The organism is Erythrobacter aureus (genome assembly GCF_003355455.1).
Lineage (GTDB): Bacteria > Pseudomonadota > Alphaproteobacteria > Sphingomonadales > Sphingomonadaceae > Qipengyuania > Qipengyuania aurea.
The window spans coordinates 2,705,793-2,800,000 of sequence record NZ_CP031357.1; the positions used below are offsets into that span (position 1 = coordinate 2,705,793).

Consider the following 94,208-nt stretch of genomic DNA (forward strand, 5'->3'; position numbering starts at 1 on the left):
GAAGAGCAGATCGAAAACAAGGGCGTCCCTGTCTTCAATACCGACCGCGCGGACACGCTCGCATCGTTCCACCGGTTCGACCAGATGGCCGACAATCTCGATGCGACCATCGTGATCCAGCACGATCCCCGCCATCTCGACCGGCTGCCCACCTTTCCCAAGAGCGCCAGATAATGAAAGCTGTCTCGACCATCGAAGGCCGCGCGATTCCGCTCGGCCTCAAGAATATCGATACCGACGTGATCATTCCCGCGCACTGGCTCAAGACCGTCAGCCGCGAAGGCCTTGGCAAGGGTGCGTTCGAAACGATCCGCGCGGCCCCCGGCAATCCCTTCGACGTGGAGGATTTCGCCCATGCGCCGATCCTTATCGCGGGCGACAATTTCGGCTGCGGGTCGAGCCGTGAACATGCGGCATGGGCCATGCTCGACATGGGTCTGACCGCGGTCATCGCGCCGAGCTTTTCCGACATCTTCGCGGGCAATGCCTTCAAGAACGGCATCCTTGCAGTCGAATTGCCGCAGGAACAGGTCGACCGCCTGCTCGAGGTCGCGAAGGATCAGCCAATCGCGATCGACCTCGAAAACCAGGTCGTCACGACCCCGTTTCAGGACCGCTTCACCTTCCAGATCGACCCGTTCCGCAAGCGCTGCCTGCTCGAAGGGCTCGACGAAATCGGCCTGACGCTCGGCAGCGAGAGCGCGATCACGAAACACGAACAAATGCGCGAGGGCGCCATGCCCTGGCTCGATAAACCAAGCAGGAGAGATGCAGCGTGAAGGCAGTCCTTTCAAAGGAAGTCGGTGGCCCGGAAACCCTCGTCGTCGAGGATATCGACGAGCCGACGCCCGGCAAGGGTGAGGTTTTGGTCAAGGTCGCTGCCTGCGCAATCAATTTTCCCGACACGCTGATCATTCGCGATCTGTATCAGTTCAAGCCATCCCGTCCTTTTGCGCCGGGGGGCGAAATTTCCGGCACCATCGAGGCACTGGGCGAAGGGGTCGAAGGCTTCGCCGTGGGCGACAAGGTCATGTGCGGCGTCGGCAATGGCGGCTTGCAGGAAAAGGTCGCCGTGGCAGCCGCCCGCCTGTTCAAGGTGCCCGACGGGATCGACCTGGTGAAAGCCAGCGCCCTGCTGATGACTTACGGTACGACCATTCACGGGCTCAAGGATCGCGGCGAGATCAAGGAAGGCGAGACCGTACTCGTGCTGGGCGCCGCGGGCGGTGTCGGCCTGTCGGCGGTCGAACTGGCCAAGGCCTATGGTTGCCGCGTGGTGGCAGCGGTCTCGACCGAGGAGAAAGGCGAAGTTGCCAGGAAGGCGGGGGCCGACGAAGTCGTGATCTACCCACGCGCACCTTTCGACAAGGACACTTCCAAACAGCTTGCAGGCGACTTCAAGGCGGCGGTCGGTCCGAACGGTGCCGATATCGTCTACGACATCGTTGGCGGCGACTATTCCGAACCCGCGCTGCGTTCGATCGCCTGGGAAGGCCGCTTCCTCGTCGTCGGGTTTCCGGCGGGAATCGCCAAGATGCCGCTCAACCTGACCCTGTTGAAGAGCTGCGACATCCGGGGTGTGTTCTGGGGCGCCTTCACGGCGCGCGAACCTGAACGCAACCAGGCGAATATCGAGGAACTCTTCGATCTGTGGAAGGCCGGCAAGATCGAGCCTCTGGTAAGCGAAACCTACCCCATCGAGCGCGCGCATGAAGCCATCGCGAAGCTGGAGAACCGGGGCGCTATCGGCAAGCTCGTCGTCACGATGGAATAGCTGTTTCCGCTGCTGCGGCGGCGAGAATATCCGGTTCGCATGGCGCGGGATTGTTGCAAGCCGCGCCTTGGCGGGGACTCATCTCTTGTTTCACACGCCGCCCGCGCCTATTCCGGCCTCGCAAGATTCCATCCCGAGAGGACTGACATGACCGATTTCAAGGATCGCGAGCGCGGCGAGGAAGCCAAGTTCGCTTTCGACGAGGAAAATGCTTTCAAAATCGCCGCCCGCCGCAATCGCTTGGTCGGTGAATGGGCCGCCGGGAAGATGGGCCTGACCCAGGAAGAGACGGATGCCTATAAAAAGGCGGTCGTGCAGGCGGACTTCGAGGAAGCGGGCGACGAAGACGTGATCCGCAAACTGCTGGGCGATCTCACGGCTGCCGAATGCGATGTAAGCGAATCCGACATCCGCGCGAAGCTGGAAGAATGCGCCATCGAGGCGCGCCGCCAGTTCATGAGCGAGCGGAACTGACACAATGCCGATGGCTGCGGACGACATCGTGACGCTGATCGAAGAGGCACTTCCGGGCGCGGTCGTGGAAATGCGCGATCTGGCAGGCGATAACGATCACTGGGCTGCGAAGGTCACGGCTCCGCAATTCGCGGGGCTCACTCGAGTTAAGCAGCACAAGCTGGTTTACGATGCCCTCGGAGAGCGAATGGGCGGCGAACTGCACGCCTTGCAACTGACAACTCAAGCCCCCACCTGAACCCGACAGGTCAAATTCTATATAAAGGACGGACCCGATGTCCGACACCAACCAGCGCATCGCCGATATCGTCGGCGGCAACGATGTCGTCCTCTTCATGAAGGGCACCCCGCTGTTTCCGCAATGCGGCTTTTCGAGCCGCGCGGTGGCGATTCTCGACCATTGCGGTGTCGCCTATGACAGTGTCGATGTCCTTCAGGACATGGAAATCCGCCAGGGCATCAAGAGCTATTCGGACTGGCCGACCATTCCCCAGCTCTATGTGAAGGGCGAATTCGTCGGCGGTAGCGATATCATGATGGAGATGTTCGAGGCTGGCGAGCTTCAGCAGATGATGGACGACAAGCAGGTCGCCAAAGCGTCCTGATCTTTTCCGCCCGCGAGACGGCTCGATCCAAAGCTATATGGGGTAATTGCCTTCGTAGGGTTCCATGGGTGGCGACACGCCTCGCCTCTGTCCCCTTCGAACCATTCGCCCTGAGACCCAAACGGGTAAGGCCCGCACGGTTAGACTTCCGTGCGGGCCTTTATGCGTCTCGGGTGTCGGGTTTGGAGACCTTTGGGCTGACACCCCCGTTTGAAGATCTGAACGGGACGTACGGATAGAATGCACAGGGTATGCCAAAATCGGGAAGTCGGACGAATTCCGCGAATGATATGCTTAACGCCCTTTTCGGCGTATCGCTTAATGTAAAGAATGTCGACAGTATCGCGATACCTTTGCCCTTGGCAATGCGCCCGCCTCCGGCCACTACGTGAACATGAGTGAGCAAAGCGATACCGGGTCCGAGGGCATCCCCGCAGCAACTGTGGTCATCTTTCGCAATGCCCCGCAAGGCGGTCCTCCGCAGCTCCTGATGACCATCCGTTCGCGCGAAATGGTCTTTGCCGGGGGTATGGCGGTTTTTCCCGGCGGGCGGGTGGATCCGGCCGATTTCGATCTCGGTGCCGCAGTGGGCGGCCCGCTGGACCCGGAGGAAGCCGCCCATCAAGTGGCGGTGGTGCGCGAAACGCTGGAAGAAACGGGCCTGGTCATCGGCCTGTCCGGCGAGATCGACGCTGCAAAGGCGCGTGCGGCCCGCGATTTCCTGCAGGAGACCGGCGAACTCTCGCCGGTGCTCGATCATTTCGGCTGGGAACTGGAGCTCGACCAGCTTGTGCCTTTCGCCCGCTGGTTTCCGAAAAACGAGAATATTCCGCGCGTGTACGATACGCGTTTCTACCTTGCCGATCTGGGCACCGGCGCGGTCGAGATCGAGGCCGATCTTTCGGAAAACACGCATCTTTTCTGGACCACCGCCCAAGGGGCGCTCGACGCGGCGGAGAAGGGCGACATCAAGATCATTTTCCCTACCCGCCGCAATCTCGAGCGGCTCGCGCAGTTCGACAGCTTCGCCGAGGCCAAGGCGCAGGCCGAGGCTATCCCAGTGCGCACGATCACGCCCCATATGGGCGAACGCGACGGGAAGACCTGGCTCGAGATCGGCGAAGATCTCGGCTATCCTGTTACGGCAGAACCCCTGACAACGGTCGCGCGTAGCTGAAGAGCGAATATATCAGCCCCTAGGCGGGCAGGTTCGCCGTCCCGGCCACACCCCACCGTTCGAGAACGGCCCGCACATCCGCGGCCTCCTCGACCGTTTCCGGGGGTGTCCGCACAGGCGATCGGGAAAATCGCGGTGCAGGACGCGGCTGGAAAGCCGCCTTTCCGGAAATCAGCGAACCGCGGGTATCATTCGTCGTGCTCGTCGCGGCTTCTTGAAGCGTGAGAACGGGTGTTACGCAGGCATCGCGATCGGCAAACCGCGTTTCCCATTCCCGCATCGGTCGCCTCTTGATGATGGACGCGATCGATGCGGCACGGTCGGGCCAATGCCGTGGGTTCAGATGGTCGGGAAAATCCTCCGTCCGCAAGCCGAGACCCGCAATGAACGCATCGTGAAACGGTTTTTCCAGCGCGCCAACCGCGATATGGCGTTCATCGGCGGTTCCATAGCAGCGATAGAAATAGGCGCTTCCATCGAGGAGGTTTCCCCCTCGACCGGGAAACCACTGACCCATCTGCATCCAGCCGGCCAATTGCGTCATCAGGACGCTGATTCCGTCTATCATGGCGACGTCGAGCACCTGCCCCATGCCGGACCTTTGGCGTTCTTGCAGCGCGGCCAGCACTCCCATGGCAAGGAACATGCCGCCGCCGCCGAAATTCCCGACGAGATTGAGTGGCGGTGTCGGCGGGCCGTCAAACGGCCCGATCGGAAAGAGCCCGCCGCTCAGAGCAAGATAATTGATGTCGTGCCCGGCTTTCCGGCTGAGCGGCCCATCCTGCCCCCACCCGCTCATGCGCGTATAAATCAGCCGTTCGTTCAGGCTGCATAACTCGTCGGGACCCAACCCCAGGCGCTCCATCGTGCCGGGGCGATAGCCTTCGATGAGAACATCGGCTTTGCGGACGAGGTCGAGGACCAGATCACGCCCCCCTTCCGATTTGAGGTCGAGCGAGATGGTGGGTCTTCCCCGGAAAACGAAATCGAATTTGGCATCTCCGCCCAATGGATTGATCGTTCCGGCGCGTTGAATGCGAATGCATTCGGCTCCGAGATCGGCGAGCAGCATCGCCCCGAACGGGGTAGGCCCCAGCCCGGAGAATTCGAGAACCCTCATCTCGGCCAGAGGCATCGGCCCCTTCGCCTCCGAATTGACCGCATCGGCCTGCATTTCGCTCATGTCGTCTCCCAAGAATATTCCCGTAAGTTGAAAAATATACTAGCCAGTATATGCTTTGCCTGTCACTATTCCAAAAGACGACCCGCGAAAAGCGGGCATCGACAGAGGAGAGGATTCGAGATGGGAAGCGTCATACCCAGCGAGCTACGGTTCACCCGAACCGAACGTGTCACCATGGGCCAACCGGCGGCAGATGCCCTGCTGGATCAAGCACAGGCCATGAATTGCCGGAAAGTATTTCTCATCGCCTCCTCTACCCTGAGGGAGAAGACCGAGGAAATCTCCAAGATCGAGAAGGCCCTCGGCTCGCGCCATGCGGGGACGTTCAGCGGCATAGCACCGCACGCCCCGCGCGCCGATGTGCTTGCAGCCACCGAGGCCGCGCGTGATGCCGGTGCCGATCTTATCGTATCGATCGGCGGCGGGTCGGCGACCGATGCGGCCAAGATCGTCAGCCTGCTCGTCAAGCATGACGTCCGCACGGTGGAGGATTTCGAACCCCTGCGCACCTATGTCAGCGAAGAGGGCGAGGTCATCAATCCGATCACGGTTGGCCCCGACATTCCGGTCATCTGCGTGCCGACCACATTATCCGGCGGGGAATTCAACGCTCTTTCGGGCTGTACCGACGAAGGCACCCAGCACAAGCAGGCCTACGAGCATCGCGACATGGCACCGGTCATGGTGGTGCTGGACCCCGCGATCACGATGCACACCCCGCATGGCTCTGGCTTTCCACCGGCGTTCGTTCGGTGGACCATGCCATCGAAACGCTGTCCTCCGACAAATCCAACGATTTCGCCGATGGGCTTGCCGAAAGCGCGCTCAAACTGCTGGTCGAAGGCCTCCCCGGGTCAAAGCCGATCCGAATGATCTGGAGGCGCGCCTGAAATGCCAGATTGGCGCCTGGCAATCGATGATCAGTATCATCGGGGGCGTGCCGATGGGGCCAGTCACGCGATCGGCCACATTCTGGGCGGGACATGCGATGTGCCGCACGGCCACTGTTCGTGCGTCATGGCGCCTTACGTCCTCCAATGGAATGCGGAATATGACGATAGCCGCCAGCATCGCACGCTGGCCATTCTCGGCAACACGCATCCTACCGCGGCACAAGCGCTGGACGCCTTCATTCGCGGGCTCGGCATGCCCCGCACGCTGGGCGAGGTCGGAGTGGACCAGGCGCAATTCCGGCAAATCGCCGAATACACGCTGCTCGACATCTGGGGCCGGACCAATCCGCGCCCGGTGAGAACCGCCGACGACGTAATGCAAATCCTGAATCTGGCAGCTTGAGGGGGCGGTATGACCAAACAACGCGATTTCACCGATCCACGCGTTCCGAACCGCGACGAGTGTGTCCTGCGATACCTGCTCGACAAATGGGCGGACGAGCGGACCGACAAGGCGCATGTCGTCTTTGCGGACGGAGAGGAATGGACCTTCGGCGAATTGCAGGAGAAGGTCCGCGCCAAGGCCGCCGGCCTTCGCGAACTCGGCGTTCGGCAGGGAGAACACGTTGCCGTGTGGCTGCCCAACGGACGGGAAGCGCTGATCGCCTTTTATGCGATCAACTATATCGGCGCAGTGTTCGTGCCCTTCAACACGGCCTATCGCGGCAGCCTGTTGCAGCACGTGATCGCGAATTCGGGTGCCCGCTTCCTCCTGGTACATCCGGACTTGCTTCCTCGCCTGTCGGAAATCGATCTCGCCAAGGTGGAGAGGTTGGTGGTGACGACGGACAACCAGCCATCTTCCGCACCGCGGCCGGTCACGGCGTTCGGCAGCCTTTCGGGCGATCCGCAGGACCCCCTCCCGCTGGAACGGCCGATCGAACCGTGGGACATCCAGTCGATCATCTACACCTCCGGCACCACGGGGCCGTCCAAGGGGGTCCTGTCCTCCTATCTGCACATGTTCTCCAATGCCGGCCCCGAATCCTGGCCGATGGTGGGCGAGGACGATCGCTATATGTGCGTTGCCCCCATCTTCCATATCGGCGGGATGGGGCCGCCCTTCGTCATGCTCGCCCGTGGCGGTTCGGTGGCGATGATCGACAATTTCTCGACCGACGAATTCTGGGCGGTGGCCAAATCGACCAAATCGACCGTGGTCTTTCTGTTGGGCGTCATGGCCACCTTCCTGCTGAAAGCCGAACCGGGCCCGGCAGATCGCGATCACACGGTCAAGAAGGCTTTCATGGTGCCACTGACCGGAGACGCGCCCGCCTTCACCGAACGGTTTGGCATCGACATCTATACGATCTTCAACATGACGGAGATTTCATCTCCGGTCGTGTCCGAAGCGAACCCGACCAAGATCGGCACCTGCGGGAAGCCCCGAAGTGGCGTCGAGGTGCGGCTGGTCGACAAGAACGATTGCGAAGTTCCGGTCGGCGAAATCGGCGAAATGCTGGTCCGCACCGATCGTCCGTGGGCAATGAACAGCGGCTATAACGCCAATCCCGAGGCCACCGCAGAAGCCTGGCGCAACGGATGGTTTCATACCGGAGACGCCTTTCGCCGCGACGAGGATGGCTATTTCTATTTCGTCGACCGCGTGAAGGACGCCATCCGCCGCAGGGGCGAGAATATCTCCTCTTTCGAAGTCGAAGCCGATGTGTGTCGTCACCCGGCGGTGCGTGAAGCCGCTGCCATTGCCGTCCCCAGCGAGTATTCGGAAGACGAGGTCATGGTGGTCGTCGCACCGGTTCCCGGCCAAGCGATCGATCCGCGCGAACTGGCCGAATTCCTGATCGATACCATGCCGTATTTCATGGTGCCCAGATACATTCGTCTGCTCGACGAACTACCCAAAACGCCTTCGGCGAAGGTCATGAAAACCGAACTGAGGGCGGAAGGGATCACCGAAGACACTTGGGACCGTGAAGCCGCGGGCCTGCGCGTCAGGCGCGAAAGTTTCGGCGAATGAACCGTCTCGCCACCGAAATCCAGACAGCAGCAGGCTGCCCAAAACCATAGGACATTCCTTTCATGAACCATCCTTTCACGCACCGCCCGGTCTCTCCAGCCGATGCGGATCGAGAACTCCTGCGAGAGGGTATCGCCAAGGCCAATATTCCGGCTCTTCTGCTGGTTCTCTACCAGATGACGGGCGAGGAGCGCTGGCTGAACGAACCCTATGCTCCCAAGCGTTCGCCCGGGCTCGACGACAATGACAGCGGCCAGTTGCCCGAGAATATCCAGAACGAAATTCGCAATGCCGCAAGCGCCGCCATCGACGCATGGCTCGAAGGCCGGGAACTCGCCGTTCCGCGTCCCGACAACCGGCGCCTCGCGGAAATGTTGACCGTCGCCATGACCGAACATGTACCGCAGGAATATGGCGACATCATCGCTGCGGGCATGGAGTTCGACGAAGCGGAAAACGAGGCCGACACTGTCATCCCTGCCCACAAGAGTGCGATTGTCATCGGCGGCGGTGTCTCGGGCATTTGCGCGGGTATCGAGCTTCAGAAGCTGGGCGTTCCCTACATTCTGTTCGAAAAGAACGAGGACTTCGGCGGGACATGGTTCGAAAACAAATATCCCGGATGCGGAGTGGACACGCCGTCCCTGACCTACACCTTCTCGTGCCGACCGAACGACTGGTCGATGTATTTCCCGCTGCGCGATGAAATCGAGGAGTATCTGCTCGACACGGCGAAAGAGTTCGACCTCTATGAAAGCGCGCGGTTCCAGACCCATGTGGAGGAGGCCCGCTGGAACGAGCAAACCGGCAAATGGGATGTGACCGTCACCACGCCGCAGGGCAACCGCGAAACCCATAGCGCCGACTATTTGTTCAGCGCGGTCGGCATCCTCAACACTCCCAAATATCCGAAGATCGACGGCCTCGATGATTTCCGGGGCGATGTCTACCACACCAGTTGCTGGCCGGACGATGTCGACCTGATGGACAAGCGGGTGGCGGTAATCGGCAATGGCGCCTCGGGCATGCAGGTCGCCCCCGCGATTGCCGACGAGGTGGAAAGCCTGACCATCTTCGCCCGGTCCAAACAATGGGCGGCACCTTTCCCGCAGTTTCGCAAGACCATTCCCGAAGGTGTCCGCTATCTCATGCAGGTGGTTCCGCTATATCGCGCATGGCTGGAACAGCGTTTGTCCTGGACCTTCAACGACCGTGTGCATGGCACGCTGTTCCGCGATCCCGAATGGACCCACCCCGACCGTGCGGTCAACGAGATCAATGACGGTCATCGCCGTGCATTCACGCGCTATGTGAAGGAGCAGTTGGCGGACAGGCCCGATCTCATCGAACATGTGCTGCCCGATTACCCGCCCTTCGCGAAGCGCATGCTGCTGGACAATGGATGGTACCGGACCATCAAGAAAGATAACGTGGAGCTCATTCCCGAGCATCTCGCGAAGATCGAGGGCAAGACGCTGTATTCATCTTCCGGCAAGAGCGTGGATGCCGATGTTATTATCCTCGCCACGGGTTTTGAGACGACCCAAGTGCTCGGATCCTACGACATCGTCGGTCGTGAAGGGCAGCTTCTGCACGACAAATGGGGCAAGGACGACGCAGCCGCCTATCTGGGAACGCTGGTCCCCGGTTTTCCAAACTTCTTCATCCTTCTCGGCCCCAATGTCGGCTCCGGTCACGGCGGCAGCATGATCCGTAACATCGAGAACCAGATGCACTTCGCCGGAGAAGTGGTGCTTTCCGCAAGCGAGCACGGCGCGCGAACCGTGGAGGTCCGCGACGCGGTCTATGAGGATTACCTCCACCGGATCGACGAAGCCCATGAGAAGCTGGTCTGGACGCATCCTGGAACCGAGAACTGGTATCGCAACTCGAAAGGCCGCGTGATCGCCATCACCCCCTGGCGCAACGATGCCTTCTGGCGAATGACGCGCAAACCGAAGGAAAGCGATCTCGTTTTCAGCAGCGATAGCGCGGGGGCGGCCCACACGGCGAAGACGGGCTGAAATCCCGTCGACGCGCCCTGCACCCCCAAACCGACCCCGGACCGGCATCCCGCCGGGTCGGCCCGTCGGATACGGCAGCATGCCGGAGCTGCGCGAACGCAGCTCCGGTTGCAAAACGTCTTCGGGGCTATGTCGGCACAGGATTGAACCGATGATGCGTCAGGAGGCTACGCTCTCGATCCGGCGCGGAAGAGTGGGCGAAAATCCCCGCCGATACGCTCGACGAAAACCGAATGCGGGGCCGCGAAATGCGCGGGCACGATGCGGGCGCCCCGGTCGGCGGCACGCCCCAGTATCGCGCGCCGCGTCCGCACGGCTTCCTCCCGGTTCTCGCAATACACGCTGTTCCAGTCAGGCCGCTGAATTTGAACCGGGTGGTGCAGTATGTCCCCCGTGAACAGCGCGATTGCACTCTCGCTCTCCACTTCCAGGACCATATGCCCCGGCGTGTGGCCGGGCGAATCATGCGCGATCATGCCCTCGGCGATCGTCGCACCATTTTCGATCAGTTCCGCCTGTCCGGCAGCGATGATCGGCGCCACGCTGTCTTCGAAAACATTGGCGTTTACCGCCGCCCCTGTCAGCGAGCGGTAGGTTTCCTTTTCGGGATTCCACGCCTCTTCATCCAGAGCGGGGAAATAATAGGTCGCGTTGGGAAATGTCGGTTCCCACGCATCCCCGATTAGCCTGGTGTTCCAACCGACATGATCGATATGAAGATGGGTGCAGAAGACCTTGTCGATGTCCTCGGGGGTAAAGCCTGCCTCGCCCAACCGGTCGAGAAAATCGCCTTCCAGGTCGCCGAAAATCGGGATGCCTGGCCGCTCCTTGCGGTTTCCCGCTCCGGTATCGACCAGCACCCGCTGGGTCCCGGTATCGATCACCCAGCTCTGCAAATAGCCATAAACGAGCCCGGTGCGCAGAAAGTCCGGCACGATCCCGGTCCATCCTCCGGCGAAGACGCCGGGATCGTATTCCGCGAAGAGAGCGTCGGGCGGGCTGAACCCGCCCTGCCATTCCTCGATCCGATAGACCTTGTGGCGGCCTATCCTGAATGCCTCCAACATCCGATGTTCCCGCGACTCAGAAGTCGAAGCCGACGGTCACTCCGTAGGTTCTCGGCGGCCTGAGCGATCCGACCGACACGAAGCCGTAAAGCGGCGCGGTGATGATCGTGTTCGCCAAGGCGTATTTATCGAAGATGTTCTTGCCCCAGACGGATACCGACCATGTATCGCCGGGCGAGCGATACGTGACGCTGGCATTCGCCATGGCAAAGGCTTCTTGCCTTGCATCGTCATTGTTGAATTCGGTGAAGAAGACTTCGTCCTGGAAGTTCAGATCCGCCGAAAGATCGATGGCCCCATTGCCACCCATGTCGATCGTGTGATCGGCAAACAGGGCCACCGTGAACTCCGGCGCATTCGCCAAGCGGTTGCCGGAAAGGTCGGACAAGGCGGGATTGTCGGCACAGACGGGGAACTGCCTGCGCGTCGTATCGCCGGCTGCATAATAGCCATTGCAGAAATCGGTATATTCCGCATTCAGATATGTCCCGAAGAGGCGGAAGGTGGTGTTGGGAGCGGGACGGATCGTCGCCTCCACCTCAAGCCCGTAATTGCGGGCCGAAGCGGCATTGATCGTTTCGACGATGCTGTTCTCGTTGACGAAACCGACCTGCAGATTGGTGTAGTCGTAATAGAAGGCCGCAGCGCTGTAGCCGAAGGTTCCATCGGCAGTCTCGCCCCGCAGACCCAGTTCGTAACTCCACACGTCTTCCGGATCGATGACGGCGTTCAAGCTGCCGATGTTTACCACACCGGATTTGAAACCCTTGGTGACCTTGCCGTAGAGCAGCGTCCCGCCAGGGGTCTCATACTCGAGAACGAATTTGGGCGTAATTGCATCCCAGTCGCCGCTCTTGTCGGTCGGGATGTCGATACCCTGGGCATCGAAGGTGAAGCGCCCGGTGCCGGATCGCTTTTCCCAATTGTACCGCGCGCCAGCCGTGAACGACAGGCTGGGGGTAATATCGACAGTACCTTCCAGGTAAACGCCGGCGGCCTTCGTATCCACCGTCCCACGCTGGAGATAGTTGCCGCCATCGAAGAGATCGGGCGGCAGGTTGGTGCCGAGAACGATATTGAAATACCGGGCGAGATTGACCGTCGGCACCCTGACCTCGCCGAACAGCTCCTCTTCGAAATACATCGCCCCACCCAGCAGCGAGACGCTGCCCAGATCGGCCGTGAAGGTCAGCTCCTGGCTGAAGGATTCACTGTCCTCGGTATAGTTGTTCTGACCGAACGCATTCACATTGGTGACATCCAGATCGTTCCGGTTGAAGCGTTGGAACTTGCGATAGGCCGTGGTCGAAGTCAGCGTGAAGCTGCCCTTGTCGAGAGTCGCGATAGCCTGGACGCTGGTGCCTTTGCGATCGTTGATCGCGTCTTCGTTCGAATAGACATTCCGGTTGTCGACCCGCTGGCCGAGATTGGCATAGTAATCGTTGATCGTCTCTCCGCCCAATAGGGGACCGGGCAATGCCGCCTCGGGTGCCACCGTGGGGCCGAAATAGTGGAACGCGTAATTGTAATCGTCTTCCCGGAAATGGTCGGCCACCACCAGCAGTTCGAGATCCGGTGTGACATTGGCCCGAAGCGAGCCGCGCAAGGCATAGGCGTCCCTGTCGTCGACCGGGTTTCCGGTGACAAGGTTGGCCCCGTAGCCATCACGGCTTTCGTATTTTCCGGCCACCCGGAATGCCAATGCGTCGCCGACGATGGGTCCGCCCACGGCGCCTTCGAGCGTTATGGCATCGTAATTCCCATAGGTCGCCCGCGCATAGCCTTCGAAATACGATGTCGGCCGAGCCGTCACAATGTTGATCACACCGCCCGTCGCGCCGCGTCCATAGGTCGTGCCCTGCGGACCACGCAGAACCTCGATCTGCGCGATATCGTAGAATCCGCTCAACTGGGCCGCCGGTCGGCTGTTGATCGCGCCGTTCTGAAGGAACGCCACCGCGCCGTCGGCCCCCAGATCGATGCTGGTAAGGCCGATGCCGCGGATGAAGGTCCGATTGACGCCGAACTGATCCCCGACCGAGACATTGGGTATGGCCGCCGCAAGATCACCCGCATTCTCAATGCCGCCCGCGCCCACGGCAGATGCGTCGATCACCGAGATGGCGGCGGCGGTATCTTCCAGCGATTGACCCGACTTCGTCGCGGTGACGACGATCACATTTTCCGAACTGCCGCTCGATGCTGTCTGCGAATCGCCGTCTTGCGCCACTGCCTGACCGGCAGAGGCGAGCGAAACGACGGCGGTGGCCGCCAGCAATGCGCACTTGGTGCTCTTCTTCATTCTCTTCTCTCCCAAAATACCAAGCCTCTTAATTTCTACTGGCCAGTATACGTTTGCAAAATTCGGACCGATTCTGTTTCTGGTATGGTGTTAGTTCGTGGGTTTTTCGGCACCCGCTAAACGCAAGGCCGCCGTGACCAACTGGTCGATCACATCGTCGGCGGATCGCTGGCCGCCCGGCGAATACCAGGTCGGTATCCAACTGATCAGCCCCCCGATCCAGACGGCAACGAAGGAGTCGGTATCCTCGCGAAACTCGCCGGCCTCGATACCTTCGCGGATCAATTCCGCGATCTGGTGATCGAAAGAGTGCCTCAGCCGCAAGATGCGTTCGTGGTCGTCAGCACTCAGATGCTTCATCTCGCGCTGGTAAACCACGACGTATTCCTGCCGATCGATCACGATCCTGCCGACCTGCCGCACGACCTCGGCAAGCAGGTCGCGATGGTTCTTGTGATCGCCGGCCAAGGTGGCCTCGAGAACCGCCAGCGCTTCGCTGATCCCCACTTCGCAGATCGCGGCGAGGATGGCTTCCTTGTTCTTGAAGTAGGAATAGAGGAACGGCTTGGTGACGCCGAGCTGTTCGGCGACATTGTCCAGCGTGCAGCTGCTGTAGCCGCTCTGGTAGAACAATCGGCTCGCAACCTCGACAATGCGATTGGTCTTGAAGGCCACGAACTCGCTCTTGAGAGAGGCATTCTCCGCCCCCACGGCCCTGCGCGTTTTTCTGGCTACAGCTGACATAGCCGCACCATCGCTGATCTGGAGCGTTCGAGCAATTCCATCTCCCGTGCGGTGGATTTTCCTCCACCATCGAGAAGATGATGGCAAAAAATCGATATACTGGCCAGTATTTTTTTCAGTTTATCGGTATGAAGGGTTCGAGCCGATGGACTACAAGATGTAAGGTGCCCTGATCGACGAGGCCGATCGCCCCTTGTTTGGGCAGACCGAAATGCCCCGAAGCTTGGGCGCCCGCCACATCGAAGAGAACGCCAACCGCCGAGAACCATCCCGGATACACTCGCACCCGATGGCCTGCCGCCAAAAAACTGCCTGAAATGGCGCGCCCGGCAGGACTCGAACCTGCAACTCCAAGCTTAGAAGGCTCGTGCTCTATCCAGTTGAACTACGGGCGCGCGCTGTGTGTGCCATAACGTGCCTTTCGCCACTGGCCAATCGGCTCTAACCCACTTTGTCATGGAAAACCCATCGCAGGCCCCCGCGACCACCGCACCCCGTTTCCGGTACTACGATCTGGTGATGGCAGCCTTTGTCACCATTCTGCTGCTGTCCAACCTGATCGGCGCCTCCAAACCGAGCTACGTCACTTTGCCAGTGATCGGCGAGTGGTCCTTTGGCGCGGGCGTGCTGTTCTTTCCGGTCAGCTACATCATCGGCGACATCCTGACCGAGGTTTACGGCTATGCCCGCGCGCGCCGGGTTATCTGGACCGGCTTTGCCGCCCTGCTATTCATGGCCTTCATGGCCTGGGTGGTCGTGCAACTGCCCCCTGCCGATGGCTGGCCGGGACAAGAGGCCTATGAATTCGTCTTCGGCAATTCCTGGCGCATCGTGCTGGCTTCGATGGTCGCCTTCTGGGCGGGCGAATTCGCCAACAGCTACGTGCTCGCCAAAATGAAGGTCTGGACGCAGGGGCGACACCTGTGGATGCGCACGATCGGCTCGACCGTGGTGGGGCAAGGCCTCGACAGCATGATTTTCTACCCGCTGGCCTTTTGGGGCCTCGTCGGCTGGCCGGTCGAGCTGCTGTGGCAGGTCGTGCTGTCGCAATGGGCGATCAAGACCGCGTGGGAAGCGCTGCTGACCCCGGTGACCTACGCCGTGGTCGGCACCCTGAAGCGCGCGGAGGGCGTGGAGGTTTTCGATACCGACACCGATTTCTCACCCTTCGCATCATCGGCGAGATAGAAAAAAGGGGCGACCCGCAGGCCGCCCCTCCCTCCCCCATTGAAGGTGTGATCAGAACTTCGCGCCAACCGCGATGCCGTAGCGCCGCGGGTCGAGCGTGAAAATGTTGGTGAAATTGCCCGACGAGGCGTCGGTCACATAGAGACCCGTCACGGAATTGCTGTCGAAGATATTCTGGACGAAGCCACGGACGAACCAGCGATTGTCGCTGCCATTGAGCTGAATCGACGCGTTCGCCTGAACGAAGGGTTCGATCCGATTGACGTTGCCGTTGAAGACATTGCCGTACTGTTCGCCCGTATAGGCAAGGTCGAACCGGGGCACGAGCGACATCCCATTGTCGAATTCGGCCGTGTACTGGACCCCGATCGAAGCCTTGTACTCAGGCGCCTGAGGCAAGCGGTTGCCGCGCAAATTGACCTCTACACCCGGGCTCAACACATTGATCGGCCCAAGCGGGGCGAAGGCCGGGTTGGCCGTCTGCGCGGTGAGCACGCTGCAGATGCTGAACGCCCCGTTTGAAGCGATCCCGCCATCAGCCGGGAACGCTCCCGGCGCGCGGAGGCCGAGATTGGCATTCACTGCAGTAACGAAGGCATTGGCGCCCGCTCCGGTAACCGCGCAAAGCGAGCCGTTCGAAATGTCCTTGATGATGACGGCGTTCGGATCGCCGCCGCCCGGATCGCGCGGGTTGCTGAAGAACTGATCGCCCGCCACCTTCGCATTCAGGTAGCTGATGTTCATGTTGATCAGCCAGTTATAGCTGGGACGCAAGATTGTCTCCAGCTCGAGGCCCCAGATATTGGCATCGATCGTATCGTTGACCGACGTACGCGCGACGATGCGGCTAAGCTGCAGGTCCTTGTATTTATAGTAAAAGCCCGTGAGATTGATCTGTGCGGCGCCGTTCAGGAACGTGTTCTTGGAACCGATTTCGAAAGCGTCGATCTGCTCCGAACCGAAACTGTCGGTCACGGCGAAAACCGGCGAAAGCGGCGGGTTGATGCCGCCCGATTTGTAGCCCCGCGAATAGGAGAAATAGAGCGTGTTGTCGGGTGAAATTTCGTAATCGAGCACCGCGCGACCGGTGATCGCATCGAAGTTGACCTCGCGTTCCTGCAACAGCTGGTTACCCGGCAGTGCGTCATCGGCGTCGAAACCGCCGACGAACGGCGATGTGAACGGGTCACCATTGCCGAAGGGGTTGAGGAAATCTGCCAGCGTGGTGCGCGCAGAGACACTCTTGCTGTCGTCATTATAGCGGAGGCCGCCAGTGAACTGCAGGCGATCGGTGATGTCGAAATAGACCTCGCCGAAAATGCCGAAGCTCTTGAGTTTGAAATCCGTCGTATTGTTCCGGTACATCGATGTCGCCAGATAAGACGGAGGCAGCGGCGCGGGATTTCCGTCACCATCGACATTGGCAAAGGCCGCGAATGTTCCCAGCAAGGCCGTTGCGTAATCCAGACCGAAGGAATTAACGTAGTAGCTGTTCTCACTGACATCTGTCTCGGCATAAATGCCGCCGACCAGGAAGTTGAACGGCCCGTCGAAATCGCTCGACAGGATCGCCTCGCCCGACCAGGCGGTCTGATATTGAACCGAGCGGTCGAAGCTGAGCGGCACATCCGAACAGATCGAATTCCCTTCGAAGGCACCGAGATTGCCATCGTCATTGTCCGAAGTGCACAGCACGCCGTTCGGACCATTGGGGATCAACGCGGCCGCGATCGGCGCGAAATAGGCGCTCGATCCCGGGACGAAAGCCGGAGCCGGGGCCGGCAAACCGGTGGGTACGCCGTTGGCGGCAAAGAAAGCGAGCGTGTTGAGCCCGGTCGCATATGCCGACCGGTCGAGTATCCCGAGATTGTAGTCCTGCCGTGAATCGACCGTGGTTTCCTGATAGATACCCGTCAGCGACAGGTTCATGCTGCCCAGCCCCTGGTCGAGATGAGCTTGCAGTTGCAGTTCGTCGGCGAAGTATTCCGGCGTAAATGCGGTATTCACCGTCCGCACGTCGTTGGGCTCTACGAAGTTGGAATAGCCATCGCCATCGGTGTCGTACACGCTGCCCAGTGCGAGCGCTTCGGGCAGTCCCTGAATGCGGAACAGTTCGACAGAGGTCAGCACGCTCGCCAGCGTGGAATCGGCATTCGTACTGTCGAAATCGCGGCGGGTGTTGAGACAACCCAGAACACCGGTCGGATCCCGCTGGCAGGTCTGCTTCTGGATACGCAGTCGATCGTCATTCTCACGGAAGTAGAAGGCCATGAGGTCGAGCGTCGTGCTGGCCGTGGGTTCGAAGCGCAGCGAACCGCGCACCGCGTACATGTCACGACCATCGATGTCGCTGTTATCGTATAGATTGGTCGTGAAACCATCGCGGTTCAAATAAAAGCCAGCCGCGCGAAAGGCGATAGTATCGCCCAAGGGCACATTGACCATGCCCCTTGCCTTGATGCTGTTGTAATTGCCGTATTCGAAATCGGCCGCGGCACTGAAGGTCCCGAGTTCGGGCTTGGCAGTGACCACGTTGACGACGCCCGAGGTCGCATTGCGCCCGAAAAGGGTACCCTGCGGCCCTCGCAGGACCTCGACGCGTTCGAGATCGAAATATTCGGTTTCGAATAGCCGCGTGCCGAACAGCGGCGATCCATTGGTGTGGATCGCAGTAGCGCTGTCGCAGGTAACACCGACGCACAGATCGCCGATGCCGCGAATGGTGAAGCTCGAACTGGTGAAGTTCGATTTGGTGAAGGATACGTTGGGCAGAGTCAGTTGAAGATCGCTGGCATTCTCGATCTGCTGTGCTTCCAGCGCCTCGGCATCGAAGGCGCTGACCGCAATCGGCACTTCCTGCAGGCTTTGTGCCTGGCGCTGTGCGGTCACGATGATGACGTTGCTGCTGAGCCGCGGATCTTCGAGATCGTCGTCAGTTGCCTCTTGTGCAAATGCCGGAAACGAAATCGCGCTCGCGCAGATACCCGCGAGCAGGGAAGCCCTTACCCTCATTAACCCTCTCCTCTCCATGTGACCGTCTTTGCGGCCTATGGTCCAGAAGCTACCACACATTTGCATGCACGCAAGGGTTCGCGCATGATTATTGCGCAAAACCCCATGGTTGTTTAGCAAGTATTGTCCGTTCGTGTCGATTGCGTGCGCAATTGACGCTACGGCATACTGGTGTTGTGAGAAGTCGCGGAAAGGTGTCGCAGTCAGACGAGCGTGGCGCTTTCGGCAATCTGGGAGATGCCGCGCTTGCCCGATCCGTCGCGTCCGAGTTGTACGATCACGTCAATCACGCTCGCGGCATAGGCAATGGTATCGCTGCGGGTAAGACCGATTCCCGTCTGCATAACCATCAGCGAAAGCTGCTCGAGCGCACCGCGAAGCGAGTTGGCGTGAATGGTGGAAAAACTACCCGGATGGCCGGTGTTGATCGCGCGCAGGAAGCTCACGCTTTCCGCGCCGCGCAATTCGCCCAAAACGATGCGGTCGGGGCGCAACCGCAAAGCCGCCTGCAGCAATTCGTTGGCCGTGACCTTGGCTTCACCCAGCTCCCCTTTCACCGCGACAAGGCCGACGCCATTTTCGCCCGGCAGCTTGAGTTCGGGTGTGTCTTCCACCAGCACCACGCGCTCGTGCTTCGGTATCTCGCCCAGCATGGCATTGAGGAAGGTCGTCTTGCCGGTGCTGGTGCCGCCCGAAACCAAAATTGTCCGGCGCTGGCGGATCGCTTCGCGCAGGAAAGCCACCGGTTCCGCTTGGGAATCCGGCATGGCACCGCGCTGCATCGGGGTCAGCGGCCCGGTGTCATAAGCGTCGAGCGGCAGGTCGAGGCGGCGATGGCGGCGGATGGCCATGGCCCAGTGCTTGCGCGCGGCAGGAGGTCCGCAGAACTGGACGCGCGCCCCGCCCGGCAGAGTGGCGCCAAGCAGCGGGTGTTCGCGGTTGATGCCCTGATGGCTGACACGGGCGACCTGTTCGGCGAGCCGCTGGATCAGCCGGTCGTCGATATCGGGCCGCGCGAGTTTTTGCATCCCGCCCGCCGCAGCATCCTCCACCCACACCTCACCCGGCCGATTGACGAGGATTTCGGTCACCGTGTCGCGGTCCAGCCATTCGCGAAACGGGGCCAGATAAGCATCGAGATAGACGCTGCGTTCGCCGTGGAGGTCCACGTTCGGCGCGCCTTCTCCGGTTTGGCCGTCGGGCTGGAAAGGATGGATGTCGGCGCTCAACGGTTCGGCCCTGCTCAGCTTACCGAGGAGAAATCGAGGTCGCGCGCGGTGAAGATGCGGATCGGTTCGCCCTGCCGCACTCTCACGGTCGGCCCGCGCTGTCCGTCCTGCTGCGCGGCGGTGGCTGCCGCCGAGGAACTGGCCCCGCCGATCAGCACGCCTGCCGCGCCGCCCGTGGCCAGCGAGCCGACACCGCCGACGACCGAGAGCAGCATGGCCGAGCCGAAGCGCTTGAAGAAACTGTTGCCCGAAACCTTGCCTGCAAGACCCGTCGTTCCGTCGAAACCGATGGCCGGCGAGGCGAGGTTGACCGAAGCGCCATCCGGGCGGATCAACCGCGTCCAGATGACATAGGCGCGTTTCTGGCCGTTCTGCAGCCCCGACTGGTATTGACCGATCAGCCGAGTGGATCGCGGGACCAGAATTTTCGTCCCATCGAAGCTGCGCACATCCTGGCTGACCACCGCGCGGACATAGCCGGGGACGTTGGTATCGATGGCGGTTTCGAGAATTGCGGGAATCAATGTGCCCTGGGTGACGGTGGTCGCCGGATTGACCATGGCCTTGGCCTGCGCCGGAGCGCCACCGACGCCGCCGATACGGCTGGCGAAATCGTTGGCGGAATTGCCCGTAGCATTGGCGGCCCCTGCGCCGCCAGTTGCTCCCGGTTCGGTTATGGCGAGCGTCGCGGGCGAATTGCCCGCATCGAAGACCACGGTTGGATTGGCATATGGATTGGCGGCGAGACCCGGCTGGGGCTGCGCGGCCAGAACCGGCTGCGGGGCCGGATCCGGGCGGGGCGCGGGGCGGCCATCGCGGCGGCCGGGGCAACCGGCGTCACGGCTTGGGGAGGCACCGCAGGCGCGGCCTCGACCGGAGCCTGCTGGCCGCCGATACCCTCGGGCGGGGCGACACGAGCCGAATTCATGCTCCACAGCGTCACCAAGCCCAGCCCGGCGACAAGGGCGATGCCCGCGACCAGACCAAGCGCATCGGATTTGCCCGCAGGACGCGACACCGCCGGGAAGGCGTTGCGCTGCGCCAGATCGATGACCTCCGCATCGGTCTGGTCGCGTGGGTCGACATCATTGGCGATCCCGGTATCGCCCGCGTTCTTTTCGGGCAGTCGCATGGCTAGACGCATCGTTTACCTCCCCTTCGAGGCGAGAGCGGGCTTACCGCTCGCGGAAGTTGCGGGCCGTTCTGGCCCCGTATTGACCAGTTGGGCGCTGTCCTTGCCCGATCGCAGCACGATCGTGCGCGGAACGCCATCGACGACAATGGTATCGCCGCGCACGGTGAAATTGACCGGGCCTTCCACACCTTCGCTATTGGTCACGAGAATGGCGGGCACATCCTTGCCATTGGGCCAGGTAAGGAAGGTGGCGGTCCCGTCGTCATAAGTGTTTTCGGGCAATAATTCGGGAGCACCCGAGGCATTCCAGGCGAAGTTGAGATCCGCCGGATCGACCACCGCATAGGGATCGCGCGCAGCCTGTGCTTCGAGCGAATTCGGCCCGGCAGCCATCTGCACATCCTGTTCCTCTTCCGGCTCGTCCGGATAGGCGAAGCGCATCAGGTAGAGCGGCTTGGCATTGGGATTGGCGACGAGATCGAACAGATAGGTCCGCTTGCTGGTTATAACGGTGAGATTGGTCGAGGCGCGCGGCTCCAGCGGTTTCACGAACAGGATGTTCGCGCGCTTGTTCGGGGTGACCTGCCAGCTCGCGCTGTCGCCGATGGCGACGTTCTCGATCACTTCGTCGTCACCGAACAGGATGCTGGCCTGTACCGTCACCCGGCCTTCGACGCGAACCACCCTGGCTTCGTCATACATCACCTCGACGAGGCGGGAATCCTGCGCTGCGGCGGGCGCGGCCAGCAGGGCGAGAGCGAGCGCGGGAATGAGCGCGCGGGTCATGCGTGTTTCTCCATAGAACGGTCCAGGGCCTTGGGCGTCGCGGATTTGAACCGGCTGCCGATGCCCGACCCGCGGGCGCGGGCCTTGCTGGTGGGTGATTGCGGGGCGGAACCCGAAGACGTCGCATAAACCTTGGTGACGCGCGCGCCTCCGCCTGCGCCCGGGGCAGCGCCATCATTGGCGGCATGCGCGGTCGGCACTGCCGAAACGTCGATCCTGCGCGCCTGCGAGCTGGCCTGGCTGACCGCCTGCGCCTGCGTGAGTGCGGCGGCAGGTGCTGCCTGATGCGGCACCGCGACAGGGGCCGATTTCTCATCCCGGTCGGAGGCGAGGCCGAAGACAGTCCAGCCCGCAACCATGGCCCCTGCAACCTTGAGGACGAGAACCATCAAAGCGACATGGACCGCGCCGATCATGAAAAAGGCCATTCCGGCCTGCGGATCGACCTGGCCGGGCGTGGCGGTCAATGCGGTGAGGATCGGCACGGCGAGTTCGAGCATGATGCTGCCGCCAAGCACCGCGAACAGCGGGGCTAGCGCGCACATGGTCAGCCCCTTGATCCAGCCAGTGAACAATCCGCGGGTGCCGTTGAACAGCGCCAAGACCACGAAGATCGGCCCCAGTGCGACAAGAACGCCGAGTGCGATCTTGGTCGTCACCAGCAGCCCGACCGTGCCGAGCATGAACAGCATCGCGCCCAGCCACATCATGCCTTCGGGCGAGAAGGCGGAGAATTCTTCATTCGCGCCGCTCGCTTCCTGAATCGCGATGAAAACGACATCGATCTTCTGCGCGAAGGTGTCGGTGGCCGACCCCTTCGCCCCGGTCAGGATGCCAGCGAGATAATCGGGAGTGGCCACTGCGAGGTTCCAGACCACGCTCTGATAAGCGATCCAGCTCGTCGCGAAGGTGAGTACGAGGCCAAGCGTCATCATACGCGGGACGAGGCTGCGAATGCCGATATTGGTGCGCCCGGTCAGCAGGGCAAAGGCGAACAGCGCGATGAACAGCGTGAGAACCAGCGTCAGAACCGTGCCGAGCGAGCCGCCCGGCGCGAACAGGCGGCCGAACGCGGCAGCGCTCGCTTCACCCGCGATACAGTCGACACCGCGCAGTGCCGCCGCGACACCGTTGCCGACCCCTTCGGCGGCCTGCTGGCAGTTCACGCTCATTCGGCGGCCAGGCCGAGGGCTTCGACCCCCGCTCCGCCTTCATCGTTCGCCCCGCCCGGCCACTTCGTCCCGGTGAGTGCGGGGAACCATTCGCTGGGCGCATCGCCGAGCGCTTCGCGCAGCAGGTCGAGGCGGCGAACCGAGCTTTCCCGGCCCGACAGAAGCGTCAGCACTTCGGGCGCGCCCGACAGATCGAGCCGCACCACCACGCTCGCGTCTGGCTGCCGGACGAGAAAACAGCGGCTGTGCGCGGGCAGCGTACGGATCAGCGCCAGCTCGTGCTCGGTCAGGCCGAAGCCGTCGCAATAATCCTCGGGCCGCGCGCGGCTGTTGGGCATGAACACCATGGTCGCAGTCTGCTCGACCAATGCGGTCGAAATGCGGCTTTCGAGCGCGTCGCGCGCCGACTGCGTCGCAAAACCGACCAGCGCGTTGCGTTTTCTGAGCGTCTTGAGCCAGTCGCGGATGCGCGCGGCGAAGACCTCGTCGTCCAGCGCCTTCCAGCCCTCGTCGATCAGGATCATGGTCGGTTTGCCGTCCAGCCGTTCCTCGATTCGGTGGAAGAGATACATCATGGTCGGCGTGCGCAGCTTCGGGTTTTCGAGCAGCGCTGTCATGTCGAAGCCGAGCACGCGGCTCGTCAGGTCGAGCCGATCTTCGGCATTGTCGAACATCCAGGCATGTTCGCCCTCCCCGATCCAGGCACCGAGACGATCGGCCAGATCACCCGGCTGCGGACGGCGGCTGCCCGACAGCAATTCCTTGAAGTGGCGCAGGCGACGCAGCGAGGCGTCATTGGCATAGGCCGCGTCGACGGCGCCGGCGATGGTCTGTTCTTCCTCCGGCCCCTCGGCCTTGAGTAGCACGCCCAGCCAGTCGCGCAGGAAGGCCTTGTTGCCCGGCGTATCGGGCAGGGAGAGCGGGTTGAAGCCGGTCGGCTCGCCCGCGCGGATGCTGTCGTAGCGCCCGCCGATGCCACGCACGAACAGCTCCGCGCCGCGATCCTTGTCGAACAGGATGGTGCGGGGGCTGAACTTTTGTGCCTGCGCGGCGAGGAAGTTCATCACCACGGTCTTGCCCGAGCCCGACGGCCCGATGACCGAGAAGTTGCCCAGGTCGCCGTGGTGGAAATTGAAGAAGAACGGCGTCGCGCTGGTGGTCTCCAGCAGCGTCACCGCTTCGCCCCAGTGGTTGCCCTGCGCCTGACCGAGCGCGAAGCCGTGCAGGCTCCCGAAGCTGGCCATATTGGCGCTCGAGATCAACGCACGGCGGACGAGATAGCTCTCGTTGCCCGGGAACTGTCCCCAGAAGGCGGGCTCGCAATTGGTATCCTCTCGCACCGCGATCGCGCCGGTATCGGCCAATGCGGCGGCGCAGGCAGCCATGGCATCGTCGAGACGACCGAGCCCCTGTTCCTTGACCATTACGGTCAGATGATGATCGCCGAAGCCGACCGCGCCATTACCCAGCGCATCGCGCGCGGCAAGCATGTCGGCGCGTTCTGCGGCGGCTTCCTCGTCCGCGCTCTTCAGGCGGCGGATGGCCAGGTCCATCCGCTCGCGCGCGGTCTGACGCTCGGTCGGCGCATAGCTTTCGCTCACCACCATTTCGAACGGCAGGCGCAGCAGGCTGTCGAGCAGGCCGGGAGAGGTCGCTTCGGGATAGTCCTTGAGGCCCAGGATTGCGGCAAAATCGGGCGTGCCCGAACCGCGCATCTCGATCGCATCGAGGCCGAAGCTGACCCGGCGATAGGGTAGCATGTGCCCCAGATCGACATCGTCGGCAGGCTTGCGCACGGGGCGCATCTCGCCGTTGTAGAGCGCGCTCAAGAGCTCGAGCATTTCCGAATTGGTATGACCCTGCGGCCCGATGTAATCGCCGAGCAGGGTCGCACCGTAAGCCGATAGCGAAGCCACCAGCCCTTGCGAGGCTGCGCGCAGGCTGCGCAAATCCTTCGGATCGGCGTCGAGCCATTCGCCGCCACCGCGCTTGAATTTCTTGCTCACGCGTTCGGCAAGCCCCGCCTTGCCACGCGCCGGGCGGCGGATCAGCGTAATGAACTGGTCGTTGACGAATAGCTGGCCCGAGCCGAGCCGCTCGCGCCAGCGCTCGTCGATATGGCGGCTGATCGGATCGGGAAACTGCGCCTCCAGCTCCACCGAAACACGGCGCCGGATGACGTGATGATAGAGTACGAAGCGCGCATCGAGCGTGGAGCGCAGCACCACTTCGCGCGTGGCCGCATGGGCGTTCAGCGCGTCGCTGTCCTCGGTCTCGAACAGCAGCCCCGGCACCTGGATCGCGGTCATCACGCTGCCGTCGCGCAGCAGCATGGTGCTTTCATCGATCAGGCGAAGATACGGAAGGCGATCGCCGGCGCGCGCTTCCTTCGCGCTCCAGGCAGCGGCGCCTTTCCACTTGTCCTTACGCGGCATAGGAATTGCACCCCCAGCGCTTGTAGTTTGCCACCCGCGGGCATTTCGAAACCTTGGTGATCCACAGGTCGAAGATGCGCGGTTCGCGCAGGCAGGCGAAATAGCCCACGCCATGCATCACGGCGAAAACCAGCAAGGCCAGCCAACTGCCGGTGATAAGGAATGCCTCGGTCGTCACCATCCCGTTGATGATGAAGTAGTTATAAGTCACCCCCGCGAACATCTGCGGACGCGTCAGCGCGCGGTGAACGGGATGGCGGACGAGCGCGGTCACGTCAGCCTCCTGCCACGCCCTGGATGCCCGCGACGATCGAAGCGGCACCGAACAGGATAAACACGCCGATGATCACGGTTGCCCCGAAGCGCCAATTGAGACGGCCGGTCAGCATCATGAAGCCGACGGCGGCTACGGCCATGACGGCAACGGCGGTCGCGACATTGCCGAGCAAGGTCCCCTGCAGCCAGCCAAGCGCGGCGACGATCGGACCCGATCCGGCCGGATCGGTGCCTTGCGCAAAGGCGGCGCTCGGGATCATCAGTGCGGCAAGCGCCGCCGGAAGGGTGATTTTGCGACTCAAGTATCTACTCCCGTGAATGGTCGGAAAGACGGCCCATGATGGCCGCCACGTAATGCTGTGTTTCGCGGATGCGGGGAATGCCACCCGCGCGAATGACGCGCCCCGGCCCCGCATTATAGGCTGCCAGAGCCTTTTCGAGATCGCCGTCGAACCGGTCGAGCTGTTCGCGCAGATAGCGTGCACCCCCTTCGAGATTGGCGAAGGGATCGTCGGGATCGACACCGAGATCACGCGCCGTACCCGGCATCAGCTGGGCGAGTCCGCGTGCGCCAACGGGCGAAACCGCGTTCGCGCGCCAGCGGCTCTCCTGCCACACCAGCGCTTCGATGAGCGTCGGGCTGAGATCGAAGCGCGCGGCAAGTTCGGCCACCTTGGCCTTGTAGCTTTCCGGTACGAAACGCGCATACTGGCCAGGATCGGCGACAGCGGCATCCGGAATCACGATGTCGGCAGGGACTTCGGTCAGCGGCCCCGCGGATGCCAATTCGGTTTGGGCGGCAGTCGACGCGGCGCCTCCGCCGGTTACCCAGCGCGCTCCGTCAGCGTCGACTTCCATGACATCCGCCTTCACAGGGAAGGCAGTCAGCACCGCGCAGGACAATCCCGTCACCAGCGCCAAGCGTGCGAGAATCATTGCACCCTCCGTCCGGTCCCGATGGCCATGATACATGACAAGCGAGTGACAGGAAGGGCAATGTACTGTCGAACTGTCGCAAGGTTACAACACACATAAAAAAGGCCCGCCTTCCAAAGAAGGCGGGCCCGGTGGCTCTGCAGTCTTGCGAAGAATTAGCGGAGCGAGAGTGCATAATAGCGAGCGAATTCGCCCTTGTCGAGCATGGCCAAAGCCTTGCGCGCGAGACGGCGCGAATCCACCCATTTTCCATCGGCGGTTTCGAGTTCGACACTGTCGCGCGCGTTAGCGGCAGCCGCAAAATCGGCGCGGGCCGCCTCATAGTTGCCCGTGCGCGCGAGCGCGATACCGTGATTGATCAGGCGTGCCGGGTCGTCCGCGGCCAGCTCGTCGCATTTCTCGATGGCCGCACGGGCCGCGGCATTGTCGTTCGCGACCAGCTCTTCATAGCCCACATCGAAATCCGAATGCGGGTCTGCGACCACTTCGACCGGACCCTGCGCCATAAGCGCCAATGCTACACTTGCGATGATCGCCATTTCGGCTCTCCCATATCTGTTCTGCGGCTATGGGTGCCCTGCTTCACCGCATTCCGCAACAAAACTGTAACATTGTCATATTTCTGCAATCCATGGGTTTGGGATGCGGTTTTCGACGAAGCCCCGGTGCTTCGTCGCATTAGTGGTCGAAACTGCAACACAACGGTCATGAAGCGACAAAAACTGTCACGAAGGCCCCCTAGCGGACGAGTCGCGATCAACGAATTCGCGAATCCAGTTCATCCGGTTTTTGAGGGGACCGTTACCCGTGACCAATCTTCATCGTTCGCTCGTCCTCGGCTGCTCGGCTCTGGCTCTCGCCAGTTGCGGCGCCGACGAAATCGTCTCGCCGGGAACCGGCGGGAACATCACCATCAACAATACCAATACGCCTGCACCCACGCCGACACCGACCCCGACGCCCACAGCCACGCTGGTCACTCCGGCAGCCGGCTGCCCGACGATCTCCGATCCGGTCGGCCTGACCGACAGCGGCACGATCAACGGGCCGACCGGTGAATACCGCGTCTGCACCCTGCCTTCGCGCTTCACAGCGTCGTCGACGCTGCCCTATATCGAAGGCCTGCTCTATCGCATTGATGGCCGTGTCGACGTCGGCACCGATGGCGGGCCGGTCGACACCGGTGCGGATACCGATGTCGAACTGACCATCGAACCGGGCGTGATCCTGTTTTCGCAGGGCTCGGGCTGGATGAACATCAACCGCGGCAACACGATCCAGGCCAACGGCACCGCATCGCGTCCGATCATCTTCACCAGCCGCGACAATGTGCAGGGGCTCAACACGATCAACTCGTCGGGCCAATGGGGCGGTCTCGTCCTCTCCGGCCGCGCCCCGGTCACGGACTGTATCGCTCCCGGCGCGACCCCGGGCACCGCAGCCTGCGAACGCCAGGTGGAAGGCGCGGTACAACCCGCCCTGTTCGGCGGCGCAACCTCGGACGACAGCTCTGGCAGCCTTCAGTTCGTCCAGCTCCGTTATTCCGGCTTCGTCCTTTCGGGCGACAACGAGTTGCAGGCCCTCACCACGGGCGGCGTGGGAAGCGGTACGACGATCAACAACATCATGAGCTACAACAGCTCGGATGACGGCGTCGAATTCTTCGGTGGCCGCTTCAACGTTCGCAACCTGATCGTGGTCGGTGCGGAAGACGACAGCCTCGACACCGATACCGGCGCGAAGGTCAACATGCAGAACGTGATCGCTATCCAGCGTCCCAACGTTGGCGATACGATCATCGAGGCCGATTCCAATAACGGTCTGGAAGAGCAGACCCCGCGCCAGAAGACGCAGATCTCCAACGCGACCTTCATCCACAACGGCGCCGAGCAGGACCAGGCCATCCGTATCCGGGGCGGCACCGATTTCGCGATCGTGAACTCGGTTCTGGTCGATGCCACGGGCGGCACGCCCTGCCTGCGTCTCGACCTTCCGGAAACGATCCGTGCGGCCGGCGCCGGCCCGGACGAAGACGGTCCGCCGGTCTTCGCAAGCTTCGTGATGGATTGCGCGACCGATTTCCGTGACGGCAGCGGCGGTGTCACTGCTGCGCAGACCCAGGCGATTTTCGATGGTGGTTCGAACAACGATGCAGCCTTTACCAACACGCTGACGATGACCTTCGTCAACGGTTCGAACGAAAACGGCGTCGCCGTCTTCGATCCGAAGGCATTGGCCGCGTTCTTCAACACCCCGACGAATATCGGTGCCGCCTATCCGGGCAACGACACCTGGGTTCAGGGCTGGACCTGCAACTCGGCCACGGTGACTTTCGACTCGAACGTAACCGACTGCTCGAGCCTGCCGGTATACTGATCGGCTCCAAAGGCCGCGGGATGTGCACCAAGGCGCATTCCGCGGCCTCATTCGCTTTTCGCACAGGAGCCATCGCAGAGCTCCGCATCCGTTATCAGGCCTGAACATGAGGGGGTCTCGTATCATGTCGACCGGCAAGCAGCTTACCGCGCTGCTCCTGCTCACCACCGCGCTCACTATTCCCGGGGCCGCTTTCGCCCAGGATACCGGTGTGGGCACCGGCGCCGAAGGCGTTCCCGCCGAAGCCGATCCCGCAACCGACGCCGTCCAGGCACAGCAGGTCGAGGGCATCGAGGATACGCCCGAAGAGGAGCAGTTCGAGGAGCCCGAAATCTCGGTCCCCGGTGGCGCCATCGTCGTCACCGGCCGCCGTCGCCAGGACGTGACCCGTGCCTCGTCGCAGGTCGTCTCGGTGCTCGACAGCGCCAGCATCGCCCGCACCGGCGAAGGCGACATCGCCGGCGCGCTGACCCGCGTCACAGGCCTTTCCACCGTGGGCAATGGCCTCGTCTATGTCCGCGGCCTGGGCGATCGCTATTCGCTCGCGCTGCTCAACGGCCTCCCGCTCCCCTCGCCCCAGCCGCTGAGCCGCGTGGTGCCGCTCGACATTTTCCCGACCAGCATCATCGCCTCCAGCCTGGTTCAGAAAACCTACTCGGCCAATTTCCCCGGGGAATTCGGCGGCGGTGTGATCAACCTCACCACCCGCGCCGTTCCCGACGAGAGCTTCGTCAAGATCAGCGCCGGCATTTCCGGCGATAGCGAAACCACTTTCGGCACCGGATACAGCTATTACGGATCGAGCTACGATTGGTTCGGTTTCGATGACGGGCGGCGCACCACACGTCCGGCCCTGCAGAATTACCTCGACAGCGGCCTTGCCCTGTCCGATCCCAATGTCGACCAGAAGGCGATCCTGCTGGAACTGGGCGATCCCAACCTGATCCTGCTCCAGAGCACGGACACTCTCCCTGTGAACTGGTCTGCGGGCATAACCGCAGGCACCAGTTTCGATGTCTTTTCCGATGGCCGCTTCGGGATCATCGCAACGGCATCGCTCAGCAATAAGTGGCGCAACCGCTTCATTACCCGCCAGACGGCGGTCAACGCGGATCTGGATCTCGATACCGACTTTCGCCAGTTCACCACCGACCAACGCATCCTTGCCAACGCCATGCTGGGCTTCGGCCTGGAAGTGGGCGAGCATCGCTTCCGCGTGGTCAACCTGTTCATTCGCGACAGCCTCAAGCGCGCCTCGCTTGCAGAGGGGACGGACTTCCAGAACGACGATACCGACCAGGTGCAGAACACCGGCTGGTACGAACGTCAGCTGTTCGACACCCAGTTCACCGGCGAAATGGAGTTCGGCGACCTCTCGCTCGACCTGCGTGCCGGATATGCCCAGACACAGCGTGAAGCCCCGTATGAGTGGGAGTTCACCTATACCCGCACCAACAACGCCAACGATCCGCTCGGCAATATCTTCCTCAACACGCTCGATCCGCAGCGCGGCGGCGCGGTTGTCGCCCTCTCGGACCTGACCGAAGACCTTTATTACGGTGGGATCGACCTCAGCTATCAGCTCGCCAACTGGCTGGGGGTGACGGTCGGCGGTGCCTATACGGACACGCAGCGCCTGTCCTCGCGCCGCGAATTCGATATCCGCGCATCAAGCGGTTACCCCGACATTTTCGGCGCCTTCCGCCCGGATGCCCTGCTCGGCGATTCCCTGATCGAACTCGGCTACGATCCCGATGCGCAGGACGCGGCGGGTATCGGACCGTTCACTTACAATATTTTCGACACCACGGGCTCGGACCCGGCCTTCGAGGCGGGGCTCGAAATCATCGCCGGCTATGTTCAGGCGCGCCTCGAACCGACGCCGGGTGTCTCGCTCGATCTCGGCGTGCGTTACGAAGATGCCAGGCAGCAGGTGGTTCCGCTGGGGCTCGACGGAACGCCCAGCGGGTCCGGCAATTCGACACTGCTCGAAAACGACTATTTCCTCCCGGGGGCAACGCTGACCTGGGAAGTCACCGACAGCTTCCAATTGCGGTTCAATGCATCGAAGACCATCGCCCGCCCGCAGTTCCGCGAACTGATCTTCCAGACCTATTTCGATCCGGAAACCAACCGTCAGTTCAACGGCAACCCCTCGCTCATCGACAGCGAGCTGACGAACTACGAGGCGCGCGCCGAATATTACTGGGGGTCGGGCAGCAAGGCCAGCCTCGCGGGATTCTACAAAGATATCGAGAACCCGATCGAAGTCTTCTCCAGCTTCTCGGACAACGACCAGATCAGCGGCTTCGCCAATGCACCGTCGGCCAAGCTCTACGGTGCCGAATTCGAATTGCAGTGGAACAAGGACCTCTACAGCCTCGGCGATTGGTGGGAGAGCAAGCGTCTCGTGGCGATTGCCAACTACACTTACACCCAGTCCGACTTGCAGGTCGGGGCCGACGATATCGCCAGGGTCTTCCCCTTCGCGGACCAGCCGGCGACCAATTTCTTCCGCGACGGCGTGCCGCTCACCGGCCAGTCGGACCATCTGGTCAATCTGCAACTGGGGATCGAGGATCTCGACAAGGTCAGCCAGGCCACTTTCCTGCTCAGCTATGCCAGCGAGCGCGTCACAAGCCGCGGAACGGCCGCGCTTCCGGACATCGTCGAGGATCCGGGCCTGCGCCTGGATTTCGTGGTGCGTCAGGGCTTCGAACTGGCGGGAGCCGACATGGAGCTTAAATTCGAAGCCCGGAACATCACCGGCCGCGACCATTTCGAATTCCAGACCAACGGCACCAACCGGATCGAGATCAACAGCTACGACGTCGGCCGCAGCTTCGCAGTGTCACTTTCCGCCGAATTCTAGGCCGAACTGGACTTCACACCCGGAAGGGCCGCCCCGGGCGGCCCTTTTCGATATGAGGCGGAAATCAGCCGCGCGAACTGCCCGCCCTGTGGGTTGGGAGCAGCCGGACCGCCATCGAAACGCCCATCGCCTGGGCAGATATTCTCGCCCCGACTTCACAAGCTCTTTGAAGCTGGCTCAACCGGGCATGAAGCGCTAGCTCCATGGCATGATTACGTGCCTTGCCGTTTCTGGCTATCGCTCGCTTCGAGACGTAAAGCTGGAGCTGGGACCGCTGAATATCGTTACCGGAGCGAACGGCAGCGGCAAGTCCAGTCTCTATCGTTCGCTTCGGCTGCTATCGGAAATCGCGCAGGGTCGAGCGATCGCCTCATTGGCGGCGGAAGGAGGGCTAGGTTCAACCTTATGGGCCGGCCCGGAAAAGATCAGTTCCCGGATGCGTACGGGAGAAGTGCCGGTCCAGGGAACGGTAAGGCGCGACCCGGTAAGCCTTAAGCTCGGCTTTTCGTCGGAGGATTACGGATACGCTATCGACCTCGGATTGCCGAGGCCATCTACCACGCGATTTGGCCACGATCCCGAGATAAAGAGCGAAGCTCTTTGGACAGGGTCGCACCTGAAACCCTCGAACTTGCTGGCGGATCGGCGCGGCTCTCTTGTCCGCATTCGCAGCAACGATAGCGGCGTGTGGCGGGACAGCATAAAGGACCTGCCCGCCTACGACAGTATGATGACGCACTGCGCCGATCCCGTCGATGGCCTCGAGCTTCTGCTCTTGCGCGAGCGCATGCGTGCCTGGCGCTTCTATGACGATTTGCGCACGGACCGCGATGCTCCGGCGCGCCGTCCAAGAATTGGAACGTTTACGCCGATCCTCGCCAGCGACGGTTCGGATGTAGGGGCCGCGATACAGACCATTGTCGAGATCGGCGATTCCGCCGCGCTTGAAGAGGCAATTTCGGACGCTTTCGACGGGGCATCGCTACAGGTGAACGAACATTTCCAAGTCGAGATGCGGCAACATGGGCTTCTCCGCCCGTTGAATGCGGCGGAACTCTCCGACGGCACACTCTGATATATCTTGCTCGTCGCTGCGCTGCTCTCGCCGCGTCCGCCAGAACTGATGATTTTGAACGAGCCGGAAGGCAGCCTTCACCCCGAACTGCTTGCACCGCTGGCGCGCCTGCTTCGCAAGGCATCCGAGCGCAGCCAGATTCTCGTGGTATCTCATTCGACGCATCTTGTGTCGGCACTCGAAGAAAGCCCGGCAAGCACATCGATCGAACTTCACAAGGATCTGGGCGAAACCTTCATTGCAGGCCCACAAGATATCGACTGGAAGTGGCCCGCCCGTTGAACGTTCGCTTCAAAGCACCTTCTCAACGAGAAACATCCCAAGAAAGGCGCCACCAGACGGCCCGCTACCGGTCCAGCCCGCCGCTCAGTCGTAGCTGTCGTAGACATAGCCGAGCGAGCGGACGGTCCGCACTCTTTCGCCCGCCGATACGGACCGCAGCGCGCGGCGGAGGCGGCCGATCCAGACATCGACGGTGCGTTCGTCGATTGGCGGTTCCTGCTTGCCCAGCGCCGCGATGAGATCGGCCCGCGACAGGACCCGGTCGGGATTCTGGGCCAGGAAATGCAGCAGGCGGAATTCATTGGGGCGAAGGTTCAGCGGATGGCCGTTCCACCGTGCCTGCAGCGCGGCGAGATCGACCAGCAGCGGTCCGAGTTCGAGACGTTCGGTCACGCGCGTCCTTGCGCCGCCGGGCTCCAGGGCCATCACGCGGTCGAGAATGGCGGTGCGGTCGATCGGCCCGACCAGATAATCGTCGGCCCCGGCGCGCAAGGCGCGGCGCTTGTCGTCGGCATCGTCCTCTTCGAGCAGGATCGTGACATGCGCATCTTCCATCCGCGCGTCCGAGCGCAGGCGCCGGCACATCTCCAGCCCCGAAAGATCGTCCATCACCCAGTCGACAAAGACGCAGACCGGCCCTTCGACAAGGCGCCGTGGCCCGTCGGGATAGAGACGCCCGAAAGCATAGCGGATATCGCCGTTCTCGAAATCGGTCCATTCGCCAACAATCGGATCGGTCAGGAAGATATTGATCGTTCGCACGTGGTCTCGCCCCACCCTGTCCCGAGGAGCGATGGCGCAGCGATGTGACTTGTTTGTGACCCCCGGCGCGCGATTGTAACACTCGGCCGGAAAGCGGCCGTGCGCTCAGCCCTCCAGCAGCGAAAGCGACCAGTTGCGCGGCGCGGTGGTTTCCACGCCGACGGGCGCCTTGGGGAGATAAGGCTCTTCCAGCCGGGCCACTTCTTCCTCGGACAGTCCGAGGTCCATCGCGGCAACGGCTGCGGCGATATGGCCGTCCTTGGTCGCCCCGATGATCGGCGCGGTCACGCCCTTGGCGACGTGCCAGCCGAGCGCCACCGTGGCGCGCGACACGCCGCGCTCGCTTGCGATGGCCCCCACCGCCTCGACGATCGCCCGGTCGGCCTCTTCCTGCTGGCGGTAGAGCGTCTTGCCGAACCCGTCGGTCTCGCTGCGCAGGGTGCTCTCGTCCCAGGCGCGCGCCAGCTTGCCGCGTGCGAGCGGGCTCCACGGAATGACGCCCACGCCCTGATCGGCGCACAGCGGCAGCATCTCGCGCTCTTCCTCGCGGTAGAGCAGGTTGACGTGGTTCTGCATCGATATGAAGCGGGTCCAGCCGTTGGCGCGGGCGACCTCCTGCGCCTTGGCGAACTGCCAGGCCCACATGGACGAGGCACCGATATAGCGCGCCTTGCCTGCCTTCACGATGTCGTGCAGCGCCTCCATCGTTTCCTCGATCGGGGTCGTCTCGTCCCAGCGATGGATCTGAAACAGGTCGACATAGTCCATACCGAGCCGGACCAGACTGTCGTCGATGGCCTGAAACAGGCTCTTGCGCGAATTGCCGCCGGTGTTGGGCGCCTGCCGCCAGGGCAGGAAAGCCTTGGTCGCCAGCACGATCTCGTCGCGCCTGGCATGTTCGGCCAGCAGCCTGCCGACGACTTCCTCCGATGCGCCGAGCGAATACATATTGGCCGTATCGAAGAAGTTGATTCCCGCTTCCAGCGCCTCGCGGATGAAGGGCCGGCTCTCGTCCTCGGACAGCACCCAGTCGCCGTGCCATCCCCTGGTCGTATCGCCATAGCTCATACAGCCGAGGCACAGGCGCGAAACCTTGAGGCCCGAGGGACCGAGATTGACGTATTCCATTGGCAAATCCTTCCGATCTGTGCGCGCGGTGGGCGACAAAGGCGACACTGTGTCACCCGCATCTTGCGTCGCCCAGCCCTTGATTCAAAACACAGATTTCACAAATCCGGCGGGTGACACTTGGCTGCCCGCGGGGGGGCTATGCGATCAGCGGCGCTGCACCGTCGCTATCGCAAATGAGCGCCCTGTAGGAAAGCCCGGCCACCCGCCCCGCGCGCGAAAGCGGTGCGCGATACTCCTGCCGATATCGCTCGTCCCGCAGGATGGCCTCCTGGTCCTCGTTATAGGCGGTGCGATGGCTGGTATCGAGCATGGCGGCGTCAGCCCCCTAGTTCAGGAAACCGGCAAGGCGGCCACGGATGATTTCTTCCGCTTCGGTCATGATGCCGTCGATCAGTTCCTGGCAGGTCGGGATATCGTTGATGAGGCCCGCCACCATGCCGCAGGACCAGGCGCCTGCGTCCATGTCGCCTTCCATCATGATGCGCGGATAGACGCCCGCCACCTGTTCGATAATGTCCTCGAACTTGAGATCGGCGCCCTTTTCCTTCTCGATCCTGAGCAGTTCCTCGACCGCATCGTTGGTCATCACACGCTCGGTATTGCGAAGGGGGCGCATGACGAGGCGGGTGTCGAGTTCGCTGGCAGCGACGATCGCCTTCTTCACGTTCTCGTGCACCGGCGCTTCCTTGGTCGCGATGAAGCGGGTGCCCATGTTCATGCCTTCCGCGCCCATGGCGAGGCTGGCGACGAGGCTGCGCGCATCGGCCATGCCGCCACTGGCGACGAAGGGGATTTCCAGCTCGTCCGCCGCGCGCGGCAGCAGGATCATGTTCGGGATGTCGTCCTCGCCCGGGTGGCCGCCGCATTCGAAGCCGTCGACGCTCACCGCGTCGCAGCCGATCGACTGCGCCTTGAGGCTGTGGCGCACGCTGGTGCATTTGTGGATCACCTTGACCCCGGCATCCTTGAAATAGGGCAGCACCTGCGCGGGATTGTTGCCCGCGGTTTCGACCACCTTGACCCCGCCTTCGATGATGACGCGCACCAGGCCGGGATAATCGGGCGCGTTGACGGTGGGCAGGAAGGTCAAGTTCACGCCAAAGGGCTTGTCGGTCATATCGCGGCATTTCGCGATCTCGTCGGCGAGCTTTTCGGGCGTACCCTGGGTGAGGCCGGTGATGATCCCGAGGCCGCCCGCATTGGACACCGCCGCCGCCATCTCGGCAAAGCCGACATAATGCATGCCGCCCTGGATGATCGGGTGCTGGATGCCGAACATTTCGGTGATGCGGGTCTTCATAATGCTGCTCTTCCCTTGGTTGCTTTTCGCAACGGGTATCGGCGCGGAGGCCCGGTGTCTAGCGCTTCGCCAAACTCTCGAGCGCCGCCAGCAGCTCGGCACCGCTCGCCGTAAGGGAAAGCTCTCCGCCAACCGTTTCGGCAAGGCCTTCGCGCTCCAGGTCCTCGCCCGTGGGCGCGCGCATTACCCGCCCGTAGCGGCCGCCGTGATAGATCAGCGGCGCAGCTTCGCGACGATCGAAATCGACGACCTCGCCTAGGAAAATCGCATGATCGCCGCCTTCGTATTCGAAGCGGGCGCGACAGCCGAAACGGGCCGCGCAGCCCTTGATGAGAGGCGCGCCTTCGGGACCGTCGGATATTTCGAGCCCGGCAAACTTGTCCTCGCCCGGTCGTGCGAAGCGATCGGACATAGGCTGCTGGTCCGCGGCAAGAACATGGACGGCCCAACTCGTCGCGTCGCGAAACACGGGCAGCGTCCGCGACTGCAAGGAAAGGCTCCACAGTACCATTGGCGGATCGAGGCTGACCGAATTGAAGCTGTTGGCGGTCAGGCCGAAGGGCCGCCCTTCCCCATCGCGCGCGGTCACAATCGTGACGCCGGTAACGAAACTGCCGAGCGCATCGCGGAAAGCCTGGGGATCGAACATCCCCGGCTGGCTAGGCGCGCGCGCGGGCAAGGGCAAGTGTCAGGCAGCCACGGAACAGCATTTCGAACGGTGTCATGCCCGGCCATGCGATCGACGAGGACCGCAAGGGCCTCCTGTCGCCCCATTTCGCACTCGCAACAAATCGGGGGTTCGCAAGGCGGCCCGTCTCTGTCATGCGGGCCGCAAGTATTGTGAATAGGGGAAATACTCCAGCATGACCGACGCCGAACTGGCCGCTCACCTCGCCCAAGTGGCAGGCAAGATTCTGATTGAAGTCCGCGAAAGCGGCATGTTCGAAGGCAAGGCGCTGGGCCAGGCGGGCGATCAGACCGCCAACCAGTTTCTCGTTCACGCGCTGCGCGAACAGCGGCCCCAAGACGGCCTGCTGTCCGAAGAAAGCAAGGATACCGCCGAGCGCCTTTCCAAAGAGCGCGTGTGGATCGTCGACCCGGTGGACGGCACGCGCGAATATGGCGAAGCGCGTACCGACTGGGCAGTTCATGTCGCGCTGTGCGTGAATGGCAAGCCCGAGATCGGTGCGGTCGCCCTGCCCGGCCTCGGCACCGTGCTGCGGAGCGACGCGCCGATCGCGGTGCCCGCCGCCGCCGAAAAGCCGCGCATGGTCGTCAGCCGGACGCGGCCCGCAGCAGAAGCCGTGGCCGTGTCCGAAGCCATCGGTGCGGAACTGGTCGGCATGGGATCGGCCGGTGCGAAAGCCATGGCGGTGGTGCGCGGCGAAGCGGAAATTTACCTCCACACCGGCGGGCAGTACGAATGGGACAGCGCCGCCCCGGCGGCCGTGGCCTTGGCGCACGGCCTTCACGCCAGCCGTGTCGACGGCAGCCCGCTGATCTACAACAATTCCGATACCTACATGCCGGATCTGTTGATCTGCCGCTCCGAATGGGCCGAGCGGGTGCTGACCGAGGTCGCGAAGCTCTAGGCCTAGGTTTCGACCTGCGCCAGAAGCTGGCGCGCACGGGAGAGATGCGGGCGGTCGAGCATGCCGCCCTTCCAGCCGATCGTGCCCGCGCCCGGATTTGCTTCGAACAGCGCGATGATTTCCCGCGCTTCGGCGATCTCTTCCTCGCTCGGAGAAAAGGCCTCGTTGATTACCGGCACCTGCGCCGGATGGATGGCCAGCATTCCGCGATAGCCCTGACGGCGAACCTCGATGGCACGCTTGCGCAATCCTTCCAGATCGCGGAAATTGGTGTCGATCGTCTCGATCGGCATGACATCCGCCGCCACCGCGCCGAGCAGGCACAGGCTGCGCGCCAGCTTGTAGGTGAAAGCGAAATCGCCATCGAAGTCGCGATTGCTCTGCGCGCCCAGCGAATCGGCCAGGTCCTCGGCACCCCAAGTCATCGCCGCCAGTCGCGGTGCGCCGCCATAATCGCCGGTGGTAAACATGGCCGCCGCCGTTTCCGTCACCAGCGCGATAACCGGCGTCGAACCCGGCTCGATCCCGTTCTCCGCCTCCAGCGCGGTCATCTGCCGGTCGAGTTCCTCGACATCGTGCCGCCCGCGCGACTTGGGCAGCATGATCCCGCCGGGACGCGCGGGCATGATCGCCGCGAGATCATCGGCCGTCCACTCGCCATCGAGCGGATTGACCCGGACCCACAGCCGGGCGCGCTCCTGCTCGCTTTTCGAACCAAGGAATTCCGCGATCGCAGCGCGGGCATCCGCCTTGCCGCTTTCGACCACCGCGTCTTCCAGATCGAAGATCACTATATCGGCCTCGCCCTCGGCGGCTTTGGCCATTTTCTTGTCGCTGTCGCCTGGGGCGAACAGCCAGCTGCGCATCCGCAATTTCGGTTCTGTTTTTTCGCTCATACGCGTGCTTGAGACGCAAAGGCCGGTATTCGTCAAGCATGCCCTAGCGTATTTCCGTGCACGTAAACTTTGCGGTATGCCTGTCGCCGAGATTCAGGAGAGACTCATGGCAACCCAGTTAGAACCCGACATCCATGCCGACGAGGATGCCTTCCGCACCGAAGTGCAGCAATTCCTCGCCGCCAACTTCCCCGACGAGCTCAAGAACAAGGGCAATGCGCTGGCCGGTGTCGACGGGCCGACCGACGAAACGCCTGCCCAGAAGGCCTGGCGAGAAGCGGTTGGCGAACGCGGCTGGGGCACGCCCACCTGGCCCAAGCAGTATGGCGGCGGCGGCCTGACCAAGGCACAGGCAAAGATCATCGACCAGGAATTCGCCAAGGCCGGGGCCTACAACCCGATTGGCGGCATGGGCGTGATGATGTTCGGCCCAACCCTGCTCGAATATGGCAGCGAGGCGCAGAAGATGGAGCACATCCCGCCGATCTGCCGCGGCGAAATCCGCTGGTGCCAGGGCTATTCGGAGCCCAATGCCGGTTCCGACCTTGCGAACCTGCAGACCTTCGCCGAGGACAAGGGCGATCATTACATCGTCAATGGCCAGAAGACCTGGACCAGCGGCGGCCAGTGGGCCGACAAGTGCTTCGCCATCGTGCGCACCGACAAGAGCGACAAGCATCGCGGCATCAGCTTCATGCTGATCGACATGGATGCACCGGGCGTCGAGGTCCGCCCGATCACCATGATCAGCGGCACCAGCCCGTTCTGCGAAACCTTCTTCGACAATGTGAAGGTGCCCAAGGAAAACCTCGTCGGCGAGGAAGGCCAGGGCTGGACCATCGGCAAGCGCCTGCTCCAGCACGAGCGTACCAACATTTCGGGCGGTGGGCGCCTGGCCAGCATGATGGGCCAGAGCCTGGGCGATATCGCCAAGAAATATGGCGAAACCGATGCGGCAGGCGAACTCGCCGACAAGGTTCTGCGCGACAAGATCGCCGACTTCGAAATCCGCTGGAACAGCTTTCTGCTCACCGCCCGCCGCGCGGTGGAGGAAAGCAAGGCGCAAGGCGGTGTGTCCGAAATCAGCTCGGTGCTGAAAAAGCTCGGCACCAAATTGAGCCAGGAGCGCAGCGAACTGCTGATCGAAATTCGCGGCCTGCAGGGCCTCGGCTGGGAAGGCGAGGAGTTCACCGACGGCGAACTCGAGGCGGTGCGCGGCTGGCTCTTCGGCAAGGCCACCACGATCTATGGCGGCTCCACCGAAATCCAGAATAACATCATCGCCAAGCGCGTGCTCGGCATGCTCGACCACCAGTAAGAGAGGGGAGCACGGAAAAATGGCAGTTCTCAACGAAGAACAGGAAATGCTGCGCGACATGGCGCGCGACTGGGCGACCAATGAAAGCCCGGTGACCGAGTTTCGCAAGGTCCGCGCCAGCGGCGAGCCGCATGCCTATGACAAGAGCGCCTACGCCACGATGGCCGAAATGGGCTGGGCCGGGGTCATCATCCCCGAGGACCACGGCGGATCGGACTTCGGCTTCCTATCGGCGGGCCTCGTGGTCGAGGAACTGGGCAAGACACTGACCGCCAGCCCGTTGGTCGCCACGACCATCGCGGCAAGCGCGATCGTGCTCGGCGGCAGCGACGAGCAGAAGGCCAAGTGGTTGCCACGGCTCGCCAGCGGTGAAACCGTGGCCACGCTCGCGGTCGACGAAAGCGCGCATCACGATCCCAGCGCGATCGAGGCAAGCGTTTCGGGCGGCAAGCTGACGGGCAAGAAGGCCTTCGTCCACGAAGCGCATGGCGCGGACCTGTTCGTGGTCGCGGCGAAGGACGGGCTTTACCTCGTCGAAAAGGGTGACGGCGTGTCGCTCACCACGCGCAAGCTCACCGACCAGCGCAGCCACGCCGATGTGAATTTCGACGGCGCTGCGGCGGAGAAGCTCGAAGGTGGCGGCGACAGCCTGCTCGACGATGTGCTCGACCGGGCACGCGTGCTGACCGCCGCCGAAATGCTCGGCATGGCGCAGCAGGTCTTCGATACCACGCTCGATTATCTGAAGCAGCGCGTGCAGTTCAACCAGGTGCTCGCCACCTTCCAGGCACTGCAGCACCGCATGGCCGATCTGTTCGCCGATCTCGCGCAGATGCGCAGCGCGGTCGAGGCGGGCCTGCAGGCGGTCGATGGCGGATTCGGCGTCGCGCGCGCCGCGACTATCGCCAAGGCGGAGGCCAACCGCGTGCTGCACACGATCAGCAATCAGGGCATCCAGCTGCATGGCGGCATCGGCATGACCGACGAATACGACGTCGGCTTCTATCTGAAGCGCGCCCGTGTGCTTGAATCGGCCTGGGGCTCCTCGAGTTATCTCAAGGATCGATACGCCAAGCTCGCCAGCTATTGAGCGAGGTATTCGCCTCAGCGGGCGAAGATAAGGAGGCGCTCCCGGACACCGATGTCTGGGGGCGCCATCACGCCTTTATGGAGGCGAACCTCAAGCGCAATTACGCGACCAATCTGACGCATGGCGTCTTCGGCATGACGGGGTTTCGCCTGATCTATGCCCCCACAATCATTCCCGCCTATCTCTATCTGCTGACCGGCAGCGCGGCGGCGGTCGGGCTCGGCACCGCATTGCTGCAACTGGGCGGCACGGTGTCTCCGATCCTGTCGGGCGCGCAGGTCGAAAGCCGCGAGCGCATCCTGCCCTATGCCATCAGCGTCGGTTCGATGATGCGGGTTATGGTGCTGGCGCTGGCAATCGCGGCATGGACACTGGAAGGCACGACGCTGCTGGTGGTGACGCTCGCCAGCTTCCTGCTGCTGGGCTTTTTCAGCGGCGCGCAGCGGGTGGCCTTCCAGATGCTCATGGCCAAGCTGATCCCCATCGACCGGCGCGGGCGCCTGCAGGGCATCCGCAACATGGTGGGCGGGTTGATCGCCGCCGGTCTCGCCTGGATCGCGGGGCATTACTTCATCGAGCAGCAATGGCTCGGGAATGGCTATGCCACGACCTTCCTCCTCGCCTTCGTCCTGACATCGATCGGTCTCGTGGTCCTCAAGACCGGCATCCGCGAACCCGACGCGCCGCGCCTGCGCCCGGTCACGCCCCTGCGCGAGCGGATCGGCCAGTTCGGCGAATTGCTGCAGCACCGCGATTTCCGCGCCTTTCTGGTGGCCCACGGCCTTGCCGCGATCGCGCGGGTGGGGCTGCCGTTCTGGACGCTCTATGTCGGCGACCGGCTGGGACTGGATGGCGCGCTGATCGGTAGCTTGAGCCTCGCCTTCCTTGCCGCGGACACGATGTCCAATCTCGTCTGGGGCTCACTCGGTGACCGGATCGGCTTCCGCGCTGTCTATCTCGGCGCGCTGGCAAGCAGCCTGGCGGGAGTGCTGCTGCTGGTCTTCGGCGATGGCTGGCTGCTCTATGCCAGTTTCGCCTTCCTCGGCTTCGGCTTTTCGGGCTGGATGATGGCGGCAGTCACGCTGGTGCTCGAATTCGGCGAGCACGAGGACATTCCCATGCGTCTGGCGCTGACCACTTCGGTCGAAGGCGGCGTGTCTTCCATCGGCCCCGTCCTGGTGGGGCTAAGTATCGCCGCGCTGGGCTATGCTCCGCTGATTGTCGCGGCCTTCGCCTCGCTCATTGCCAGCCTGGCACTGATGATCTGGCGCGTGCGCGAGCCGCGCGCCTCAATCCGATGAGGCGAGCATCCCTTCGGACATGACCGAAAGATAAGTCCGGATCGCCTGGTCGGGCCGTTCGAAGCGGGCCGCCCAATGGCGCGCCTCATAGGCGGAATTGACCGTCGACATGATGACCTGCCCCGCCACCAGCGGATCGATCGCGCGCACCGAACCGTCGGCGATGCCGTCGATCAGCATCCCGGCAAAGCGCCGCGCCAGCCGGTTGGACCGGGTGACGACGTCGATCTTGTGTTCCGCGTCGAGCGCTTGCAACGCGGTGGTCCGGAGCAAGGGCGTGGCATCGAAGAATTGCACATCGACCAGTTCGGCCAGCACGCTCGACAAACGGATCCAGTAATCCGTTTCGATATCGCGCCCCGCGATCTGCACTGCGGAAAGGCGATCGTAGCTCTGCTGAAAACAGGCAAGCACCAGATCGTCCTTGGCTTGGTGGTGATGGTAGAAACTGCCCTTGGTGACGTTGAGGCTTTCGGCGATGCGGTTGACCGATGCGCCGCGATAGCCGCGTTCGTTGATCGTCACCGTCGCGGCGCGCAGAAAGGCTTCGTTCTGCCCGGCCTCCTCCTCTTCCGGCGTGCGCCAATTGCCCACCAGTTGTTGCGGATCGAAGGCCCCCCGCCGGGCGGGCAGGCCATGCGCGAGCACATCGAACAGCCGCTCTTCGATGCGCGGGAAATCGAGAACGGAATAGCGTATCGACCATACCGGCCACCACATCATCGCCTCGAGCAGGATATGCGCCCGGGCCGAGAACAACGCCCGCTCGTCCTTGTCGCGCCATTCGCCGAAGAAGCGCCGCACGAGATCGACGATGCGCAAGTAGTGCGCCATCAGCGGGTCCTGCACCTCGGGTTCGAGCGTGCGGATTTCCGACAGCGCGGTGACGAGGCCACGCTCGCCAGCCCTGATGCGTTTTCTCAGCGCGACATGGGCGGCGATGAAATGCCGCAACCGCGCGGCGGGCTCCGCCTGTTCGAGCGCCTCGCGCGCCATGCGCTCCATCAGGGTCAGCGTCTCGTCATAGACCGCGACGACCAATTGTTCCTTGCGCGGGAAATAATAGGTGACGCTGGTCGCATTCAGCCCGATTGCGCGCGCGACCTCGGCCAGCGTGGTCGCCTGCACGCCGACTTCATTGATCAGCACAGCGGCTGCGTGGACGATCGCCTCGCGCTTTTCGCCGAATTTGCGGGTGGCGGCGGGACCGTTCACGCGAAGAAAGCCCCCAGATCCTTCTTCAGGATCTTGCCATTGGCATTGCGCGGCAGGGTGCCCTCGACGAAAGCGATGCGCACCGGCACCTTGAATTTCGCCAGTCGCGCGGCAACCCACTCGCGCAGTTCCTCCTCGCTCGCCGAAGTGCCGGGCGCGAGATGGACCACGGCGGCGGGTTCTTCGCCCAAGGTCGGGTGGGGGATGCCTACCAGCGCGGCATCGGTCACTGCGGGATGATCGTAGAGCACATTTTCGACCTCGGAGGAGTAGATGTTTTCGCCGCCCCGGATGACCATATCCTTCGCCCGGTCGACGATAAAGCACCACCCCTCCTCGTCGAGCCGGGCCAGATCGCCGGTCCGGACCCAACCGTCGACGAAGGTTTCCGCCGTCGCTTCCGGCCGGTTCCAATAGCCTTTGACGATCATCGGCCCGCGCGCCCACAACTCGCCGACTTCGCCGGTGGGCAGCTCTGTCTCGCCATCCTCGGACATGATCTTGAGATCGGCCACGGCAACCGGCGGCCCGCAACTGTCGGGGCGGTTGAGATAATCCTCGGAGGAATGCCCCGTCACCGTAGCCATGGTTTCGGTCATGCCCCAGCCATTGGCGGGCAGCGCGCCGAATTCCTCGTGGATCTTGCGCACCAGCTCGGGTGCGGCAGGAGCACCGCCATAGGCAACTGCTTCCAGGCTGGAGAGGTCGTAATTTTTACGCTTGGGATGCTCGAGCAATTGCCAGGCGATGGTCGGCACGCCGCCGGTCAGGTTTACTTTCTCGCGCTCGATGAGCTGAAACGCCTTTTCCGGGTCCCATTTGTGCATGAAGACCATGGTGTGTCCGGCAACGATATATCCCATCAGACCCGCCGAACAAGCGGTGACATGAAACAGCGGAATAACCGTCAGCCCCACTTTCTTCACCGGGTCGGGCGGTACTTCACCCCGTCGTAGAGCCGCGCAGGCGGTATTGAAGCCGGATGAGAGAACATTGGTGCACAGATTGCGATGCGTTCCCAACGCACCCTTGGGCTGGCCGGTGGTGCCGCTGGTGTAGAAGATCGTCGCCTCGTCATCCGGGGCGATCTCTTCTGGCGGCAATTCACATGGCGGCAATGCAGCGTAGTCCCCGGGCGTGCCGATGACATCCTCGAGCCGCTCGCCTCCCTCCACCGGTTTTCCGCCGCGCGCAACGAACACCGTTTCCAATCCGGGGAACTCGGCGCGGTGGCCGGCCAGCCGCTCCCACCGCTCGGCATCGCAAACGAGCAGTTTCGAGCCCGAATTGGCGAGCCCGAAGGCCAGTTCCGGCCCTGTCCACCAGGCATTGAGCGGAACACAGATCGCGCCGATTGCGGTCGCGGCGAAGAAGGCGACCGGCCATTCGGGCAGATTGCGCATCGCCAAGGCCACCCGGTCGCCCTTGGCGATGCCGCGCGCGCGGAATTCGGCGGCCAGCCGCGCGACCGCGCGGAACCAGGCATCGTAAGTGATCCGCTCGTCCTCGTAGATGGCGAAAAGGCGGTCGCCATGCGCGCGCCCGGCCATGGCGACCTGACGCAAATTGGCTGGCGCGTTTTTCCATACACGCGTGGGCACCCCGCGAATGTCGATCGTCTCCATCTCGAGGCGCTGCCCCGGTGCAGTCAGACGCTCGACGCACTCCTGCCGCGACATGGCCGGCCAATTCGCCGGTGGCACGAAATCGATCGCTTGCGCGAGGTCGTTCATGGGTATCCCCTCATCTGCCGCCACTTCCGGGGCGACTCTCTCCACCCGCGATCTAACCCTGCTTGTCATGGATGTGCAAGCCGCCTTCGAAGGAAAGGTATGAGGGTGGCAAGAACAGATGAATCCGCTATTCGTGCAAAACCGAAGCATAGGTATGTATGGAAACGGAGAACGGAATGGTCGAACTGGCAGACGCCGGAGCACTGGGTTTCGATGCCGGGAGGCTATCGCGAATCGCTCCATTCCTGGCAGAGGCGTATGTCGACAATGGCCGCCTGCCCAACGCGCAATTGCTGATCGCGCGCGACGGGCAACCGGTCCATTACACCAAGCTCGGCAAGATGGGCGACGATGGCCGCGAGCTTCGCGACGACGCGCTGTTCCGCATCGCCAGCATGACCAAGCCGGTGACCTCGGTCGCCTTCATGCAGCTCGTCGAACAGTGCAAGGTCGCACTGGAAGAGCCGGTGACGAAAGTGTTTCCCGAATTCGCCAATTTGCATGTCTATGCGGGCGGCGGCGGCTCGATCCCCTTCGCGCCGGGCGCGCCCGCGCATCCGATGCGCTTCGTCGATCTGCTCACCCATATGTCGGGCTTCACCTACGGCTTGCAGAACCGCAACAATATCGATGCGGTCTATCGCGAGCACAATTTCGATTTCGCGCGCGACAATCTCGACAGCGACGGGTTCGTCGACAAGTTGGCCCAGCTCCCGCTCGAATTCGCGCCCGGGCAGGGATGGAACTATTCGGTCTCGACCGATGTGCTGGGCATCGCGGTCGAACGGATCAGCGGGATGCGGCTGGGCGACTATTTCGAGCAGCACATCTTCGCCCCGCTCGGCATGACCGATACGCGCTTCGGCGTTCGCGAAGGCGATCTCGAACGGTTGGTCGATGCCTACGCCTATCGTCCGGGCCAGTCGTCGCGGATGATCAGCGCCGGCGCGACGAGCAAGCTTGCCAAGCCCGCGAGTTTCGACAGCGGCGGCGGAGGGCTGGTCGGCACCATCGCCGACTATCATCGCTTCGCGACCATGCTGCTGAACGGCGGCGAGCTGGACGGCGCGCGTATCCTCAGCCCCAAGACCGTGCGGCTGATGCGCACCAACCATTTGCCGAACAATGCCGATCTCACCGAGATGTCGAGCAGCCTGTTTTCCGAAGCGAACAATGCCGGGACGGGTTTCGGCCTGGGATTCGCGATGGTGATCGATCCGGCAAAAACGCTGATCCCGTCGAGCCTCGGCGAGTTTTACTGGGGCGGCGCCTATTCGACCGCCTTCTTCGTCGATCCGGTCGAACGGATCACCATGGTCTTCATGACGCAGGTCTATCCCTCGTCGACCTATCCCATCCGCCGTCAGCTCAAGACGCTGATCTATTCCGCCCTCACCGAAACCTACGTCTGAGGAGACACCGATGACCTCCCCTATCCGCACGCAGCGCCACGACGATGTCCTTGTCGTCATTTCCGACAATCCGCCGGTCAATGCCCTGGGACAGGCCGTGCGCGCCGGGCTGAAGGACGCAATCGAAGAAGCGATCGGCGATGACGCGGTCAAGGCGGTGGTCATTCGCTGCGACGGGCGGACTTTCTTTGCCGGTGCGGACATCACCGAATTCGGCAAGCCGCCGGTCGGCCCGAGCCTGCCCGAAACGCTCGACGCAATGGAAGCGAGCGACAAGCCGGTGATCGCCGCGATCCACGGCACCGCGCTTGGCGGCGGCTGCGAGGTGGCGCTGGCCTGCCATTACCGCGTCGCGGTGCCCAGTGCCAAACTCGGCCTGCCCGAAGTAAAGCTCGGCCTGATCCCCGGCGCCGCGGGCACGCAGCGCCTGCCGCGCCTCGTCGGGGCGGAAGCTGCCTTGCCCCTAGTCGTCGGCGGCAATCCGATCCCGGCCAAGAAAGCCAAGGCCATCGGTCTACTCGACGAACTCGTAGGTGAAGACAGCCTCGAGGCCGATGCCATCGCTTTCGCCAGGTCGAAGATCGGCCAGCCGGTCCCGCGTGCGTCGGAAGGCAATGCCAATGAAGATGGGGTGCGCGATCCCGACCTGTTCGACCGCTTCCGCGCCAGCCAAGCCCGCCGGATTCGCGGTTTCGATGCCCCCAATGCGGCGATCGAAGCGGTCAAGGCTGCGGGCGAGTTGCCCTATGCCGAAGGCGTGCAAAAGGAACGCGAGCTGTTCATGAAACTGATGAGCGGCACGCAAAGCGCGGCGATGCGCCACTATTTCTTCGCCGAACGCGCCGCCAACAAGATCGACGACGTGCCCAAGGATACGCCGCTGATCCCGATCAAGAAAGTCGGCGTGATCGGGGCCGGAACCATGGGCGGCGGGATCGCGATGAATTTCCTCTCCGCCGGTATTCCGGTGACGATCCTCGAAATGGCGCAGGACGCGCTCGACCGGGGCGCGGGAGTAATGCGCAAGAACTATGAAAACACGGCCAAGAAAGGCCGCATGACGGCCGAGCAGGTCGAACAGGCCATGGGCCTGCTGACGCCCACGCTGTCCTATGGCGACCTCGCCGATTGCGATCTCGTGATCGAGGCGGTCTACGAAAACATGGACGTCAAGAAAGAGGTCTTCGCCAAGCTCGACGGAGTGGTGAAGCAGGGCGCGATCCTTGCCTCCAACACCAGCTATCTCGATGTGGACGAGATCGCCACGGCGACCAAGCGCCCCGGCTATGTCGTGGGCATGCACTTCTTCTCGCCCGCCAACATCATGAAGCTGCTCGAAGTCGTGCGCGGCAAGGAAACCCGTCACGACGTGCTGGCAACGGTGATGAAGCTGTCGAAGACCATCGGCAAGGTGGCCGCCGTTTCGGGCGTATGCCCGGGCTTCATCGGCAACCGCATGCTCTCCAAGCGTCAGGAGCAGGCGAACGAGCTGATCATGGAAGGCGCGAATTATTGGGAAGTCGACGACGTACTGCTCGAATTCGGTTTCCCCATGGGGCCGTTCCAGATGGGCGACCTGGCCGGGATCGACATCGGCTGGCACCGCGACCCGACCAAGGTTACCACGATCCGCGAGGCGCTCTGCGCCAAGGAACGCTTCGGCCAGAAGAACGGCAAGGGCTTCTATGACTACGACGAAGCGCGCAATCGCACGCCCTCGGACGAAGTGAAGGCGATCATCGCCGATTTCGCCGCCAAGGAAGGCAGGGAGCAGCGCGAGATTTCCAAGGACGAGATCCGCGAGCGCCTGCTCTATCCCATGGTCAACGAAGGCGCGAAGATCCTCGAGGAAGGCATGGCGCAGCGCGCGAGCGACATCGATGTCGTATGGATCAACGGCTATGGCTGGCCGCTCTACACCGGCGGCCCGATGTTCTGGGCCGATACGATCGGGCTCGACACGGTCGTCGCAGGACTGGAGCGCCATGGCCTGCCCGTGAGCGAATTTCTGCGTGAGAAAGCCGAAACAGGTAAGCGCTTCAATCAGTAAGCGCGAAACTGCGGCATTTTCGAAACATCGGTACGCAATTCGACGATTGGAATGACACGTTTGACCGTTGTCTCTTGACATAATCGGGCAATGCGCATTCAAATTCGATGCGAGGGTATGCACCCAGAGCGTGCGGCCCACAGGAGAGGAGAAACCCATGCAGAGATTCGGACTACGTCATCAATGTGCGCTGGGAGCACTGGCAGGGGCGCTGGCCTTCGTGCCCGTTGCGGCGCAGGCGCAGGACCAGGCGGAAACCGATCAGGAAACCGGTCTTGTCGATGCCGCGGATGTCGATGACGGCAATGTCATCATCGTGCGCGCCCAGGGCCGCGAACAGGCACTGGCCGACGTACCGGTAGCTGTGTCGGCCGTTTCGGGCGAATTGCTGGAGAAATCCGGTGTTTCCGATATTCGCGACCTCAATCAGGTTGCCCCGTCCCTGCTCGTCTCCTCGAGCGGTAACGAAGCCAATGGCTCTGCGCGTATCCGCGGTATCGGTACGGTCGGCGACAATCCGGGCCTCGAAAGCTCGGTCGCGGTCTTCGTCGATGGCGTGTACCGTTCGCGTTCGGGCAATGCCCTGTCCGAACTCGGCCCGATCGATCGGGTGGAAATCCTGCGCGGCCCGCAAGGTACGCTGGGCGGGCGCAACTCCTCCGCAGGCTTGATCAACATCTACACCGCCCCGCCCGAATTCGAATTCTCCGGCTACGGCGCTTTCACCTATGGCAATTACGATGCGATCAAGGTCGAAGGGGTATCAATGCCCTCTCGGCGAAACGGTGGCGGCGCGTATCGACGGCGTGTATTTCAAGCGTGACGGCTTTTACAACGATGTGACCAACAACACCGACGTCAACAATCGCGACCGCTATCTGGTCCGCGCGCAGGTGCTGTTCGAACCGACCGAAGATGTCAGCTTCCGCCTGGTCGGCGACTATTCGAAGAAGGACGAAGCCTGCTGCGCGGCGACCTTCGTCCAGCCCGACTTCGCTCCGCTTGCGCGCATTGATACGAGCATAAATCCGCTTACCGGCCGCCCCAATCTCGATCCTTTCAATCGCCCCAACGGCGGCCCGGCGCTGACCAGCACGTCGAACCCGATCGTTCCGATCCTGCTCGGCCTCGGGCAGGATCCGCGCGCGCTTTCGCAATCGACGTTCAACCGCGATATCTATCTCACGGCAGGACGCAGCTATGAGGGTGAAACCGAGGATTACGGTATCTCGGGCGAGCTCAACTGGACGTTCGGCGATGTCACGCTGACCTCGATCACGGGGTATCGCGAATATTCGAACAACCAGGCATCGGATACCGACTATACGACGGTCGACCTGCTGTACCGTGCCCCCGGCCCCAATGCCGGCGCGCGCGAGTTCAAGACCTTCACGCAGGAATTCCGCCTCAACGGCACGGCCTTCAACGACCGGCTGGACTGGTTGGTGGGCGCCTATTACGCCAACGAAAAGCTCGAAACGCGAGACAATCTGCGGTTCGGCAACGATTACGGCACCTTCGCCAGTTGCCGCGTGGCGCTTGCCTTGGCTGGCCTTCTGGGTCCAACCGCCGTTAATCCTGGCAATGCCAATTGCCTAAGCGCTGGCGGACAGGGAGCCCTGATTGGCGATCCCGCCAACCCGCTGGACGGCGCCCTTGGCCCGGCTGGTGACGTCGTCGTCAATGGCCTCAACATCTTGTCGCAGGTCAAGGACGTCGGTGGCACCGGCGACATCTACAATCAGAAGAGCGAAAACTTCGCGGTTTTCACGCACAACATCGTCCATCTGACCGATACGGTCGATCTGACCCTGGGTGTACGTTACACCAGCGAAACCAAGGATTTTGATGCGACCTTCGGGAACGACAATGTCTTCTGCCCTCAGCAGCGGGCCTTGCAGGGTGCAACGCTACTGAACCCTGCTTTCCTGGCCAATTTCCCTGTCACAAGTCGCGGTACGCTTCAGGCGCTGGGCGGTGGTCTGCTGGCGCTGTCCTGCCAAGGCAACTCGACTGCCGAACTCAACGGTGTGTCGATTTCCGATACGCGTGACGAAGACGAGTTCACCGGCACGGCGATCCTGAGCTGGAAGCCCGATCCGGACTGGCTGGTCTACGGTTCCTATTCGAAGGGCTACAAGGCGGGTGGTTTCAACCTCGACCGTTCGGCGCTGTCGAACCCGCTGTTCCTCGATGTGACCAACCTCAACACGGCGAACCTTCAGTTCGACGCGGAAACGGTCGACGCCTTCGAGATCGGGGTGAAGTATTCCAGCCGCAAATTCGGCTTCAGCATCGCGGCCTTCCGCCAGGAATTCAGCAACTTCCAGCTGAACACCTTCAACGGTTCGGTCTTCCTGGTGCAGAATGTCAATGGCTGCGACTCCGAGCTCACTGCGACCGGGGCCTGCGCGGTCGACGACGTGGCACCCGGCGTGATCGCGCAGGGTTTCGAGTTCGAAACCTCGCTCAGCCCGATCCGCGATCTGACCATGACGATGGGGATCACCTATTCGGACACCAGCTACGAAGACAACCTGATCGGCAACGATACGGGCGCCCCGCTCGACCCGGCGCTGCGTCTGTTGCCGGGCGACAATCTGTCGAATGCGCCCGAATGGGTCGGCACGGCCTCGCTTAGCTGGACTCCGCCGATCGGCAATTCCGGCCTGTCGGGCCTGTTCTTCATCAATGCCCGCGCGACCGACGATTTCAACACCGGTTCCGACCTGCTCTTCGGCAAGGAACAGGATGCCTATGTCATCGTCAACGGCCGCATCGGCATCACCGGTCCCGACCGGCGTTGGGGTCTGGAGTTCTGGGCGAACAATTTGTTCGACAAGGACTACACTCAGGTGGCGTTCAACACGCCATTCGTGGCTCCGCAGCAGACCTATTCGGCCTTCCTGGCCGAGCCGCGGACCTATGGCGTGACCGTTCGCGCCGGCTTCTGATACATATCGGTTAAGCCACGGAAGGGTCCGGCGTCTCGCGATGCCGGGCCCTTTTTCTTGAGCAAGGGAGTTCAGCCATGTCGTCATTCGATCTGACCGGAAAGGTTGCTGTCATAACCGGATCGAGCCGTGGGATCGGCCGTGCCATTGCCGAAGGCCTTGCGGCGCAGGGCGCGCGTGTCGTGATCTCCAGCCGCAAGCAGGATGCCTGCGAGGACGTCGCCGCGGCAATCAATGCCGAGCATGGCCAAGGCAGCGCGGTGGCGATCGCCGCTTCCATTTCCGAGAAAGCCCAGCTCGAGGACCTGTTCGCACAGACCAGGGAGAGACTCGGCCCGGTCGACATCCTCGTCTGCAATGCGGCGAGCAATCCCCATTACGGGTCGATGGACGGGATCTCCGACGAGCAGTTCCGCAAGGTCCTCGATAACAATATCATGTCGAACCACTGGCTGATCCAGTTGGCCCTGCCCGCCATGCGCGAGAAAGGCGATGGAGCGATCCTCGTCATCAGTTCGATCGGGGGCCTGCGCGCCTCGACCACGATCGGGGCCTATTGCGTTTCGAAGGCCGCCGATTTCCAGCTCGTGCGCAATTATGCCGCCGAGAACGGCAAGCACGGCATCCGCGTCAACGGAATCGCTCCGGGGCTGGTGAAGACCGATTTTGCCAAAGCGCTATGGGACGATCCGCAAGCACTCGCCGCGACCGAGAAGAGGCTTGCCATGCGCCGGATCGGCAAGCCGGAGGATATCGCCGGGGCGGCCATCTATCTCTCCTCACCCGCAGCGAAATGGACCACCGGTCAGACCATCGTGGTCGATGGCGGAGCGATGATCTAGGGGAGATCGTTCCCGCCCAGCGCCTGCCACAGCAGGACACGCGCACGGCGGGCGCGGCCAAGCGCGGCCGCCGCGCGTTCTCCGCTGGCATCGGCCGCCCGCCGCGCTTCGAGAACGGTCAGGAAATCCGCCAACCCGGCTTCATATCGCGTATTGGCGAGCCGCGCCGCGCGTTGCAGGTTCGCAGCCTCCGCCGCTGCGGCCCGTGCTTCGACATCGGCGGCGGCAACCAGGCCATAACCCGCCTCGGCATCGCCCAAAGCCGTATAGACCGTGCCCCGATAGGCCTCGAAAGCAGCCTTCTTTTCCGCTGCGGCTCCATCGATTTCGGCTTGTATCCGTCCGAAATCGAGCAGTGGACCGGCAATCGTCGCGGCAAGCGAGCCGACCACCGATTCACTGTCGAACACATCGCCGATCCCGAAGGCAAGCAGGCCGATCGCACCCGACAGGTCGAAGGTCGGAAACCGCCTGCGCGCCGTTGCGGCAAGTTCGGCATCCTCCGCCGCCAGGGTAGCGGCCGCGGCAAGCACGTCCGGTCGGTTGGCGAGCAGCGCGGAAGGAAGCGTTTCGGGCGGAGCGGGCAGATGCGCATCGGCTTCGCCTTGCGCCAGCGCGGCGCGAACCTGCGCCCCGCTTTGGGCCGTCAGCGTTACGAGCCGTCCCAGAAGGCGAGTCCGTTCGCTCTCCAGGGCCGCCAGGCGGCTGCGCGAACTGGCTGCCGAGCCTTCCGCGCGCACGCGATCGAAGCCGGGCGCGATCCCGGCGCGTTCACGCACGTCGGCAAGCCGCGCAAGTTCCCGGGCCGAAGCCAGATCGCTGCGCACTTCGGCATCGCGTGCCTCGACGGTCCGCCAGTCGATCACGCTCGCCGCGATCTCCGCGAGCAGCGCGTTGCGCACTGCCCGCCGGCTGGCATTCGCGGAATCGATCCGGGCCAGTGCGGCGCGTTCCTGCGCGCGCAGGCGACCGAACAAGTCGAGGTCCCAGCGCGCCGTGAGATTGGCCGCATAGGATACGCGCTCGGTGTCGAACGTCACCCCCGGCGGCAGATCGCCGCCGAAAGAGGCCGGGTTGGTGCGCGTGCCGGTTACCGAGGCGTTCGCGCCGATATCGGGCAGACGTTCGGCCCCCGCGCGAGCGGCTCCGGCACGGGCCTGTTCAACCCGCGCCGCGGCTTCTGCCAAAGTGGGCGAGGAAGCGAGTGCCTGAGCGGCAAGCGTATCGAACGCGGGATCGTCGACCGGAAGCAATCCGGCCAGGGTCGTTTCCTGCTGCGTATCGGGCGCGAAAAGGAAGCTTTCGGGCAGGACCGGCACCGGTGTCGCGATCTCGGGCGGCGGACCTGCCGCGCAGGACGCAAGCGCCAGCGCGCTAGCGGTCAGGAAGAATGCGCGCGGCATCATTCCCCATCCCCCTTCGCGGCGATATAGGCATCGACCTGCTGGCCGACGCGGAACAGGCCGTTGGTTTCGGGCAGTTCATAGATAAGCTGCAGCACGCGCACATCGACACGTTCCGCAGCGCTGTTGGTAAGCGAGCGTTTGGGCACCACGAGCGGCTCGGCCCGGACGAACCTGGCCTTGACCCGCCGGTCGGATGCACCGCGCGGGCTGACTGTTGCCGGGGCTCCAAGCGCAACGCGCGGCGCCTGCTCTTCGTCGATATCGATGCGGACATGTAGCGGCTGCGTTTGCCCCATCTCGATGAAGGGTTGCGATCCGCCCCCGCCCATCGTGCTGACATATTCGCCCTTGCGAATGTTCACCGCCAGAATTTCACCCGCGATCGGCGCGCGCACGGTCAGCCGGCCGATCTCGGTCTGCGCCGACCCTGCGCGAGCCTGTGCGGCCTGCAGGCGCGCCTGCGCAAGCCTCTGTCGCTCGCGGGCGGTGGACGCGTCACCCTCCGCGCGGATCACTTCGGCCCGGCTGACCGCTGCCGGGTCGTCGACATTGCGATACAGCGCGAGTTGCTGCTCTGCGGTGGCCCGCGCAGTACGGGCTTCCGCAATCGCGGCGCGCGCCTCTGCAATCGCTGCATTGGCCTCGCGTAGCTGTGCCCGCACGGCGCGGTCATCGACGGTGAACAGCACCTGCCCCTCGCTCACGCGGTCACCCGGCTGAACGGACAGGCCTGTGATAAGCCCGGACAGCGCCGAGCCGATCTGAATCGTCTCGCTCGAGGGTTCGACCACGCCCGCGCCCGCGACACGCGCCTGCGCCGCCAGCTCCGCCGGAGCGCGCGGGGGCTCGCGCCCGGGCTCGCTGAGTTCCCGATCGGGCAGGCCGACGAAAATGAACAGCACCGCCGCGAGCAAACCGAGCAGGGCAATCACCGGGAGAATTTGGCGCGAAAAGCTTAGGTTTTTCCAGTTGAGTGCCATGTCAGTGTCCTTCGGGCACGTCCGTGCCGTCGTGGGTGATCCGCCCGTCCTCGAGCACGAGGATACGGTCGGCGAGGTCGAAAATCCGATTATCGTGGGTCACGATTATGCATGCGCGGTCTTCCGCGACCGCGACATCGCGCAGGAGATCCATCACCCGGCGGCCCGAAGACGCATCGAGCGCCGCCGTCGGTTCGTCGCACACCACCAGGCGCGGCTCGTGAACCAAGGCGCGGGCAATGGCGACGCGCTGTTGCTGTCCGCCCGATAGCTGGCGCGGCAGCTTGTCCGCCTGATCGCCGATATTGAGCTTTTCCAGCATGGCGACCGCTTTTTCTCGCGCTTCGAGCCGGTCCATCCCCTGGGCGATCAGCGGCACCGCCGCGTTGTTTGCAGCGTCGATCGAGGGGATCAGATTATACTGCTGGAAGATGAAGCCGATGTTTTGCAGGCGGAATTCCACCAGGTCGGTATCGCCCAGCTCGTAGATGTCGGTCCCGAATACCTTCACTTCGCCCAGCGTCGGCCACAAAATGCCGCACATGATCGAAATAAGAGTCGTCTTGCCCGAACCGCTTTCTCCGACGAGGAAGGTCAGCTCGCCCGCGCGGATATCGAGATCGATCCCGTGAAGCACGGTGATCGTCTGCTGTCCCGCCTGGAAATCGCGCGTCACGCCGCGTGTGCAGATCGCCGCTTCGGGCTTGCATCCGCCGATGGCGCTGGTGTCGATCGGCGTGCCCATCAGCGGAACACCGATGCCGGCTCGGTCTTGAGCACGTTGCGCAGCGCCAGCCAGCCGGTCAGCGCGAGGATGAGGAATACCGCAACCAGGCTGACCAGCGGGATTTGCCACGGAATGTAAAATCCCTTGAAGGTCGGATTGCTCGAGAAACCCCAGATGAAGAACACCGTCCCGATCACGCCGAGACCGTAGCCGATCAGCCCCACCAGCCCGGCTTGTACCGCGACCATCCGGCGGATTTTCCGATTGGTGACGCCGATCGCCTTCAGCGCGCCGAACTGCTTTATGTTGTCGCGGATGAACAGGCTGAAGGTCAGCCCCACGATTGCCACGCCGACAATGAAGCCAAGCGCGACGGTAATCCCGAAATTCAGCGGAATACCCGTGTTCTCGATAATGAAATCGATCCCGTCCTGCGCGAATTCGTCGCGTGTCCGGGCCTTGAGGCCGGTTTCGCGTTCGATCCGTTCCGACAGGGCCTTGGCCTGCATCGGATCTTCGGCACCCACCAGCACGAAAGACAGGCGATTGCGCGTGCCCGGCACGTAATTCAGCGCCTGACTGTATTTGGTATAGAGCACGACGGTGCTGGTGAAGCTGGGGATCGCATCGGCAATACCCCTTATCACCGCACGCTGATCGTTCAGCTCCAATCGCTCGCCGATCGGGGACTGGCCGGGAAACATGCGCGTGGTGCCGACATCGTCGATGATCACGCTGTCAGGCCGCGAAAGAACGTCCGAAGACCCTTCGAGCATGTGCTTGGGCAGGCCGATCAGCGTCGCATCGTCGACCCCGATGACCGCCACCCCTTCGAGATCGCCATCCTTGGTCCGAACGCTGGCCTGCGCACGGATATGCGGCACCGCCCATTCCACGCCCGGTACGCTGCGCACCTTGTCGAGCGCGGTGGACGGCAGGGCGTAAGCGACATCGCTTGTCCGGCTGACCGGGTCCATCACCCACACATCCGCGCTGGAGACATTGTAAACGCCGCTCGCCCCGCGCTCGATCAGATTGACGAAAATGGTCAATTGTTGCGTAATGAGCAGAGTGGAGAACGCGATGCCGAACACCAGTCCGTAAAATTTCTGGGCGTCCCCGGTAAGCATTCTGATCGCAATCCAGAGCATGCTTGCTTGCCTTCGCCTTCCGACTCGTCCATTAGTGAACGATAGCGTTCAACTGAACGGGACCGTTCAATTTGTCAAGCGAGAGCTCGAAAAAACCAGGTCGGCCGATAATCACGGCAAAGCGCGACGCGATCATCGCGGCGGCGGCGGAGTCTTTCTTCACCAAAGGTTTCGCGGCGACGTCAATCGAACAGGTCGCGGCGGATGCGGGTGTTTCGAAGGTCACGATATATAATCATTTCGGCGACAAACGGGCGTTGTTCGCGGCGTCGGTCGACGATCAATGCGCTGCCATGCGGGCGAGTTTCGCGCTCGAGCCCGCGCCTACCGGTACGCTGCGCGAGCGCCTTACGGCAATCGCGGAGGCGATGGTCGCCTTCCTGTCGCGCGAGGAACTGGTGCGCTTCGACCGCCGGATTGCCGCGGAAACCGAGACCGAGCCCGAAATCGGCGAGGCGTTTCTTGCCGCAGGGCCGCACCGCATGCGCTCTGCCTTCACCGCATTGCTCGACACCATGGTTGCAGGCGGCGAACTCGATATCGCAGATACCGAACTGGCGGTCGAACAATTCGTCTCGATGTGCAAGGGCATGGGCGATCTGGAGCGCCGCTTCGGCCAACCCGCCGATCCGGCGCGTGACCGCCGCCGCATCGATGGCGCCGTCGAGGTTTTTTGCCGCGCCTATGCGCGCGGCTAGTCCGGCGCCCGCCCACCTGCCGACGCTTCAGTCTTCGAGAGAGATCGAAATCCGGCGATTGCGCGGATCGGCGGGATCGCCGGAAATCAGCGGCTCTGTGTCCGCAACGCCTTCGATCCGACGGAAACGGCCCCGTGAAATGCCATGGCGGATCAGCGTCTGGCGGGTTGCCTCGGCGCGCCCGGCGGAAAGCGACCAATTGTTGACCCGCGTCGGATCGCGATATTGCAGGGCATCGGTGTGACCGCGCACCGTGATCTGGCCACCTTCCGGCCCGATGGCTTCGGCCACGATATCGAGCAGATCGCGTGCGTCCGGGGTCAGCACCGTGGTACCCAGAGCGAACATCGAGAAGTCCGCATCGTCGACCAGGTCGATCCGGATGCCAGTCGTCGTATCGATCATCCGCACCTGGCGCATCAGCCGCTTGAGCCGTTCCTTGTCGGCGATCGCCTCGGTAACGCGGATCTGTATCCGCTTGATGGTCGCGGCGCCCTCTTTCGGGCCTCCCGTCGCATCGCGTGGCACGGTGAGCGTCTTCGTTCCCGTCTGCCCGGCGGCATGCGGGTAATTGTCCACATCGACCAGCGAGGATCCACCCAACACGCCGTCGGCGCCCGCGCTCTGTTCCTTGGTCTTGACCAGCGTCGGGGTGAAATAGTCAGCCAGCCCCTTGCGCTGGTCTTCCGTGGTCGCACCGAGCAGCCAGAGCAGCAGGAAGAAGGCCATCATCGCGGTCACAAAGTCGGCATAGGCCACCTTCCACGCTCCGCCATGATGCCCCGCCTCCACGACGGTCACCTTCTTGACGATGATCGGAACGGGATCGTTGCGGCCGTCTGCCTTGCTGGCCATGTCAACGCCCCCGCAACGCGTCGAGGAGTTCGTTCAGGCCGGGGCGGACCGTATGGCCGAGGCTCGACCGGGCGCTTTCCACCACCAGCGGCTGCGGATGGCCATAAAGCGACGCGATGATCACCTGCTTTACCGCATGGAAGATCTGCTCGTCCTGCTCGAGTACCTGTTTGAGACGCCCGGCAAGTGGGCCGACGATACCATAGGCCAGCAACACGCCGAGGAAGGTTCCGACCAGCGCCGCGCCGATCATCTTGCCGAGGATTTCGGGCGGCTGATCGATCGATCCCATTGTTTTGACAACCCCCAGAACGGCGGCGACGATACCGAGAGCCGGCAAGGCGTCGGACAGCGTCTGGAGATTGTGTTGCGGTTCGTGCTGCTCGTGGAAGTGCGTTTTCATTGCATTGTCCATCACCTCTTCGACGGCATGCGTTTCCAGCGTGCCGGAAGAGACCACCAGCAATGTCAGCGTGTCGCAGATGAGCGCGGTGAGAGCCTCGTTCTTGAGGAGGTTCGGATACTCGCTGAAAACGGTGGAATTGGCCGGGTCGTCGACGTGACTCTCAAGCGCCACCGGACCGTCGTTCTTGAGCATGCGCATCAGTTGCGTCGTCAGAGCGATCGCATCGATATGGTCCTGCTTGGTGTGTTGCGGACCCTTGAAGATTTTCTTGAAGGCCCCGCCGAGAGCCTTCAGCCCGTCGAGCGAATTGCCCGCCACCATCGCGCCGACGGCCGCCCCGCCGATGATGAGCATTTCGTACGGCATGGCCGCAAGAACCGGACCCATCGCGCCGCCGCTGAGCATAAAACCGCCGAAAACCATGATGATCAGGACGATGATGCCGATGATCGCGTACATTATGCAATTCCTCCGATTACGCGCGCGATCAGCGCAGCATTGAAAACAGCGAAAGGTTGGCGAGACGAACGAAGCTGGCCTGGCTTGCCTCGAGGACGGTCATGGTTTCCTGAAGGCGCGTCATCGTGGTGGCGATGTCCGCCCCCCCGACATTCGTTCGTTCCTCCGCGATGCGTTCGGCGTTGTTTTCCCGTCGCTCGCTCATCAGGTCGATCCAGTTGAGGCGGGCACCAACCACGGTCTGAGCGGTAGTAACCTTCTCCAGGCCTGCATCGATATCCGCAAGCGCCGCGGAACTCGCGTCGGCTGCCGCCTGACCGCCGCTGGCAAGCGCGGTCGCGAGGCCGCCCAGAACGGCGAAGAGATCGGTCGGACCGCTCGGCGCCTCGAATTCGAAGATTTCCGGTCCGGTCAGAGCCGGTTCGACAGACTGCCCCTCGCCGATTTCCAGCGGGGTAACGGTTGCGGTACCGACGAACTGTACACCCGTGCCATTGTCGACATAGGCCGATCCGCTCGCTTGTCCGCCGAGAAGCGCATGGCCCGAAATGTTGCGGCTGTTGGCCAGCAGGATCAGGTTTTCGCGCAGGCTGGCGACCTCTACTCCAATAGCCCCGCGCTGTTCGTCGCTCAGCGTACTGGAAGAGGCCTGAACCGCCAGTTCCCGTACCCGCACGACGAGATCGCCGATCGAAGTCAGCGTCTGGTCGGTGAGGGAAAGATCCGCTTCGGCGAGTTGCGAATTGCGCGTATCGACACTGGCCATACGATCATTGCGCGACAGGGTGCGCAGGCGTGCGGCGGCCACGGGATCGTCCGAGGAGCGTTCGAGGCGCTCACCGGTACCGATCTGCTGCTGGAGCGATTCTGCTTGTGCACGCAAGGCCCCGATCTGGCGAGAGCCGCGTTCATAGAATGCGCCGGTGCTGAGATTGATCATCGCCCGATCCCCAAGAGAGTGTCGAAAATTTCGCTCGCTGTCTGCATGGCCCGGCCCGAGGCCTGGAAAGCCTGCTGGAAGCGAATGAGATTGGCGGCTTCCTGGTCGAGATCGACTCCCGACTGCGCTTCGAGCGACACGCGCGCAGAAGATGCGATCGTTTCGAGCGCGCCTTGTGTCACGTCCCGCCCGGCGACCTTGCTGGAGACGTCGAACAACAGGCCGCTGAGCTTTTGCGCGGGATCGAGGCCGGCCAGCGACTGGCGCAGCGCGTCGAGATTGGCATCGTCGCGGCTACCGGCGCCCGCGCCGGCAGGTGCCGTCGCGATCCCTCCGCCCTCGGTCATGACAACGCGCAGAGTTCCCGCTGTCGTTCCGGCGAAGATCGGTTGCCCCTGAGCCCCGTCGAGATCGACGCCCGCCATCTGCGCATTGTTGACTGCATCGGCCAGCCCGGCAGCGATCGTATCGAGCCGGCCGCGGGTCGATGCCAGTTCCGTAAGGGCCAGCGAAGCACCGGCCAGGCTGCCCGACCCGGGCTGCATCGCCTGACCATCGACAGCGAAGCTCAGCGTTCCATCTGCTGCGACAGACGATGTGAGGGTTCCCGCGGTGCCACCTTGCACGAAGCTGCGGGGCGGGTTGGAGCCGAGCGATACGGCTACGGTGCCATCGCTGGCAAAACTGGTGGTCAACGAGCTGAACCCGGCCAACCGTTCGAGCATCTGGTCGCGCTGGTCGAGCAGGGCGGCGCGGTCGCTGCTACCGCTCCCCGCCCGCGTCAGACGCAGGTTCACCCGGGCCAGCTCGGCGCCGACGACATTGGCGTCGGAAACCTGCGCATCGGCCTCGAATCGCAGGCCATCGCCCACGGCATCGAAGCTCGACGCCGCGATGTTGAATTTGTCCGCCAGCGTCGAGGCTTCGGCGATCACCGCCGCGCGCCGGGACGGATCCACCGGATCGCTGGCGAGCTGCTGGAGCGCCGCCTCCAATTCGACTGCCGAGGAAAACACGCCCGATTGCTCGACCGCGCTTTCGATGTTGCGCAGTCCCGACAATTCGACATTGGCCCGCTGAAGGTCGCCCGATGTGCGACGAACCTCGCCCTGGAGAAAGGAATCCGCATTGCGGCGGATTTCCGCGATACGCGCGCCCGACAGCGAGATGTCGCCAATCCGTCCGGCCCCGCCCGAGGCCGAGACCTCCTCGATACGCAGGCTGCGGCGAACATAGCCATCGCTCGACGCATTGGCGATGTTCTGCGCCGTGACGTCCAGCGCGCCGCGCGCTGCACGCGCGCCGCTTGCGGCAATCGAGAGGAGGTCGGATGCCATCAGCCGTCACCCTGCGGAAGAAAGCGTGCAAGCTGGTTCTCGATCGCCGCGGCGAAACCGAGCTGGCCCGATTTTGCCGTCACGTCAGCGAATTGCGAATCGCGCATCTCGCGAAACGTTTCCTCGCCCTGCCCGCCGAACAGATCGTCGCCGCCGAAATCGGTGCTTCGCGCACTCGCCAGCATCTGACGCAGCAGGATCGCCTCGAATTGCTGCGCGGCATCGCGCAGTTCGTTGCGGGCGGGCGCGGGTTCGCGGTCCGCCAGTGGCCGGGCGCCACCGAGATTGATCGAGTCGAGGGTCATATGATTACCAGCTCCGCCGTCAGCGATCCGGCCTGCTTCAGTCCTTCGAGAATGGCGACGAGATCGGCCGGGCTCGCACCGAGTGCGTTGAGAGCGTCGACCACCTCGGCCAGCGATGCACCGGGGCCGATGCGCGAGACGACGTTATCCTGCTGGCTCGCCGATATAGTGCTGTTGGGTTCCAGCGCCGTGCGTCCGCGCGAGAAGGGCGCTGGCTGAACCACCATCGGATTCTCGTCGATCCGCACCACCAGGCTACCGTGGCTTATTGCCGCGGGGGCCAGCCGCACGGCACTGGAGATGACGATCGTGCCCGTCCGGCTGTTGATGACAACCTTCGCGGCGCGTTCGGCCGGATTGATTTCCAGCATTTCGATCCGCGCCATGATTTCCGCGCGGGTATTGGCGCCCGGCGGCAGCATCAGCGCCAGCGTCACCCCGTCCTCGACCTGCGCCATGCCCGGATAGGCACCGTTGATCGCATCGCGCACACGCGAGATGGTCAGGAAATCGGCATAATAGAGGTTCCAGCGCAGGACTTCGCTGAAATCGAAATTGCTGGTCACAGCCTGTTCGACTGTTGCGCCATCGGCAATCCGGCCCACAGTCGGCACATTGACTGTCAGCTTCGAACCGTCCTTGCCCGATACGCCGAGCCCGCCCACGGCGAGGTTGCCCTGCGCCATGGCGTATATCTGACCGTCGGCGCCATAAAGCGGGGTCATGACCAGCGCGCCGCCGCGCAGCGACTTGGCCTTGCCCATGGTCGAGACTGTGACGTCGATCCGCTGGCCGGGCTTTGCAAAGGCCGGCAGTTCGGCGGTAATAATGACCGCTGCGGCATTCTTGAGCGCCGGGTTGACGCCAGGCGGCAGTTGCAGCCCGAGACGGCCCGATACGCCGCGCATGGCCTGGGTCAGATAGGCGAAATTGTCGTCGCCCGACCCGTCCAGACCGACGACGATGCCATAGCCGGTCAGTTGGTTGGAGCGGACGGACTGGAACTGGCCGAGATCGCGGACCCGTTCGGCCGCTGCCGGTACCGGTAGCGACGCGAGCAGCGCGACGAAGAAAATAGCGAGGCGGCGGATCATGATCGATATCCTCAAAACGGCGAAATCGCGCCGAAGAAACGCGACAGCCAGCCTTCGCGGCTTGCGCGCTGGACCGAGCCGGCGCCCGAATAGGAAATGCGCGCATCGGCCACCCGGATCGACGGGATGCGATTGTCCTGATCGATATCGGCCAGGCGGATGATGCCGGAAAGCTGAACCCATTCTTCGCCCTGACTGAGTTGCATGACCTTTTCTCCGCGCACCAGTGCCGTCCCGTTTGGACGAACCTCGGCAATGGTCACGGTCAGGTCGGCCCGGATCGAACTGGCCTGCGAGGCGTCACCCGACCCTTTGAACGACGAACCGCCGGAAGCATTAAGATCGCTGTCGTCGATGCCGACAAATTGCGGAAGAGAGAGCCCGATATTACCGTCGCGCTTGGTCGATCCACTGGTGGATTTCGATGTCTGTGTGCGTTCGACCAGTACGATCGTCACGATATCGCCGACCCGCGCCGCGCGATTGCCGTAATAAAGCGGCGCATAACCGTGACTGGCCTGATAGATCGCGCCGTCCCGATGCTGCGTAGGCGCCGCCTGCGGGGCTGGCGGGAGCGCTGCAGAAAAGCCTTCGGGCCGCGCGGAGCCCCCACCGCACGCCGCAAGGGCGAGCGTCATCGGGACAAGATAGAGTGCGGGTTTCATAGGACTGGTCCTCACAGCGTCTGGTTGGCGTTGCGCAGCATCTCGTCGACGGCGGAAACCATCTTCGAGCTGATCTCGTAGGCGCGCTGGGCTTCGATCATGTCGACCAGTTCCTGGACGATGTTGACGTTCGAAGCCTCGAGCATGCCCTGGCGAATGTTGCCCCGGCCATTCTCGCCGCCGATTCCCAATTCGGCCGCGCCGCTGGCTGCGGTTTCGACCAGGAAGTTGTCGCCGATCGCCTGGAGGCCCGAAGGATTGGTGAAGCGGGCAACCTGAATCTGCCCCAGCTCGGCCGGTTCGGACTCCCCGGCCAGCGTGGCCGACACGATGCCGTCGGGCGATACCGCAATCGCGGTGGCGCCTTCGGGGACGGTGATCGCGGGCTGCACGGCATAACCCTGCTGGGTCACCAACTGCCCTTCTGCGGAAAGGGTGAAATTGCCCGCGCGGGTGTAGCCGATCTGGCCGCCAGGCATCTCGATCTGGAAGTATCCATCGCCGTCGAGCGCCAGATCGAAGGCGTTGTCGGTGTTGTTGAGCGCGCCCTGCGTCATGATCTGGCTAGTCGACTGGACCGCCACGCCGGTGCCGAGGTTGAGCCCCGTGGCATAAGCGGTTTCGCCCGAGGATCGCTGTCCGGCAACGCGCGCGTCCTGATAGGCGAGCGTGGCGAAATTGGCGCGGTCGCGCTTGAAGCCGGTGGTGCCGACGTTTGCCAGGTTGTTGGCGATGACGCGCATGCGCGCATCCTGTGCCTCGAGCCCGGTGCGGGCGACCTGAAGGGCTGAAGTGGGCATGGGCTATCCTTTCCCCTGATTAGCCGAGGCGCATGAGCTGCGCGCCGCTTTCGTCGATTTCGCGTGCGGTGGAGATGACCTTGCTGCGCATGGCGAAGAGCCGCTGCGCATCGATCATGTCGACCAGGACTTCGGTGGTTTTGACATTGGACTGTTCGAGCGCGCCGGATTTTACGGTCGCCGCTTCGTCGGTCGGCAGGATGCCGCCGCCTTCGACGCGGAACAGACCGTCCAGCCCCTTGCTGACCGGCGAGCCTTCCCAGGCCGCCAGCTTGATACGCCCGATCTCGGCCGGGGCCTGCTCGGGAGTTGCCGGGTCGGCGATGGTGATCGTGCCATCGGGCGCGATCGCCGGGATGCCGACCGGCGGAATGGTGATGGGGCCGCCATCTCCCAATACCGGCCGTCCTTCGCCATTGACGAGCAGGCCGGTAGCCGAGACCGAAAGATCGCCCCGGCGGGTATAGGCTTCCGTACCATCGGCCGCCTGCACTGCCATCAGCGCATCGGTCTCGATCGCGATATCGAGATCGCGGCCGGTATCGACGACTTCGCCCGCGACCATGTTCGCACCGCGCACGCTGGCGGTCTGCATCGCGCGCGCCTCGTTGGGTTGCCCCTCGATGGTGACGGCGCGCTGATCGAGCATTTCCGCGCGAAACCCGAGCGTATTGGCATTGGCCATATTGCTCGCGATGACGCGCTGGCTGTCCATCGACGCCCGCATGCCCGATAGCGCGGTATGGATGAGGCGGTCCATGGCAATCAGCTCCGCAGGTTGATGACCGTCTGCGAGATCTGGGTGGCGGTATCGATAGCCTTGGCATTGGCCTGGAAATTACGCTGCGCGGTAATCAGTCCGACCAGTTCCTCGGCGATATCGACATTCGAGCGTTCGAGTGCGCCCGAAAGCAGCGATCCATAGGCACCCGATCCCGGGGAACCATAGCTCGCAGCACCAGACAGTCCGGTGCTTTCCCAATTGGCGGAACCGACCTTCTTGAGCCCGTTTGGCGAAATGAAGCTGGCGAGCGCTACCGCACCGATCGGTTCGACCGATCCATCGGCATAGGACGCCTGAACAAGGCCCGTCTCCGTAATGGTAACGCCCGCGAATTCCGAACCGGCTGCATTGACCGCGGGCACCTGCGCATCGGAAATACCGTTGCCGGTCACCTGGCCATTCGCATCGACCGGAAACACTTGCAGCCGATTGCCGGCGCTGTCGGTGATATGGCCGGTATCGCTCATCGAAAACGAACCCGCACGGGTGTAAAGGGTCGTTCCATCCACCGCAGAGCGCGTGGTGAAGAACCCGTCTCCGGTAATCGCAAGATCCAGTGCCGAACCGGTCTGCTCGACCGGGCCAAGGGCGAAGTTCTGCGTGATCGATTCCACCGATGCGCCGATGCCCTGAATCATACGGGGATTGGTCAGCGCAGATCCGGCGACGATTTCCGAAAATTCGGTCCGGCTGCGCTTGAAACCGTAGGTTTCCGAATTCGAGATGTTATGCGCGATGACGCCGAGCGAGGTCTGCGCGTTTTTCATACCGTTGAGCGAGGTGTAGAAGGACATGGAAAGTCTCCTTGGTCAGGTATCGGACGCGGACTGGGAAGTGACGATCAACTGGTCGAGCTTGTCCGCGATCCGCTCGAGCATGGCATTTGTTTCGGTTACACCGGCGAGCGAGGAAAATTGCGCCATCTGCGCCAGCATTTCCTTGTTATCGACCGGGTTGAAGGGGTCCTGCTGCTGCATCTGGACAGTCAGCAGGCGCAGGAAGTCACCCTGCCCCAGCGAACCCATTCCACGACCGGCAACGGGCGCGTTCGATGTGGCGGGGTTGGCCGCCTGATTGGTGGTCGAAGTAATCATTTCATTCTCATCGTTTCGAGCATGAGCTGCTTGGCGGTCGACATGGCCTCGACCATGTTGCGGTACTGACGGGATGCTTCGAGCATCTCGACCATTTCGGCGTTCTCATCGACGGGAGCCTCCCACACATCGCCGTTCTCGTCGGCGAGTGGGTGGCCGGGATCGTGACGGCGGATCGGCGCGACATCTTCGCGCACCACGCCGCCCACACGGACCGATGAAAGGCCGCTCGCACGGTCGAGCTCCTGCTCGAAGACAGTGCGCATCGGACGGTAGGCCTCTTCCTCGCTACCCGACACCGAACCGGCATTGGCGAGATTGGAGGCGGCGGTGTTCATCCGCACGAGCTGCGCGGACATGGCGCGATGGCCGATGTCGAAGAAGGAAGTCGGACCGGCCATCGTCATTCGCCCCTGATCGCACGGGTGACGGTTTCGACCCGCCCGCGTAGGAAGTTGAGAGTGGCCGTGTACGCGACCGCGTTTTCGGCGAATGCCGCCTGTTCGGTGGACATTTCGACGGTGTTCCCGTCGAGACTCGCCATGGTCGGCACGCGATACTGGATCGCGCTATCGGCGGCGCGGGCGCTCTCGGCGCCCCCCAGACGGGCCTGCAACGCGGCGGAAAAATCCACGTCGCGTGCTTTGTAGCCAGGCGTTGCCGCATTGGCGATGTTCGAGCCGAGCACACCCATGCGCTGCGACCGGATTTCCAGTGCCGCCCCGTGAATGCCGAACAATCTGTCGCTCATCTGAGCCTCCGCAAGAATTACGGGAGATGTTAAGCAAGGGGCGTGCCAAAATCGATCTAGAGGGCGGAAACAGGGCAAACCGGCAGAATGTGGCAAGCCCTTGCCGGTATGCGGCAAAGTTCGTCCGCCGGATAAATCTGGCCCAATGCCGGTCGTTCTTGGCGGCAAGGAGTAGCAAATTCATGCTGGACACCTGGTACGATCCGACGGCCATTGCCATCGTCCTTGTCGGCACGATCGCCGCGACGATCCTGCGCTGCGGGTTCGCGGACAGCCGTGTTGCCGCCGGCGCCCTGCGCGGGCTGCTTGGCGCGCCTTTCAATGTGGCGAAGGCCAAGGCCAGCCTCGCCATCCAGATACGCGAAATCGCCGATGACGGTTTCATCCGCGCGGAGCCGCGCCACTTCGGCGACAATGAGTTCGACAGCCTTTCCGATCTCATGATCAGCCAGCGATCGATCCAGTCGCTGCATGGCGAACATTCCAAGTTCAAGGAAGCCCGGCTTGCCAATGCGAAGACCGCGATACGCGTGCTCGATTGCGCTGCCGATCTCGCCCCGGTCCTGGGCCTGGCAGGCACTCTTGTCGCGCTGGGGCATGCGCGGGGCGCCGCCCCCGAAGACGCCGGTATCGTCGGAGCGATTTCCATGGCCGTCGTGACTACGCTCTATGGTCTCGTCGCGGCCAACTTTCTTTTCTCGCCCCTGGGGGGCGCGATCGCGCGGAGATCGCGCCGCGAGGAAATCGACCGCGACGAAGTGCTCGAATGGCTGGCCCATGGTATTCGGCGCGCCGGCGTGCCCGACATGGCACCGGAGCCTGAAAGGGAAGCGGCATGATTTTGCGCGCCGCTTCGGGGTGGCAGACGATTACCGCCGATCTCGCCCTCATCCTGTTTCTCATTACCGCTCAGGCTGCGAATGAAACGCCGGAAAAACCCGCGCCACCCGAACCGCGACAATCTGTGCCGCAAGGATCTTCGGCCCTCGCCCTGCACAGGCCGAAGTCGGGCGAAAGCACGCGCGAGTGGCTGCTTGCCGCCGCCAGCGACGATCGGCAGGTTGCGACCATATCGGTGGGCTATGCGCCCACCCGGCGGGCCGAGGCGTTGGCCGAAGGCGAAAGGTTGCTGGAAGACGCGGAGGATGCTGGCGTTGCCGCCCGGCTCATCGCCATGCCGAATGTCAGGGACGAAATCGTGATTTCGGTCGATTACCTCCGTACCCCGATGAATGGCACGGATTTTGCTGAATAACGGGGACGGGCCTCTCTTTCAGGAGGCGATTATCGTGAACCGGAGCCAGTACCAACCATGCGCCAACAGTATCTAGGATCGATTGCAGCCGCGTTTTTCGCGACATCCGCGATGGCGGCGTCTCCCATGGACCTGTCGATCATCGATCGTGCCGTCGCCGATTTCACCGGAGCCGGCATCGGCCAGCCGGGCGGCGCGAAACTGCCGGTGGATCGGCGCCTGCGCCTGGACGATTGTCAGACCCCTCTCGATCTCCAGTGGTTCGGGCGCGACCAGCGATCGGTGCAGATAGCCTGCCCGACTGCCGGCTGGCGCATCTATGTCGCTGTAGACAGCCGGATGGGCGCGGCGAGCCGTTTCGGCCAAAGCCACGGGGAAGCGATCGTCAAGCGCGGGGAAAACGTCAGTATCCTGGTGCGCGGCAACGGCTTCACCCTGACCCGGCAAGGTTCGGCCGTGGAAGACGGCGCGCAAGGCGAGTGGATCAAGGTTCGTGTCAATGGGAAAAGGGCCGAAGCCCTGCGCGCAATGGTAATCCGGCCGGGGCAGGTCGGCATCGATTTGCCGTAACCGGCAAAAAGCATTGCCGGGGAGTTAAACCCGCGCATGTTTCGCCGTTCTGTTGGATAACCAGCTTATGGAGCGAAACGATGCGTATTGTCGGATTGCCGGAATTTCAGGGGTCGATCGTGCGCCCAAGCGCCGATGTGACGCCTGCGGGGGAGATCACCCCCACGCAGAAGGTTGCGACCGGCCCCCGCGAAGCGGAGGCACCGATGTCGGCCATGCGTGTATCGGCAGGCCGGGACGTCCCCGTCGATCACGACCGCGTGGCCGAGATTCGCAAGGCCATTGAAACAAACTCCTACCCGCTGATCCCCACCGAGATCGCCGATGCGATCATTGCGGCGGGCCTGTACGGAAAGGTCGGGAAATGACCCGCAAACAGGACACTCTTTCTACCCTGCAACAATTGCTCGCACTTTTGCAGGGTGAGCGGCAGGCCCTTGCCGCCCTCGATCTCGATCGGATCGTCACCTGCACGACCGGCAAAATCGATCTGTGCAGCAAGCTGGAAGCCGTCGATCAGGCAAGCCTGGACGAAGAGTGCCTCGGTATTCTCGACGCGGTGCGCCGACTGAACGAAATCAATCGCCGCCTGCGGAACCTTATCGCCAGCAACGTGCAGAACCGGCTCGGAACACTGAGCGGGAATACCTCCCCCTATTCCGCTCTCCCCCGACATAAGATGAGTTTAGCCCTCGCCTGAACCCTCGGGTCGCATTACCTTTCAGATTTGGCACGCCTCTTGCTGAAACACCGGGACAACCAATCCCGGAGGTTTCGTGCCTACAATCAGTCCCGTCCAGACCGCCGAAGTGCAGGGCGCCATTGCCCGCGCTGCAACGCGGACAGGTGTCGACTTCGATTACCTGCTGGCCCAGGCGCGGCTTGAATCCGGCCTGGACCCCAGCGCCAAGGCGCGGACGTCGAGCGCCACCGGCCTCTATCAGTTCATCGATTCCACCTGGCTGCGCACGCTCGACAGGCACGGGGCGAAACACGGGATGGACTGGGCCGACGCCGCCATCGCGCCCAATGGTCGCGTTGCCGATGCAGCGACCCGCGACCAGTTGCTCTCGCTGCGCTATGATGCCGATGCATCCTCCTTGATGGCGGCCGAGCTCACGCGCGACAATGCCGACGGGCTGCGCACGACACTGGGCCGCGAACCGGAACCCGCCGAACTCTATCTCGCCCATTTTCTCGGTCTTGGCGGAGCCCGGAAGTTCCTCGGCGCGCTTGCCAGCAATCCCGATCAATCGGCTGCTGCCCTGATGCCGCAAGCCGCAAGGGCCAACCGCCCGATCTTCTACGCCGATGGCGCGCCCCGTTCGGTCGGCGAAGTGATGTCCCTGATGCGCGGCAAGGTCGATGCGGCCTATGGCGCACCATCGATACCTGGCAGCACGCCCGATGTCGTTGCCGAATTCGCCAACGTTGCAGCGCGACCGGAATTCCAGCCTGCCAGCCCCAATCGCAGGAGGCTTTCTCCCCAACCGCTGCCACCCGATGTCGTCCAGCGTCCCTCCATGGCCGATACTCTGCGCTCTACCTTCGGTGATGCGAACGTGGCCGACAGCCGGGCGAACCGGCACATCGCTTCCGCCTATGGCAAGTTCAAGGCGCTCGGCCTGTGAGCGCGCGTCAGTTTTTCAACCCCGGGCTGGCCCTGCCGATCGGTATTTTGACCATCATCCTGCTGATGGTCATGCCAATCCCGGCAATGCTGCTCGATGTGTTCTTCGTCATGAACATCGCGCTGTCGGTGTCGATCCTGATGGCGGCCATGAATGCACAGAAGCCGCTGGACTTTTCATCCTTCCCCTCGGTGCTGCTGTTCGCCACGCTTTTGCGGCTTGCCCTAAACGTGGCCTCGACGCGCATAGTCTTGCTCAATGGGCATGAGGGCGGAGCGGCCGCCGGCAAGGTGATCGAAGCCTTCGGCGCCTTCCTTATCGGCGGCAATTTCGCGGTCGGTATTTTCGTCTTCCTGATCCTGATGATCATCAATCTGATGGTCGTGACGAAGGGCGCCGGGCGCGTATCCGAGGTTTCTGCCCGCTTCACGCTCGACGCCCTGCCCGGCAAGCAGATGGCGATCGATGCCGATCTCGCCGCTGGGCTGTTAACGGCCGACGAGGCCAAGGCGCGGCGCCGCGAGATTGCCACGGAAGCCGATTTCTACGGGTCGATGGACGGTGCCAGCAAATTCGTGAAAGGCGATGCCGTCGCTGCCCTGCTGATCCTGCTGATCAATGTGATCGCGGGTCTGGTACTCGGCGTCTCGACCCACGACCTTTCCGCGGGTGAAGCGGCCGAATTCTACGTTACGCTCGCAGTCGGCGATGCGCTTGTCGCCTCGGTGCCTGCGCTGCTGTTGTCGATAGCGGCCGCCGTCATCGTCACCCGCGTATCCGATGCGCGCGACCTGACCGGCCAAATCGGCGGCCAGCTCGCCGATCCCAAGATCTGGTTGCCGGTCGCCTGCATCCTGTTCGTGATCGGCTGTATTCCGGCGATGCCACAATCGATCATCCTGCCGCTGTCCGCTGGCGCGTTCTGGCTGTGGTTCAACCTGCGCAAGCGGCAGGAAGCGGCCGCCAATATTCCCGAACCCGTCGTCACGCCCGATCCGGCGCATATCGCGATCGACGAGGTTTCCGACCAGACGCTGGTGACGATCCAGCTCGGCTACGGCCTGATCCATCTGACCGACGAGAAACGCGGCGCGACGCTGGTTGCCCGGCTCACCGGTCTGCGCAAGCAGATGTGCCAGACCTTCGGCTTCATCGTTCCCCAGTTCCGCATCGAGGACAGCTTCGAGGTGGAACCCGACGCCTATCGCATCACGCTGGGCGGTGCGACGATCGGGGGCGGAAAAATCAAGCCGGATCACCTGCTGGCGATCGACACCGGCGAAGTCATGCACTCGCAGGCCGTCCCCGGCGAAGCGACGGTCGATCCGAGCTTCGGCTGCCCGGCGCTGTGGATCGATCCGGGCACCCGGGACCTGGCAGTGGCCGAGGGTTACCTCGCGGTCGATCCGGAAAGCGTCATTGCCACGCAGATCCACCAATTGCTGGCAGCGCGGGCTCAGGACCTGCTCGGCCCCGACCAGGTCCGCGACCTGCTCGACCATCTGCGTGCGCGCCACGGCCAGCTGATCGAATCCTTCACCCCGCAGCCGCTGACGCTTGCCGCCGTGACCCGCCTGCTCAAGGCGCTGCTCGCCGACGGCATCTCGCTGCGCCATTCGCTGCGTGTCTTTTCGAGCATCTCGCTCGCCGCGCAGCAAACCGCCGAGCATGATCGCCTGATCGACATCGTCCGCGCCGACCTTGGCGCGATGATCGTGGGCGAAGCCTGCCCGCCCGACGCAAAACTGCCGGTAATCACCTTGGCGGCAGGGCTGGAGGACATGGTTGTCGGCGGTCTGCAAGACCCTGCATCGGGCGAGATCGTGATCGAACCCGATCTGGCGCGATCCATTGGAGAGCGTATCGCGGCCATCGTCGCGCAGCGCGATCCGGCAGCGACACGCCCCGCCCTCATCGTCCAGCCGCGCGCACGGCGTGCGCTGACAGCTCTGCTGCGGCTGCGCGCCCCGCAGTGCCTCGTGCTGTCGATCAACGAACTACCCGCCGCCCAACCGATCGAGGTCATCGCGGTGGTGGGCGACGAATCTTCCGAACAATCTGCACAACTCGGCCATGAAACGGAGGCCCTTGCGGCATGAGATACGATCACTCCCATTTCAATGCGCAGCGCGCCTATACGAGCGAAATCAACCAGCGCATCGGCAATTTCCTTCCCATGGTGCGCAAGCTGGCATGGTATTACGAAGCCAGTTGCGGGGCCTCGGTCGATGTCGACGATCTGCTTCAAGCCGGGATGATCGCGCTGACGGAATGCGCGCAGCGGCACGACCGGCCGGGGGAAGACGGCTTTGCCGCATATGCGAAGATGCGCGTGCGTGGGGCCATGATCGACCTGTTGCGGTCGCAATCGCCACATGCCCGTGGAGCCGCGGCCCAGCGCCGCCGCATGGATAACACGATGGACCGGCTGCGCGGCGAACTGGGGCGCGATCCCTCCGCGCAGGACATGGCCCGGGCCATGCAAATGTCCCTCGAGGAATACCACGAAATGCGTGCACAACTGGCCACACGGGTCGTCGACCTGGAAGACTGCTACTCGGATTCCAATCCCGCGTTCGGAACCGAAGAACCCGATGCCGAAACGAGATTGCTCGAACAAGGCGATCGCGCCATGCTGGCCGAGGCCATTGCCAGCCTTCCCGAACGGTTGCAGCTGATCACCAAGCTGCATTTCATCGAGGAACTCAATCTCACCGAGATTGCCGCAGTTCTCGATGTCAGCGTTCCACGGGTCCACCAGCTCAAATCGGCGGCCCTTGCGAAACTGCGTATTGCCATAGTCGAAAGCGAGGGCGATTAGGCCCCGAGCGCCCAGGCGAGGGGTTTCACGCGGAAAACCTCGCAGTGTACGCGTCGATACGGATGACATTCATCGTGTATACTGTGTAATCGCACCATAACGTGTGCCACGGCTCGCGTGCTTCGTGAGGACCGACCAGATGTCCCTTTGGGAAACCAAAATACTGACTTTCGTCGATTCTTGCTCTGCAGGAAGTTTCGAGACTTCCGATGATGCAATCTGGGCACTGGCCGCCATTCTCGACGAGGCTCCGCCGGAAGTCGCACCTATCGTTTCGCAAAGGGCCGACAACGACCGCCTGACCGAGTTGCTGGATGTCGATGCCCAGATCAACGCGGCCATCGAGCTGGTCGGGCCGACATGCGGTATTCTGCTTACCTCGTCGCCGATCGGTTCTTCGTCGGGACTGGTCAAGATTATCGACGAGGTCGAAGAGGGAAATTTCTTCGCTTCGGACCCCGCAATAGCTCTGTTGGGCGCTTATGGCCGGGCGCTGGTCGCCATTCTCGCCACGGTCAGGATCACAGGGGGGACGGCCCTATAGCGCCGCTTCCACGGCGACACGCACGGCCCCGATGCGGCTTTCCACCTCGAGTTTGGCGATCACGTTGCGTAGATGGATCTCGATGGCGCGTGGGCTGATCGACAATTGCCCCCGGTCGAACGCGCATTTCCAATAATCAAGCGGTCCGCGCTGCCCGGAACGCACTGGCAATTTCCCGCATGTCGGCCCGCAATTGCGCGATTTTATCCAGATCGACATTGCGAACGGAATCGAGCAGCAGGCCCTTGGCCGCGCCATAAAACTGCATCAGGCTGGACGCCATTTCCGCCTCGCGGTCGATGCCGATCTCAAGGGCGGTCAAGGCGGTCACGCATCGCGTCAGCGATCGGCTGCGCGCAGCACGGTCGCCGCGCGCTTCGGCGATTTCCAAGACACCGAGGTTTTCGACCAGATCGTCCAAACAGAACAGCACGAGGTCGTCGCGTTCGCTCACCATCAAGCGCGCGTCGAAATTGCTTTGCCGATAGGCTTCGCCGGGTTGCGCACGCGCCAGCATATCAGTCTCCCTGCGAATTCCAGATGTCGATCTGGGACTGGAGGAAGGACAGAGTCGATTTGGAAGCGGCAACCTGGCTATCGGCCTTGGCGAAGCGGGCAACCATGCGCGCCCGCAGATCTTCCTGCTGGTCGGCGAGCTTCTCTAGGTCGCGCGTGATCTGGAGCGATTGCTTCTTGTAGCGGGCTATCGACCCCGCGAGCGAACCCGGATCGCTCGATATACTGTTCGAGCGAGCCATGCGATCGATCGTCGAGTAAATCCCGTTGAGCCCCGTCGTAAACATGGCCGCGACAGCCGACGGATCGCGGTTCATGACCTCCGTCAGCTTCTTATTGTCGAGGCGGAAGCTGCCATCGGGTTCGATTGCGAGCCCGAGTTCGGCCAGCGTTCGCGGCGCCCCTTCGGGTGCATCCGGCATGATGACCACGGAACCCAGGCCCGAAAGCGTACGGCTGAGAGCCCGCGCCCCGCTGTCTCTGGCAAGATCGCCGGTTTTCGGATCGGTCGCCGTGCGCAGTTCGTTGACGATCTCGTTCAGCGCCCCGGTGATGTCCTGCATAACGCTCGAAATCGCACTGGACGGATTGGCGAAGGTGATCGTCGCAGGCGATCCCGCATTCGTGGCCGTGAGCGTCAGCGAAAGGCCTGGCGCGAGATTGTCTATCTTGTTCGTCTCGCTGGTACGGGCAAGACCATCGAGCGTGAATGCCGCATCGGCCGAGGTTTTGATAAGGCGTGACGGATCGCCACCGGGTTGCCACGCGAGCGCGGCGAGACCCGGATCACCGGCATCTTCGGTTGCTTCGATCGTAAAACCGTTCTGCAGGCCCTCGCTCCCCTTGATGACGAGCTGAGCCCCGGTGCCGGTCTGCGCGACATAGGCATTGAACCCCGCATTCTTCCCGTTGATCGCGGCAGCGACATCGTTGAGCGTCGCCCCGGCAGCGACATCGATCGTCAACGGGGTCTTGCCGGTATCCTCGGTGAAACTCGCATTGGAGGTTTCGCCGAAGCGGATCGTCAGGGTTCCCGTACCGACCGTATCTTCGGCACTGGCATAAGTCGGCCCGGCCAGTGTCTGGTAGCTGGCCAACTGAGTAACTTCGAGCGAGTAACTTCCCTTGCCGATCGAACCGAGAGGGCTGGAGACGGCAGCCACTGCCGCATTGCTGATCGAAGGCAATGGCGCAAGATCGCCGCTGCGCAGGCGATCGCCCAATGCACTGGCGAATGTCGAAAAGCTGCTACGGATCGACCCCGCCAGCGAAATCCGACGCTCGAGCGTTTCCGACTGGTTGGTCAGGCGCTGATTGCGGCCCTCGAACTGGGCTTCGGCGAGCTGTGTGGCCAGCCCCGCCATATCGATGCCGCTGCCGATCCCGAGGGTCGTGGCGATGGAGGTGGTCGAAATACTCATCGCTATGATAACGACTGAAGAAGGCCGGAATTAACAGCCAGTCGGCCTTCGGCGTCGAAACGCAGAGCTGCGGGGACTTCGATGTCGGGCAGCAGCGGGGTCTCGCCACGCTTGAGCGAAAATACGTAGGCAAGCACAGAAGCCACTGCGCCATAGAGGTCCTCGCAGATTACCTGCCGCTCGCGCGTGGTGTAATAGACCGAACGGGCAAGCTGCGGAATTTCAAGCGTCGGCAGGTCGAGCTCGCGGGCCAGATCCTTCATTGCCAGAGCCTTGTCGCCGCGGCCCTTTGCCAGCACGATCGGTGCGGAAGCCTTGGCCGGATCGTAGGTCATCGCCACCGCGAAATGAGTCGGGTTGGTGATGACGAACTGGGCTTCGCGCATGGCGCCCGCAACCGAACCGGTGGCAATATCGCGCTGGCGCTGACGGCGGGCGGCACGCATTTCGGGCGAGCCCTCGGTTTCCTTGTTTTCGTCGCGCATTTCCTGATGGCTCATCTTCAGGCGCTTTTGCTGGCGCAGCCACTGGATCGGGAGATCGACGAAAGCGATCACTACCAGTCCCGCGCTCAGGGCGAAGATCAGCGAAACGATGGCATGCCAGGCCGCCGTGAGCTGAGCGGACAGGTTGCCGCGGCCCAGACCGATGACCGTTTCCATGCTGGTCCACCACCAGGCAGCCGCAATACCGCCGAGCAAAATGATCTTTAGGATGCCCTTGCCCATTTCGATCAGTCCCTGCGGACCGAACATGCGTTTGAAACCCTGAAGTGGATTGATCCGCTGGCCCTTGGCCTTGAGGTTGTCGGCGACCCATCTGCCACGACCGAAACCGAGCTGGGTTATCAACGTGACGATGATAACCGGCACTGCGAGAGTGAGGATCGCCGGGACGCCGAGCAACAGCCCTTGCATGAACAGGTCTTCGACCCCGAAATCGCGAATGTCGCGCGCATCGAACAGGAACGCCTCGCGCGTTAGCCGTGCCAGGCCATCGAGCAGCCATGGTCCGCCAAGCGCCAGCCAGGCGCCCCCGAACAGCATGACCGCTGCCGTCCCGGCATCTTTCGAGCGGAGGACATCGCCCTTCTTCGCGGCATCGGCGAGCCGCTTCTCTGTCGGGGCAAAGGTTTTTTCGCCGGCGGTCTCTTCGCTCATCGGACCAACACGCTTTCGGTCTGGTCAAGCGCCTCGCTGACGAGGCCCGTGAACTGGTCGAAGATCAGCGGTGCGGAAATTATCAGCGCGGCCATGCCCGCCAGCACGCCGGCCGGAAGGCCCAGCGCGAAAAGATTGAGCGACGGGGCCGAGCGACTCAAAATACCGGTCAGCACCTGCACCAGCAGCAAAATCAAAGTGACCGGCAGGGCAATCCGCAAAGCGGTTTCGAACATGAAGCTGGCAAACCCGGCGATAGCCGCGAAACGCTCCGCGCCGAGCCAGGTCTGCCCCGGCGGAAAGGCGTTGTAGCTTTCTATCACCAGCGCGATCCAGTGCAGGTGCGCGCCGGTCGCCAGGAAAATCAGCGTCAGTACGATCACGAAATACTGGCCGAAGGATGTGGTGGTGCCGCCACCCATGGCGTCTTGGGAAACCGCCATGCTCATTCCCATTCCGCCCCCGATCAGTTCGGCGGCTACGGTCGGGGCAGCAAAGGCCAATTGCAGGACGAAGCCCAGCGCAAGCCCGACGATCACTTCGCCTGCGATGGCGAGCATCCCCTCCAACGACAGCAAGGCCGGGGGCGTGGCGATGGCGGGCATCCAGATCGAGACGAAGATCGCAAGTGCGCCGGTAATCGACACACGCACCGATGCTGGAACCGAACTCGCCCCGAAGAAGGGCGCGGCAAGCAGCGCGGCGCCAAGACGGGTCATCAGGAAAACGACCCGCCACATATCCTGCTCAAGCGCACCAAGTCCGAGATCGAGCCCATTCACTGTGCAGGTCTCAGTCGCCGATCCGCGCGATTTCGGCAAAGATATCGTGCGTGAAATCGCCCACCAGCGCCATCATCGATGCGCCGAGGATGACCAGCACGAGAGCCACTGCGCCCAGTTTCGGGACGAAGGTGAGTGTCTGCTCGTTGACCGAGGTGGCGGCCTGCACGAGACCGATGACCAGACCGATGGCAAGGCTGGCCAGGAGGATCGGCGCGGCGACAAGGGCGGCGATCCACAACATGCGGTCGGCCATGGAAAGGAGGATGGCGCTTTCGTCCATGATATCTATCCGAAGCTGGAGGCGAGCGAGCCCATCAGCAGCGCCCAGCCGTCGACGAGGACGAAGAGCAGCAGCTTGAAAGGCAGGGAGACTATCATCGGGCTCATCATCATCATGCCCAGGCTCATCAGAACGCTGGAGACGACGAGGTCGATGACCAGGAAGGGCAGGAACAGCATGAAGCCGATCTGGAAGGCGGTTTTCAGTTCGCTGGTAACGAAAGCGGGCAACAGGATCGAGAACGGCACGTCCTGCGGGCTGGCGAACTGGCCTGCCCCCGCAATATCGGAAAACATTTCGAGATCGTATTCGCGGGTCTGGCGGATCATGAAGGTGTGAAACTGATCTCCGGCGCGTTCGATCGCGACTTCGGCGCCGATCTCGCCCGACGAATAAGGGGCAATGGCCGCTTCGTTCACGCGTTCCAGCGTGGGTGCCATGATGAACAGCGAAAGGAACAGGCTGATTCCGATCAGCACCTGGTTGGGCGGCGATTGCTGCAGGCCAAGCGCCTGGCGCAGGATGGCCAGAACCACGATAATGCGCGTAAAACTGGTCATCATAAGCAGGAGCGCTGGCAGGATCGTCAGAAGACCCATCACCAGCAGCAACTGAAGCGACAGGCTCAGCGGTTCGCCTCCGGCCCCGGCCATCTGGCCGAAGGCACGGTCGAGCGCGCCCGAAATCGCCGCTTCGCCGGTCTGTGCGCGCGCCAGCGCGGGATAGGCAAGTGCCGCGATCCCGGCGGCGAATTTGGCAAGGCGAGCGATCACTGGACGATGTCCTGCGCTTGCGGCCGCGCCGGAGCCTCCGCCAGCCGCGTGAGGCCGTTGCGCGAGGTCGACACGAGGATTTCGCGTCCGTGGAATTCGATCACGGCGAGCCGCAGTGTCGGCGATAGCATGGTGGTTTCGACAACGCGCACAGCCTTGCTGCCATTCTCCGGGCCGCCAAACTGACCTTGCATCTTCTTGGCCAGCTTGAGGCTGCCCCAGATCATCGCGCCGATAAGCGGGAGCAGAATCAACAGCTTGAGAATGTACCAGAACATTACTGGGCCACCTCGATACGCGGCATTTCGGATGCGGTGCCGCTGGCGCCGACGATTTCCAAGACGCGAATGGCAAAGCGGTTACCCTGCGCAATCACTTCGCCGCGCGCGATCAGTTTGCCATTGACGAACATGTCGAGCGGTTCGTCGGTCAGGCGGTCGAGTTCGATGACGCTCGATTCGCCCAGCGCCAGCACGTCGCGCAGGCGCATCGATTTGCGTCCAAGCTCCACGGTGAGGCGGACATCGATATCCTGAATGAGGCCGAAGCCATCTGCATGCGAGGCCATGTGTTCTACTCCGAGAGAAAGGATTGGGTAAGTTCGAGGGCGACACGGTCGTCGAGTTCACCGACGCATCCCTGTGCGATTGTAAGGTTTCCGGTCAGCAGCGGGACGTTGCGATTGACGGCAACCGGGATAACGGCGCCGGGTTCGAGACTGGCCAGCCGGGCAACCGACATCGGGACATCGACCAGCACCGCGCGCAGCGGAAGATCGACATCGGCGATGGCCGAACCGTCGATCCCGCGCGCGCCGATCGTGCGCCCGGTGGCGGGAGAAACGGCGCGAGTACCGACGATCTCGGCGATCATCGACTGGCAGGCCGCGAGACGAACCTTCCATACCTGCGCGCTTTTCGCGGAGGAGATGGCCAGCGTCGCGGTCCAGATCCGTTTGTCGGCGGCGAAAGGTGCAACCTGCTCCACTTCGTCGCCATTCGTCGTTGCCGCGATGGCACGGCGATCGGTGGCGCGGCGCAGGACTTCCGTCATGCGATCTTCGAACTGCTGCGCAAACCGTTTCGACGAAGCTGGGAGCGCGGTACAGGTTTCGTCGATTTCGCCCGTACCGCCCAGAATGCGTTCGAACTGCGCGATAAGCTCGCCGATGCGGACCGAAACCAGCAGCCCACGGTATTCCTTGCCCAGAGCGAAGAAACTGTGGCGGTGCGCGGTACCGATCTTTGCGTACCACTCGCCCACGGGGAGCAATTCCGTTTCGACCAGCTCCGCCGAAAGCCCCCTGTCGTCGCATAGCACTGCGAGCTCGGTGCTGGCCTGTTCGGTAAAGCTACGGGCAAAGCGCGCGAATTCCAGGTCGAGATCGGGCGGTGTCGCGGCCTTGCTCAGAAGCTCTTCGCAGTGGCACGCGGCCCGCGCCGCCGCTTCGGGGATGGGGCCGGTGATCATTGGACGATGAACGACCGGAAATAGACGCTGTCGACGCCGCCGAAACCTTCGCGCTCCTCCAGCACCTCGTTCAGCGCCTTGGTCAGGCGTTGCTGCAGTTCCTCCTTGCCCTTGATGCTGGCAAGGTCCTCTTCGCTGGTCGCCGCGAGTTCGGCCAGAATACGCGAGCGCAGCGCCGTCTCGTGCTCGGCGAGCCACATCAGCACGCGGCCGTCATAGTGAGTCGATGCGGCGATGCTTACCTGAACCAGGGCATTTCCGTTGGCGAGGTTCGAGGTGAACTCCTCGGTGAAATTGTAATAGGCGGTCCGATATTCACCGCCGCCCGCGCCGTGAACGACCGGTGCCTTGTCCTTCGCCTCTCCGCCGCCGGCAAAGGGATAGGGGTCTTCATCGCCCTTTCGCACCAGCTTGGGATTGTTGTCCTCTTCCTGCGCCCCGTGCGCGCCCAACATTCCACTGGCGAAGGCGGCATAGGTACCCCCGCCACCTGCCGCGAGGAGCAGGACCGAGAAAAGCACCGGCTTGAGCTTGCCCCCCTTCTTCTTTGGCGGGGTTTCCGGCGGAACGTTTTCAGTCGACATGGTGGTTTCCTGGTTGAATTGGAACTGGATGTTCAGACGTACAGCGCGTCGTCGGAAGGTGTCTGCGAGGAGGGCTGATGGGGGCTCGGGCCACGTTCGCCATGGCGACCGCGCTGGTCCGAATGTGCCGATCGCTGGTCGTCGGCATTGCTCTGGCCCGGCCCCGAACCGGTGTGGCCTGCCGAGCCACCCCGATCCGATCCGGTTGCCGCCGACTGGTTCTGAATCGTATTTGCCTGTGTGGCCGGGTCCTGCTGGCGGTGTGTCGTGCGATCGTTCGCAAGCGCGGCGGCCAGGGCACGCTGCGCCTCGCTGCTCTCTGCCGCGATTTCGACATTCATGCCGTTGGCCGATTGGTCGAAGGTCACCGTCAGCGCGCCGAACTCACGATGCGCCACGGCGATGGCGGCAGGTTTCGCGAGATCCACTTGGCGGGCAGCCATAATGTGTTCGACCACGCGTTCGACATCGGCGAACGGGTCGCTGACGACCGGGCGCGGGGCGACTGTCATCGGGCGCAGCGCGGCTGAAGGATCCTCGACCGGCGAAACGAGTGTCTGCGGCATGGCTTTCGCGGTATCGACGGTTAGGCTTGCCCGCGATGCGAGGACAGGCTTGTCGGCTGACGTCTTGTCGTCCTGTGCGTTGCGCGCGATATCCATGCTGCCCGTCTCAACCTCTTTGGTACGCGCGGGCTGATCCATTGGCGCTGCGGGACGCATGACGGGGGTGCTGGGCTGCGCTTGGATGGTTTGCGGATCGCGCAGCTTCGAAGCGAGGTCAGGGCCGCCCGGCAGGACAGGCTTGGCAGCCGGTTTTGCTGCGCTTGGCGGCAAAGCACCAACTGCTGCACCGTCACGCACGCTCGCCAGCGGGTTTGCCGAGGTTTTCGAGCGCGTGCCTCCGTCTGCTGACGGAGCTGTAGCGGCGCCAGCAGTCGGAAGATCGATACGGGCGATTCCGCTTTGCAGCGAAGGGCTCATGGCCGCGCCACCCACCTCGCGCGGAGTTGTGGCTGCCGCGATGCTGACGGTAAGCCCCTTGGTCCGGGCTTCGCCTGTCGGCACCGCTTCGGTAGCAGCATCGCCCGGCCCGCGCGCGGTCGGTCCCGTCTGTTCCTGCTCAGCGCGCCCCATGCCAGCAGAAGTGAAGAGCCTCGAAACAGTAGGTTCGGCGGTATGGGCAATCGCCGATTTCACCGTACCGGTGACGGCGGCTTCGGCGAGCGGCACCGGTCCGGTGGCAAGCATGGGAGGGGCCAAGGGAAGCATGGGCACCGGAGCGCCTTGAGGCGCATCAACGCCCTCGTCTTCCGGGTCTCCCGGCGTGGTCTGCGGCAAGTCCTGCAACCCGACCGGCAAACTCTTGCCGGTCGGCAAATTGCCGGTTTGCCGCACCCCCAGATCGACTTCCGCCTTACGCCCGACGATTTTGCCCAGGGGGACCATCATTTCGAGATCGTTCACCAAATCGGCAAAGCCGTCACCCCCTGCGGAACCTACGTTTTTCCGCCCTCTACCGCCTTCCAGTCCGGGGGTCGGCGTTTGAGCGTCGGAAGCATTCGGCAGGGCAAAGGAGAGGGTCATTGAGTGTCCGCTTTTGATTTACGGACTCTCTATCAAGAAGCGTGCCAAACTTTGCGTGGATCAGCCTTTCTCAAGGCCGGCAATGATCGTGCGCACCAGATCCCTGGTGCTTTCCTTGGCCTTGCGCAGGCGCATGTCGGACTGGGCCAGCACTTCGCGCCTGGCCTGCGATTGCGCTTCCGCTTCTTCGGCCTGCTTCGCGCTCAATTCGGTGAGCTTTTGCAACTGGTCGCGCATCGCCTTCCCGCTGCGCAAGTCGGCGCCAACCAGATCGCCTTCCCGATGGGCGTAATGCGCTGCCAGGCTGCGGGTGCGTTCGGCCACACCGAGCAATCGGGCCCGGGTGGCTTCGGCTTCACTCGCGGCGACCGCGGATTGCATGCGCTCGACGGTACGGATCCGCTGGATCAGGTGCGCACGTTTGAGTTTGCGACGTTCAGGCGTCACTGCCGACAAGCTCGGTCATCTGCGCGAACGCTGTGGCCAGATCGACGCTCTCGCTGAATCCTTGCGAGAGAAACTGGCACATTCGCGGGTGCAGGGCGATCGCCTCATCAAGCAGCGGATCGGCACCCTGCCGGTATGCCCCCATCATGACGAGGTCGCGATTGGCCTCATAGGTCGAACTCAATGCCCGAAACCGGCGCGCGGCGACCGCGTGTTCGGCAGAAACGATATCGTTCATCACGCGGCTGAGGGACGCGCCCACATCGACCGCCGGATATTGACCTCGTTGCGCAATCTCGCGCGAGAGCACGATGTGGCCGTCGAGAATGGCGCGGGCAGTATCCACCACGGGGTCGTTCTGGTCGTCGCCATCGGCCAGCACGGTATAGACCCCCGTGATCGCGCCGCCGGATTCCTCGGAATTGCCTGCCCGTTCGATCAGTTTGGTGATCGTCGCGAGGGCGGAGGGTGGATAGCCCCGTGCTGCGCCCGGTTCCCCCAGAAGAATGCCGATCTCGCGCGCGGCATGGGCCACGCGGGTGAGGCTGTCGAGGATCAGCAGCACGCGCTTGCCTTGCGACCGCAGATGCTCGGCAATCGAAGTTGCCAGCATCGCGCCGCGCAAGCGCAGATTGGCCGCGTGGTCGGCAGGCACGGCAACGATCGCGGTGCTTGCCGCACGTTCTCCCGCCATATGGCGCGTCACGAAATCGGAGACTTCTCGGGCGCGTTCGCCGATCAGACCGACGACAATCGCATCCGCCTGCGCGCCGTCCACAATCATGTCCATCAGTACCGATTTACCGACGCCCGATCCCGCCATGATTCCGATGCGCTGGCCAATGCCGAACGTCGTCAGGGCATTGAGCGAGCGAATGCCGCTGTCGAACACTTGTGTCACGCGCGAGCGGTCGAGCGCCCCCACACGATAGCCGCCGGCAGGCCAGTTGGTGGTTGCCATGATCGGGCCGCCACCATCGATCGGTTCGCCCGATCCATCGACCGCACGCCCGAGATATTCCGTCCCGACGCTGAGCATCCCGGGTCGCCCCTCGGGGCGGACGACGGCGCCCGGTCGCAGCAGCACAGTATCGCCCAGCATCATCATCATCGTATGGCCGTTACGAAAGCCGATGGTCTCTGCACGGTGTTCGGTCGAGGCGCCCTGGGCGATGGTGCAAATCGATCCGATCGGCACGCCGAGCCCGGATACTTCGATCAAGCCACCATCGCACGCCACCACCCGGCCGAACCGGCGCGGAGCCAGATCGAGCGATGCCGTTTCAACGGCAGCGAACGTGGTATCGATCAGGGCTTGCATGTATCGAAGATTTCCGCGAGCGCGCGCCGCCATTGTTGCGGACCATCCTCCACCCCGCCGTCGTCTGTCTCGACACGCAGACCGCCGCGTTCGACGCTACCGTCGGGCACGAGTTCGAGATCCTGCGACAGATTATCGCGGACAAGCTCCAGATCGTCGGGATGAATATGGATGATGCGCTGGTCCTGCTTGCGTTGGAGCATGGCGGCAGCCGCTTCCACACGCCGGGCAAGCCCTTCCGCGTCGAGCGCGAGCGGCAGGACGGCTTCTTCGCATAGCGCCTGGACAGTGGCGAGCATCCGGTCTCGCAACGCGCGGGCACTGTCGGCATCGAAACGGGCAAAGGCGAGTTCGATGGCCGATCTCTCCGCCCGTTCCGCCTTCAACTGGGCCTCGAAATCGGCGCGTGCGGACACCTGCCCGTCCTCATAGCCGGCGCGATAAGCCTTTTCAGCCGCATCCTCGGCCTCGACCGGCGCCGGCAGATCTTCGACCGTCGGCGTCGTATAGCGACCATTGCGCGCGAAGCTCCCGCGCTTGCCGAGCGCGGCATAGGCAATTCTAGACATAGTCTTCGTCACCCTCGCCCATCACCAACTCTCCTTCGGCAATCAGGCGTTTCGCAATGGCCACGATTTCCTTCTGCGCCGTCTCGACATCGGCCTTCTTGACGCGACCGCCCATTTCGATTTCGTCGCGAAGACCATCGGCTGCGCGCGATGACATCGCACCATAGAACTGATCGCGTTGCTCTTCTTCCAGGCCTTTCAGCGCCAGGATCAGCGTGTCGCTTTCGACCTCGCGAAGAAGCACACCGGTCATCTTCGTATCGAGCGCGAACAGATGCTCGAACTTGAACATCTCGTTTTCGAGTTCCTTGGCGAGCTTCTTGTCGATCTTGCCGATCTTCGGCAGGACCCGCTTTTCGAGGCTGCGGTGGGACCGGTTGATGATTTCCGCCGCATGTCGAATGCCGCCCATGGTGAGCGGGATCGTTCCGTGGAGCTTCTCGATCTTGGAATTCAGCGTTTGCTCGAGAATCTCGATTGCCTGACGCGATACCGGCCCCAGGCGAGCCACCCGATGCAGCACGGACGTATGCATATCCTCGGGCAGCGCGGCCAAGGCGGCTGCAGCGACATCGGTATCGAGTTGCAGCAACAGTACCGCGATCGCCTGCGGATGTTCGTCGGCGAGGATTTCCCCTATGATCTTGGGGTCCAGCCACCGCAGAAGCCCCAGTGCGGGCAGACTTTCTTCCTCCGCCTCTGGGGCGACTTGGCGCATGAGATTGTCGGTTTTCACCTCGCCCACGGCGTCGTTGAGCAGTCGGCGGACATTGTCGACTCGTCCATGGCCGGAAATGCCTCCGCTCTCGGTCGAGCGCGAAAAGCCCGCAATGGCATCCGCGATCGCCTGAGGTTCCACCTCGCCTATGGCGCACATCGTACCGGCAAGCTGACGCAATTCGTCGGGGGTGAGCTGGCCAAGGATTTTCGATGCGTCCTCTTCGGCGAGCAGCATGACCATAATGGCAGCCTTGTCGGTGCCGCCCAAGAGCTGGGGTGTCGGCGCGGTCATGCCGAAGCTCCCTGGCGCATATCTTCGGCCAGCAATCGACGCAGCGCCAACACGGCATCATCCGGATTTTCGCGGGCAATGCGCTGGGCAAGCTCGATCTGCCCATCGAGCGCTTGCCGATCGAAGGATGTATCCGTGCCCCTTGCCGCCGCGTCCGACACCGGGACGAGGTCCCGCCCTTGCGCGTCATCCTTCGCAGGGCGCCGCAAGGCGTTGATCGCGGGGCGTACGGCGAGCAGCAGCACGAGCAGGACCGCGAGAATGGCGACGCCGTTACGGACGGCCATGCCGAACCAACTCGTCTCGTAGAACGGAATTTCTTCGGCTTCGGCTTTCTCGAATGCGCGCATGACGACGGTCACCCTGTCGCCGCGGTCTTCGCGCGCGCCCACCGCCGCCGAAACCAGTTCCTTCACTTTGTTTATGTCGGCCGCGCTCGCCTTTTCGAGAGCTGCCTGGTCGATGGCCACCGCCACCGAAAGGTATTTGATCGAACCGGGCGACAGGTTGGAGACCGAAACCTCGCGGCCGAGTTCGTAAACCCTCGTCGCGCTGCTTTCGCCCACGCCGCCCGCAGCGGTCGCCTGCGTATCCTCTGGCGCTCCGTCTCGCGCTTCCCCATCGGCTGGCGGCGTATTGGCAAGCACGCCGGGAATACCGCCTGCCTGCGTTGCCCCATTCTGCGATTGCTGGGTCGTTTCGCGGCGAACCGTGCCGTCCTTGTCGTAACTCTCGCGCGCCGATGTGACCTCGTTCATATCGAGCTCGACCTGGACCTGCGAGGAAAAGGCATGGCTGCCGAACATCGGCGCAAGCAACCGATCGAGCTGCGCGTTGAGCTTGGCCTCCATCTGGGCCTGCAAATCGATCCGACCACTATTGGAATCGCGCGCCTGGCTGAGCAGTTTGCCATGTTGATCGACGACTTTCACGGCATCGATCGCAAGGCCAGGGACCGAACCCGCCACAAGGTTGGCGATCGCGGTGACCTGTCCATCGGAAAGCTGGCGACCACGGGCCATACGGACCATTATCGACGCGGAAGGAGCAACATCTTCACGCACAAAGACGGATCGTTCGGCCTTGGCGATATGGACCCGGACCGCTTCCACGCCGTCGATCTCCATGATCGTCAGTGTGAGTTCGCGTTCCTGCGCGGCGCGCAGCCGGTCCCCTTCGAGCGTGCGGCTGGCACCCATCGGCAGGTTTTCGATCAGTTCCGTACCGCTTTCCGGTGCGGCGAGCGAACCATCCGACGCGACGAGCATCCGCGCACGATAGACATCGTCCTCTCCGACGGTCAGCGCTCCGGTATTGTTGTCGATCGTATAGTCGATCCCCGCTTGATCCAGTGTCGCCACCACGCTCGCGCGTTCGGCATCGCCGAGCGAGGAGTAGAGCATACGCTGCGGTGCGGGGGACAATGTCGCCCAGGTCAGCGCCATCAGGCCGAGCCCGGCCGTTCCGGCAAACCAGGGCAGCACCTTCTTGGCCGCCGGCTGAGCGCTAAAAGCACGCAGACGTTCGCCGAACGAACCCGTCCCGTTTGTGAGTGGCGAGAGCATTCCGCCGCCGGAGTTATCGGCAGGAACCAGACCGTTCATGGATTAAATCCCCATCCGCATGGTTTCCTGATACGCAGCAAGCAGCTTGTTGCGCACCTGGAGGGTTGCTTCGAAGGCGACCCCGGCTTCCTGCCGGGCAAGCATTACCTTTGCGATATCGGTTTCCTCGCCGCGTTCGTATGCGGCGGTCATCCGGCCGGATTCGGCCTGGACTGCATTGACGTTATCCAGCGCGGTGCGCAGCGAATCGCCGAAACTGGGGGTCGGCGACGCTGCTTCGGTCGGGGCCTCTGTCTTGGGCTGGTGAACGTCCTGCAGGACTTTCGACCGCTCGATGATCTGCTGACGCAAGGCGATGATCTGTTCGATCGAACCGCCTCCGCCCACTGCGCCTACCGGGTTCATCGGCCTGCTCCCACTGCGATACCGGCTTCACGGAAGGAGGCCAGGCGGTAGCGCAGCGTGCGTTCGCTGATCCCCAGCGCCCGCGCCGCATTGGCGCGGTGTCCACCAACCTTGTCGAGCGCTTCCATAATCGCCCGGGCTTCGGATATCTGAACGATCTTCGAAAGCTTGGCCGGCTCCCCGGTTTCGGCAACCGGTTCGGGTTGCGCGGGCTTTTCAACTGCCTTGGCGGTCATATCGAAGACGATGTGCTCGAGTTCGATAACGTCCTTGCCCTGCGAAAGCAGCAAGGCGCGGCGCATGACATTTTCCAGTTCGCGTACATTGCCGGGCCAGGCATAATGGGTCAGCGCGGCGATGGCGGCATCGCTGATCCACGGCATGCGTTCACCCTTGGCGACGTGACGCAGCATCATGGCGAAGGCGAGCGGCGCGATATCGGCGCGGCGCTCGCGCAGCGGCAGCATATCGATGGGAAAGACGTTCAGGCGATAATAAAGGTCGGCCCGGAACCGTCCCTCCTCGACTTCGTGCGGGAGGTCGCGGTTCGCGCAGGCGATGATGCGCACGTCGACCTTGACCGGCCTTGTGGCGCCGATCGGAACCACCTCGCCCTCCTGCAGGGCGCGCAAGAGTTTCGCCTGGAGCGAAAGCGGCATTTCCGCGATCTCGTCGAGAAGCAGCGTACCGCCATCTGCGGCGCGGAAAAAACCCTCACCCGCTGCGTTGGCGCCGGTGAACGATCCCTTTTCATGGCCGAACAGCATGGCTTCGAGCATGGTTTCCGGGATCGCCGCGCAATTAACCGCGATGAACGGCTTGTCTGCACGCTGGCTACGGCGATGGATGAAGTTTGAGAGAACTTCCTTGCCCGTGCCGGTAGGGCCGTTGATCAGCACGGGAATTTCCGTGCGGGCGAGACGGTCGGCCAGAGCAATGACGGATAGAGAAGCGGGGTCCGCTGCCACGGGTCCCTGACCGGCATAGGTCATCGCCACCAGCGCCGCGATGCTGCTTTCGGCAATCGGATCGTGATAGGTCAGCGTGCCCCCGGCACCTGCAAGCACGATGGAGGGCTTGTCGCCCCGCGCCAGCGTGATGCTGCGCGCATCGCGGCTGGAGGACAGATCGCTCTCGTCTGCAAACGTCACTGGTCGTTCCATGAACAGCGACGACGCGATTCCCGCCATCCGGGCCTCGATCGTCCCGTGTGCCCGCGAAAAATTCGTTGTCTTCGTAATCCCGTCCATCAGTGCCCCCACATGGCAATCCTTATCGACGAACCGGGAAATGGCAGGCCCACGGCCAAAATTTGGATAATTTTAGGGCTGGTAGATTTACGAGTATGGTTAATGGATTCCTGCCGCTTCGTTGATCTCCCACTTAATCTCGGAAGAATTATGCCGGTCTGGTTTCGACTGCCGCATCCTGACCGGGGGGCAGTGACCGTAGACCAAAGGGAACAATGCCATGAACGTCATCAACACCAATATCGGCGCGCTGAAGGCGTCGAACGCTTCGAACGCCGCCGGCAAGGCGCTCGGCACTGCCATGGAACGCCTGTCGACCGGCAAGCGGATCAACTCGGCCAAGGACGACGCAGCCGGCCTCGCCATCGCCACCTCGATGACCTCGCAGGTGCGTGGTATGAATCAGGGTATCCGCAATGCCAATGACGGTATTGCCATGGCGCAGACCGCCGAAGGCGCCCTGGGCGAAGTCACCAACATGATGCAGCGCGTCCGCGAATTGGCCGTCCAGTCGACCAGCGGGACTTATTCCGCGACAGACAAATCGAACCTGCAGGCAGAAGTCACGCAGCTTTCGGCTCAGATCACCTCGACGCTGTCCAACACGACCTTCAATGGCGTTAACCTGTTCGATGGTACCGCGGGCACCGCTGGCGCAGTCAGCATCCAGGCCGGCGCGAATGCATCCGACGCCATCACGCTCACCTTCGGCAACGTTGCCGGCGATGCAAACGTGACCGCCGTCACCGGGGTCGACTTGACCACCGCCGACAACACCGTCCTCGCGACGATCGACACCGGCATTCAGACGATCTCGACCGCCCGCGCCAACCTGGGTGCCGGCCAGAGCCGCCTGGAATCGGCAGTCAACAACCTCGCCAGCAAGGCGACCAACCTGTCCGACGCACGCTCGCGGATCGAAGATACCGATTACTCGGCGGAAACGACTGCGCTCGCCAAATCGCAGATCCTCAGCCAGGCTTCGAGCGCCATGCTTGCTCAGGCCAATCAGAGCCAGCAGAACGTCCTCTCGTTGCTCCGCTAAACCTCCTAAAACCCAGCAACGGGAAGATGGCCCGCCGCTCGAAAGAGGGGCGGGCCTTTACGTTTGAGCAGGATACGCCGGGTCCTTTTCACGCCCCTCCCCCACCCCGACCGTAATTCTACCTAGCAGGAAAGACAGTCAATCTTGCCGATCGCAGGCGCAAGACAGTTGCAGGAACCCGATATGTTCACAGCCGCATACGACACTCCGGAAGCTCATCCCAGTTGCGCCCGCGCGGAACCGCGAACGAATATGTTCGTCATGGCCGCGCTCGTTACCGCCACCTCGCGCGAATCGGTTAAGGTTCGCAATATGTCGGCAGGCGGCGCGCTGGTGGAAGGAGCCGGGCTGCCCGCCGCGGGAACACCCTGCCTCCTCCATCGGGGCGACATTTCGCTCGAGGCGAGCGTTGTATGGGCTCGTCCTGGCCGCGCCGGGTTGCGGTTCTTGCACGGCGCTGATGTCGGGCAATGGCTGCCTTCCGGGCGCCGCACGCAATCCGAAGTCGACATCGCGGTAAAGATGACCAAGGCGGAGCTCGTCTCGGCGCCGGAAGCGAAGATCCCAGCCCCGCTCTTTTCCAGCGAGCTGCGCCGCGAGGACGTTCTCCACACGGCGGGAGCGATGGAGGCATTGTCCGATGCGCTGGCAGAGGATCCGGCTGTGGTCGCACGCTTTCTGACGAAGCTTCAAACGCTGGACATCGCGGCCCAGACCTTACGCAAGCTCGCCGATCAGTTGCGTTAGGTTTCCGTTTTGCGGTTTGTTGTTGGTGTGTGTTGATTTGTGTTTGGTTGCGGGGGTTGGATTTGAACCAACGACCTTCAGGTTATGAGCCTGACGAGCTACCGGACTGCTCCACCCCGCGGTACCTATTCGACTGCCTCAAGCGCCTGCGCCGACATTTGTCGGCTTGGCTATCCTCGCTCATGCGACCTGAAGGTCGCGTCGCTGCGGACGGCCGGTTGGCCTTGCGAAGCCCATTGGGCTTCGATGGCATTTCGCCTCTGGACGCATGCGCCGGAGGCGACAAAGCCGCCGCTCGGGGTATCCCGGCAGCGGCTTTTGAGACATGTGAATGGGTTTATACGGTGCCCATCGAAGTGGTACTTCGACGGGGCCCGACCTTGACCGCCTGCTGTAATGCCTGGCGACGACCTACTCTTCCAGTGCTTGAGCACTAGTACCATCGGCGCTGTCCGGTTTCACGGCCGAGTTCGAGATGGGATCGGGTGGGTCACGGACGCTATAGCCACCAAGCAATAGAGCGGGCGGTCAGGGTTTAAATCGATGCTGTTGAGCCTTCGAGGGCTTATCCGGCTGGAGTTTCCTCCTTATCGCGGACAGCTATCAGGGCTGTCGTTGATGGTGGGATCCTACAAGCGCGAAAAGAACTATTAGGACCGGTTAGCTCCACGCATTACTGCGCTTCCACACCCGGCCTATCAACGTCATGGTCTATGACGGTTCGAAGATTGCTTATCTCAAGGGAGGCTTCCCGCTTAGATGCTTTCAGCGGTTATCCCGTCCGTGCATAGCTACCCTGCGGCACCCTTGGCAGGATGACAGGTACACCAGAGGCACGTTCACCCCGGTCCTCTCGTACTAGGGGCAACTCCTTTCAACAATCGACGCCCACGGCAGATAGGGACCAAACTGTCTCGCGACGTTCTGAACCCAGCTCACGTACCACTTTAATTGGCGAACAGCCAAACCCTTGGGACCTGCTCCAGCCCCAGGATGTGATGAGCCGACATCGAGGTGCCAAACGATTCCGTCGATATGAGCTCTTGGGAATCATCAGCCTGTTATCCCGGCGTACCTTTTATCCGTTGAGCGATGGCCCTTCCACGAGGGACCACCGGATCACTATGACCGACTTTCGTCTCTGCTCGACTCGTCAGTCTCGCAGTCAGGCAGGCTTATGCCATTGCACTCTTGCAGACGGTTTCCAACCGTCCTGAGCCTACCATCGCGCGCCTCCGTTACTCTTTAGGAGGCGACCGCCCCAGTCAAACTACCCGCCACAGAGGGTCCCAACACCGGCTAACGGTGCCTGGTTAGACATCAGAAAATCACAGGGTGGTATTTCACAGGTTGGCTCCCCTCGGACTGGCGCCCGAGTTTCAAAGCCTCCCACCTATTCTACACAGTAATTTCCTAATGCCACTCTGAAGCTGCAGTAAAGGTGCACGGGGTCTTTCCGTCTAACCGCGGGTACTCCGCATCTTCACGGAGAATTCAATTTCGCTGAGCATATCCTGGAGACAGTGGGGAAGTCGTTACGCCATTCGTGCAGGTCGGAACTTACCCGACAAGGAATTTCGCTACCTTAGGACCGTTATAGTTACGGCCGCCGTTTACTCGGGCTTCAATTCGGAGCTTGCACTCCTCCTCTTAACCTTCGAGCACCGGGCAGGCGTCACACCCTATACGTCGTCTTGAAGCCGACTTAGCAGAGTGCTGTGTTTTTGCTAAACAGTCGCTACCCCTGGCCTGTGCCCCCACAAAGACTTGCGTCGATATGGGCCTCCTTCTTCCGAAGGTACGGAGGCAATTTGCCGAGTTCCTTCAGGATACTTCTCTCAAGCGCCTTGGTATACTCTACCTGACCACCTGTGTCGGTTTCGGGTACGGTCTATAGTGAAGAGGCTATTTCCTGGAACCGCTTGGCTGCCCACCCAATCCAATAAGGGTGAACAACGTCCACGATCCGTCACACATCTTCAGGCCCACGAATATTTACGTGGTTCCCATCGACTACCCCCTTCGGGCTCGTCTTAGGGCCGGCTAACCCTGCTCCGATTAGCGTTGAGCAGGAACCCTTGGTCTTTCGGCGACAGGGCATCTCACCCTGTTTGTCGCTACTCATGTCAGCATTCGCACTTCCGATACGTCCAGCGTCGGTTACCCTTCGCCTTCACTCGCTTACGGAACGCTCCGCTACCGCTCAGAATAAATTCTGAACCCTAAGCTTCGGTGCATATCTTTAGCCCCGTTACATCTTCGCCGCAGGAACCCTTATTTAGACCAGTGAGCTGTTACGCTTTCTTTAAAGGATGGCTGCTTCTAAGCCAACCTCCTGGTTGTTTTGGGATTCCCACATGCTTTCCCACTTAGATATGACTTGGGGACCTTAGCTGTAGGTTAGGGCTGTTTCCCTTTTGACGACGGACCTTAGCACCCGCCGTCTGTCTGCCGGATAAGACTCGATGGTATTCGGAGTTTGGTTAGGTTTGGTACCGCTCGCGCAGCCCTAGCCCATCCAGTGCTCTACCCCCATCGGCATACATCCGACGCTCTACCTCAATAGATTTCGCGGAGAACCAGCTATTTCCCGGCTTGATTGGCCTTTCACCCCTAAACACAGCTCATCCGAGAATTTTTCAACATTCACCGGTTCGGTCCTCCAGTGCGTGTTACCGCACCTTCAACCTGGCCATGCCTAGATCGCCGGGGTTCGGGTCTAATCCATCATACTCAGTCGCCCTGTTCAGACTCGCTTTCGCTGCGCCTACACCTAACGGCTTAAGCTTGCATGGTAGATTAAGTCACTGACCCATTATGCAAGAGGTACGCTGTCACCCCTATGGGGCTCCAACTGCTTGTAAGCATCCGGTTTCAGGTACTGTTTCACTCCCCTAATCGGGGTGCTTTTCACCTTTCCCTCACGGTACTGTGTTCGCTATCGGTCATGTGCGAGTATTTAGGCTTGGAGGGTGGTCCCCCCATGTTCAGACAGGATTTCACGTGTCCCGCCCTACTCGAGTCCTTCATCATCACTTTCGCATACGGGGCTGTCACCCGCTATGGCCACTCTTTCCAAAGTGTTTTGCTAGTTGAAATGAAGGCACTGGCCTGGTCCCGGTTCGCTCGCCACTACTACGGGAATCTCTGTTGATGTCTTTTCCTCCGGGTACTGAGATGTTTCAGTTCCCCGGGTTCGCTTCACCAAACCTATGTATTCAGTCTGGTGATACCCTATCCACCTCTTTCCGACTGTCCGAAAACAATCGAAAGGAAATGGTGAGGGTGGGTTTCCCCATTCGGAAATCGCCGGATCAAAGATTGCTCACATCTCCCCGACGCTTATCG

The 94,208-nt window shown here is 62.6% G+C and carries 92 protein-coding genes, 2 tRNA genes, 2 rRNA genes and 2 pseudogenes (2 of these 98 cut by a window edge); 35 read left to right on the forward strand and 63 right to left on the reverse strand.

Features of this window, described 5'->3' with window-relative positions; translation table 11 throughout:
• From DVR09_RS13335 to DVR09_RS13365, 7 genes are all read left to right on the forward strand, one after another.
• A protein-coding gene (locus DVR09_RS13335; protein ID WP_115417407.1) for an N-acyl homoserine lactonase family protein crosses the window boundary here: on the forward strand, positions 1-174 show its 3' end. Its footprint begins 663 nt before the window's first position; the window shows 174 of its 837 coding nt (coding positions 664-837); its start codon lies off the left edge, out of view; the stop codon is at positions 172-174.
• The gene (gene leuD, locus DVR09_RS13340) at positions 174-779 is read left to right on the forward strand and encodes a 3-isopropylmalate dehydratase small subunit (protein WP_115417409.1); all 606 of its coding nucleotides are present in this window, start codon (positions 174-176) and stop codon (positions 777-779) included. The genes DVR09_RS13335 and leuD overlap by 1 nt, the downstream gene beginning before the upstream one ends.
• Positions 776-1,774 carry an NADPH:quinone oxidoreductase family protein gene (locus DVR09_RS13345; RefSeq protein WP_115417411.1) on the forward strand — a complete coding sequence of 333 codons (999 nt, stop codon included), beginning with the start codon at positions 776-778 and terminating at the stop codon, positions 1,772-1,774. Before leuD ends, DVR09_RS13345 begins: the two co-directional genes overlap by 4 nt.
• 147 nt (positions 1,775-1,921) lie before the next feature.
• The gene (locus DVR09_RS13350; protein ID WP_115417412.1) at positions 1,922-2,248 is read left to right on the forward strand and encodes a DUF1476 domain-containing protein; all 327 of its coding nucleotides are present in this window, start codon (positions 1,922-1,924) and stop codon (positions 2,246-2,248) included.
• A gap of 4 nt (positions 2,249-2,252) precedes the next feature.
• Positions 2,253-2,486, forward strand: a complete 234-nt coding sequence (locus tag DVR09_RS13355; RefSeq protein ID WP_115417414.1) for a BolA/IbaG family iron-sulfur metabolism protein — start codon at positions 2,253-2,255, stop codon at positions 2,484-2,486.
• 37 nt (positions 2,487-2,523) lie between these two features.
• Complete coding sequence (gene grxD / locus DVR09_RS13360; protein ID WP_115417415.1) at positions 2,524-2,853, forward strand: Grx4 family monothiol glutaredoxin; 330 nt, start codon at positions 2,524-2,526, stop codon at positions 2,851-2,853.
• A gap of 394 nt (positions 2,854-3,247) precedes the next feature.
• Positions 3,248-4,030, forward strand: a complete 783-nt coding sequence (locus DVR09_RS13365) for an NUDIX hydrolase (RefSeq protein ID WP_174223754.1) — start codon at positions 3,248-3,250, stop codon at positions 4,028-4,030.
• 19 nt (positions 4,031-4,049) lie between these two features.
• Here the strand turns inward: DVR09_RS13365 and DVR09_RS13370 are convergent, their stop codons facing one another.
• Positions 4,050-5,213: a CaiB/BaiF CoA transferase family protein gene (locus DVR09_RS13370; RefSeq protein ID WP_234041456.1), complete on the reverse strand. Its 1,164-nt coding sequence runs from the start codon at positions 5,211-5,213 to the stop codon at positions 4,050-4,052.
• Positions 5,214-5,333: 120 nt separating this feature from the next.
• Here DVR09_RS13370 and DVR09_RS17670 point away from each other — a divergent pair, with 120 nt between their 5' ends.
• From DVR09_RS17670 to DVR09_RS13385, 4 genes are all read left to right on the forward strand, one after another.
• Positions 5,334-6,086: an iron-containing alcohol dehydrogenase gene (locus tag DVR09_RS17670; protein WP_234041457.1), complete on the forward strand. Its 753-nt coding sequence runs from the start codon at positions 5,334-5,336 to the stop codon at positions 6,084-6,086.
• Between the two features lie 18 nt (positions 6,087-6,104).
• On the forward strand, positions 6,105-6,509 hold the full coding sequence (locus tag DVR09_RS17675) for a dehydroquinate synthase/iron-containing alcohol dehydrogenase family protein (RefSeq protein ID WP_234041458.1): 405 nt from the start codon (positions 6,105-6,107) through the stop codon (positions 6,507-6,509).
• 9 nt (positions 6,510-6,518) lie between these two features.
• Positions 6,519-8,144, forward strand: coding sequence for an AMP-binding protein (locus tag DVR09_RS13380; protein WP_115417417.1), 1,626 nt, complete (start codon positions 6,519-6,521; stop codon positions 8,142-8,144).
• Between the two features lie 62 nt (positions 8,145-8,206).
• Complete coding sequence (locus DVR09_RS13385; protein ID WP_115417418.1) at positions 8,207-10,168, forward strand: flavin-containing monooxygenase; 1,962 nt, start codon at positions 8,207-8,209, stop codon at positions 10,166-10,168.
• A 167-nt stretch (positions 10,169-10,335) separates the two neighbouring features.
• Here DVR09_RS13385 and DVR09_RS13390 read toward each other — a convergent pair whose 3' ends face one another.
• The 4 genes from DVR09_RS13390 to DVR09_RS13405 form a co-directional block, all read right to left on the reverse strand.
• Entirely contained in the window at positions 10,336-11,235 is a 900-nt protein-coding gene (locus DVR09_RS13390) for an MBL fold metallo-hydrolase (RefSeq protein ID WP_115417420.1), read from the reverse strand.
• Positions 11,236-11,251: 16 nt separating this feature from the next.
• Positions 11,252-13,537, reverse strand: a complete 2,286-nt coding sequence (locus DVR09_RS13395) for a TonB-dependent receptor (protein ID WP_115417421.1) — start codon at positions 13,535-13,537, stop codon at positions 11,252-11,254.
• Positions 13,538-13,627: 90 nt separating this feature from the next.
• The gene (locus tag DVR09_RS13400) at positions 13,628-14,281 is read right to left on the reverse strand and encodes a TetR/AcrR family transcriptional regulator (protein WP_115417423.1); all 654 of its coding nucleotides are present in this window, start codon (positions 14,279-14,281) and stop codon (positions 13,628-13,630) included.
• A 318-nt stretch (positions 14,282-14,599) separates the two neighbouring features.
• Positions 14,600-14,676 (reverse strand) — tRNA-Arg (locus tag DVR09_RS13405).
• A 61-nt stretch (positions 14,677-14,737) separates the two neighbouring features.
• On the opposite strand from DVR09_RS13405, the gene DVR09_RS13410 reads away from it, so the two are divergent.
• Positions 14,738-15,469, forward strand: a complete 732-nt coding sequence (locus DVR09_RS13410; RefSeq protein ID WP_115417425.1) for a queuosine precursor transporter — start codon at positions 14,738-14,740, stop codon at positions 15,467-15,469.
• Positions 15,470-15,520: 51 nt separating this feature from the next.
• Here the strand turns inward: DVR09_RS13410 and DVR09_RS13415 are convergent, their stop codons facing one another.
• The 11 genes from DVR09_RS13415 to DVR09_RS13460 all read right to left on the reverse strand — a co-directional run bounded on the left by DVR09_RS13415 (position 15,521) and on the right by DVR09_RS13460 (position 26,989).
• Positions 15,521-18,481: a TonB-dependent receptor gene (locus tag DVR09_RS13415; RefSeq protein WP_115417426.1), complete on the reverse strand. Its 2,961-nt coding sequence runs from the start codon at positions 18,479-18,481 to the stop codon at positions 15,521-15,523.
• A 203-nt stretch (positions 18,482-18,684) separates the two neighbouring features.
• Positions 18,685-19,710: a P-type DNA transfer ATPase VirB11 gene (gene virB11, locus DVR09_RS13420; protein WP_115417428.1), complete on the reverse strand. Its 1,026-nt coding sequence runs from the start codon at positions 19,708-19,710 to the stop codon at positions 18,685-18,687.
• A gap of 14 nt (positions 19,711-19,724) precedes the next feature.
• Positions 19,725-20,426 carry a TrbI/VirB10 family protein gene (locus tag DVR09_RS17955; protein ID WP_369692538.1) on the reverse strand — a complete coding sequence of 234 codons (702 nt, stop codon included), beginning with the start codon at positions 20,424-20,426 and terminating at the stop codon, positions 19,725-19,727.
• Positions 20,384-20,842 (reverse strand): hypothetical protein, encoded by a 459-nt coding sequence (locus DVR09_RS17960; protein WP_369692539.1) that lies wholly within the window; start codon positions 20,840-20,842, stop codon positions 20,384-20,386. Before DVR09_RS17960 ends, DVR09_RS17955 begins: the two co-directional genes overlap by 43 nt.
• Positions 20,843-20,857: 15 nt before the next feature.
• Positions 20,858-21,631, reverse strand: a complete 774-nt coding sequence (locus tag DVR09_RS13430) for a TrbG/VirB9 family P-type conjugative transfer protein (protein WP_115417430.1) — start codon at positions 21,629-21,631, stop codon at positions 20,858-20,860.
• The gene (locus tag DVR09_RS13435) at positions 21,628-22,803 is read right to left on the reverse strand and encodes a TrbL/VirB6 family protein (protein ID WP_115417431.1); all 1,176 of its coding nucleotides are present in this window, start codon (positions 22,801-22,803) and stop codon (positions 21,628-21,630) included. Before DVR09_RS13435 ends, DVR09_RS13430 begins: the two co-directional genes overlap by 4 nt.
• Positions 22,800-25,238, reverse strand: a complete 2,439-nt coding sequence (locus DVR09_RS13440; protein WP_115417433.1) for a VirB4 family type IV secretion/conjugal transfer ATPase — start codon at positions 25,236-25,238, stop codon at positions 22,800-22,802. Before DVR09_RS13440 ends, DVR09_RS13435 begins: the two co-directional genes overlap by 4 nt.
• Positions 25,228-25,512 (reverse strand): VirB3 family type IV secretion system protein, encoded by a 285-nt coding sequence (locus tag DVR09_RS13445; protein ID WP_115417434.1) that lies wholly within the window; start codon positions 25,510-25,512, stop codon positions 25,228-25,230. The genes DVR09_RS13440 and DVR09_RS13445 overlap by 11 nt, the downstream gene beginning before the upstream one ends.
• 1 nt (position 25,513) lies before the next feature.
• Positions 25,514-25,774, reverse strand: coding sequence for a TrbC/VirB2 family protein (locus DVR09_RS13450; protein WP_234041621.1), 261 nt, complete (start codon positions 25,772-25,774; stop codon positions 25,514-25,516).
• 46 nt (positions 25,775-25,820) lie between these two features.
• On the reverse strand, positions 25,821-26,450 hold the full coding sequence (locus tag DVR09_RS13455) for a lytic transglycosylase domain-containing protein (RefSeq protein ID WP_234041459.1): 630 nt from the start codon (positions 26,448-26,450) through the stop codon (positions 25,821-25,823).
• A gap of 155 nt (positions 26,451-26,605) precedes the next feature.
• Positions 26,606-26,989 carry a hypothetical protein gene (locus DVR09_RS13460; RefSeq protein ID WP_115417437.1) on the reverse strand — a complete coding sequence of 128 codons (384 nt, stop codon included), beginning with the start codon at positions 26,987-26,989 and terminating at the stop codon, positions 26,606-26,608.
• 268 nt (positions 26,990-27,257) lie between these two features.
• On the opposite strand from DVR09_RS13460, the gene DVR09_RS13465 reads away from it, so the two are divergent.
• From DVR09_RS13465 to DVR09_RS13475, 3 genes and pseudogenes are all read left to right on the forward strand, one after another.
• Positions 27,258-28,826 (forward strand): beta-helix domain-containing protein, encoded by a 1,569-nt coding sequence (locus tag DVR09_RS13465; protein ID WP_115417438.1) that lies wholly within the window; start codon positions 27,258-27,260, stop codon positions 28,824-28,826.
• A gap of 124 nt (positions 28,827-28,950) precedes the next feature.
• On the forward strand, positions 28,951-31,698 hold the full coding sequence (locus DVR09_RS13470; RefSeq protein ID WP_115417440.1) for a TonB-dependent receptor domain-containing protein: 2,748 nt from the start codon (positions 28,951-28,953) through the stop codon (positions 31,696-31,698).
• Positions 31,699-31,906: 208 nt separating this feature from the next.
• Positions 31,907-33,055, forward strand: a pseudogene (locus DVR09_RS13475) (AAA family ATPase).
• A gap of 84 nt (positions 33,056-33,139) precedes the next feature.
• Here DVR09_RS13475 and DVR09_RS13480 read toward each other — a convergent pair.
• From DVR09_RS13480 to DVR09_RS13495, 5 genes are all read right to left on the reverse strand, one after another.
• Positions 33,140-33,817, reverse strand: a complete 678-nt coding sequence (locus tag DVR09_RS13480) for a response regulator transcription factor (protein WP_115417442.1) — start codon at positions 33,815-33,817, stop codon at positions 33,140-33,142.
• A 105-nt stretch (positions 33,818-33,922) separates the two neighbouring features.
• Positions 33,923-34,945: an aldo/keto reductase gene (locus DVR09_RS13485; protein WP_115417444.1), complete on the reverse strand. Its 1,023-nt coding sequence runs from the start codon at positions 34,943-34,945 to the stop codon at positions 33,923-33,925.
• 139 nt (positions 34,946-35,084) lie between these two features.
• Positions 35,085-35,258: a hypothetical protein gene (locus tag DVR09_RS17240; protein ID WP_162814972.1), complete on the reverse strand. Its 174-nt coding sequence runs from the start codon at positions 35,256-35,258 to the stop codon at positions 35,085-35,087.
• A 15-nt stretch (positions 35,259-35,273) separates the two neighbouring features.
• Positions 35,274-36,248 carry an NAD(P)H-dependent flavin oxidoreductase gene (locus DVR09_RS13490; protein WP_115417446.1) on the reverse strand — a complete coding sequence of 325 codons (975 nt, stop codon included), beginning with the start codon at positions 36,246-36,248 and terminating at the stop codon, positions 35,274-35,276.
• 58 nt (positions 36,249-36,306) lie between these two features.
• Positions 36,307-36,897: a flavin reductase family protein gene (locus tag DVR09_RS13495; RefSeq protein ID WP_115417448.1), complete on the reverse strand. Its 591-nt coding sequence runs from the start codon at positions 36,895-36,897 to the stop codon at positions 36,307-36,309.
• Positions 36,898-37,111: 214 nt separating this feature from the next.
• Between DVR09_RS13495 and DVR09_RS13500 the strand changes: the two genes are divergently transcribed.
• Positions 37,112-37,840: a 3'(2'),5'-bisphosphate nucleotidase CysQ gene (locus DVR09_RS13500; RefSeq protein WP_115417449.1), complete on the forward strand. Its 729-nt coding sequence runs from the start codon at positions 37,112-37,114 to the stop codon at positions 37,838-37,840.
• Between the two features lie 2 nt (positions 37,841-37,842).
• On the opposite strand, the gene DVR09_RS13505 is transcribed toward DVR09_RS13500, so the two are convergent.
• Positions 37,843-38,736, reverse strand: a complete 894-nt coding sequence (locus tag DVR09_RS13505; protein ID WP_115417451.1) for an HpcH/HpaI aldolase/citrate lyase family protein — start codon at positions 38,734-38,736, stop codon at positions 37,843-37,845.
• A gap of 106 nt (positions 38,737-38,842) precedes the next feature.
• Here DVR09_RS13505 and DVR09_RS13510 point away from each other — a divergent pair, with 106 nt between their 5' ends.
• From DVR09_RS13510 to DVR09_RS13520, 3 genes are read left to right on the forward strand one after another with little or no spacing between them, the layout of a single operon-like run.
• Positions 38,843-40,054 (forward strand): acyl-CoA dehydrogenase family protein, encoded by a 1,212-nt coding sequence (locus DVR09_RS13510; protein ID WP_115417452.1) that lies wholly within the window; start codon positions 38,843-38,845, stop codon positions 40,052-40,054.
• A gap of 19 nt (positions 40,055-40,073) precedes the next feature.
• The gene (locus tag DVR09_RS13515) at positions 40,074-41,144 is read left to right on the forward strand and encodes an acyl-CoA dehydrogenase family protein (RefSeq protein WP_115417454.1); all 1,071 of its coding nucleotides are present in this window, start codon (positions 40,074-40,076) and stop codon (positions 41,142-41,144) included.
• Positions 41,141-42,445: an MFS transporter gene (locus DVR09_RS13520; protein WP_234041460.1), complete on the forward strand. Its 1,305-nt coding sequence runs from the start codon at positions 41,141-41,143 to the stop codon at positions 42,443-42,445. The genes DVR09_RS13515 and DVR09_RS13520 overlap by 4 nt, the downstream gene beginning before the upstream one ends.
• On the opposite strand, the gene DVR09_RS13525 is transcribed toward DVR09_RS13520, so the two are convergent.
• The gene (locus tag DVR09_RS13525; protein WP_115417456.1) at positions 42,434-43,660 is read right to left on the reverse strand and encodes a TetR/AcrR family transcriptional regulator; all 1,227 of its coding nucleotides are present in this window, start codon (positions 43,658-43,660) and stop codon (positions 42,434-42,436) included. The two genes, DVR09_RS13520 and DVR09_RS13525, sit on opposite strands and share 12 nt — an antisense overlap.
• Positions 43,657-45,393 (reverse strand): class I adenylate-forming enzyme family protein, encoded by a 1,737-nt coding sequence (locus DVR09_RS13530; protein ID WP_115417457.1) that lies wholly within the window; start codon positions 45,391-45,393, stop codon positions 43,657-43,659. Before DVR09_RS13530 ends, DVR09_RS13525 begins: the two co-directional genes overlap by 4 nt.
• A 176-nt stretch (positions 45,394-45,569) precedes the next feature.
• Here DVR09_RS13530 and DVR09_RS13535 point away from each other — a divergent pair, with 176 nt between their 5' ends.
• The 4 genes and pseudogenes from DVR09_RS13535 to DVR09_RS13550 all read left to right on the forward strand — a co-directional run bounded on the left by DVR09_RS13535 (position 45,570) and on the right by DVR09_RS13550 (position 52,651).
• Positions 45,570-46,805, forward strand: a complete 1,236-nt coding sequence (locus DVR09_RS13535; protein ID WP_115417978.1) for a serine hydrolase domain-containing protein — start codon at positions 45,570-45,572, stop codon at positions 46,803-46,805.
• 10 nt (positions 46,806-46,815) lie between these two features.
• The gene (locus tag DVR09_RS13540) at positions 46,816-48,855 is read left to right on the forward strand and encodes a 3-hydroxyacyl-CoA dehydrogenase NAD-binding domain-containing protein (protein WP_115417459.1); all 2,040 of its coding nucleotides are present in this window, start codon (positions 46,816-46,818) and stop codon (positions 48,853-48,855) included.
• 157 nt (positions 48,856-49,012) lie between these two features.
• Positions 49,013-51,809: pseudogene (locus DVR09_RS13545) on the forward strand (TonB-dependent receptor).
• Positions 51,810-51,886: 77 nt separating this feature from the next.
• Complete coding sequence (locus tag DVR09_RS13550; RefSeq protein ID WP_115417461.1) at positions 51,887-52,651, forward strand: SDR family NAD(P)-dependent oxidoreductase; 765 nt, start codon at positions 51,887-51,889, stop codon at positions 52,649-52,651.
• Here DVR09_RS13550 and DVR09_RS13555 read toward each other — a convergent pair.
• The 4 genes from DVR09_RS13555 to DVR09_RS13570 are packed head-to-tail and all read right to left on the reverse strand — an operon-like array spanning position 52,648 to position 56,915.
• Entirely contained in the window at positions 52,648-54,057 is a 1,410-nt protein-coding gene (locus DVR09_RS13555) for an efflux transporter outer membrane subunit (RefSeq protein ID WP_234041461.1), read from the reverse strand. The two genes, DVR09_RS13550 and DVR09_RS13555, sit on opposite strands and share 4 nt — an antisense overlap.
• Positions 54,054-55,037: an efflux RND transporter periplasmic adaptor subunit gene (locus tag DVR09_RS13560; protein ID WP_115417463.1), complete on the reverse strand. Its 984-nt coding sequence runs from the start codon at positions 55,035-55,037 to the stop codon at positions 54,054-54,056. The genes DVR09_RS13555 and DVR09_RS13560 overlap by 4 nt, the downstream gene beginning before the upstream one ends.
• 1 nt (position 55,038) lies before the next feature.
• Positions 55,039-55,782 carry an ABC transporter ATP-binding protein gene (locus DVR09_RS13565; RefSeq protein ID WP_174223755.1) on the reverse strand — a complete coding sequence of 248 codons (744 nt, stop codon included), beginning with the start codon at positions 55,780-55,782 and terminating at the stop codon, positions 55,039-55,041.
• Positions 55,782-56,915 carry an ABC transporter permease gene (locus tag DVR09_RS13570; protein WP_115417465.1) on the reverse strand — a complete coding sequence of 378 codons (1,134 nt, stop codon included), beginning with the start codon at positions 56,913-56,915 and terminating at the stop codon, positions 55,782-55,784. Before DVR09_RS13570 ends, DVR09_RS13565 begins: the two co-directional genes overlap by 1 nt.
• A gap of 71 nt (positions 56,916-56,986) precedes the next feature.
• Here DVR09_RS13570 and DVR09_RS13575 point away from each other — a divergent pair, with 71 nt between their 5' ends.
• Entirely contained in the window at positions 56,987-57,613 is a 627-nt protein-coding gene (locus tag DVR09_RS13575) for a TetR/AcrR family transcriptional regulator (protein WP_115417466.1), read from the forward strand.
• Positions 57,614-57,640: 27 nt separating this feature from the next.
• Here the strand turns inward: DVR09_RS13575 and DVR09_RS13580 are convergent, their stop codons facing one another.
• The 13 genes from DVR09_RS13580 to flgB are packed head-to-tail and all read right to left on the reverse strand — an operon-like array spanning position 57,641 to position 67,103.
• Positions 57,641-58,468, reverse strand: coding sequence for a flagellar motor protein MotB (locus DVR09_RS13580; protein WP_115417468.1), 828 nt, complete (start codon positions 58,466-58,468; stop codon positions 57,641-57,643).
• A gap of 1 nt (position 58,469) precedes the next feature.
• Positions 58,470-59,333: a flagellar motor stator protein MotA gene (motA, locus tag DVR09_RS13585; RefSeq protein WP_115417470.1), complete on the reverse strand. Its 864-nt coding sequence runs from the start codon at positions 59,331-59,333 to the stop codon at positions 58,470-58,472.
• A 28-nt stretch (positions 59,334-59,361) separates the two neighbouring features.
• A complete protein-coding gene (locus DVR09_RS13590; protein ID WP_115417471.1) occupies positions 59,362-60,273 on the reverse strand; it encodes a flagellin N-terminal helical domain-containing protein in 912 nt (303 codons plus the stop codon).
• Positions 60,270-61,610 (reverse strand): flagellar hook-associated protein FlgK, encoded by a 1,341-nt coding sequence (gene flgK / locus DVR09_RS13595; RefSeq protein WP_115417473.1) that lies wholly within the window; start codon positions 61,608-61,610, stop codon positions 60,270-60,272. The genes DVR09_RS13590 and flgK overlap by 4 nt, the downstream gene beginning before the upstream one ends.
• Positions 61,610-61,915: a rod-binding protein gene (locus tag DVR09_RS13600; protein ID WP_115417474.1), complete on the reverse strand. Its 306-nt coding sequence runs from the start codon at positions 61,913-61,915 to the stop codon at positions 61,610-61,612. Before DVR09_RS13600 ends, flgK begins: the two co-directional genes overlap by 1 nt.
• Entirely contained in the window at positions 61,912-63,009 is a 1,098-nt protein-coding gene (locus DVR09_RS13605; RefSeq protein ID WP_115417476.1) for a flagellar basal body P-ring protein FlgI, read from the reverse strand. The genes DVR09_RS13600 and DVR09_RS13605 overlap by 4 nt, the downstream gene beginning before the upstream one ends.
• Before the next feature lie 11 nt (positions 63,010-63,020).
• Positions 63,021-63,674, reverse strand: a complete 654-nt coding sequence (locus DVR09_RS13610) for a flagellar basal body L-ring protein FlgH (protein WP_115417478.1) — start codon at positions 63,672-63,674, stop codon at positions 63,021-63,023.
• A gap of 11 nt (positions 63,675-63,685) precedes the next feature.
• Positions 63,686-64,474 (reverse strand): flagellar basal-body rod protein FlgG, encoded by a 789-nt coding sequence (gene flgG / locus DVR09_RS13615; protein WP_115417480.1) that lies wholly within the window; start codon positions 64,472-64,474, stop codon positions 63,686-63,688.
• 19 nt (positions 64,475-64,493) lie between these two features.
• On the reverse strand, positions 64,494-65,234 hold the full coding sequence (locus DVR09_RS13620; RefSeq protein WP_115417481.1) for a flagellar basal body rod protein FlgF: 741 nt from the start codon (positions 65,232-65,234) through the stop codon (positions 64,494-64,496).
• Between the two features lie 5 nt (positions 65,235-65,239).
• A complete protein-coding gene (locus tag DVR09_RS13625) occupies positions 65,240-66,052 on the reverse strand; it encodes a flagellar hook-basal body complex protein (protein ID WP_115417483.1) in 813 nt (270 codons plus the stop codon).
• Positions 66,053-66,067: 15 nt separating this feature from the next.
• Positions 66,068-66,352 (reverse strand): flagellar hook assembly protein FlgD, encoded by a 285-nt coding sequence (locus DVR09_RS13630; protein WP_115417484.1) that lies wholly within the window; start codon positions 66,350-66,352, stop codon positions 66,068-66,070.
• Positions 66,349-66,753, reverse strand: a complete 405-nt coding sequence (gene flgC / locus DVR09_RS13635; RefSeq protein ID WP_115417486.1) for a flagellar basal body rod protein FlgC — start codon at positions 66,751-66,753, stop codon at positions 66,349-66,351. Before flgC ends, DVR09_RS13630 begins: the two co-directional genes overlap by 4 nt.
• A 2-nt stretch (positions 66,754-66,755) precedes the next feature.
• Positions 66,756-67,103, reverse strand: a complete 348-nt coding sequence (flgB, locus tag DVR09_RS13640; RefSeq protein ID WP_115417487.1) for a flagellar basal body rod protein FlgB — start codon at positions 67,101-67,103, stop codon at positions 66,756-66,758.
• A 182-nt stretch (positions 67,104-67,285) separates the two neighbouring features.
• On the opposite strand from flgB, the gene DVR09_RS13645 reads away from it, so the two are divergent.
• The 9 genes from DVR09_RS13645 (at position 67,286) to DVR09_RS13685 (ending at position 73,924) form a co-directional block, all read left to right on the forward strand.
• Entirely contained in the window at positions 67,286-67,942 is a 657-nt protein-coding gene (locus DVR09_RS13645; protein WP_115417489.1) for a MotA/TolQ/ExbB proton channel family protein, read from the forward strand.
• Complete coding sequence (locus DVR09_RS13650) at positions 67,939-68,358, forward strand: hypothetical protein (protein ID WP_115417491.1); 420 nt, start codon at positions 67,939-67,941, stop codon at positions 68,356-68,358. Before DVR09_RS13645 ends, DVR09_RS13650 begins: the two co-directional genes overlap by 4 nt.
• A gap of 126 nt (positions 68,359-68,484) precedes the next feature.
• Positions 68,485-68,928: a flagella basal body P-ring formation protein FlgA gene (locus tag DVR09_RS13655; RefSeq protein ID WP_234041462.1), complete on the forward strand. Its 444-nt coding sequence runs from the start codon at positions 68,485-68,487 to the stop codon at positions 68,926-68,928.
• An 80-nt stretch (positions 68,929-69,008) separates the two neighbouring features.
• Positions 69,009-69,296, forward strand: coding sequence for a flagellar biosynthesis anti-sigma factor FlgM (locus tag DVR09_RS17680; RefSeq protein ID WP_234041463.1), 288 nt, complete (start codon positions 69,009-69,011; stop codon positions 69,294-69,296).
• Positions 69,293-69,628 (forward strand): hypothetical protein, encoded by a 336-nt coding sequence (locus DVR09_RS13665; protein ID WP_115417494.1) that lies wholly within the window; start codon positions 69,293-69,295, stop codon positions 69,626-69,628. Before DVR09_RS17680 ends, DVR09_RS13665 begins: the two co-directional genes overlap by 4 nt.
• 76 nt (positions 69,629-69,704) lie before the next feature.
• The gene (locus DVR09_RS13670) at positions 69,705-70,559 is read left to right on the forward strand and encodes a transglycosylase SLT domain-containing protein (RefSeq protein ID WP_234041464.1); all 855 of its coding nucleotides are present in this window, start codon (positions 69,705-69,707) and stop codon (positions 70,557-70,559) included.
• A 65-nt stretch (positions 70,560-70,624) separates the two neighbouring features.
• Positions 70,625-72,658, forward strand: a complete 2,034-nt coding sequence (locus DVR09_RS13675; protein WP_234041623.1) for a flagellar biosynthesis protein FlhA — start codon at positions 70,625-70,627, stop codon at positions 72,656-72,658.
• Positions 72,655-73,380 carry a sigma-70 family RNA polymerase sigma factor gene (locus tag DVR09_RS13680; RefSeq protein WP_115417497.1) on the forward strand — a complete coding sequence of 242 codons (726 nt, stop codon included), beginning with the start codon at positions 72,655-72,657 and terminating at the stop codon, positions 73,378-73,380. The genes DVR09_RS13675 and DVR09_RS13680 overlap by 4 nt, the downstream gene beginning before the upstream one ends.
• Before the next feature lie 139 nt (positions 73,381-73,519).
• Positions 73,520-73,924, forward strand: a complete 405-nt coding sequence (locus DVR09_RS13685) for a hypothetical protein (RefSeq protein ID WP_115417499.1) — start codon at positions 73,520-73,522, stop codon at positions 73,922-73,924.
• Here DVR09_RS13685 and DVR09_RS17245 read toward each other — a convergent pair.
• The 19 genes from DVR09_RS17245 to DVR09_RS13780 are packed head-to-tail and all read right to left on the reverse strand — an operon-like array spanning position 73,919 to position 89,068.
• Positions 73,919-74,029: a LuxR C-terminal-related transcriptional regulator gene (locus tag DVR09_RS17245; RefSeq protein WP_162814973.1), complete on the reverse strand. Its 111-nt coding sequence runs from the start codon at positions 74,027-74,029 to the stop codon at positions 73,919-73,921. The two genes, DVR09_RS13685 and DVR09_RS17245, sit on opposite strands and share 6 nt — an antisense overlap.
• A gap of 31 nt (positions 74,030-74,060) precedes the next feature.
• The gene (locus tag DVR09_RS13695; protein ID WP_115417503.1) at positions 74,061-74,441 is read right to left on the reverse strand and encodes a flagellar protein FliS; all 381 of its coding nucleotides are present in this window, start codon (positions 74,439-74,441) and stop codon (positions 74,061-74,063) included.
• A 1-nt stretch (position 74,442) separates the two neighbouring features.
• Positions 74,443-75,861, reverse strand: a complete 1,419-nt coding sequence (gene fliD, locus DVR09_RS13700; protein ID WP_174223757.1) for a flagellar filament capping protein FliD — start codon at positions 75,859-75,861, stop codon at positions 74,443-74,445.
• Positions 75,862-75,863: 2 nt separating this feature from the next.
• Positions 75,864-77,021 (reverse strand): EscU/YscU/HrcU family type III secretion system export apparatus switch protein, encoded by a 1,158-nt coding sequence (locus tag DVR09_RS13705; protein ID WP_115417506.1) that lies wholly within the window; start codon positions 77,019-77,021, stop codon positions 75,864-75,866.
• Entirely contained in the window at positions 77,018-77,803 is a 786-nt protein-coding gene (gene fliR, locus DVR09_RS13710) for a flagellar biosynthetic protein FliR (RefSeq protein WP_115417508.1), read from the reverse strand. Before fliR ends, DVR09_RS13705 begins: the two co-directional genes overlap by 4 nt.
• 10 nt (positions 77,804-77,813) lie before the next feature.
• Positions 77,814-78,086: a flagellar biosynthetic protein FliQ gene (locus tag DVR09_RS13715; RefSeq protein ID WP_115417510.1), complete on the reverse strand. Its 273-nt coding sequence runs from the start codon at positions 78,084-78,086 to the stop codon at positions 77,814-77,816.
• A 5-nt stretch (positions 78,087-78,091) separates the two neighbouring features.
• Positions 78,092-78,859 carry a flagellar type III secretion system pore protein FliP gene (gene fliP / locus DVR09_RS13720; RefSeq protein ID WP_115417511.1) on the reverse strand — a complete coding sequence of 256 codons (768 nt, stop codon included), beginning with the start codon at positions 78,857-78,859 and terminating at the stop codon, positions 78,092-78,094.
• Positions 78,856-79,137, reverse strand: a complete 282-nt coding sequence (locus DVR09_RS13725; protein ID WP_115417513.1) for a flagellar biosynthetic protein FliO — start codon at positions 79,135-79,137, stop codon at positions 78,856-78,858. The genes fliP and DVR09_RS13725 overlap by 4 nt, the downstream gene beginning before the upstream one ends.
• Positions 79,137-79,427 (reverse strand): flagellar motor switch protein FliN, encoded by a 291-nt coding sequence (gene fliN / locus DVR09_RS13730; protein ID WP_115417514.1) that lies wholly within the window; start codon positions 79,425-79,427, stop codon positions 79,137-79,139. Before fliN ends, DVR09_RS13725 begins: the two co-directional genes overlap by 1 nt.
• 5 nt (positions 79,428-79,432) lie before the next feature.
• Positions 79,433-80,329 carry a FliM/FliN family flagellar motor C-terminal domain-containing protein gene (locus tag DVR09_RS13735; protein ID WP_115417516.1) on the reverse strand — a complete coding sequence of 299 codons (897 nt, stop codon included), beginning with the start codon at positions 80,327-80,329 and terminating at the stop codon, positions 79,433-79,435.
• A complete protein-coding gene (locus DVR09_RS13740; RefSeq protein ID WP_115417518.1) occupies positions 80,326-80,913 on the reverse strand; it encodes a flagellar basal body-associated FliL family protein in 588 nt (195 codons plus the stop codon). Before DVR09_RS13740 ends, DVR09_RS13735 begins: the two co-directional genes overlap by 4 nt.
• Before the next feature lie 32 nt (positions 80,914-80,945).
• Complete coding sequence (locus DVR09_RS13745; RefSeq protein WP_162814974.1) at positions 80,946-82,499, reverse strand: hypothetical protein; 1,554 nt, start codon at positions 82,497-82,499, stop codon at positions 80,946-80,948.
• Between the two features lie 60 nt (positions 82,500-82,559).
• The gene (locus DVR09_RS13750; RefSeq protein ID WP_115417522.1) at positions 82,560-82,946 is read right to left on the reverse strand and encodes a hypothetical protein; all 387 of its coding nucleotides are present in this window, start codon (positions 82,944-82,946) and stop codon (positions 82,560-82,562) included.
• The gene (locus tag DVR09_RS13755; RefSeq protein ID WP_115417524.1) at positions 82,936-84,267 is read right to left on the reverse strand and encodes a FliI/YscN family ATPase; all 1,332 of its coding nucleotides are present in this window, start codon (positions 84,265-84,267) and stop codon (positions 82,936-82,938) included. The genes DVR09_RS13750 and DVR09_RS13755 overlap by 11 nt, the downstream gene beginning before the upstream one ends.
• Positions 84,255-84,836, reverse strand: coding sequence for a FliH/SctL family protein (locus tag DVR09_RS13760; RefSeq protein ID WP_115417526.1), 582 nt, complete (start codon positions 84,834-84,836; stop codon positions 84,255-84,257). Before DVR09_RS13760 ends, DVR09_RS13755 begins: the two co-directional genes overlap by 13 nt.
• On the reverse strand, positions 84,829-85,848 hold the full coding sequence (gene fliG / locus DVR09_RS13765; RefSeq protein ID WP_115417527.1) for a flagellar motor switch protein FliG: 1,020 nt from the start codon (positions 85,846-85,848) through the stop codon (positions 84,829-84,831). The genes DVR09_RS13760 and fliG overlap by 8 nt, the downstream gene beginning before the upstream one ends.
• Positions 85,845-87,452 (reverse strand): flagellar basal-body MS-ring/collar protein FliF, encoded by a 1,608-nt coding sequence (gene fliF / locus DVR09_RS13770; protein WP_234041465.1) that lies wholly within the window; start codon positions 87,450-87,452, stop codon positions 85,845-85,847. Before fliF ends, fliG begins: the two co-directional genes overlap by 4 nt.
• Positions 87,453-87,455: 3 nt before the next feature.
• Complete coding sequence (gene fliE / locus DVR09_RS13775) at positions 87,456-87,818, reverse strand: flagellar hook-basal body complex protein FliE (RefSeq protein ID WP_115417529.1); 363 nt, start codon at positions 87,816-87,818, stop codon at positions 87,456-87,458.
• On the reverse strand, positions 87,815-89,068 hold the full coding sequence (locus tag DVR09_RS13780; RefSeq protein ID WP_115417531.1) for a sigma-54 interaction domain-containing protein: 1,254 nt from the start codon (positions 89,066-89,068) through the stop codon (positions 87,815-87,817). Before DVR09_RS13780 ends, fliE begins: the two co-directional genes overlap by 4 nt.
• Before the next feature lie 220 nt (positions 89,069-89,288).
• Here DVR09_RS13780 and DVR09_RS13785 point away from each other — a divergent pair, with 220 nt between their 5' ends.
• Entirely contained in the window at positions 89,289-90,113 is an 825-nt protein-coding gene (locus DVR09_RS13785) for a flagellin N-terminal helical domain-containing protein (protein WP_115417532.1), read from the forward strand.
• 183 nt (positions 90,114-90,296) lie between these two features.
• Entirely contained in the window at positions 90,297-90,860 is a 564-nt protein-coding gene (locus DVR09_RS13790; RefSeq protein ID WP_162814975.1) for a PilZ domain-containing protein, read from the forward strand.
• Positions 90,861-90,904: 44 nt separating this feature from the next.
• Here DVR09_RS13790 and DVR09_RS13795 read toward each other — a convergent pair.
• The 3 genes from DVR09_RS13795 to DVR09_RS13805 form a co-directional block, all read right to left on the reverse strand.
• Positions 90,905-90,981 (reverse strand) — tRNA-Met (locus tag DVR09_RS13795).
• 277 nt (positions 90,982-91,258) lie between these two features.
• Positions 91,259-91,373: ribosomal RNA gene (gene rrf / locus DVR09_RS13800) — 5S ribosomal RNA — on the reverse strand.
• A gap of 117 nt (positions 91,374-91,490) precedes the next feature.
• A 23S ribosomal RNA gene (locus DVR09_RS13805) occupies positions 91,491-94,208 on the reverse strand (it continues 68 nt past the right edge of the window).

Coding starts and splice junctions, on each gene's coding strand:
- DVR09_RS13395 (WP_115417421.1), bottom strand. CDS start 13,537: ATGAAGAAGAGCACCAAGTGCGCATTGCTGGCGGCCACCGCCGTCGTT.
- DVR09_RS17240 (WP_162814972.1), bottom strand. CDS start 35,258: ATGCTCGATACCAGCCATCGCACCGCCTATAACGAGGACCAGGAGGCC.
- DVR09_RS13625 (WP_115417483.1), bottom strand. CDS start 66,052: ATGTCCTTCTACACCTCGCTCAACGGTATGAAAAACGCGCAGACCTCG.
- DVR09_RS13645 (WP_115417489.1), top strand. CDS start 67,286: ATGCTGGACACCTGGTACGATCCGACGGCCATTGCCATCGTCCTTGTC.
- motA (WP_115417470.1), bottom strand. CDS start 59,333: ATGTACGCGATCATCGGCATCATCGTCCTGATCATCATGGTTTTCGGC.
- DVR09_RS13510 (WP_115417452.1), top strand. CDS start 38,843: ATGGCAACCCAGTTAGAACCCGACATCCATGCCGACGAGGATGCCTTC.
- fliN (WP_115417514.1), bottom strand. CDS start 79,427: ATGGCCTCGCATGCAGATGGCTTCGGCCTCATTCAGGATATCGATGTC.
- DVR09_RS13410 (WP_115417425.1), top strand. CDS start 14,738: ATGGAAAACCCATCGCAGGCCCCCGCGACCACCGCACCCCGTTTCCGG.
- DVR09_RS13565 (WP_174223755.1), bottom strand. CDS start 55,782: ATGGGCACGCCGATCGACACCAGCGCCATCGGCGGATGCAAGCCCGAA.
- DVR09_RS13790 (WP_162814975.1), top strand. CDS start 90,297: ATGTTCACAGCCGCATACGACACTCCGGAAGCTCATCCCAGTTGCGCC.
- DVR09_RS13390 (WP_115417420.1), bottom strand. CDS start 11,235: ATGTTGGAGGCATTCAGGATAGGCCGCCACAAGGTCTATCGGATCGAG.
- DVR09_RS17680 (WP_234041463.1), top strand. CDS start 69,009: ATGCGTATTGTCGGATTGCCGGAATTTCAGGGGTCGATCGTGCGCCCA.
- grxD (WP_115417415.1), top strand. CDS start 2,524: ATGTCCGACACCAACCAGCGCATCGCCGATATCGTCGGCGGCAACGAT.
- DVR09_RS13630 (WP_115417484.1), bottom strand. CDS start 66,352: ATGATTACTTCGACCACCAATCAGGCGGCCAACCCCGCCACATCGAAC.
- DVR09_RS13755 (WP_115417524.1), bottom strand. CDS start 84,267: ATGCAAGCCCTGATCGATACCACGTTCGCTGCCGTTGAAACGGCATCG.
- DVR09_RS13555 (WP_234041461.1), bottom strand. CDS start 54,057: ATGATGCCGCGCGCATTCTTCCTGACCGCTAGCGCGCTGGCGCTTGCG.
- DVR09_RS13715 (WP_115417510.1), bottom strand. CDS start 78,086: ATGGACGAAAGCGCCATCCTCCTTTCCATGGCCGACCGCATGTTGTGG.
- DVR09_RS13530 (WP_115417457.1), bottom strand. CDS start 45,393: ATGAACGACCTCGCGCAAGCGATCGATTTCGTGCCACCGGCGAATTGG.
- DVR09_RS17960 (WP_369692539.1), bottom strand. CDS start 20,842: ATGCGACTGCCCGAAAAGAACGCGGGCGATACCGGGATCGCCAATGAT.
- DVR09_RS13735 (WP_115417516.1), bottom strand. CDS start 80,329: ATGATCACCGGCCCCATCCCCGAAGCGGCGGCGCGGGCCGCGTGCCAC.
- DVR09_RS13665 (WP_115417494.1), top strand. CDS start 69,293: ATGACCCGCAAACAGGACACTCTTTCTACCCTGCAACAATTGCTCGCA.
- DVR09_RS13460 (WP_115417437.1), bottom strand. CDS start 26,989: ATGGCGATCATCGCAAGTGTAGCATTGGCGCTTATGGCGCAGGGTCCG.
- DVR09_RS13535 (WP_115417978.1), top strand. CDS start 45,570: ATGGTCGAACTGGCAGACGCCGGAGCACTGGGTTTCGATGCCGGGAGG.
- DVR09_RS13370 (WP_234041456.1), bottom strand. CDS start 5,213: ATGAGCGAAATGCAGGCCGATGCGGTCAATTCGGAGGCGAAGGGGCCG.
- fliD (WP_174223757.1), bottom strand. CDS start 75,861: ATGAGTATTTCGACCACCTCCATCGCCACGACCCTCGGGATCGGCAGC.
- DVR09_RS13685 (WP_115417499.1), top strand. CDS start 73,520: ATGTCCCTTTGGGAAACCAAAATACTGACTTTCGTCGATTCTTGCTCT.
- DVR09_RS17670 (WP_234041457.1), top strand. CDS start 5,334: ATGGGAAGCGTCATACCCAGCGAGCTACGGTTCACCCGAACCGAACGT.
- DVR09_RS13725 (WP_115417513.1), bottom strand. CDS start 79,137: ATGTTCTGGTACATTCTCAAGCTGTTGATTCTGCTCCCGCTTATCGGC.
- DVR09_RS13590 (WP_115417471.1), bottom strand. CDS start 60,273: ATGATCAATCTCAGCACCGGCGCATTCTATGAACGCGGCTCTCGCCAG.
- DVR09_RS13655 (WP_234041462.1), top strand. CDS start 68,485: ATGGACCTGTCGATCATCGATCGTGCCGTCGCCGATTTCACCGGAGCC.
- flgC (WP_115417486.1), bottom strand. CDS start 66,753: ATGGCCGGTCCGACTTCCTTCTTCGACATCGGCCATCGCGCCATGTCC.
- DVR09_RS13505 (WP_115417451.1), bottom strand. CDS start 38,736: ATGAGCGAAAAAACAGAACCGAAATTGCGGATGCGCAGCTGGCTGTTC.
- DVR09_RS13695 (WP_115417503.1), bottom strand. CDS start 74,441: ATGCTGGCGCGTGCGCAACCCGGCGAAGCCTATCGGCAAAGCAATTTC.
- flgG (WP_115417480.1), bottom strand. CDS start 64,474: ATGCCCACTTCAGCCCTTCAGGTCGCCCGCACCGGGCTCGAGGCACAG.
- fliG (WP_115417527.1), bottom strand. CDS start 85,848: ATGACCGCGCCGACACCCCAGCTCTTGGGCGGCACCGACAAGGCTGCC.
- DVR09_RS13785 (WP_115417532.1), top strand. CDS start 89,289: ATGAACGTCATCAACACCAATATCGGCGCGCTGAAGGCGTCGAACGCT.
- DVR09_RS13570 (WP_115417465.1), bottom strand. CDS start 56,915: ATGCTCTGGATTGCGATCAGAATGCTTACCGGGGACGCCCAGAAATTT.
- DVR09_RS13620 (WP_115417481.1), bottom strand. CDS start 65,234: ATGGACCGCCTCATCCATACCGCGCTATCGGGCATGCGGGCGTCGATG.
- DVR09_RS13490 (WP_115417446.1), bottom strand. CDS start 36,248: ATGAAGACCCGCATCACCGAAATGTTCGGCATCCAGCACCCGATCATC.
- fliE (WP_115417529.1), bottom strand. CDS start 87,818: ATGAACCCGGTAGGCGCAGTGGGCGGAGGCGGTTCGATCGAACAGATC.
- DVR09_RS13740 (WP_115417518.1), bottom strand. CDS start 80,913: ATGTCGACTGAAAACGTTCCGCCGGAAACCCCGCCAAAGAAGAAGGGG.
- DVR09_RS13780 (WP_115417531.1), bottom strand. CDS start 89,068: ATGGACGGGATTACGAAGACAACGAATTTTTCGCGGGCACACGGGACG.
- DVR09_RS13440 (WP_115417433.1), bottom strand. CDS start 25,238: ATGCCGCGTAAGGACAAGTGGAAAGGCGCCGCTGCCTGGAGCGCGAAG.
- DVR09_RS13435 (WP_115417431.1), bottom strand. CDS start 22,803: ATGAGCGTGAACTGCCAGCAGGCCGCCGAAGGGGTCGGCAACGGTGTC.
- DVR09_RS13400 (WP_115417423.1), bottom strand. CDS start 14,281: ATGTCAGCTGTAGCCAGAAAAACGCGCAGGGCCGTGGGGGCGGAGAAT.
- DVR09_RS13430 (WP_115417430.1), bottom strand. CDS start 21,631: ATGACCCGCGCGCTCATTCCCGCGCTCGCTCTCGCCCTGCTGGCCGCG.
- DVR09_RS17675 (WP_234041458.1), top strand. CDS start 6,105: ATGCCAGATTGGCGCCTGGCAATCGATGATCAGTATCATCGGGGGCGT.
- DVR09_RS13485 (WP_115417444.1), bottom strand. CDS start 34,945: ATGGAATACGTCAATCTCGGTCCCTCGGGCCTCAAGGTTTCGCGCCTG.
- DVR09_RS13600 (WP_115417474.1), bottom strand. CDS start 61,915: ATGACCCTCGACTCGATCAATCTCGGTGGCGCCCGGCCACTGGCGGAC.
- DVR09_RS13610 (WP_115417478.1), bottom strand. CDS start 63,674: ATGAAACCCGCACTCTATCTTGTCCCGATGACGCTCGCCCTTGCGGCG.
- DVR09_RS13500 (WP_115417449.1), top strand. CDS start 37,112: ATGACCGACGCCGAACTGGCCGCTCACCTCGCCCAAGTGGCAGGCAAG.
- DVR09_RS13680 (WP_115417497.1), top strand. CDS start 72,655: ATGAGATACGATCACTCCCATTTCAATGCGCAGCGCGCCTATACGAGC.
- DVR09_RS13650 (WP_115417491.1), top strand. CDS start 67,939: ATGATTTTGCGCGCCGCTTCGGGGTGGCAGACGATTACCGCCGATCTC.
- DVR09_RS13415 (WP_115417426.1), bottom strand. CDS start 18,481: ATGAGGGTAAGGGCTTCCCTGCTCGCGGGTATCTGCGCGAGCGCGATT.
- DVR09_RS13605 (WP_115417476.1), bottom strand. CDS start 63,009: ATGATCCGCCGCCTCGCTATTTTCTTCGTCGCGCTGCTCGCGTCGCTA.
- DVR09_RS13385 (WP_115417418.1), top strand. CDS start 8,207: ATGAACCATCCTTTCACGCACCGCCCGGTCTCTCCAGCCGATGCGGAT.
- DVR09_RS13365 (WP_174223754.1), top strand. CDS start 3,248: ATGAGTGAGCAAAGCGATACCGGGTCCGAGGGCATCCCCGCAGCAACT.
- DVR09_RS13355 (WP_115417414.1), top strand. CDS start 2,253: ATGCCGATGGCTGCGGACGACATCGTGACGCTGATCGAAGAGGCACTT.
- flgK (WP_115417473.1), bottom strand. CDS start 61,610: ATGGCATCCGACCTCCTCTCGATTGCCGCAAGCGGCGCGCGTGCAGCG.
- DVR09_RS13470 (WP_115417440.1), top strand. CDS start 28,951: ATGTCGACCGGCAAGCAGCTTACCGCGCTGCTCCTGCTCACCACCGCG.
- flgB (WP_115417487.1), bottom strand. CDS start 67,103: ATGAGCGACAGATTGTTCGGCATTCACGGGGCGGCACTGGAAATCCGG.
- DVR09_RS13495 (WP_115417448.1), bottom strand. CDS start 36,897: ATGTTCGATCCCCAGGCTTTCCGCGATGCGCTCGGCAGTTTCGTTACC.
- DVR09_RS13455 (WP_234041459.1), bottom strand. CDS start 26,450: ATGATTCTCGCACGCTTGGCGCTGGTGACGGGATTGTCCTGCGCGGTG.
- fliF (WP_234041465.1), bottom strand. CDS start 87,452: ATGAACGGTCTGGTTCCTGCCGATAACTCCGGCGGCGGAATGCTCTCG.
- DVR09_RS13705 (WP_115417506.1), bottom strand. CDS start 77,021: ATGAGCGAAGAGACCGCCGGCGAAAAAACCTTTGCCCCGACAGAGAAG.
- DVR09_RS13540 (WP_115417459.1), top strand. CDS start 46,816: ATGACCTCCCCTATCCGCACGCAGCGCCACGACGATGTCCTTGTCGTC.
- DVR09_RS13515 (WP_115417454.1), top strand. CDS start 40,074: ATGGCAGTTCTCAACGAAGAACAGGAAATGCTGCGCGACATGGCGCGC.
- DVR09_RS13450 (WP_234041621.1), bottom strand. CDS start 25,774: ATGATCCCGAGCGCCGCCTTTGCGCAAGGCACCGATCCGGCCGGATCG.
- DVR09_RS13745 (WP_162814974.1), bottom strand. CDS start 82,499: ATGACCCTCTCCTTTGCCCTGCCGAATGCTTCCGACGCTCAAACGCCG.
- DVR09_RS13560 (WP_115417463.1), bottom strand. CDS start 55,037: ATGGCACTCAACTGGAAAAACCTAAGCTTTTCGCGCCAAATTCTCCCG.
- DVR09_RS13760 (WP_115417526.1), bottom strand. CDS start 84,836: ATGTCTAGAATTGCCTATGCCGCGCTCGGCAAGCGCGGGAGCTTCGCG.
- DVR09_RS13675 (WP_234041623.1), top strand. CDS start 70,625: ATGGTCATGCCAATCCCGGCAATGCTGCTCGATGTGTTCTTCGTCATG.
- leuD (WP_115417409.1), top strand. CDS start 174: ATGAAAGCTGTCTCGACCATCGAAGGCCGCGCGATTCCGCTCGGCCTC.
- DVR09_RS13580 (WP_115417468.1), bottom strand. CDS start 58,468: ATGGCCAGCAAGGCAGACGGCCGCAACGATCCCGTTCCGATCATCGTC.
- DVR09_RS13380 (WP_115417417.1), top strand. CDS start 6,519: ATGACCAAACAACGCGATTTCACCGATCCACGCGTTCCGAACCGCGAC.
- DVR09_RS13550 (WP_115417461.1), top strand. CDS start 51,887: ATGTCGTCATTCGATCTGACCGGAAAGGTTGCTGTCATAACCGGATCG.
- DVR09_RS13350 (WP_115417412.1), top strand. CDS start 1,922: ATGACCGATTTCAAGGATCGCGAGCGCGGCGAGGAAGCCAAGTTCGCT.